The 113,185-nt window shown below is 63.7% G+C and carries 111 protein-coding genes, 1 tRNA gene, 1 pseudogene and 1 riboswitch (2 of these 114 running past the window's edge); of the genes and pseudogenes, 51 read left to right on the top strand and 62 right to left on the bottom strand.

Annotated features, from left to right (window positions below):
* The 7 genes from DEIPE_RS01795 to DEIPE_RS01765 all read left to right on the top strand — a co-directional run.
* Positions 1-633, top strand: the 3' portion of a protein-coding gene (locus tag DEIPE_RS01795) for a DciA family protein (protein WP_015234275.1). The gene continues 222 nt to the left of window position 1, outside the view; 633 of the gene's 855 nt are visible here — the last part of the coding sequence; its start codon lies off the left edge, out of view; its stop codon occupies positions 631-633.
* An 81-nt stretch (positions 634-714) separates the two neighbouring features.
* A complete protein-coding gene (locus DEIPE_RS01790) occupies positions 715-1,233 on the top strand; it encodes a MogA/MoaB family molybdenum cofactor biosynthesis protein (RefSeq protein WP_015234274.1) in 519 nt (172 codons plus the stop codon).
* Positions 1,230-1,841 carry a hypothetical protein gene (locus DEIPE_RS21895; protein ID WP_015234273.1) on the top strand — a complete coding sequence of 204 codons (612 nt, stop codon included), beginning with the start codon at positions 1,230-1,232 and terminating at the stop codon, positions 1,839-1,841. Before DEIPE_RS01790 ends, DEIPE_RS21895 begins: the two co-directional genes overlap by 4 nt.
* A gap of 345 nt (positions 1,842-2,186) precedes the next feature.
* On the top strand, positions 2,187-2,666 hold the full coding sequence (locus DEIPE_RS01780) for an NUDIX hydrolase (RefSeq protein WP_041230637.1): 480 nt from the start codon (positions 2,187-2,189) through the stop codon (positions 2,664-2,666).
* A 25-nt stretch (positions 2,667-2,691) separates the two neighbouring features.
* Positions 2,692-5,319 carry a valine--tRNA ligase gene (locus DEIPE_RS01775; RefSeq protein WP_015234271.1) on the top strand — a complete coding sequence of 876 codons (2,628 nt, stop codon included), beginning with the start codon at positions 2,692-2,694 and terminating at the stop codon, positions 5,317-5,319.
* Between the two features lie 119 nt (positions 5,320-5,438).
* On the top strand, positions 5,439-5,642 hold the full coding sequence (locus tag DEIPE_RS01770) for a hypothetical protein (protein WP_015234270.1): 204 nt from the start codon (positions 5,439-5,441) through the stop codon (positions 5,640-5,642).
* A gap of 129 nt (positions 5,643-5,771) precedes the next feature.
* Complete coding sequence (locus DEIPE_RS01765) at positions 5,772-6,530, top strand: DeoR/GlpR family DNA-binding transcription regulator (RefSeq protein WP_015234269.1); 759 nt, start codon at positions 5,772-5,774, stop codon at positions 6,528-6,530.
* 43 nt (positions 6,531-6,573) lie between these two features.
* On the opposite strand, the gene DEIPE_RS01760 is transcribed toward DEIPE_RS01765, so the two are convergent.
* On the bottom strand, positions 6,574-7,665 hold the full coding sequence (locus tag DEIPE_RS01760; protein WP_015234268.1) for a LacI family DNA-binding transcriptional regulator: 1,092 nt from the start codon (positions 7,663-7,665) through the stop codon (positions 6,574-6,576).
* Positions 7,666-7,804: 139 nt separating this feature from the next.
* Here DEIPE_RS01760 and DEIPE_RS01755 point away from each other — a divergent pair, with 139 nt between their 5' ends.
* The 8 genes from DEIPE_RS01755 to DEIPE_RS01720 all read left to right on the top strand — a co-directional run bounded on the left by DEIPE_RS01755 (position 7,805) and on the right by DEIPE_RS01720 (position 17,799).
* On the top strand, positions 7,805-9,118 hold the full coding sequence (locus DEIPE_RS01755; RefSeq protein ID WP_015234267.1) for an extracellular solute-binding protein: 1,314 nt from the start codon (positions 7,805-7,807) through the stop codon (positions 9,116-9,118).
* A 179-nt stretch (positions 9,119-9,297) separates the two neighbouring features.
* A complete protein-coding gene (locus DEIPE_RS01750) occupies positions 9,298-10,170 on the top strand; it encodes a carbohydrate ABC transporter permease (RefSeq protein ID WP_015234266.1) in 873 nt (290 codons plus the stop codon).
* Positions 10,167-11,078, top strand: a complete 912-nt coding sequence (locus DEIPE_RS01745; protein ID WP_015234265.1) for a carbohydrate ABC transporter permease — start codon at positions 10,167-10,169, stop codon at positions 11,076-11,078. Before DEIPE_RS01750 ends, DEIPE_RS01745 begins: the two co-directional genes overlap by 4 nt.
* Positions 11,079-11,139: 61 nt before the next feature.
* Positions 11,140-13,098, top strand: coding sequence for a beta-galactosidase (locus tag DEIPE_RS01740; protein ID WP_015234264.1), 1,959 nt, complete (start codon positions 11,140-11,142; stop codon positions 13,096-13,098).
* A gap of 245 nt (positions 13,099-13,343) precedes the next feature.
* Entirely contained in the window at positions 13,344-14,435 is a 1,092-nt protein-coding gene (gene galT, locus DEIPE_RS01735; protein WP_015234263.1) for a galactose-1-phosphate uridylyltransferase, read from the top strand.
* Between the two features lie 19 nt (positions 14,436-14,454).
* Entirely contained in the window at positions 14,455-15,552 is a 1,098-nt protein-coding gene (locus tag DEIPE_RS01730; protein WP_015234262.1) for a M24 family metallopeptidase, read from the top strand.
* 28 nt (positions 15,553-15,580) lie between these two features.
* The gene (galK, locus tag DEIPE_RS01725) at positions 15,581-16,675 is read left to right on the top strand and encodes a galactokinase (RefSeq protein WP_015234261.1); all 1,095 of its coding nucleotides are present in this window, start codon (positions 15,581-15,583) and stop codon (positions 16,673-16,675) included.
* Positions 16,676-16,797: 122 nt separating this feature from the next.
* Positions 16,798-17,799, top strand: coding sequence for a LacI family DNA-binding transcriptional regulator (locus DEIPE_RS01720; protein WP_015234260.1), 1,002 nt, complete (start codon positions 16,798-16,800; stop codon positions 17,797-17,799).
* Between the two features lie 28 nt (positions 17,800-17,827).
* On the opposite strand, the gene DEIPE_RS23690 is transcribed toward DEIPE_RS01720, so the two are convergent.
* Entirely contained in the window at positions 17,828-18,004 is a 177-nt protein-coding gene (locus tag DEIPE_RS23690) for a hypothetical protein (protein WP_015234259.1), read from the bottom strand.
* A gap of 410 nt (positions 18,005-18,414) precedes the next feature.
* Here DEIPE_RS23690 and DEIPE_RS01715 point away from each other — a divergent pair, with 410 nt between their 5' ends.
* The 4 genes from DEIPE_RS01715 to DEIPE_RS01705 all read left to right on the top strand — a co-directional run bounded on the left by DEIPE_RS01715 (position 18,415) and on the right by DEIPE_RS01705 (position 20,659).
* Entirely contained in the window at positions 18,415-19,566 is a 1,152-nt protein-coding gene (locus DEIPE_RS01715) for an NAD(P)/FAD-dependent oxidoreductase (RefSeq protein ID WP_015234258.1), read from the top strand.
* 204 nt (positions 19,567-19,770) lie between these two features.
* Complete coding sequence (locus DEIPE_RS23685) at positions 19,771-19,908, top strand: hypothetical protein (RefSeq protein ID WP_015234257.1); 138 nt, start codon at positions 19,771-19,773, stop codon at positions 19,906-19,908.
* Positions 19,909-19,940: 32 nt separating this feature from the next.
* Positions 19,941-20,393, top strand: a complete 453-nt coding sequence (locus DEIPE_RS01710) for a response regulator (RefSeq protein ID WP_015234256.1) — start codon at positions 19,941-19,943, stop codon at positions 20,391-20,393.
* A complete protein-coding gene (locus tag DEIPE_RS01705; RefSeq protein WP_015234255.1) occupies positions 20,393-20,659 on the top strand; it encodes a hypothetical protein in 267 nt (88 codons plus the stop codon). Before DEIPE_RS01710 ends, DEIPE_RS01705 begins: the two co-directional genes overlap by 1 nt.
* 585 nt (positions 20,660-21,244) lie before the next feature.
* Here DEIPE_RS01705 and DEIPE_RS01700 read toward each other — a convergent pair.
* Positions 21,245-22,465, bottom strand: a complete 1,221-nt coding sequence (locus DEIPE_RS01700) for a sensor histidine kinase (RefSeq protein ID WP_015234253.1) — start codon at positions 22,463-22,465, stop codon at positions 21,245-21,247.
* Positions 22,466-22,619: 154 nt separating this feature from the next.
* The gene (locus tag DEIPE_RS01695; RefSeq protein WP_041230635.1) at positions 22,620-23,300 is read right to left on the bottom strand and encodes a response regulator transcription factor; all 681 of its coding nucleotides are present in this window, start codon (positions 23,298-23,300) and stop codon (positions 22,620-22,622) included.
* A 162-nt stretch (positions 23,301-23,462) separates the two neighbouring features.
* Between DEIPE_RS01695 and DEIPE_RS01690 the strand changes: the two genes are divergently transcribed.
* The 4 genes and pseudogenes from DEIPE_RS01690 to DEIPE_RS01665 all read left to right on the top strand — a co-directional run bounded on the left by DEIPE_RS01690 (position 23,463) and on the right by DEIPE_RS01665 (position 26,599).
* Positions 23,463-23,918 carry a DUF6326 family protein gene (locus DEIPE_RS01690; RefSeq protein ID WP_015234251.1) on the top strand — a complete coding sequence of 152 codons (456 nt, stop codon included), beginning with the start codon at positions 23,463-23,465 and terminating at the stop codon, positions 23,916-23,918.
* Between the two features lie 71 nt (positions 23,919-23,989).
* The gene (locus DEIPE_RS01685; RefSeq protein WP_217218456.1) at positions 23,990-24,256 is read left to right on the top strand and encodes a hypothetical protein; all 267 of its coding nucleotides are present in this window, start codon (positions 23,990-23,992) and stop codon (positions 24,254-24,256) included.
* 98 nt (positions 24,257-24,354) lie between these two features.
* Positions 24,355-24,911 (top strand): annotated as a pseudogene (locus DEIPE_RS22875) (IS5 family transposase); the annotation flags it as partial.
* Between the two features lie 803 nt (positions 24,912-25,714).
* Positions 25,715-26,599: a DMT family transporter gene (locus tag DEIPE_RS01665; protein ID WP_015234247.1), complete on the top strand. Its 885-nt coding sequence runs from the start codon at positions 25,715-25,717 to the stop codon at positions 26,597-26,599.
* Between the two features lie 254 nt (positions 26,600-26,853).
* Here the strand turns inward: DEIPE_RS01665 and DEIPE_RS01660 are convergent.
* Positions 26,854-26,929: transfer RNA gene (locus DEIPE_RS01660), tRNA-Ala, on the bottom strand.
* Positions 26,930-27,056: 127 nt separating this feature from the next.
* Here DEIPE_RS01660 and guaB point away from each other — a divergent pair.
* The gene (gene guaB / locus DEIPE_RS01655; RefSeq protein ID WP_217218455.1) at positions 27,057-28,517 is read left to right on the top strand and encodes an IMP dehydrogenase; all 1,461 of its coding nucleotides are present in this window, start codon (positions 27,057-27,059) and stop codon (positions 28,515-28,517) included.
* A gap of 88 nt (positions 28,518-28,605) precedes the next feature.
* Positions 28,606-29,250 (top strand): PAQR family membrane homeostasis protein TrhA, encoded by a 645-nt coding sequence (gene trhA, locus DEIPE_RS01650; RefSeq protein ID WP_015234245.1) that lies wholly within the window; start codon positions 28,606-28,608, stop codon positions 29,248-29,250.
* 59 nt (positions 29,251-29,309) lie between these two features.
* Here the strand turns inward: trhA and DEIPE_RS01645 are convergent, their stop codons facing one another.
* Genes DEIPE_RS01645 through DEIPE_RS01630 form a run of 4 tightly spaced genes read right to left on the bottom strand, consistent with a single transcriptional unit; the run spans position 29,310 to position 32,997 of the window.
* Entirely contained in the window at positions 29,310-29,924 is a 615-nt protein-coding gene (locus tag DEIPE_RS01645; RefSeq protein ID WP_015234244.1) for a site-2 protease family protein, read from the bottom strand.
* Positions 29,925-29,965: 41 nt separating this feature from the next.
* Positions 29,966-30,595, bottom strand: a complete 630-nt coding sequence (locus DEIPE_RS01640; protein ID WP_015234243.1) for a zinc metalloprotease — start codon at positions 30,593-30,595, stop codon at positions 29,966-29,968.
* Between the two features lie 27 nt (positions 30,596-30,622).
* Positions 30,623-31,717: a tRNA nucleotidyltransferase/poly(A) polymerase family protein gene (locus DEIPE_RS01635; protein ID WP_015234242.1), complete on the bottom strand. Its 1,095-nt coding sequence runs from the start codon at positions 31,715-31,717 to the stop codon at positions 30,623-30,625.
* Positions 31,714-32,997, bottom strand: coding sequence for a S1C family serine protease (locus DEIPE_RS01630; protein WP_041230632.1), 1,284 nt, complete (start codon positions 32,995-32,997; stop codon positions 31,714-31,716). The genes DEIPE_RS01635 and DEIPE_RS01630 overlap by 4 nt, the downstream gene beginning before the upstream one ends.
* 195 nt (positions 32,998-33,192) lie before the next feature.
* On the opposite strand from DEIPE_RS01630, the gene buk reads away from it, so the two are divergent.
* The 4 genes from buk to DEIPE_RS01605 all read left to right on the top strand — a co-directional run bounded on the left by buk (position 33,193) and on the right by DEIPE_RS01605 (position 36,219).
* A complete protein-coding gene (gene buk, locus DEIPE_RS01625) occupies positions 33,193-34,269 on the top strand; it encodes a butyrate kinase (RefSeq protein WP_015234240.1) in 1,077 nt (358 codons plus the stop codon).
* A 70-nt stretch (positions 34,270-34,339) separates the two neighbouring features.
* A complete protein-coding gene (locus tag DEIPE_RS01620) occupies positions 34,340-35,299 on the top strand; it encodes a bifunctional enoyl-CoA hydratase/phosphate acetyltransferase (protein WP_015234239.1) in 960 nt (319 codons plus the stop codon).
* Positions 35,300-35,301: 2 nt separating this feature from the next.
* Positions 35,302-35,697 carry a hypothetical protein gene (locus tag DEIPE_RS01615; protein WP_015234238.1) on the top strand — a complete coding sequence of 132 codons (396 nt, stop codon included), beginning with the start codon at positions 35,302-35,304 and terminating at the stop codon, positions 35,695-35,697.
* 300 nt (positions 35,698-35,997) lie between these two features.
* A complete protein-coding gene (locus DEIPE_RS01605; RefSeq protein WP_015234237.1) occupies positions 35,998-36,219 on the top strand; it encodes a hypothetical protein in 222 nt (73 codons plus the stop codon).
* A 187-nt stretch (positions 36,220-36,406) separates the two neighbouring features.
* On the opposite strand, the gene DEIPE_RS01600 is transcribed toward DEIPE_RS01605, so the two are convergent.
* Together DEIPE_RS01600 and DEIPE_RS01595 are read right to left on the bottom strand one after the other, a co-directional pair.
* Positions 36,407-37,555: an MFS transporter gene (locus DEIPE_RS01600; protein ID WP_015234236.1), complete on the bottom strand. Its 1,149-nt coding sequence runs from the start codon at positions 37,553-37,555 to the stop codon at positions 36,407-36,409.
* Positions 37,552-38,007: a cobalamin B12-binding domain-containing protein gene (locus DEIPE_RS01595; RefSeq protein ID WP_015234235.1), complete on the bottom strand. Its 456-nt coding sequence runs from the start codon at positions 38,005-38,007 to the stop codon at positions 37,552-37,554. The genes DEIPE_RS01600 and DEIPE_RS01595 overlap by 4 nt, the downstream gene beginning before the upstream one ends.
* A 211-nt stretch (positions 38,008-38,218) precedes the next feature.
* Between DEIPE_RS01595 and trpS the strand changes: the two genes are divergently transcribed.
* Positions 38,219-39,220: a tryptophan--tRNA ligase gene (trpS, locus tag DEIPE_RS01590; protein WP_015234234.1), complete on the top strand. Its 1,002-nt coding sequence runs from the start codon at positions 38,219-38,221 to the stop codon at positions 39,218-39,220.
* A gap of 37 nt (positions 39,221-39,257) precedes the next feature.
* The gene (locus DEIPE_RS01585; protein ID WP_245557576.1) at positions 39,258-40,025 is read left to right on the top strand and encodes a segregation and condensation protein A; all 768 of its coding nucleotides are present in this window, start codon (positions 39,258-39,260) and stop codon (positions 40,023-40,025) included.
* Between the two features lie 25 nt (positions 40,026-40,050).
* On the opposite strand, the gene DEIPE_RS01580 is transcribed toward DEIPE_RS01585, so the two are convergent.
* The gene (locus DEIPE_RS01580) at positions 40,051-40,677 is read right to left on the bottom strand and encodes a CBS domain-containing protein (protein WP_015234232.1); all 627 of its coding nucleotides are present in this window, start codon (positions 40,675-40,677) and stop codon (positions 40,051-40,053) included.
* A gap of 84 nt (positions 40,678-40,761) precedes the next feature.
* Here DEIPE_RS01580 and DEIPE_RS01575 point away from each other — a divergent pair, with 84 nt between their 5' ends.
* The 3 genes from DEIPE_RS01575 (at position 40,762) to DEIPE_RS01565 (ending at position 42,416) form a co-directional block, all read left to right on the top strand.
* Positions 40,762-41,247 carry an OmpH/Skp family outer membrane protein gene (locus tag DEIPE_RS01575; RefSeq protein WP_015234231.1) on the top strand — a complete coding sequence of 162 codons (486 nt, stop codon included), beginning with the start codon at positions 40,762-40,764 and terminating at the stop codon, positions 41,245-41,247.
* A 170-nt stretch (positions 41,248-41,417) separates the two neighbouring features.
* A complete protein-coding gene (locus tag DEIPE_RS01570; protein WP_015234230.1) occupies positions 41,418-41,951 on the top strand; it encodes an OmpH/Skp family outer membrane protein in 534 nt (177 codons plus the stop codon).
* A 54-nt stretch (positions 41,952-42,005) separates the two neighbouring features.
* On the top strand, positions 42,006-42,416 hold the full coding sequence (locus DEIPE_RS01565; RefSeq protein ID WP_015234229.1) for a carboxymuconolactone decarboxylase family protein: 411 nt from the start codon (positions 42,006-42,008) through the stop codon (positions 42,414-42,416).
* A 156-nt stretch (positions 42,417-42,572) separates the two neighbouring features.
* On the opposite strand, the gene DEIPE_RS01560 is transcribed toward DEIPE_RS01565, so the two are convergent.
* The gene (locus tag DEIPE_RS01560) at positions 42,573-42,992 is read right to left on the bottom strand and encodes a hypothetical protein (RefSeq protein ID WP_015234228.1); all 420 of its coding nucleotides are present in this window, start codon (positions 42,990-42,992) and stop codon (positions 42,573-42,575) included.
* Positions 42,993-43,179: 187 nt separating this feature from the next.
* On the opposite strand from DEIPE_RS01560, the gene DEIPE_RS01555 reads away from it, so the two are divergent.
* Positions 43,180-44,547 (top strand): hypothetical protein, encoded by a 1,368-nt coding sequence (locus tag DEIPE_RS01555; RefSeq protein WP_015234227.1) that lies wholly within the window; start codon positions 43,180-43,182, stop codon positions 44,545-44,547.
* 196 nt (positions 44,548-44,743) lie between these two features.
* On the opposite strand, the gene DEIPE_RS21890 is transcribed toward DEIPE_RS01555, so the two are convergent.
* Together DEIPE_RS21890 and DEIPE_RS01545 are read right to left on the bottom strand one after the other, a co-directional pair.
* Positions 44,744-45,313: a class I SAM-dependent methyltransferase gene (locus DEIPE_RS21890; RefSeq protein ID WP_157448729.1), complete on the bottom strand. Its 570-nt coding sequence runs from the start codon at positions 45,311-45,313 to the stop codon at positions 44,744-44,746.
* Between the two features lie 68 nt (positions 45,314-45,381).
* On the bottom strand, positions 45,382-46,098 hold the full coding sequence (locus DEIPE_RS01545; protein WP_015234225.1) for a zinc ribbon domain-containing protein: 717 nt from the start codon (positions 46,096-46,098) through the stop codon (positions 45,382-45,384).
* Between the two features lie 476 nt (positions 46,099-46,574).
* Here DEIPE_RS01545 and DEIPE_RS01540 point away from each other — a divergent pair, with 476 nt between their 5' ends.
* Complete coding sequence (locus DEIPE_RS01540) at positions 46,575-47,771, top strand: NHL repeat-containing protein (RefSeq protein ID WP_041230628.1); 1,197 nt, start codon at positions 46,575-46,577, stop codon at positions 47,769-47,771.
* On the opposite strand, the gene DEIPE_RS01535 is transcribed toward DEIPE_RS01540, so the two are convergent.
* The 11 genes from DEIPE_RS01535 to glnA all read right to left on the bottom strand — a co-directional run bounded on the left by DEIPE_RS01535 (position 47,752) and on the right by glnA (position 60,552).
* Positions 47,752-49,023, bottom strand: a complete 1,272-nt coding sequence (locus DEIPE_RS01535; protein ID WP_015234223.1) for an MFS transporter — start codon at positions 49,021-49,023, stop codon at positions 47,752-47,754. The genes DEIPE_RS01540 and DEIPE_RS01535 overlap by 20 nt on opposite strands.
* A complete protein-coding gene (nth, locus tag DEIPE_RS01530; protein ID WP_015234222.1) occupies positions 49,020-49,673 on the bottom strand; it encodes an endonuclease III in 654 nt (217 codons plus the stop codon). The genes DEIPE_RS01535 and nth overlap by 4 nt, the downstream gene beginning before the upstream one ends.
* Positions 49,674-49,841: 168 nt before the next feature.
* Positions 49,842-50,858 (bottom strand): ABC transporter permease, encoded by a 1,017-nt coding sequence (locus DEIPE_RS01525; RefSeq protein WP_015234221.1) that lies wholly within the window; start codon positions 50,856-50,858, stop codon positions 49,842-49,844.
* A gap of 31 nt (positions 50,859-50,889) precedes the next feature.
* On the bottom strand, positions 50,890-51,927 hold the full coding sequence (locus DEIPE_RS01520; RefSeq protein ID WP_015234220.1) for an ABC transporter permease: 1,038 nt from the start codon (positions 51,925-51,927) through the stop codon (positions 50,890-50,892).
* Positions 51,928-52,019: 92 nt separating this feature from the next.
* On the bottom strand, positions 52,020-53,612 hold the full coding sequence (locus DEIPE_RS01515; protein ID WP_015234219.1) for an ABC transporter substrate-binding protein: 1,593 nt from the start codon (positions 53,610-53,612) through the stop codon (positions 52,020-52,022).
* Between the two features lie 233 nt (positions 53,613-53,845).
* Complete coding sequence (locus DEIPE_RS01510) at positions 53,846-54,556, bottom strand: ABC transporter ATP-binding protein (protein ID WP_015234218.1); 711 nt, start codon at positions 54,554-54,556, stop codon at positions 53,846-53,848.
* Positions 54,556-55,344, bottom strand: a complete 789-nt coding sequence (locus DEIPE_RS01505; RefSeq protein WP_015234217.1) for an ABC transporter ATP-binding protein — start codon at positions 55,342-55,344, stop codon at positions 54,556-54,558. The genes DEIPE_RS01510 and DEIPE_RS01505 overlap by 1 nt, the downstream gene beginning before the upstream one ends.
* Positions 55,344-56,729, bottom strand: coding sequence for a branched-chain amino acid ABC transporter permease (locus tag DEIPE_RS01500; RefSeq protein WP_015234216.1), 1,386 nt, complete (start codon positions 56,727-56,729; stop codon positions 55,344-55,346). Before DEIPE_RS01500 ends, DEIPE_RS01505 begins: the two co-directional genes overlap by 1 nt.
* Position 56,730: 1 nt before the next feature.
* Positions 56,731-57,687 carry a branched-chain amino acid ABC transporter permease gene (locus tag DEIPE_RS01495; protein ID WP_342663279.1) on the bottom strand — a complete coding sequence of 319 codons (957 nt, stop codon included), beginning with the start codon at positions 57,685-57,687 and terminating at the stop codon, positions 56,731-56,733.
* Between the two features lie 102 nt (positions 57,688-57,789).
* Positions 57,790-58,953, bottom strand: coding sequence for a branched-chain amino acid ABC transporter substrate-binding protein (locus tag DEIPE_RS01490; protein WP_015234214.1), 1,164 nt, complete (start codon positions 58,951-58,953; stop codon positions 57,790-57,792).
* Between the two features lie 258 nt (positions 58,954-59,211).
* Positions 59,212-60,552, bottom strand: coding sequence for a type I glutamate--ammonia ligase (gene glnA / locus DEIPE_RS01485; protein WP_015234213.1), 1,341 nt, complete (start codon positions 60,550-60,552; stop codon positions 59,212-59,214).
* A 228-nt stretch (positions 60,553-60,780) separates the two neighbouring features.
* Here glnA and DEIPE_RS01480 point away from each other — a divergent pair, with 228 nt between their 5' ends.
* Positions 60,781-61,623, top strand: a complete 843-nt coding sequence (locus tag DEIPE_RS01480; protein ID WP_015234212.1) for an AAC(3) family N-acetyltransferase — start codon at positions 60,781-60,783, stop codon at positions 61,621-61,623.
* A gap of 68 nt (positions 61,624-61,691) precedes the next feature.
* Complete coding sequence (locus DEIPE_RS21885) at positions 61,692-64,103, top strand: PAS domain-containing protein (protein ID WP_015234211.1); 2,412 nt, start codon at positions 61,692-61,694, stop codon at positions 64,101-64,103.
* 162 nt (positions 64,104-64,265) lie between these two features.
* On the opposite strand, the gene DEIPE_RS01470 is transcribed toward DEIPE_RS21885, so the two are convergent.
* The 13 genes from DEIPE_RS01470 to ftsE all read right to left on the bottom strand — a co-directional run bounded on the left by DEIPE_RS01470 (position 64,266) and on the right by ftsE (position 77,539).
* Complete coding sequence (locus DEIPE_RS01470) at positions 64,266-65,252, bottom strand: NAD(P)/FAD-dependent oxidoreductase (RefSeq protein WP_015234210.1); 987 nt, start codon at positions 65,250-65,252, stop codon at positions 64,266-64,268.
* A 95-nt stretch (positions 65,253-65,347) separates the two neighbouring features.
* Positions 65,348-66,724 carry an FAD-dependent oxidoreductase gene (locus DEIPE_RS01465; protein ID WP_015234209.1) on the bottom strand — a complete coding sequence of 459 codons (1,377 nt, stop codon included), beginning with the start codon at positions 66,722-66,724 and terminating at the stop codon, positions 65,348-65,350.
* Positions 66,725-66,896: 172 nt separating this feature from the next.
* A complete protein-coding gene (locus tag DEIPE_RS01460) occupies positions 66,897-67,496 on the bottom strand; it encodes a helix-turn-helix domain-containing protein (protein ID WP_015234208.1) in 600 nt (199 codons plus the stop codon).
* Positions 67,497-67,950: 454 nt separating this feature from the next.
* The gene (gyrA, locus tag DEIPE_RS01455; protein ID WP_015234207.1) at positions 67,951-70,377 is read right to left on the bottom strand and encodes a DNA gyrase subunit A; all 2,427 of its coding nucleotides are present in this window, start codon (positions 70,375-70,377) and stop codon (positions 67,951-67,953) included.
* A 316-nt stretch (positions 70,378-70,693) separates the two neighbouring features.
* Complete coding sequence (locus DEIPE_RS01450; protein WP_015234206.1) at positions 70,694-71,278, bottom strand: LON peptidase substrate-binding domain-containing protein; 585 nt, start codon at positions 71,276-71,278, stop codon at positions 70,694-70,696.
* 101 nt (positions 71,279-71,379) lie between these two features.
* Positions 71,380-72,159 (bottom strand): tRNA (guanosine(37)-N1)-methyltransferase TrmD, encoded by a 780-nt coding sequence (gene trmD, locus DEIPE_RS01445; RefSeq protein WP_041230626.1) that lies wholly within the window; start codon positions 72,157-72,159, stop codon positions 71,380-71,382.
* Positions 72,160-72,194: 35 nt separating this feature from the next.
* On the bottom strand, positions 72,195-72,731 hold the full coding sequence (rimM, locus tag DEIPE_RS01440) for a ribosome maturation factor RimM (protein WP_015234204.1): 537 nt from the start codon (positions 72,729-72,731) through the stop codon (positions 72,195-72,197).
* A gap of 46 nt (positions 72,732-72,777) precedes the next feature.
* Positions 72,778-73,026, bottom strand: a complete 249-nt coding sequence (locus DEIPE_RS01435) for a KH domain-containing protein (RefSeq protein ID WP_015234203.1) — start codon at positions 73,024-73,026, stop codon at positions 72,778-72,780.
* A gap of 102 nt (positions 73,027-73,128) precedes the next feature.
* Complete coding sequence (locus DEIPE_RS01430) at positions 73,129-73,983, bottom strand: hypothetical protein (RefSeq protein WP_015234202.1); 855 nt, start codon at positions 73,981-73,983, stop codon at positions 73,129-73,131.
* Between the two features lie 108 nt (positions 73,984-74,091).
* Complete coding sequence (gene rpsP, locus DEIPE_RS01425; RefSeq protein WP_015234201.1) at positions 74,092-74,361, bottom strand: 30S ribosomal protein S16; 270 nt, start codon at positions 74,359-74,361, stop codon at positions 74,092-74,094.
* A gap of 114 nt (positions 74,362-74,475) precedes the next feature.
* Entirely contained in the window at positions 74,476-75,999 is a 1,524-nt protein-coding gene (locus DEIPE_RS01420) for a murein hydrolase activator EnvC family protein (RefSeq protein WP_015234200.1), read from the bottom strand.
* Entirely contained in the window at positions 75,996-76,859 is an 864-nt protein-coding gene (locus tag DEIPE_RS01415; RefSeq protein WP_015234199.1) for a cell division protein FtsX, read from the bottom strand. Before DEIPE_RS01415 ends, DEIPE_RS01420 begins: the two co-directional genes overlap by 4 nt.
* Entirely contained in the window at positions 76,856-77,539 is a 684-nt protein-coding gene (ftsE, locus tag DEIPE_RS01410; RefSeq protein WP_015234198.1) for a cell division ATP-binding protein FtsE, read from the bottom strand. The genes DEIPE_RS01415 and ftsE overlap by 4 nt, the downstream gene beginning before the upstream one ends.
* A gap of 338 nt (positions 77,540-77,877) precedes the next feature.
* Here ftsE and DEIPE_RS01405 point away from each other — a divergent pair, with 338 nt between their 5' ends.
* The 5 genes from DEIPE_RS01405 (at position 77,878) to tmk (ending at position 81,976) form a co-directional block, all read left to right on the top strand.
* Complete coding sequence (locus tag DEIPE_RS01405) at positions 77,878-79,218, top strand: S41 family peptidase (protein ID WP_245557574.1); 1,341 nt, start codon at positions 77,878-77,880, stop codon at positions 79,216-79,218.
* Between the two features lie 72 nt (positions 79,219-79,290).
* Entirely contained in the window at positions 79,291-79,986 is a 696-nt protein-coding gene (locus DEIPE_RS01400; RefSeq protein WP_015234196.1) for a TrmB family transcriptional regulator, read from the top strand.
* A 61-nt stretch (positions 79,987-80,047) separates the two neighbouring features.
* The gene (locus tag DEIPE_RS01395; protein WP_015234195.1) at positions 80,048-80,437 is read left to right on the top strand and encodes a VOC family protein; all 390 of its coding nucleotides are present in this window, start codon (positions 80,048-80,050) and stop codon (positions 80,435-80,437) included.
* 68 nt (positions 80,438-80,505) lie between these two features.
* Positions 80,506-81,288: a Nif3-like dinuclear metal center hexameric protein gene (locus tag DEIPE_RS01390; protein WP_041230625.1), complete on the top strand. Its 783-nt coding sequence runs from the start codon at positions 80,506-80,508 to the stop codon at positions 81,286-81,288.
* A 43-nt stretch (positions 81,289-81,331) separates the two neighbouring features.
* Complete coding sequence (gene tmk, locus DEIPE_RS01385) at positions 81,332-81,976, top strand: dTMP kinase (protein WP_015234193.1); 645 nt, start codon at positions 81,332-81,334, stop codon at positions 81,974-81,976.
* A gap of 4 nt (positions 81,977-81,980) precedes the next feature.
* Here the strand turns inward: tmk and DEIPE_RS01380 are convergent, their stop codons facing one another.
* From DEIPE_RS01380 to queG, 3 genes are all read right to left on the bottom strand, one after another.
* Positions 81,981-82,757, bottom strand: a complete 777-nt coding sequence (locus tag DEIPE_RS01380; protein WP_245557573.1) for a glutaminyl-peptide cyclotransferase — start codon at positions 82,755-82,757, stop codon at positions 81,981-81,983.
* A gap of 58 nt (positions 82,758-82,815) precedes the next feature.
* Positions 82,816-83,196 carry a nuclear transport factor 2 family protein gene (locus tag DEIPE_RS01375; RefSeq protein WP_015234191.1) on the bottom strand — a complete coding sequence of 127 codons (381 nt, stop codon included), beginning with the start codon at positions 83,194-83,196 and terminating at the stop codon, positions 82,816-82,818.
* 176 nt (positions 83,197-83,372) lie between these two features.
* Positions 83,373-84,473 (bottom strand): tRNA epoxyqueuosine(34) reductase QueG, encoded by a 1,101-nt coding sequence (queG, locus tag DEIPE_RS01370; RefSeq protein WP_015234190.1) that lies wholly within the window; start codon positions 84,471-84,473, stop codon positions 83,373-83,375.
* A 257-nt stretch (positions 84,474-84,730) separates the two neighbouring features.
* Between queG and DEIPE_RS01365 the strand changes: the two genes are divergently transcribed.
* On the top strand, positions 84,731-85,093 hold the full coding sequence (locus DEIPE_RS01365; RefSeq protein WP_015234189.1) for a hypothetical protein: 363 nt from the start codon (positions 84,731-84,733) through the stop codon (positions 85,091-85,093).
* An 18-nt stretch (positions 85,094-85,111) separates the two neighbouring features.
* On the opposite strand, the gene pgl is transcribed toward DEIPE_RS01365, so the two are convergent.
* The 7 genes from pgl to DEIPE_RS21880 form a co-directional block, all read right to left on the bottom strand.
* Positions 85,112-85,780: a 6-phosphogluconolactonase gene (gene pgl, locus DEIPE_RS01360; protein ID WP_015234188.1), complete on the bottom strand. Its 669-nt coding sequence runs from the start codon at positions 85,778-85,780 to the stop codon at positions 85,112-85,114.
* Positions 85,777-86,721: a glucose-6-phosphate dehydrogenase assembly protein OpcA gene (locus tag DEIPE_RS01355; protein WP_015234187.1), complete on the bottom strand. Its 945-nt coding sequence runs from the start codon at positions 86,719-86,721 to the stop codon at positions 85,777-85,779. The genes pgl and DEIPE_RS01355 overlap by 4 nt, the downstream gene beginning before the upstream one ends.
* A 31-nt stretch (positions 86,722-86,752) precedes the next feature.
* The gene (gene zwf, locus DEIPE_RS01350) at positions 86,753-88,303 is read right to left on the bottom strand and encodes a glucose-6-phosphate dehydrogenase (RefSeq protein WP_015234186.1); all 1,551 of its coding nucleotides are present in this window, start codon (positions 88,301-88,303) and stop codon (positions 86,753-86,755) included.
* A complete protein-coding gene (gnd, locus tag DEIPE_RS01345) occupies positions 88,296-89,303 on the bottom strand; it encodes a phosphogluconate dehydrogenase (NAD(+)-dependent, decarboxylating) (RefSeq protein WP_157448727.1) in 1,008 nt (335 codons plus the stop codon). Before gnd ends, zwf begins: the two co-directional genes overlap by 8 nt.
* Before the next feature lie 151 nt (positions 89,304-89,454).
* Positions 89,455-89,982 (bottom strand): SRPBCC family protein, encoded by a 528-nt coding sequence (locus tag DEIPE_RS01340; RefSeq protein ID WP_015234184.1) that lies wholly within the window; start codon positions 89,980-89,982, stop codon positions 89,455-89,457.
* 171 nt (positions 89,983-90,153) lie between these two features.
* Positions 90,154-90,573 carry a DUF4870 domain-containing protein gene (locus tag DEIPE_RS01335; RefSeq protein ID WP_015234183.1) on the bottom strand — a complete coding sequence of 140 codons (420 nt, stop codon included), beginning with the start codon at positions 90,571-90,573 and terminating at the stop codon, positions 90,154-90,156.
* A 55-nt stretch (positions 90,574-90,628) separates the two neighbouring features.
* A complete protein-coding gene (locus tag DEIPE_RS21880) occupies positions 90,629-92,230 on the bottom strand; it encodes an ATP-binding protein (protein WP_015234182.1) in 1,602 nt (533 codons plus the stop codon).
* A 296-nt stretch (positions 92,231-92,526) separates the two neighbouring features.
* On the opposite strand from DEIPE_RS21880, the gene DEIPE_RS01325 reads away from it, so the two are divergent.
* Positions 92,527-92,958: a response regulator gene (locus DEIPE_RS01325; RefSeq protein WP_015234181.1), complete on the top strand. Its 432-nt coding sequence runs from the start codon at positions 92,527-92,529 to the stop codon at positions 92,956-92,958.
* Positions 92,959-92,985: 27 nt separating this feature from the next.
* Here the strand turns inward: DEIPE_RS01325 and DEIPE_RS01320 are convergent, their stop codons facing one another.
* Entirely contained in the window at positions 92,986-93,594 is a 609-nt protein-coding gene (locus DEIPE_RS01320; RefSeq protein WP_157448726.1) for an HD-GYP domain-containing protein, read from the bottom strand.
* A gap of 78 nt (positions 93,595-93,672) precedes the next feature.
* Positions 93,673-93,755, bottom strand: a riboswitch (cyclic di-GMP riboswitch).
* 268 nt (positions 93,756-94,023) lie between these two features.
* On the bottom strand, positions 94,024-94,683 hold the full coding sequence (locus DEIPE_RS01315) for a hypothetical protein (RefSeq protein WP_015234180.1): 660 nt from the start codon (positions 94,681-94,683) through the stop codon (positions 94,024-94,026).
* Between the two features lie 329 nt (positions 94,684-95,012).
* Here DEIPE_RS01315 and rnhA point away from each other — a divergent pair, with 329 nt between their 5' ends.
* The gene (gene rnhA, locus DEIPE_RS01310) at positions 95,013-95,471 is read left to right on the top strand and encodes a ribonuclease HI (protein WP_425387669.1); all 459 of its coding nucleotides are present in this window, start codon (positions 95,013-95,015) and stop codon (positions 95,469-95,471) included.
* Positions 95,472-95,783: 312 nt separating this feature from the next.
* Positions 95,784-97,163 carry an MFS transporter gene (locus DEIPE_RS01305; protein ID WP_015234178.1) on the top strand — a complete coding sequence of 460 codons (1,380 nt, stop codon included), beginning with the start codon at positions 95,784-95,786 and terminating at the stop codon, positions 97,161-97,163.
* 2 nt (positions 97,164-97,165) lie between these two features.
* Here the strand turns inward: DEIPE_RS01305 and DEIPE_RS01300 are convergent, their stop codons facing one another.
* The 5 genes from DEIPE_RS01300 to deoC are packed head-to-tail and all read right to left on the bottom strand — an operon-like array spanning position 97,166 to position 101,721.
* Complete coding sequence (locus DEIPE_RS01300) at positions 97,166-99,151, bottom strand: peptidoglycan D,D-transpeptidase FtsI family protein (RefSeq protein ID WP_245557572.1); 1,986 nt, start codon at positions 99,149-99,151, stop codon at positions 97,166-97,168.
* Positions 99,148-99,642 carry a rod shape-determining protein MreD gene (gene mreD, locus DEIPE_RS01295; protein WP_015234176.1) on the bottom strand — a complete coding sequence of 165 codons (495 nt, stop codon included), beginning with the start codon at positions 99,640-99,642 and terminating at the stop codon, positions 99,148-99,150. Before mreD ends, DEIPE_RS01300 begins: the two co-directional genes overlap by 4 nt.
* A 10-nt stretch (positions 99,643-99,652) precedes the next feature.
* A complete protein-coding gene (gene mreC, locus DEIPE_RS01290) occupies positions 99,653-100,435 on the bottom strand; it encodes a rod shape-determining protein MreC (RefSeq protein ID WP_015234175.1) in 783 nt (260 codons plus the stop codon).
* Positions 100,432-101,007 (bottom strand): Maf family protein, encoded by a 576-nt coding sequence (locus DEIPE_RS01285; RefSeq protein ID WP_015234174.1) that lies wholly within the window; start codon positions 101,005-101,007, stop codon positions 100,432-100,434. The genes mreC and DEIPE_RS01285 overlap by 4 nt, the downstream gene beginning before the upstream one ends.
* 39 nt (positions 101,008-101,046) lie before the next feature.
* Entirely contained in the window at positions 101,047-101,721 is a 675-nt protein-coding gene (deoC, locus tag DEIPE_RS01280) for a deoxyribose-phosphate aldolase (protein ID WP_015234173.1), read from the bottom strand.
* A gap of 122 nt (positions 101,722-101,843) precedes the next feature.
* Here deoC and prxQ point away from each other — a divergent pair, with 122 nt between their 5' ends.
* Positions 101,844-102,332 (top strand): thioredoxin-dependent peroxiredoxin PrxQ, encoded by a 489-nt coding sequence (gene prxQ, locus DEIPE_RS01275; RefSeq protein ID WP_015234172.1) that lies wholly within the window; start codon positions 101,844-101,846, stop codon positions 102,330-102,332.
* On the top strand, positions 102,325-103,011 hold the full coding sequence (gene rpiA, locus DEIPE_RS01270) for a ribose 5-phosphate isomerase A (RefSeq protein ID WP_015234171.1): 687 nt from the start codon (positions 102,325-102,327) through the stop codon (positions 103,009-103,011). The genes prxQ and rpiA overlap by 8 nt, the downstream gene beginning before the upstream one ends.
* Before the next feature lie 22 nt (positions 103,012-103,033).
* On the opposite strand, the gene DEIPE_RS01265 is transcribed toward rpiA, so the two are convergent.
* Both DEIPE_RS01265 and rpe read right to left on the bottom strand, forming a co-directional pair.
* Complete coding sequence (locus DEIPE_RS01265) at positions 103,034-103,783, bottom strand: 2-phosphosulfolactate phosphatase (protein ID WP_015234170.1); 750 nt, start codon at positions 103,781-103,783, stop codon at positions 103,034-103,036.
* The gene (gene rpe, locus DEIPE_RS01260; RefSeq protein WP_015234169.1) at positions 103,783-104,439 is read right to left on the bottom strand and encodes a ribulose-phosphate 3-epimerase; all 657 of its coding nucleotides are present in this window, start codon (positions 104,437-104,439) and stop codon (positions 103,783-103,785) included. Before rpe ends, DEIPE_RS01265 begins: the two co-directional genes overlap by 1 nt.
* Before the next feature lie 281 nt (positions 104,440-104,720).
* Between rpe and DEIPE_RS01255 the strand changes: the two genes are divergently transcribed.
* The gene (locus tag DEIPE_RS01255; RefSeq protein ID WP_015234168.1) at positions 104,721-107,837 is read left to right on the top strand and encodes a DEAD/DEAH box helicase; all 3,117 of its coding nucleotides are present in this window, start codon (positions 104,721-104,723) and stop codon (positions 107,835-107,837) included.
* 244 nt (positions 107,838-108,081) lie between these two features.
* Complete coding sequence (locus tag DEIPE_RS21875; protein ID WP_015234167.1) at positions 108,082-108,513, top strand: T3SS (YopN, CesT) and YbjN peptide-binding chaperone 1; 432 nt, start codon at positions 108,082-108,084, stop codon at positions 108,511-108,513.
* Between the two features lie 149 nt (positions 108,514-108,662).
* On the opposite strand, the gene DEIPE_RS21870 is transcribed toward DEIPE_RS21875, so the two are convergent.
* The 4 genes from DEIPE_RS21870 to DEIPE_RS21860 all read right to left on the bottom strand — a co-directional run.
* A complete protein-coding gene (locus tag DEIPE_RS21870) occupies positions 108,663-109,430 on the bottom strand; it encodes a response regulator (protein ID WP_015234166.1) in 768 nt (255 codons plus the stop codon).
* Positions 109,427-110,170 carry a response regulator gene (locus DEIPE_RS21865; RefSeq protein ID WP_015234165.1) on the bottom strand — a complete coding sequence of 248 codons (744 nt, stop codon included), beginning with the start codon at positions 110,168-110,170 and terminating at the stop codon, positions 109,427-109,429. Before DEIPE_RS21865 ends, DEIPE_RS21870 begins: the two co-directional genes overlap by 4 nt.
* Positions 110,167-112,974: a hybrid sensor histidine kinase/response regulator gene (locus DEIPE_RS01235; RefSeq protein WP_015234164.1), complete on the bottom strand. Its 2,808-nt coding sequence runs from the start codon at positions 112,972-112,974 to the stop codon at positions 110,167-110,169. The genes DEIPE_RS21865 and DEIPE_RS01235 overlap by 4 nt, the downstream gene beginning before the upstream one ends.
* Positions 112,975-113,047: 73 nt before the next feature.
* A protein-coding gene (locus DEIPE_RS21860; protein WP_015234163.1) for a methyl-accepting chemotaxis protein crosses the window boundary here: on the bottom strand, positions 113,048-113,185 show its end. Its footprint extends 2,133 nt past the window's final position; only the last 138 of its 2,271 coding nucleotides appear in the window; the start codon falls outside the window, past its right edge; it ends in the stop codon at positions 113,048-113,050.

Here is a 113,185-nt window from a genome sequence, read left to right as displayed (position 1 = left end):
ATGCAGCGTCATGTCTTCCTCGATCGGCTGCAGGCCAAGCTGGGCGACGACAGCGTCGGCGAACTGCGCTTCGCGGTGGGCACCTGGAATCACCCCGAGGAGGTGCGCCCGCCCGAGCCGCTTCCGCCGCCCGACAAGGCGCGCGCGGCCGAGCTGGTCGAGCACGTGCCCGAAGGCGTGCGCGAGAGTGCCCTGCGCGCGGCCGAGGCCATCACGCGCGCACGTCTGTGGCGTGAGCGGCAAGGCTGGGACCGCTGCCCGGTCTGCGGAACGCCGAGCCGCAGCCTGCCCTGCCTGCCCTGCCACAACCTGCTGAAAGAAGCCCAGGTGCAGCAGGGCGCGCGCATCCTCGCGCGCACCCCGGAGGCCTACTCGCCGCTCACCCAGGAAATTGCTGAGAGCGGTGCTGAGGCCGCGCGCTTCCTGGCCCTGAACACCCTGAGCGAGCAGCTGGAAATTCTGGCTTTGGAGTGCGTCAAGGAGGGTGGCAGCGGGGAATACCGGGTGTTTTTGTACACCCAGGCGGAAATCTGGCTGTCCCTGCAGCTGCGCAAGCCCCGCTCGCTGCTGACGCGTACCGACTGGCGCGAGCTGCCCGAACGCCCACGCGCCGTGCTCAGTGCGGGCCGCTGAAGGCTGCCAGAACGGGCGCGGCGCGTCGATGGGTCATTGCTTCACCGTCACCCTGCCCCCCTTCGTGGGTAGAGTGGACGCATGGCCCGCGAAAGTCATCAGCAGCAGGCGCCCAGCGTCATTCGCGCCGCGGTGCTGACCATCAGTGATACCCGCACTCCGGAGACCGACTCCAGCGGGCAGTATTTGCAGACCCAACTGCGCGCCGGCGGACACGAAGTCACCGGCTACGCGGTCGTGAAAGATCAAGCCGACCAGATTCGCGCTGCCGTAACCGGCTTCATGCAGGGGGCGCAGGTCGTCCTGACCAGCGGCGGCACCGGCATCACCGGTCGTGATGTGACCATTCCCGTGATCGAGAGCCTGATTCGCAAGCCCATGCCCGGATTCGGGGAACTGTTTCGCATGCTTTCCTACCCGGAAGTGCGCGGGGCGGCCATGCTGTCGCGCGCGGTGGGCGGCCTCGCCGAGAACGAACACGGCCAGCGCGCGCTGATCTTTGCGCTGCCCGGCTCGCTCAATGCCGTGCAGACCGCCTGGGAAAAGCTGCTGGGCGAGGAACTGCCCCACCTGGTGTTCGAGATGCTGAGGCAAGGGTGACCGAGCTGACCTACCCACTGCTGGTTTCAACGGTGGCAGTCGTGATGCTGGTCTGGTGGGCCGTGCGGACCGTGCGGCTGCGCCGCTCCAGCCTGGTAAACCGCCGTGGTTTTCTGGTGCCCCTGGGCATCGCGCTCTTGTGGAGCGGTCTGCTGGCCGACAATGTCGCGCTGATCGGCTCGGGCTTTGCCCTCGCGCTGATCGGCGAGTACTGGCCTGACCTCAAGGTGCGCCGGACCCGCAAGACCACCGAAATCGTGCACGCCTTTCCCCGCTGGCAGCGCGCGCAAGAACCCCAGCGACCGGACATCGAACTGCACCTCGAAGAAACCGGTGCGCGGGTCAAGAACATCGGCCCCGGAACCTTGTTCCTGCACGGCTGGTCACCGGCCGACCAGAATGGCTGGCTGATGCTGCGCGCCGACGACGGCAGCGGCACGCCGATCAAAGCCCTCCCGAGCGGCCAGTGGGCGCGGCTTTCTCCCTGGACCATTCCCAACCGGGGCGTGCGCGTGTGGTACACCCGAAGCGAGGAAGCGCAGCCCTACCTTTTTCGGGCTGACTGGCAGGACGTGACGATGGGCAGCAAGGCTCGGGTGCTGAACTGAGCGGTCTGGCAGATGTCTTTGGAACGCGGGCGCGGTATACTGCGGAAGCGAGGATCGGGAGGAGTACCCGTTGAGGCGCCCACAGAGAGACCCTGGCAGCTGAGAAGGGGTTGGGATGCGAAGCGGAGAAAGTCGCCCGGGAGCGCGCGGAAGAACGAAGCCGGTTGACGGCTTTCACTAGAACCGCCGGGAGCGCCCGTTACAGCGCACGATGAGCGCCGCTCGGCATACCGGGCGGAAGCGCGGTGGTACCACGGGATAAACACGGAACACGTGCATCTCGTCCGCAGTGACAGCGGGCGAGATGTCTTTGTTTTTTGAAAAGTCTTGTTTTGGAAGGAGCCAATGATGCGCTTCAGTGATTTAGCACAAGCCAGGGCGGCAGCACGAGCAGACAATCTGCGCGAACGCACGGTGTGTTACGTCACGCGCTCCCGGCGAGAAGTGCTGGTGTTCGAGCACACCGAGGAGTACCCGGACGCGGGCGTACAAGTCCCCGGCGGTGGTGTGGAGGCCGTCGAGACGCCCGCACAGGGCGCGGTTCGGGAAGTGTTCGAGGAAGCGGGCCTCATTCCCGTCTCTGCCCCCGTGTACCTTGCATCTCGGGCACAAGTCTTCGAGGTCAGGTGCCAGATGAACCATTACTACTGGCTGGAAGCGCCCGACCGAACGCCTGATGCCTGGGAGCACTTCGCCGAGGGCCAGTACATTTTCCGTCACCGTTTCGCACCCCTGGAACACTCGGGCCTCGACTGGGGGATGGATGCGGAACTGCCCACTCTGCTGGACCTGATTGCCGCGACTGCCCAAGAATGCGTCGCTTGACCGCCGTGTGAAGTGAGGAACTGTCATGAACGAACTGCCCAAATCGTTTGAACCGCAAGACATCGAGCCCAAGTGGGCGCGGCGCTGGGCCGAGGAGCCCTTTCGGGCCGACGCCACGAGCGCCAAGCCGCCGTTCACCATCGTGATTCCGCCGCCCAACGTGAATGGCAGTCTGCATTTGGGTCACGCGATGGACAACACCATCATCGATACGCTCATCCGGTACAAGCGCATGGCGGGCTTCGAAGCGCTGTACCTGCCGGGCACCGATCATGCGGGCATCACCACCCAGGTGGCCGTCGAGCGTGAACTGAAAAAAGAGGGAAAAGCACGTCACGACCTGGGCCGTGATGCGTTTCTGGAGCGCGTGTGGGCCTGGAAGTCCGACGTGGGTGGCACCATCACCGGACAGCTCAAGCGCCTGGGAATCAGCGCGGACTGGACACGCGAGCGCTTCACGATGGATGAGGGGCTCAGCCGGGCGGTGCGTGCGCAGTTTGTGCGGCTGTATCACGAGGGCCTCGCGTATCGTGGTGAACGCATCGTCAACTGGGACCCGGCATCCCAGACGACCCTCAGCGAACTCGAAGTCGACCGCGAGGAACGCAAGGGCAAGATGTACACCCTCAGCTACAAGCTGCAGGACAGCGCCCTGTCGGCCAGCAACGGCGAGGCCGGCGAGATTCTCATCGCCACCGTGCGCCCCGAGACGATCTTTGCCGATCAGGCGATTGCCGTGCATCCCGAGGACGCGCGGTTCGCGCACCTGATTGGCCGATTGGCCCGTATTCCGCTCACCGAGCGCTTTATTCCGATTATCGCCGACGAAGCGGTGGAGCGCGAGTTCGGCGTGGGCGCCCTCAAGATCACGCCCGCGCACGACCCGACTGACTTCGAGATCGGTGAGCGTCACGGCCTCGCGCGGCCCAGCGTGATCGACCTGAGCGGCAACCTGGCGATTTCCGAGCTGGTGCCCGCGCCGTTTCAGGGCCTGGAGCGCTTTGAGGCCCGCAAGAAAGTGGTGGCGGCGCTGCGCGACGGGGGAGACCTGCTGGAGGAAAAGGACCACGTCACCGCCATCGGTCTTTCCGAGCGGACCAAGGTGCCCGTCGAGCCGATTCTCAGCACCCAGTGGTTCGTGCGCATGGAGGGCATTGCGCGTGAAGTCCTGGATGGCCTGGAGCGCGGTGAGATGCAGATCGTGCCGCCGCGTTACGAAAAGGTCAATCGTGACTGGCTGGAGAACATCCGCGACTGGAATATCTCGCGCCAGCTGTGGTGGGGGCACCAGATTCCCGCCTGGTACGACGACGAGGGCAACATCTACGTGCCCGATCCCGAGAATCCCGACCTGGACTGCGACCAGGACCCGCGGCTCGCGCACCTGAAGTTGCGCCGTGACCCCGACGTGTTCGACACGTGGTTCAGCTCGAACCTCTGGCCCTTCAGCACGCTGGGCTGGCCCGACACCGACAGCGAGGATTACCGCAAGTTCTATCCCACCAGCGTGTTGGTGACGGGCTACGACATCCTGTTCTTCTGGGTGGCCAGAATGCAGATGGCGGGCTATCACATGACCGGGCAGGCCCCCTTTCACACGGTGCTGCTGCACGGTCTGTACCTCGACGCCAAGGGGCAGAAGATGAGCAAGAGCAAGGGCAACGGCGTCGATCCGCTGGAGCTCTTCGATCAGTACGGTGTCGATGCCTGCCGCTTCGCCTTCGCGTACCTCTCGACCGGTGGGCAGGACATCAAGCACGATCCGCGTCGCTACGAGCAGGGCCGCAATTTCGCCAACAAGCTCTGGAACGCGGCGCGCTTTGCCATGCTCAATTTGCAGACAGAAGCTCGGGCAGGCGAGGCGACCCTTGCCGACCGCTGGATTCGCAGCCGCTTCAACGACACCGTGCGTGAGGTGAGCGCGCACCTGGACGCCTTCGATCTGGGCGCCGCCATTCGCGCTGCCTACAGCTTTACCTGGGACGAGTTCTGCGACTGGTACATCGAAGCGGCCAAACCGGCGCTGCGGGACGGCAACACGGCCACACGCGAGACCCTGACGTCCGTGCTGGAAGGCATTCTCAAGCTGCTGCACCCGGTGATGCCCTTCATCACCAGCGAAATCTACGCCAATCTCGACCACAAGCGCCAGATCGCCGTGCACAGCTGGCCCAGATACGACGCGGCAGCCTTCGATGCCGAGGCGACCGCGGCTTTTGACGCCTTGCGCTCGGCCACCTCGGCGGCACGCAGCCTCAAGAGCGAACTGGGCCTCTCACCGCAGGACCGGCTGGAGATCGTGGTGGAAGGCGAGGCAGCGGACATGGTCCGGGAGAACCGCTTCGTGGTGGAGAGCATCGCGCGGGTCGGCCTGGTGGACGCCCTGAGCGGGCAGACTCTCAGCGCCGTCGATTCGGGTGTGACCGTGGTAGCTCCGCTGGAAGGCACGGTCGATCTGGCCGAATGGACGGCACGTCAGCGCAAGCGCCTCGCGGAACTCGACAAGCAGATTCAGCAGGCCACCGGCAAGCTTTCCAACGAGGGCTTCGTGGCGCGCGCTCCCGCCGAGGTGATTGAAGAGGAACGCCGCCGGGTCGCTGACTTTGGGGCCCAGAAAGCGCGTCTGGAAGTCGTACTGGCCCAGCTGGCCTGAAGATGATCGTTCACATGGCCCTGTCGGCAGTATCCGGATGAGGCGCCCGGTCTGTGAACGAGCCAGACGTGACATGAGGGCGGGCCACTGGGCCCGCCCTCACGCGCTAGGCTGAACGGGTGACCAAGGTGTTCGTGCTGATCGTCGCGGAAGTGGCGCTGCTGCTGCTGCTGCCGGCGGCGCTGTTTGCCTGGCTGGGTCGACGCAGTCCATATTTTGCCGCGCTGGCCAAGCGGTACAATCGGCTGGTGAATGTCCTGCTGGTCGGGCTGGTCGTCCTGCTGCTCGGCTGGCCACTGCTGCAACTGGTGTGGCCGCGCTGAAGCGCGCGGATGAACCCAGTGCACTCTTCACGCCACGACTTGGTACCGGTGTCGGTGCCCGTCAAGTTGACAGCGTTCCCGCTGCTCGTTAGTCTTGCTTGAAGCGAAAGTTACGAAAGGGGAAAGAAAATGCAAGCGCGGTTGCGCGTCATCCTTTCTGAACTCGACAAGCGCGAGCGCGTTACGGTTGATCAACTCTCGACGCTGCTTGGCGTTTCCAAAGTCACCATCCGCAGCGACCTGGAAATCCTGCACCGACAGGGCCTGATTCACCGCACGCGCGGTGGCGCCTTGCGTCCGATTGCCGACCATGCCGAGCTGCCCCTGGAGGAAACACGCAAACAGCGCTCGCTGGAAAAACGCCGCATCGGCGCAGCGGCTGCTGCCCTGATCGAAGAGGGGGACACGGTCTTTCTGGATGTCGGCAGCACCTGCACTGAAATCGCCCGCTCGCTGTCACCCTTGCTGCGCAACGTGACCATCGTGACCTCGGGGCTGAACATCGCCTTCGAGTTGGAAAAACAGTCGAACGTGACCGTCGTGGTGACCGGTGGGACGCTTCGGCGCCTGCAGCACTCGCTCGTCAATCCCTTTGGATTGCAGCTGATCACCTCGCTGCATGCCGACAAGCTTTTTCTGGGTTGCAACGGCGTCAGCGTGCAGGCAGGCATCACCAGTCGCAATCTGGAAGAAGCGGAGATCAAACGCTGCATGGTGGGCAACGCCCGCCAGACCATTGTGGTGGCTGACCACAGCAAGCTCGGTGAAATTTCGACGGCGGCGGTGGCGCCGCTGTCGGCGGTGTCACAGCTCATCACCGACCGGGGTGCCGCAAGCGCGCCGCTGGAGGAACTGCGTGCTTGCGGACTCAATCTGGTGACCGTCTGAAGGTGAAGGCCTGACCGGGCGGGGTCGGGCAACCCGGCTGGCCTCAGTCGGAGGCCGGGCCGCTGGAGGAAACCGGGCGCCGGGCAGCGCCCCTGCCTCCTTTGCCTTGATCGGCCGCGAGCGAGCGCACGGAATCGCGAATCACCAGTTTCGTCGGGATGGTGACGTGGCGGGGAGTCGCCTCGCCCGCGATGGCAGCGATGAGTTGATCGACGGCCTGCCGGGCCAGCAAGGCGTAGTTGTGGCTCACGCTGGTAAGTCGTGGAAACGCCATCTCGGCCAGCTGAATGTCGTCGAAGCCCACAACGGACAGCTCACCGGGAACCGATACGCCTTGCGTGCGTGCCTGGGTGAGTACCCCGAGGGCCACGAGATCGCTCACGCACACGACGGCGCTGGGTCGGGTGGGCGCCTCAAGCAGCTGGCTCAGGGCATGCTTTCCCGCGTGCAGGGTGAGGCCGGTCAGTTGGGTCCACGCGGCGGGAGCGTCTGGAAAGAGTTCCTGGTAAACGCGCAGTTTCTCGACGGTGCTGGTGACTTCGGAAAGTCCTCCCAGGAACGCGACATGGCGGTGCCCCTGGCTGCGCAGATGCATCAGAATCTGACGCGCCCCATCGGCCTCATCGGACCGGACGCTTGACACCACGACCGGCCCCGGCAGATCACCGTTCACGGTGACGATGGGCAGCCGCTCGATCAGTTCGTGCAGGTCGGTGACGTCCTCCTGGGTCACGCCGCAGGTGTTGCTGCGCCCGCCGAGCAGCAGGATGCCGTCGACCTGCTGCTCGGCCAGGGTATGCAGGTAAGTGCGTTCCAGGTTGATGTCGCTGGCCGTGTTGCCGAGGAAGACGGTGTACCCGCGCTCGAATGCGTACGTCTCGAGTTCCAGGAAAAGTTGTGCGAAGTAGGGGCTGGTGATGTCGGGCAGCACGCAGCCCAGCAGGTTGGAACGGTGATGGTAGAGATTCTGGGCCAGGCGGTTGGGGCGAAAGCGCAGTTCCTGCATGACCTGCTGAACCCGGGCGCGCAATCCGGGATCGACACTCTGTCTGCCGTTGAGGACACGTGAAACGGTGGAGACGGACACGCCCGCCTGCCGGGCGACGTCATAGATGGTGGACGCTTTCTTATGCATGTGTACCTCGGCCGCCTCAGTTGAGAAACCGGTTGCTCGTAATGTAAGCTGAACGAAGCGCATCAAGCAACCGGTTTCCGAAGGTGCCCCCGGGCTGTTCGGACGCTCACGACGCTGCTCACTGTACAGGAGGTACTTCATGAACCCACGGATTTTGCTCGTCAGCCTGACCCTCGCCAGCGTCGCCGGCGCCCAGAGCTACCAGGAGCCCAAACTGGGCAAGGTCAACGGAAATGTCACCCTGGAAGTCTGGTCGTGGGTGCCCGGTCTGGAGCAGACCGTCAAGGAATTCGAGAAGCTTTATCCGAACGTCAAGGTGAAAGTCACCAACCTGGGCGGCGGACCGCAGACCTACACCAAGCTGCAGACGGCCATCAAGGCCGGTTCCGGCGCACCGGACGTGGCGCAGATCGAATACGGCTTTGTGCCCGCCTTCGTGGACACCGGCGGTCTGGCCGATCTTTCCAAGTACGGTGTGAACGACGCCAAAAACCTCTTCGTGCCCTGGACCTGGGGCCAGGTCAGTCCGGACGGCAAGGCCGTCTTCGCCGTTCCGCAGGACACCGGACCGTTTGCCATGGTCTACCGCAAGGACATCTTCGATCAGTACAAGCTCAAGGTTCCCACCACCTGGGACGAGTACGCCAAAACCGCCGAAGCGCTCCACAAGGCCTCGGGCGGCAAAGTCAAGATGGGCAACTTCTACTCGACCTTCGCGCCCTGGTTCATCGCGCTCGCCTGGGCGGACGGCGGGCAGTTCTTCAAACGCGAAGGAGACGCCTGGGTCCAGACGCTCGACAATCCCAGCAGCAAGAAGGTCCTGAATTACTGGAACGGCCTCATCAAGAAGGGATACGTCGGCACCTTACCGGCCTTCACGGCCGATTACTGGAACGCGGCAAGCGCCGGACAGGTGGCAACCAACTTCGAGGCGGCCTGGGGACCAGGAGGCTACGCCAGCAGCATGCAGGGCAAGAGCGGCGGCCACTGGCGTGTGGCGCCCCTGCCGCAGTGGAAAGCGGGCGGGAAGGTAGCCAGCGGTAACTGGGGCGGCAGCAGCATGGCTGTTACCACCCAGAGCAAGAATCCACAGGCGGCCATGACCTTCGCGCTGTGGCTCAACGCCAGCAAAAGCGCCGTCGAGACCAACTTCAAGGGCGGCGGTCTCTTTCCGGCGGCCAAGGCTGGGTTGAAGCTGCCCGCCCTGGCAGACAAGAACAGCGCGCCCATCAAGTTCTTTGGCGGACAGGACATCAACAAGGTCTACGCGCAGGCTTCCGAGGGCGTGAACGTCAACTTCCAGTGGGCGCCCTGGTTCCCGGCCGTGAACGACAACTTCAACAAGCAGATCGACGCGATGCTCAAGGGCAGGTTGACACCGGACCAGGCCCTGGCGGCCTGGCAGAAGGAATCACGCGACGCTGCCATCAAGGACGGCTACACCGTCCGGTGATGAACGCCGCGAGGATCGAGCGCGCCCCTCCGGGCTGATCCCGCTCGATCCTCAGCCTTCGTGAAAGAGCACGTTCGACGATGCGGATACAGCGCGTGCGGACAACGTACCCCGGTGATCCTGCGCAAGGTGGCGTCTACGGTCCACACCGCATCGGCGCGTTGTAGAAGGGAGGCTTTATGCGTCACCGGTTGACGCCCTGGTTATTTCTCAGCCCGTTTCTGCTGGCCTTCACGGTGTTCTATCTCGCACCGGTCTTTTACGCGCTGTATCTGAGCCTGTTCATCAAGAAGCGCGTGGGTTTCGGGCCAGCGCAGGACGTCTTCGGTGGGCTGACCAACTACGCGCGGGCGCTGTCGGACACCGCCTTTTTGCAGTCGCTGAGTAACATCGCCCTGTTCGGTCTGGTGCAGGTGCCCCTCATGGTCGGGTTGGCGGTGGCCCTGGCCATCGTTCTTGACGCCGTGAAGGGTCGGGCGCAGCGGGTGTTTCGTACGGTCTTCTATCTGCCCTACACCATTCCGACGGTGATCGCCGGTCTGCTGTGGGGATACCTGTACTCGAAGAACCTGTCGCCCCTCAATCAGACCCTGGCGCACTTCGGACAGCCGGGCGTGGACCTGCTGTCGTCCAGCGTCATTCTGTGGTCGGTGGCGAACATCGTCACCTGGACCTGGACGGGATACAACATGATCACCCTGTACGCCGCGTTGCAGAACGTGTCCGGTGATATCTACGAGGCGGCCAAGATCGACGGTGCCGACGGCTGGAACCTGACGCGTTTCATCAAGCTGCCGCTGCTGCGCCCCACCATTCTGCTGACGGTGATCTTCAGCATCATCGGGACCATGCAGATCTTCAGCGAACCCTTCGTGCTGCGCCCTCTCGGATACGTGCCCGACAACATCACGCCCAATACCTACATCTACCTGGCGGCGGCACGCGATACCCAGTACGCCTACGCGGCGGCCATGGCCATCCTGATTGCGCTCGTGACCTTTGTGCTGAGCGGCATCTTACTGCGTTACGCGCGGCTGGGAGAGCGCGCGTGAGCGGCGCGATCCGCACGCCCGCCTCAAGCGGCGGCAAAACGCGCGCACCTCGTCTGGAGCGCAATTTCACGCCGCTGCAACTGCTGTTGCTGGGAGTATTCGCACTGTACTCGTTGCTGCCCCTCTGGTGGGTGTTCGTCACGATCTTCAAGGACAACGGACAGCTCTTTTCCACCTTCGGTTTGTGGTTCGCCAGCCCTTCGCACCTGCTCGACAATGTCCAGAAGGTCTTCACGCACCAGAACGGCATCTTTACCCGCTGGCTGGTGAACAGCGTGCTGTACGCCACGGCCATCGCGGCGGGCGCGGCCCTGACCTGCGCCACCGCCGGGTACGCTTTCAGCAAGTACCACTTTCAGGGCAAGAACCCGCTCTTCGCGTTGATCCTGGGGACCATTATGGTGCCCAGCACGGCCCTGGTGCTGCCACTCTTTCTGATCATGCAAAAAATCAGCGCGGGCGGGCTTCCCCTCATCAACACGCCCTGGGCTTTCATTTTGCCGAGCCTCGTGAACCCCTTCGGGCTGTATTTGATGCGGCTTTTCTGGGACAGCGCTTTTCCAGACGAACTGATCGAGGCGGCAAGAATCGACGGCGCCTCCGAAGGACGCATTTTCTGGCAGCTGGGTCTGCCGCTCGTGCAGGGCGGGGTGGTGACCGTGGCGCTCTTCTCTTTCGTGGCAGGCTGGAACAACTTCTTTTTGCCGCTGATGATGCTCAACAGCACCGAGCTCTACCCGCTCACGCTGGGCCTGTCGGTGTGGAACAACACCACCACCGGCACCGAGCGGCTCTACACCATGATCGTCACGGGCGCTCTCATCAGCATTCTGCCGCTGGTGCTGGCGTTTCTGGCCCTGGGGCGCTACTGGCAGGGAGGGCTCAGCGCGGGAGCCGTCAAGGGCTGAACCGAGCCCAGAGGAGGGGCGGGAACATTCCGCCTCTCCATGCTGAACACTGGAGACTGATTTGAATACTTTTCCCCTGACTTTGCAGCTGGCCGTATGCGACTATCCCGAGCATGTGCCTCCCGACCGCTGGACGACGTACGCCCGGCAGCAAAAAGCGCTTGGCCTGACCTGCGTGCGTGTCGCCGAGTTCGCCTGGAGCCGCCTCGAACCGCGTGAAGGTGAATTTGACTGGTCCTGGCTGGACCGGGCCATCGAGACCATTGCCGCCGAAGGGTTGAAGGTGGTCCTGTGCACACCCACCGCGACGCCTCCGGCCTGGCTGGTGCGGGCCCACCCGGAAATTCTGCCGGTGGACCGTGACGGTCGGGTCCGCGAATTCGGGTCGCGGCGGCATTACGATTTCGCATCCGAGGTGTACCGGTCGCATTCGCGGCGTATCACCCGCGAGATGGCCCGGCGTTACGGACAGCACGAAGCGCTCGTGGGGTGGCAGACGGACAACGAGTTCGGTTGTCACGACACTGCACGTTCGTATGGTGGGGCGAGCGCCGCCGCCTTTCCAGGGTGGCTGCAGCGACGCTACAAAACGCTCGACGCCCTCAATCAGGCCTGGGGAAACGTCTTTTGGAGCATGGAATACACGGACTGGATGCAGATTTTGCCGCCCAACCAGACGGTCACCGAACCCAACCCGGCACATGTACTCGATTATCACCGTTTTGCCTCCGACCTGATCGCCGAATTTCAGGAAGAGCAGACGGCCATTGTGCGCGAGTTTTCACCGGAACGCTGGATCACCCACAACTTCATGATCTTCGAGGCCGGTTTCGACCATTACCGCGTCTCCGAGACCCTCGATTTTCCCAGCTGGGACAACTACCCTACGGGCATGCTGGAGTTTTTCGGTTCCTGGCTCGGCGAGGACCTCAAAACCCGCTTTGCGCGTACCGGCCTTCCGGACGCCATCAGCTTCAACCACGACCTGTACCGGGGCCTCAAGGCGCCTCGGGCGGACGGAGCGCCCGGTGCGGCTCCGGCACGCGGTTTCTGGGTAATGGAGCAACAGTGCGGTCAGGTGAACTGGGCGCCTTACAACCCCTTGCCGGCAGACGGCGCGGTGCAGCTCTGGACCGCGCAGGCCTGGGCGCACGGGGCGGATGGGGTCAGCTACTTTCGCTGGCGCGCCGCCACCATGGCGCAGGAAGCGCTGCATTCAGGGCTGCTGCGGCACGACGAAACCCCCGACCGTGGCTTTGTGGAAATCGAAGGTCTGAACCGCGAAGACTTCCTGCTGGGTGAAGTTCCCGCACGCGTCGCGCTCCTGCACGACTACGAAAGCCTGTGGATCCTCGATCAGCAAGGTCAGGGTGGACCTCGCTACTGGGCGCAGGCGTATCTGTATTACTGCGCGTTGCGCGAACTGGGTCTCGATGTGGACATCGTGCATCCGGACGCCGCGCTCGAAAAGTACCGGCTTGTGGTGGCCCCCGCCCTGACCCTGATTTCCGACGCGCGGCTGGCGAAGCTGCAGCGCGACGCTCAGGGAAGGCTCTTCGTGTTCGGTCCCCGTTCAGCCTTCCGGACCGCCAGCGGACGCGCGCACGAAAACGGGCAGTTCGGTGATTACAAAGCCTTTTTTGGGGCGCGCCTGCTCAATTTCGAGTCCCTGCGTCCCGGCTTGAGCGTGCAGGCTGGTGGGCACGACACGCACACCTGGGCTGAAGGATACGAACCTGCGGGCGCCGATACGCTCGCCGTGTACGGGCCCGGCCCCCTCGCAGGACAGGCGGCCGCCGTACGCCAGGGGAACGTCGTGACGATTGGGGCACACAGTCCGGGCCTGGTGCAGGAAGTGGTGCAGCGTCTGGCCACCGAAGCCGGACTGGAAACCGCGCCGCTGCCTGCAGGGGTCCGCCTGTCACGTCGCTCGGGCCGGACACTGGTGACCAACTGGAACCCGGAAACCGTGACCTGGAACGGGCGTGATCTGCCCGCCGTCTCTTGGCAGCTGCTCTGAGGACAGAGCGTTCCAGGGGTGTGGCCTGCATCTCGAAAGGTGTCCGCGTGGGCCCTGGAGAGGGGAGCAGGCCGCACAACTTTTGGCGCCTTTACCAGATCTTCATGGCTGCGCAGGCCTGAAGGCATGCGACTCGCGGATAAGGCTTAATGTGTCTTATCGCAGGGCGCTGGTGGACTTCACGCGTGCGCGGTTGAATTTGCACGTTACTCCGCCGGACCGACTTCCCAGATTCAGGAGCGTGGATGCCAACGACCGATTCCCACCGTCACGAGTACCTCAAACCCGACGGACGTAAGCTCTGGCTGTACGGCCGTCAACCTTTTCAGGTCGGAGAAATCCCCTCGCCTGACAGCGTGCCCGTCACCGCGCACCCTTACCTGCGCTGGCATCCGCTGCGCGGCGAATGGGTGATCTACGCCGCGCATCGCCAGAACCGCACTTTTCTTCCTCCGCCCGATTACAATCCTCTCGCGCCGACCCGTGAAGGCGGCGTGCCAACCGAACTGCCTCAGGGCGGCTACGACATCGCGGTGTTCGAGAACCGTTTTCCCAGCCTCGTCCCGCACCCCGGCGAGCCGCCACGCCTGGAGGGCGTGGTCACCGCGCCCGGTGAGGGCGCCTGCGAAGTCGTCGTCTTCACTCAGGATCCGGAGGCCAGCCTGGGATCCCTGCCCATCGAGCACGTGGCGTTGTTGATCGACGTGTGGGCCGACCGGACACGTGAACTCGGGCGCCGCGACGAAATCACGTATGTGTTGCCCTTCGAGAACCGGGGAGTCGAAGTCGGTGTGACGCTTCACCATCCGCACGGCCAGATCTACGCCTACTCGTCACTGCCGCCGATTCAGGTGCGCGCCCTGGAGCACGCCCGCGCGCACTTCGCCCGCACCGGTGAGAACCTCGGTCTGACGCTGGTGAACGACGAGATCGCGGCGGGGACGCGCATCGTGCGTGAAAACGAGGCTGCGCTGAGCTTTGTGCCCCCTTTTGCCCGGTACACCTACGAAACATGGCTGATGCCCAAACGCCCGGTCGCCTTCCTGTCCGACCTCTCCCCGGAGGAACGCCTTGGGGTGGCCGAGCTGCTCAAGGACACGTTGCAGCGCCTGGACGCCTTGTTCGGAGTGCGGATGCCGTACCTGATGACCTTGCATCAGGCGCCCACAGACGGTACCGACTACCCGGAGTGGCCGCTGCGTTTCGAGTTTTACCCAGCCTTGCGCGCGCCCGGCAAACTCAAGTTCCTGGCGGGCACCGAACTGGGAGCAGGCGTGTTCGCCAACGACGCCCTGCCCGAGGACAAGGCGCGCGAACTGCGCGAGGTGCAGCTGTGACGGTCGGGCGGGGCGCCCGTTGAGCCGGGTCACGGAAGTCGCGGCAAAACTGGGTCGCCTGCTTGAAGTGCTTGAAGGTGCCGGCGCGAGTGCGCTGCGGCTGAAGGGATCCGAGTGGTTTGCCTGGGCCACTGCGGGCGGTTCCAATGTAGTCCAGCTGGCATCCGAGACGGGCGTCGCCGAGATTCTGGTGACCCACGAAGGGGCGTTCATCCTCACGAACGACATCGAAGCCGAGCGCCTGCGTGAAGAGGAAATCACCGCACCCTTCACGGTGTGGTCGCATCCCTGGGCCGATGAGCATGCCCGTGAAGTGCGTATACGTGAACTTTCCAGGGGAGGGCGGGTGATCTGTGACCGTCCACAGGGAGATGAAGGTCCGCTGCCTGCCGGAACGGCACAACTGCGCTGGACGCTGCTTGACGGTGAGGTCGAACGTTACCGGCAAGTCGGGCGGCAGGCTGCCGAGGCCATGACCGAAGCCCTGTCCCAGGCGCAAAGCGACTGGACCGAAGCGCAACTCGCCGGTGCCGGTGCGCGGGCCCTCGTGAGCCGCGATCTGGAACCCGCGCTGATTCTGGCTGCCGGGGCCGGGCGTGCAGAACGCTACCGGCATGTCACCGTGAAAAGCGAACTTCTGGGCCCCTGGGCGATGATGGTGTTCTGCGCCCGGGGTTACGGTCTGTACGCCAATCTCACGCGCTTTGTGAGTTTCGGCGAGTTGCCAGGCGAACTCGCACGGCGCCATCAGGCGCTGCTGGGCGTCGAGGCGCGTCTCTGGGCTGCCAGCAAGCCAGGGACGCGCCTCGACGACCTCTATCTGGTCGCAGAGCGGGCGTATGCGGACATCGGCGAGCAGCGCGCGATTCTGGAGCATCATCAGGGCGGTGTGACCGGCTACCGGTCCCGCGAGCAGGTCGCCTCTCCTCACACGCCCGAGGTGCTGGGACACGGCATGGCCCTCGCCTGGAATCCCAGCCTGCGCGGTGCCAAAATCGAGGACACCATTTTGATCGGCCCCGGTGGTCAGCCGGAAGTGCTGACGATCGATCCGGCGTGGCCGCACCTTCAGGCCGAACACGGCGCCCGCCCGGCCGTACTGGAAAAACGGGCGTAACCACTTCATTTCTTTCGAGCGAGGTCGCATGTCAAATACATTTGTTTCGCAGTTCGGACAGGAGAGCCAGGTCACCGCACGCGCGCCGGGTCGGGTCAACCTGATCGGTGAGCACACCGACTACAACGACGGTTTCGTGCTGCCGACGACCATTCCGCAGGAAACCACCGTGCAGCTCACGCGCCGTGAAGGCCCGGAGGTGCGGGCTTACGCGGCCGACCTCGACCGGCGCGGTTCGTACACGCTCGGCGGAGAAGCGCATACGGGAAGCTGGATCGACTATCTGCAGGGCGTGACGCAGGAACTCACGCGGGACGGTCATGAACTGGGCGGCTTCGACGTGCGCCTCAGCTCCGAGGTGCCCCTCGGTTCGGGTCTTTCGAGTTCGGCGGCTTTGCTGGTGGCGCTGCTGCGCGGCCTGCGGGAACTGTTCAGCCTGCAGATCGATGACGTCGAGATCGCCCGCCTGGCGCGCCGGGCCGAGAACGGCCTGGTGGGCGCCAACGTCGGCATCATGGACCAGATGGCCTGTTCGCTGGCCCGCGAAGGCGAGGCCCTGTTTCTCGACTGTCGCGATTTGAGCTTCGAGCGCGTTCCGCTGCCCCGTGACGTCGATCTGGTGGTGCTGCACTCGGGTGTGGAGCACCAGCACGCCGGGGGAGACTATAATACCCGCCGCGCCGAATGCGAGCGAGCCTGCGAGCTGCTTGGTGTAGCGAGTCTGCGCGACTTGCCGTTGGGAGACCTGCTCCGTGTGGAGGCCTTGCCCGAACCGCTCGGGCGTCGCGCCCGGCACGTCGTGACCGAAAATGCGCGGGTGCTGGAGGCCGTGGCGGCCATCCGTTCGGGTGACCTCGCGAAGCTGGGTGAGCTGTTCTTTGCGTCGCACGCCAGCATGCGCGACGATTACGAAGTGTCGATTGCCGAAGTCGACCTGATCGTCGAACTCGCCCGCGAGCAGCAAGCAGTGTACGGTGCCCGCCTGACAGGCGGTGGCTTTGGCGGAAGCGTGGTGATGCTCGCCCGGCTGGGCGAAGGGCGGCGCGTCGGAGGCGCCATCGCTGACGAGTACGCGCGGCGCAGTGGACGCACGCCGAAACTGCTGACGCCAGCCGCGAACTAAGGCGAAGGAGCACTCGACGCTTCCCGTTTGACGGAGTATTTGAAGCTGGGCCTCCCCTGTTGGTGCCGGGGTGGCCCCGCGTTGTTTGCCGAGCGTGCCGGGGCTGTTTAGACTGAAGCGCGATGCGCAAACCCACCATTCAAGACGTCGCCCGTTGTGCTGGCGTTGGCGTCGGCACCGTTTCGCGCGTTCTGAATAACCACGCGGCGGTCAAACCCACGACCCGAGAAGCCGTGCTTCAGGCGATGACCGATCTGAACTACACGCCCAATCCCCACGCCCGCCGCGTTGCCGGAGGACGGTCCTACGCGGTCAGCGTGCTGCTGCCCGTCGTGTCCACCGAGTTTTATCTGCGGCTGCTGGATGGTCTGGAGAGCGCCTTTCACGAGCAGCGCTACGACCTGGCCATCTTTCCGCTGTTCGACCGGGCGCGCCTGGAGCGTTATCTTGGCAGCCACACACTGGCTTATCAGGCCGACGGTCTGGTGATGGCGTCGTACAACCTGGCGGACCTGTTCGAGGACAGCGCCCTGCCGACCCAGCAGCCGGTGGTACTGGTGGACGGCTACAGCGCAAGCGTCGACTGTTCCTACGTCGACAACGAACTCGGTGGCCGACTCGCGGCGCAGCAGGCCATATCGTGTGGCGGCGAACTACGCGCAATCTGGCTCGAGACCGAGTTTGACCATGTGTTTTCGCACATGGTGCTCGCTGAACGACGCGAAGGGTTCTTGCAGGCTTTGAATGAAGCGGGCGTCAGTCTCGCCGGTGCGTATTCCAGCTCGCTGAACGGGGTCAATGCCCGTACCGTGGCGGCGGAGTTGCTCGACGAGGCCCGCTTTCCCTGTACGGTTTTCGCCTCAGCTGATCTGCTGGCTGCGGCAGTGCTCGATGAGGCACAGGCGCGCGGACTGTCGGTCGGAGAGCAGCTCAAGGTCATCGGTTTCGACGATCAGCCTTGGGCGGCAGCGCGCGGTCTGACCACGCTGCGGCAGCCTGTTGAGGCGATGGGACGCGCGGGCGCCGAGCTGTTGCTGTCACGCCTGAGCGGTCACACTGGCCCGCCGCGCGCGCGCCGCTTCGAACCTGTCATGGTCACGCGTGCATCGACGGGCACCGGCTGAGGAGGGCGTCCTGGGGAAGTGCGGGCGCTCAGCCCAGCGACAACTGGATGCGCTCGCCCTGCAGGTCACCCTCGTGCAGCCAGGTCAGCAGGGCCAGCGTACGCTGCTCGCGTGGAACTTCATTCAAGGCGCTTTTCAGCTGTTCGGGCCGGTCCTGCTCGTGGTGAACCAGCCAGCGCTCCAGGTCAAAGGTCTGCTGCATCATGCGTTCCTCCGTGGTCTCTCTCGTAATAGCCAGTCTCACACTTGTGACGCGCCTTCGCTTGAGGCACAACTCAAGACCCGTTTGCTCGACCTTGAGTCGCAGTAAAGATTGACGGTACCGTTCTCGGTGCGTCGAGCGGGTGCCTGCCCCAGAGTTGAACGCGAGAGTTGAACGCGGCGCTCTGCCGGGTTGCCGGTTTTTGCGCTGAACTGCGCTTTGCAACTTCGGGTTTTCATGGTCGGAGGCAGCCGGCGCTCCCTTGGGGCCGTGCTGACTTGTTCGTTTCCGCCACTCCCTGGCCTTCGTGTAAGGTGTACACTGTTGTGGAGTGAGGAGGGACCGGTGCCTTCCCGCTGTGCATACGAGCAAGCTGTGAGGCCGACTCGTGAAGACTTTCACCAGGAGTAGCAATGAAGACCTTGATTCTTGGGGCTGGATACGCAGGCCTCGCCGCCGCCACCAAACTCAAGCCGACGCCCGGCTTGGACCCCGTCCTTATCGAGCAAAACCCATATCACGTCTTTGAGACACGGTTGCACGAGGCTGCCGCCCACAACACCAAAGTAACCCTTCCCCTGCAGCCCCTGCTGAAGGGGACCGGCGTAAAGCTCGACCTCGGACGCATCACCAGCGTTGACCTCGACCGCAAGGTCGTCTCGATCAAAGACGGGCGCGAGCTGTCCTATGACACCCTCGTCGTGGCGCTCGGCTCGGTCACCAACTTCTACCGCATTCCCGGCCTCGCCGACCACGCTACCGAGCTGAAGGAGCTGGCCGATGCCGACGAAATCTACAACTTCGTCAACCGCGTCTATTCGGGCGACTACCAGGAATGCCGCAACATCGTGGTCGGCGGCGCCGGCCTGACCGGCGTGGAGCTGGTCACCGAACTCGCACAGCGCAACGAGCAGCTGTCCAAGGCGCGCGGACTGCCGAAATTCGAGATCTACCTCGTCGAGGCCGGTCCGAAAATTCTGCCGGTGCTCGACGACAATCTGCGCAACAAGGCCCAGCGTACCCTCGAGGAATACGGCATCCACATTCTGGTGGGTCACCGCCTGATGGAAGCCGGGCCGGACCGTGTCACAGTGCAGACCCAGACCGGCGAACAGAAGGAAATCGAGGCCGGCAAGATTATCTGGACCGGCGGCATCCAGGCCGCCGACTTCCTGCAGGGCGAAAAACTGCAGCGCGGACCGGCCAACCGCGTGGTCGTCGACGAGTATCTGCGCATTCCGGAATACCCGGAAGTATTCGTGGTCGGCGACATGGCGCTGGCCACCGACCCACGCAACCAGAAGCCCGTGCCTACCACCGCACAGCACGCTGGACAGCAGGGTCGCCTGACGGGCAAGAACCTGCTGCGCCTTTCGCGCGGAGAGAAACTCGAAGCTTACGAGCCCAGCACGATGGGCGAATTCGTGTCGCTGGGGGGCCTGATGGCCGTCGGCTGGATGAAACTGCCCTGGAACCAGAAGCTGGCCATGACCGGCGGCATGGCGCACGTCATGAAGCGCGCGTCCGAGTGGCGCTGGCGCGCCAGCATCGGCGAACCGCTCTGAACGCGCGGGGATCGGCGCGGCGGGGCACTGTCCCCGCCGCGCTTTCTTGAGTCGGGCACAACACTGTGCTGGCGTGCGAACGCTGGCATTGGTACATTGAGCAGGCGAGTGCGGCAGAATTTGTTGGGAGAACGTGAGGTGACGCTCCAGCCGTCCAGACCACAACGGTCAGGTCACTGTCATTTAAGGCCGTCAAGGTGAGGCATGCGACGGCCCGACGACGAGTGGAAACGTGAAGCGGCCATCACGCGTGTCGAGTTGCTAGTGCTGCTCGGCGGCGTGATCCTGACCTTGCTTGGCGTTCTGGTGGTCTTCTGGTGGATGATGCCCCCACTCGCCTGAACCGCGCCTCAGCCTGGAGGGACCAACGACACGTGACGAACGCGAAACGAAATGCGCTGCGGCTTTTGCTGGTCGACGACAGTGAGGCTGACGTGCTGCTGACCCGTCTGGCTTTCGAGGAGCTTGACGTGCCACATGAACTGCAGGTGGCGCAAGATGGCGTCGAAGCCCTGAACCTGTTGCGTTCGGGAACCCAGGCGCTGCCGGATTTGATCCTGCTCGATCTGAACATGCCCCGCATGGGCGGACTGGAAGTGCTGCTGGAGCTCAAGGCCAACCCAGCCTGGCGCAACGTACCAGTGATCGTCCTCACGACGTCTGCTGCTGCAAGTGACGTGTGGGAAAGCTACCAGCGCTATGCCAACGCCTACATCCGCAAGCCGGCGTCCCTGCCCGACTTTGTGGAAAGTCTGCGCAGGCTGCACCTGTTCTGGCAGACCGTCGCGTTGTTCGCTCCCGACGAACCGGACCTTGGTCGCCGCTGATGCAGCGTAGCCCAGAACCGGACAATGCGCTGACCATGCTGGTATTGCAGGTGGGAGACGGCTACAGCGAAGGCCAGCTGCTGAGCAGCCAGGACGCGCGTTTTCACGATGGACGCCCGATCCGGCTGATCTCCCCCGGAGTCACGGGCAAGCCGTACACCACGCTGGAGTACGACGGAAATTTCTACCCGGTCAGCGAACCAAAATACGAGGCGCGTCCCCGCCGCATCTACTGTGCGATCTTTGAACTGCTTGACGCCCCATGAGCACCGGCGATAAAAGGACTGGGAAGCAGGCTAGAGCGGCCCTGCACTGGACAGGCGCTGACCCCGACGCGAGCTGGGGAGAAAATGGGTTTTGTGGTGCCATCAACGGAGATGAAGACTGAGGAAGAGCGCTCGAATGCGGACCAGGCGAGTAAATCTTCGAGATCGGCAAGGATTTCCTCGTCGACGCCTTGACCGGCGTACTTCTGCTGGCGTGAGGACAAGTCGTCGGGAGTGTCGGAAGGCAACGTCATGCGTCAACAGTACAAACTTGGCCTACACGCCCTAGTCAAAGACCGTCGTGAACATGCCCCCCAGCATTTTGGGTACGGCGCCGAAATGTAGGCTGGTTTACTCGAGTAATTCTCCGTTCGCAATCTCAGGTGATTCCCACCACTGTTCCAATGAAAGATATTGGCTCAGGGAGAGAAAAAACATCGTGTGTGTCGGCATCTGTACCCGTGTCAATGAGACCTGATCTCAGTCGGAACACAGAACCGCGCTGTTCGCTCCCTGGAATCCCCACGTGTCGAAGTCTCGCCATAGGAGGTGTGAAACCGCATCTCTTCCGAGCGGATGAGAACTTCAGAATCGTGGCCTTGCCCCGGGAAGCCCTTCATCGCCCGCGAGTGGGTTCAGCGTGATCTGCACCCCCGCTCCAGTTTCGGTGTTGAACAGCCTCATGCTCCCGCCGTGAACTTCGATCAATGATTTCGAGATGGCCAGCCCCAGCCCACTTCCGCCGCGCCCGCGTTCCCGGTCTGGGCCGCTGTAAAACCGTTCGAACGCCCGATTCAGGGCTTCTGCAGTGAACCCTGTGCCTGTGTTGTGAATCTCGATGTGGACGGCCCCCGCTTCCACCTCAAGCTTGATCCAGACCGTGCCGTGCGGGGGCGTGTGGCGCAGGGCGTTGGTCAGCAGGTTATGGACGACCTGCTGCAACCGGCGCCGGTCGCCGGTCACCCTGACCGGTTCGGCACAGAGTTCCAGGAGAAGATCGACGCCCTGTGCCTGGGCTGTCGGCAGGTGATCGGCGTGCAGACGGATCAGGACATCCTGCACCTCCACTGGCCCAAGTTCGAGCCGCAATTCGCCCGCTTCAGCCAGCGAGAGAAGCTGCAAATCCTCAATCAGCTTGGACAGCAGGTCGGCATGACCGATCAATTTCTCCAGTTCCTGCGGGTTGGCCGGCAACACGCCGTCCCGCACACCTTCCAGCCGCCCGCGCAGCACCGTCACTGGCGTGCGGAGTTCGTGGGCAATGGCGGCCACGCTGTAGCGCCGTTCACGCTCCAGTCGTTCTAGGGACGCGGCCATGACGTTAAAGTCCTTCAGGAGCCTCGCTGTTTCGTCGCTGCGCCGGGTCAGACTGCGGCTCAGCAGAGCGCGGGCGGTGAAGTCCCCAGATGCCAGCTGGTTCGCGGCAGCGGAGAGATGTGTCAAAGGGCGAGCAAAACGCCGCGCCGACCACCACGCGAGCAGGGACAGCACGGTGAAGAGCAGCACCAAGCCGAACACGAACAGGGACCGGATCTGATCCACATTCAGGCTGGTCTCGGATAGCTGTCTTGCCTGTGTCAACAGGGGTTCAAGTTGACTGGGGGACAGCTGAAACTGGGCCGTCAGCAACTCCTGAGTCTGACGCTGCACCTCATCCAGGAAGGCTGACCAAGCGTAACTAAGAACGACGAACACGGTCAGCGAGGTCAGCAGCACCAACCCCAGCATGGTTTTGTAGAGGTCGGCAGCCAGGGAATTCCAGCTACGCCGCATGGCTTGCCAGGGCGTCTCAGGCTGCAGCTTCATAAGGATTCCAATTGAAAGCCATAGAGTTCAGCCTTCGACCAGGGCAAACTGGAACAGCTGCGTAGCAGCGCAAGGAGGGACGAGCACGGGCCCCGCGATATGGACGAACATCCGGTGGGGGTGCCAAATGTGCGGGAGTGGAGCGGAGTCCGTCTCATTCGTCCGCCAGCCGGAAGCCCACGCCGCGCACCGTCTGAATAATATTGGGCTGGCCCGCGCCCTCCAGTTTCCGGCGCAGATTCCACAGGTGGGTGTCGATCACCCGTTCCAGCGCGTCCGAGTCGGGCAGGGCCACTTCGAGCAGTTCAACACGGGAACACACCCGGCCCCGGTGCCGCAGCAGGTGTTCCAGCAAGCGGTACTCGGTCATGGTCACGTCGAGGCGCTGACCAAGAACCCGCACCCGCACGGCCAGCGGATCGAGTTCGACCCCGCTCAACCGAAGCGGTTGCCCGGTGGCCTGTGTTCCGGCACGGCGCAGCACCGCTTTGGCGCGGGCAACCACCTCCAGGGGGCTAAAGGGTTTGACCACATAATCGTCCGCGCCCATTTTGAGGCCCAGAAGCTTGTCCAAGTCTTCCGCGAACGCCGTGACCATGATGACGGGTGTTCCTGCCGTCTCCCGGATGAGCCGCAGCACTTCAAAGCCGTCGAATTCGGGCAGATTGACATCCAGCAAGACCAGATCAGGCCGGGCCGTGCGATGCAGTTGCACGGCCGCTGAGCCGGTACTGGCCCGTTCAGTGCGGAACTGCTCGCGGCGCAAATACACCTCCAGCAACTCGGCAATATCCGGCTCGTCTTCCACGATCAATACGAGTTGGCCTGGGTTCACGTCTTTCAGTGTAAGCAGCCTTGCCAAGACCACGCCTAACGCCTGTCAAGAAAACTTGTCAATTCCCCGAAAGCGTCTTGTGGGTCGCCGCACACACTCCATGCAGGGTTGCACGTCGCTGCCCAAGAAGTGAGCCTCACCAACCGAACGAAGGAGCAGAACATGACACGACATGTCCCCATCAACAGCGCTTTGAAGGACCCGCAGATCCCGGTGCAAGCCAAGCTCGTGGCAGCCTGGGCCAGCTTCATGTTCCTCTACATCTACGTCGACATCTTAAATTTCTACAAGCCCGGCGTCGTCGACGGCATCCTGAATGGCCTCATCTGGAAGTTCGACATCAGCTCGACGTTGTTGACCATTTTCCTCGTGTCCGTGTCGATCCCGGCCATGATGGTGTGGCTCTCCATGACGCTGCCCGCCCGGGTGAACCGCGCCACGAACCTCGTCGTTGCATCGCTCCTCATCCCCTACTCGATGTTCAACGCGGCAGGGGCGACCTGGGAGTGGGCCGCCTTCTACGGCATCTCCATCGGACTCGAGGTGCTGCTTCTGGCCTTCATCCTGCGCTCCGCCTGGACCTGGCCCCGCACGTCCTCACCATTGACGCCGGCGTAGCAGTGCTGTCCCTGTCCGAGTGGCTAAGCCAGCTATACGCTCTGCCAGGAGATATCCTCGTCGGTATAGGCGTGGTGAACTTGGCATACGGGGCGTTCTCCTTCTCGCTCGCCATGCGGGCGCGCAGGCCTCGAACCCTGATCGTGCTGCTGGTCGTCGCGAACGCGACGTGGGGCGGGCTGTGTGTGCTCGCGGCCGCGGTACTGACGGGGACGGCGTCTGTGTTCGGCCTGGCGCACTTGGTGGGTGAGGGCATGTTCGTCGGCAGGCTCGCGGGTTTGGAGTGGCGCCAGCGTGAGCAACTCCGCACGGCCTGTCTAACAAGCGCATCGATCTGACGGCAAAGGCAGACCGCAGATGAGATACACATCGACCGCAGGCCACGCGGGTTGAGTACGGCCAAGGAGATGGCTCAGATGCCAAACACTGGAAGGTCCTGTCGCCCCTGTTGCCACCTGCCCAAAAAAAGACCAATCGCGGCCGACCCCGCCGCTCCGACAAAGACCTCCTCGAAGGCATCCTCTGGGTCTTACGGACGGGCGCCCAATGGGACCGCCTGCCCAAAGGCGAGTACCCGCCCAAGTCCACCTGCTTCGCCCGCTTCCAGGAGTGGAACGACCGTGGCGTATTTCCGCACGTCCTCACGCGGCTCTACGAGCTGCTCGAAGACCAAGGACTGCTCGACCTGCGCGAGGCGTTCATCGACGGCACGTTCAGTGCCGCCAAAAAGGGGGTGCTGAGGTCGGCCCGACGAAGAAAGGGAAAGGCACCAAGGTCATGGTGATCGTCGACGCCCACGGTGTGCCACTGGCCGTGCACACGGAGAGCGCGAGTCGTGCGGAGAACACGCTGGTCCACGACACCTTGGACGCTTCATTCGGGCTGGATTTTCCTGCGCGCCTCATCGGCGACAAGGCGTACGACAGTGACCCTTTGGACGCGCAACTTGCCGAGGTGGGCGTGGAGATGATCGCGCCGAACCGCCGGAGCCGTTCCCCTTGGCCTACACGCCCTAGTGACGCTGCGAGGTAAAAACGAAGGTTCGTGTTTGGTTTGCGGGACACGCTTCAGTTCGTGATGCCAGTGAAGGCGTCAGCCCGGGTGAGCGGTCATGGGTTCGGAACGGTATTCCCGCTGGACGTCACTGTGGCGGCAGCGGCTAACCGTTTCGAGTACATGCAGGGTTTGCATTACGAGCTTGAGGCCGGAACTGGTTATGGCTGGCCGCCTGACAGACTCAGCGCGAACTAAAGCGATTGTCAAAGACATTGATAGGTTTTTGATCGATGTCTTTGACCGAGCGGAGAGCGCGCAGTGCCCGAAACCGCTTTTGGGCACGCTGTCAGCGCGGGGAGCGAGTGACCTTGACCAGGAGCGTTTGGAAGCGGGCAGGCGTCCTTAAGGGCGTCCGTTCTGCCCAAGACGCGGGCAGGCGTCCATAAGGGCGTCCGTTCTGCCCAAGCGGCCAGGCTTGCTCATGCGAGTCCGTTCTGGCCAAGAAGACGCGGGCAGGCGTCCTTCAGGGCGTCTTGCGCAGGACAGCCCTCAAAGCGGTTTGAGGGCTTGCGCGCGTCCGTTCTGCCCAAGACAATGGAATTGATGGCGTGTCTTCCTCCAAGGGTGGAATGGACAAGCGCTTTAGAATGGGATAGTAACGAACGGGCGGCTTGAATTTGCCGCCCGTTCCTGCTGCCCTTGCCGGCCGGTCAACGGTCCGGCTTTTATCACCCGTCCAATTCATCGTCTTCCCCGATCGGCCCCAGAGTGCCGACGTCCCATCCTCAAGGAGGAGGCCAATGGCACGAAACCACTTCATCACCCTGTTTGTCCTCGCCGCGATCTGGGGCGGCTCATTCTTGCTCATTCGGGTCGCCGTGCCAGCCCTCGGCCCCGTTCCGCTGGTCATCGTGCGTGTCGCGCTCGCTGGCCTCACACTCGGCTTGTATGCCTGGGCGACCCGTCACGCGCTCGGGCTGTGGCAGCGCCCTGGAGCTTTCCTTATCCTGGGATTCCTCAACGCGGCAGCGCCGTTCGCGCTGATCGCCGCCGCCCAGCTACACATCGGTCCTTCCATGGTCGCCGTGCTGAATGCCTCGACGCCACTCTTTACTGCCATCGTCGCGGCCGTGTGGCTGCGGGACCCCATGACCCTCACGAAACTGGCGGCGCTCCTTCTCGGTATTGCCGGGGTTGCTGTCGTGGTTGGGGGAACACCAAGCATTGAAACGACAGCCCAGCTGCTCGCGTGCGGGATGGTCGTGCTGGCCTCATTTTTTTACGGCATTGGAGCCGTCTACACCCGGACAGTCATGCGTGGCGTCACACCGCTGGCCATGGCGGCAGGACAGCAACTCGGCGCCTTCGTGGTCCTGCTGCCCGCCGTTTTCGTCATCGCACCGCAACCCACATGGAGTGCTCCTGCTTTGCTGGCCGTCGTGACCTTGGCGCTGGCTTGCACCGCGTTCGCGTACATCCTCTACTTCCGCCTGATCGAAACGGCTGGCCCGACCTTCGCCAATACGGTCACGCTGCTTGTGCCAGTCTTCGGCATTTTGTGGGGCTCGATTTTTCTGGGGGAAAGCGTCTCTTGGGCGTTGGTGCTGGGCTTGGCGCTCGTCATGTCCAGCGTCCTGGCGACATCACTGCCAACCGGCAAGCGCGCTCGTCTCGCGCCAAAATAAACAAAATGGAGACAGGGCGCGCCAAGAAGTCTGAGCGCCCTGTTTTCCTGCTCGGGTGCAGGTCGGCATCTTGAGAACACAACGACGTCGCTTGGGTTTTTGTGGACGTCATGGGGATGAGCAAGGTCAGCAAGGTCGGTGTTATCCCCGCGAGAACAATCGGATCCTACTGAAAAATTCACTGACACTTTTGCCGGAAGTTTGACAAACTCGAGAAGTCCAAAAAACAAACCCCGTCTTCAACGGGGTTTTCTTGGTGGAGCTGAGCGGGATCGAACCGCTGACCTCGTCATTGCGAACGACGCGCTCTCCCAGCTGAGCTACAGCCCCACGGTACAGCCTCAAAGCGTCTGGCCGTTCAGGCGAAAAGAAGACTAGCACGCACTTTGCGCCCGTGCAAGAGGGTTCGTGCCTGGGTCACGGCCCTGTGGGCTGCGGGTGGGTTATGCTCGATTTTATGGACCGCTTCGCGTACAAATTTTCGCAAGACGGCATCACCTTCGATGACGTACTGCTGTTGCCCCGCCACTCCGAGGTGCTGCCCAACGAGGTGCAGCTGGAAACCCAGCTGACCCGGCGTGTGCGTCTCAACATCCCGTTTCTGTCCTCGGCCATGGACACGGTCACCGAGACCAACATGGCCCTTGCGATGGCCCGCGAAGGTGGGATCGGGGTCATTCACAAGAACATGCCAGTCGACGCGCAGGCCGAGATGGTCCGCAAGGTCAAGCGCAGCGAGGCCGGCATGATCGTCGACCCCATCACCCTGCCCATCACTGCCACGGTCGCGGATGCCGAGCACCTGATGAGCGAGTACCGCATCAGCGGCGTGCCCATTACCGCTGAAGACGGGCGCCTGCTCGGTATCATCACCAACCGCGACATGCGCTTTGTCACCGACATGACCACGCCCGTGCGCGACATCATGACTTCGCAGGATCTGGTGACGGTGCCAGTCGGCACGCGCCTGGAGGAGGCGCAGGAGATCTTCAAGCAGCACCGCATCGAGAAGCTGCTGGTGGTGGACGAGCAGTACAAGCTGACCGGGCTGATGACCATCAAGGACATCATGAAGCGCATCAAGTACCCGCGCGCGGCCAAGGACGACCTCGGTCGCCTGCGGGTAGCAGCCGCGGTGGGCAACAGCCCCGATTTGATGGACCGCGCTGCCGCGCTGGTGCAGTCAGGTGTAGATGTGCTGGTGCTGGACAGCGCGCACGGTCATTCGCGCGGGATTCTGAGCGCGCTGGAGCGTCTCAAGACCCGCTTCGACGTCGACATCGTGGCTGGCAACATCGCCACCAAAAGCGGCGCGCGCGACCTGATCGCGGCAGGTGCGGACGCCGTGAAGGTTGGTATTGGCCCTGGGTCGATCTGCACCACCCGGGTGGTGACCGGAGTGGGCGTGCCGCAGATCAGCGCGATCTTCGAGGCGTCCGAGGTGGCCCTGGAGGCCGGCATTCCGATCATTGCCGACGGGGGCATCAAGCAGACGGGTGACGTGCCCAAAGCGATCGTGGCGGGCGCGTCCACGGTGATGATCGGCTCGATGTTTGCGGGCACCGACGAAGCGCCCGGCGAGGTGGTGCTGCGTGAGGGACGGCGTTTCAAGTCTTACCGGGGTATGGGCAGCATGGGCGCCATGGACCAGGGTTCGAGCGACCGTTACTTTCAGTCGGGCAGCAAGAAATTCGTGCCCGAAGGCATCGAGGGCATCGTAGGGTACAAGGGCACGGTGGGGGAGGTGCTCTATCAGCTTGTCGGTGGGCTCAGAAGCGCCATGGGTTACTGTGGCGCCCCGGACCTCGATACCCTGCGGGTCGAGGCGCAGTTCGTGCGCATCACGGGCGCGAGCCTTGTCGAGTCGCATCCGCACGATGTACTGATCACGCAGGAAGCACCGAACTACAGCAAATAAAGCGAACTGTAGGCGGCCCGGAAGCACCTCCGGGCCGCGTTTGTCATCGCCGACATTTGCTCATGGCGTACCGCTCTAAACTGTGGATATGTGTCGCCTGTACACTTCCCTGCGCGAGCCCGTGAATTCACTGACCCACTGGCTTGGGGTGATCCTCGCCGTACCATTCATGGCCGTGATGCTGTGGTGGGCGGAGCGGCACGAGCTGAGCCTGTGGCCGTTTGTCATTTTCGGCGTCAGCTTCGCCCTGCTGTACCTCGCTTCTGCTTCCTATCATTCGTTCCAGGTCTCCGAGCGCGCGCTCCTCTGGCTGCGCAAGCTCGACCACAGTGCCATTTTTCTGCTGATTGCCGGCAGTTACACCCCGATTGCCTATTTCGGCCTGGGTGATCCGCTGCGTTGGACGCTGCTGGCCGTGATCTGGGGTATTGCGCTGGCTGGCATGACCCTCAAGCTCATCACCATGCGCATGCCGCGCTGGCTCTCGACCGTGCTGTACCTCGCCATGGGCTGGCTGGCGCTCGCGTTTCTGCCCGCGCTCGCGCAGACACTGCCCACCGGAGCGTTCATTTGGATGGGTGTCGGTGGAGCGCTCTACACGCTCGGGGCGATCGTATATGCCACCAAGAAGCTGAACTTCGTGCCGGGCGTCTTCGGCTTTCACGAGGTGTGGCACCTGTTCGTGCTGGGCGGCTCGACAGCTCATTTCGCCATGATGCTCAACCTGCGCTGAACGGCGAGAAAGAAGAGGCGCTTTTCGGCCGGGAAGCGCCTCTTCTTGGTCCTGCGTAATCAGGCGAAGCCGGCGACGTTGAGCGCGAAACCCTGCACCGTCCGCACGATCTGAAAGATCGGCTCCCGGGCAATGTAAATGAAAATCATCACCAGCACGAACGAGAACGGCTGCATCTCGAACTCGGCCAGGGCCCGGCCCAGCGAGCGGGGAAAGAGCGCGGCAACAATCCGGCTGCCGTCCAGCAGTGGAATGGGCAGCAGGTTAAAGACGGCCAGCACCACGTTGATGCCGAGCAGGGGCAACAGCACGCGCAGCATCAGCAGGTTGTCACCCACCAGGCGCAGTGCGATCAGGCAGACGACGGCCACGGCGATATTCATGATCGGTCCGGCGGCCGCGACGGCCAGCATGCCCCAGCGGCCCACGCGCGCGCCGTTGACGGGCACCGGCTTGGCAAAGCCGAAACCGACGAACAGCAGCAGCAGCGTCCCAATCGGGTCAAGGTGTTTGAGAGGGTTCAGGGTCACCCGGCCGAAGCGGCGTGGCGTCGAGTCGCCCAGCCGGTCAGCCGTGAAGGCGTGACCCCACTCGTGAAGGGTCAGGGACATGACCAGGCACAAGGCCAGGATGACGAAGGCCGTCGGGTCCCGTTGCAAAAGGTCGAGAAGCATCGTGTTATTCTACGCAGCCTGCGGGCCGGTGACGGTAAGCCTCAGAACGGCAGCCAGCCGGGCACGGTCTGCAACAGGGACCACAGGGGGTTGAAAAAAGCGTTGACAGTGCCGCTCAGCAGCAGCACCACCCACAGAATGTAGAGGAGCAGCGTTCCGGCCACCGACAGCTGGGCGAGCACCTGACGTACGCCGCGGCTTCCGACTTCCCACAGCGCCCGCCCGCCATCCAGGGTCGGAAAAGGCAGCAGGTAAAACACCGCGTGCAGCACCAGTGCCTTCGAAGCGAGCTGCATGCCTTGATACAGCACGTCCAGGGTGGGCATCAGCGCCAGCAGCAGCTGCCGGATGGTCATCAGCACCAGCGCCCACAGGGCCAGCGTCAAGGGTCCGCTGAGCAGCACGGCCAGCGCGCGTCGACGCGGCAGGTTCACCGGCACCGGGCGGGAAAGCCCCAGGCCGAGCGTCAGATACCACACGACCGCACCCAGGCTCACATGACGCCACAGTTCAGGACGACCAAAGCCGGCTTCCAGCGCGCTGGAGTCACCCAGCCGCGCGGCCAGATGCGCCTGTGCGGCGTTGTGCAACAGCAGCCCGAACACAAAGAGCGCCACCAGCACCAGTGGGATCAGGGGTTCACGCAGGAGGAGGGTCAGGGGTCCGAACATAGAATGGATGCGCCCATCGGCCCAGTGTCATGGCCTGGCACTTTCCAAGTATGCCTTGAGGGCGGCGCGTTCGTCTTCTGCGCTGCTGACCTCGCCCGCTTCACGCAGGCCCTGCAGAAAACGCAGCGCCTGTCCGACGGCCGGACCTGGGGCAACTCCCAGCGCTACGAGATCTGCTCCGGCGAGACCGGGCAGGGGAACGGGAAGCTGCAGCGCGCGCCGCACTTCGTCTTCGGGCGTGTGCAGTGCAAAGCGCCCCTCTGAGCGGGCGCGCGCCAGTAACCTGAGGGCCTTTTCACCCAGCCCGTAGCGACGGCTCGCCTCCGCTGGGTCAGGCTGCAAGGCAAGCCACACCGCGCCGTAGATCGAGGCGGGAACGGCGTTGCCCGAGGCCCGCCGCTCGTCCAGCAGAAGGAGTGAGGAGGTGGCATTGGCGCCGAACAGGTGCTCGGCGCCCCAGGTCTGGAGCCGCTCGAACACCTTGCCCGGAAAGGGCTCCTGAAAGCACAGTGCCAGTTCGCCACACAGACGCCGCGTCTGGGGTGCGTACCTCAGGGCGTCCGGCACCTGCGCGCGGCCTGAAGCCTCCAGATCGAACTCGAGCCGGGCGGCCAGCCGCGCGCCACGGGCAAGCCGCGAGGGGTCATCCCGAAAGGAGCGGTCGTGCAGGGGGCGAAGCGCGCTGTGGGTCAGGTCGCGCTGCCCGCCCAGGGGATCGATCAGTTCGCCACCGCGCAGGTCGAGGGCCATCGCGTTCACGCTGAAGTCACGCCGCGCCAGGTCGGTGTGCAGGTCGGCGGGGAAAACTTCGGGTGCCGCGCCGGGCGAGGGGTAGCGTTCACCGCGCGTGCGAATCAGGTCGATGAATCGTCCGTCTGGCAGGCGCAGGGTGGCGTTGTCGTAGCGGGGATGGTAGGTAAAGGGCAGCTGGCTTTGCCGGGCGAATTCGGCGACGCTGGCTCCTTCCAGCACGATGTCGAGCTCGCGGGCTGGTCGTCCCAGCAGGGCGTCGCGCAGCGCTCCGCCGACCACTGCGAGCCGCGCAGGAAAAGCCTGCTGCGCCAGTTCGCTCAGCAGCTGGCGGTCTTGCTCCAGGGCGCTCCAGGCACGCTCAGCGTTCACTGGCGGGTGGTCTGGAACGATGCATCCGTCAGGCGCACCGTGAGCTGCTGCGAGTTGTTGCCGCGCCGGACCGTCATGCGCACGGTGTCACCAGGGCGTTTGTTCAGCAGGGCAGCCTGGATGTCCTCGATGGCGTTGACGGGCTTGTCGTCGATCCGCGTCACGACGTCGCCGCCGACGCGCAGCGGAATCGCTCCCTGGGGAGTGGGAATGTTGACGGTCTGGTTGCCTCCCCGCAGGCCGGCGGTAGCGGCAGGCGAGTTGGGTTCGACGCTCTGGATCGGCACGCCGTTGGCGGGCAGGTTGTGACGTTGCCGGAACTCGGCGCTGAGCTGCGACAGGCGGAATCCCGGCGCACTCACGCCGATGCGGGGCGGTTGTACGATGCCACCGCCAGCGTTCTGAAGCCGGGAAAGCAGCGCCTTGGCGGTGTTGATGGGAATCGAGAAGCCGATGCCGGCGTTCTGCCCGGTACCGGTCGCCGCGCCCGACGGTGAGATGATGACGGTGTTGATGCCGATGACGCGCCCCGTCGAATCGAGCAGCGGTCCTCCGGAGTTTCCCGGATTGATTGCGGCGTCCGTCTGAATGGTGTTCTGATTGAGGCCCTGCTGATTGAGCCCCGCGAAACCGATCGGGATACTGCGGTTCGTGGCAGAGACGATGCCCGTCGTGACACTGAAGTCAAAGCCAAACGGCGCGCCCATGGCAATCGCCTTTTGACCGACTTGCAGCTTGTCACTGTCACCGAGCGGGATGGGACGGATCAGGTTGCGGGGAATGTTTTGCGCTCGAATGAGGGCGAGATCGTAAGCCGGCGCCTTGCCGATGACGGTAGCGTTGAAGACCCGCTCGTTGTTGAACAGTCGGACCTGAATGCGCGTGGCTTCCCCGACGACATGAAAATTGGTGAGGATATCGCCCTGCTCGTTGACAAAAAACCCCGAGCCCAGGCCTTCCTGCACGCGATTCTGCGAGGGGCTTCCACCGAACAGCTGCGCGAGCGGGTCGTTTACCACTGACTCGGTGGCGGTGGAGATGTAGACCACACCGGGCTCGAAACGCTGGGTAATCTGAATGGTGTTCTGCTCGTCCTGCAGGCGGCTGTTGGCTTCGCTGAGCGGACGCAGCGGCTGCTGGGCGGCTGCGCTGTTGGCCTGGGGCTGAGCTGGGCTGCCCGACTGGTTTTGCGCGTCTGACACTGGTACGGCGTCGCGCAGCAGGGTGGCGCCGAGGCCCAGGCCGACGAGAAGCAGCAGAATTCCGGCGGCTCGTTTCATGTTCCTATTCCACATCCAGAGCATGAAAGACAGCCCGCCTCTTTATGAGAGAATTTTCATCTTTCTTAAGGTGCTGTGGGTCGAAGCTTCAGACAGGAGAGCAAAGCAGCGTTTTCATCGCCGTGCGTCAGATTTCCTGGTTGCGGCCGGGGACCGAATCTGAGAAGTCCGGGTACTGCATGATAGGCTCTCACCATGATCGCGTACGTGATCAATCCAGGCTCGACCAGCACCAAGCTGGCGCTGGCGCACATCGAGAGCAGCGAAACTCCGGAGCTGCCGGGAAAACTGCGCCTGACGCTGGAGCGTCACGAGGTGAGCCATCCGGACACGCAGGGAACCCAGGCCGAACGCTCGGCCCAGATGCGCGCCCTCATTGCGCAGGCAGTGGCCACCTGGCCCCGGCCCGACGCGGTAGTAGGTCGGGGTGGACTCATCGGCCCGCTGCGCGCTGGTACCTATGAAGTCACATCCGAGCTGGCCCAGTTCGCCCTCAATTCACCCTATGGCGATCACGCGAGCAATCTCGGTGCCACGCTCGCCTTGGAACTGGCGCAGCAGCACGGTGTTCCTGCCTTTATCGTCGACCCGCCCAGCGTGGACGAACTGCTGCCCGAAGCGCGGGTAAGTGGGTTTCCCGGCATAGAGCGCAGCAGCCGCTTTCACGCACTCAATGCCCGTGCAGTGGCCCGGCGCGCCGCACACGAAGTCGGGAAGCGCTTTCAGGATTCCCGGATCGTGGTGGCTCATCTGGGCGGAGGAATCAGCGTCACGGCGTTCGCCCAGGGGCGCGCGGTGGATACCAGCGGCGCCCTGCTCGACGAAGGACCGTTCAGTCCACAGCGTGCCGGCACCCTGCCCACCCGCGCCCTGCTCGATCTGGCGTACCGCACCGAGCGTGCTGAGCTGGAGCAGCTGCTCACGAATGAGGGTGGCTTCAAAGGGCTCGTCGGCACGGCCGATTTGCGTGAACTCGAACAGCGTGAAAAGACCGAGATCGAGGTCCGCGTGGTGGTGCAGGCCTTCATTCATCAGGTGAGCAAGTCGATCGGCGCCTACAGTGCCATTGGAGGACGCCCGGACGCCGTGGCTATCACGGGCGGCGTGGCCCGCTGGGACAACCTGGTGCGCCGCATCGAGGACAACGTCGGGTGGATTGCGCCCGTGATCGTGCTGCCCGGAGAGCTGGAACTCGAGGCACTCGCGGAAGGTGCGGGTCGCGTGCTGCTCGGACTGGAGCAACTGCAGGACTGGCGCGCGACCACCACGTGAGTGCCCGCCTGCCGCTCCTGTTTCTGCTGCCTGCCTGTGACGCCTGGGGCCAGCCTGTTAAGGTGACGCGATGACCATCGACTTTCGCATCATCGAACCCGTCCGGAGCGTACCGGCCCTGCTCGATCTGGCACGGCTGGTGGCTTCGGTGCGCGGTCCCCGGCGGGTGGCGGTGGCCGCCGCCGGAGACGCGCACGTGCTGGCTGCCGTTCACGAAGCCCGACTTGAAAACCTGATCCGACCGATTCTCTTCGGTGACCCGGCCGCGATCACGGCGGCGGCCCACGAAGTGGGACTCGACCTCGGCAGGGCCGACGTGCGCCCCGCCGCCAACAACGATGAGGCTGCCGAACTGGCCGTGCGCTCGGTGACGAGCGGCGAAGCGGACATCCTGATGAAAGGCCTGCTCGACACGGCCGTGTTGTTGCGGGCAGTGCTCAACAAAGACTGGGGACTGCGCGCCGGTAAGCTGCTGTCGCACGTGCTGGTGTACGACGTGCCAGGAGCGGACTTTGGCCGGCTCTTTTTCATGTCCGACGGAGCCATGAACATCGAACCCGATCTCAAGGCCAAGATCACCATCGTGGAGAACGCCGTGGCCGTCGCGCACGCGCTGGGCATACCTCAGCCCAACGTGGCGATGCTGGCCGCCGTGGAAGTCGTGAACCCGGACATGAGCACGGCCGTGGACGACGCGATCATTTCGAAGATGGGTGACCGCGGACAGATCAAGGGGGCCAGCATCGACGGTCCGCTCGCACTCGACAACGCCGTGAGCCTGGAGGCCGCCCGCATCAAGAAAATCGCCAGCCCGGTGGCAGGTCGCGCCGACGTGCTGATCGTCGATGACATCGACGTGGGAAACGTGTTTTACAAGACGCTGGTGTACTTTGCGCGGGCGCGCGTGGCGGGCGTCATCATGGGTGCGCGAGCGCCTATCGTGCTGACCTCGCGTGCTGACAGCGAAGAAGCCAAATTCAACTCCCTGGCGCTGGCGTGCGTGCTGTCCGAGCGCCTGCCGCTGGTATAGCCGTGGCCCGATCAGTCCGACGCAAACCCGGTGGACGCTCGGGCGGACCAGGCGACACGCCCTTGCGTGCCACCAGCATGTGGCGGGTGGACCAGGTGTTTCTCAGCCACCGGGGAGGACGCATTGAAATCGTGGCGAGCCTGGTGAATGACGACGGAGGTCTGCGCAACCTGTCGATGGTGGCGCCCACCGGCGACCCGAAAGCAGCGGTCGAGCACGCCGCGCGCTTCGTGGCCGGAAAAGGCAACGTGTACCGCGCCTGGGGCGCGCGGATCCGCTGGGCCAAACAGCAGGCCGTCAATCAGCAGGACAACCTCGTGCGTGACCTGCAGCTGGAAGAAGCGTTTCTGGACGCGTTCGAGGAGACACTGCAGGAAATCCGGGACCGTCAGCGTTGAACAGCACCTCAGGCTGTGCTGATTGCGGTCACCGGCGGATCTGACGTGTGCTGACCCAGAAAGTCGAGCGCCCATTCCCGAAGTTCGAACTGCCGATCGGCAGAGCCAAGGGTGGCCTCATCTCCTCCTCGACCAACATGACCTCACCGGATTGGCAAACGGGGTGTGGCCGGGCGCCCACGTCTGCTTTCACAATGATGGGCGCTTCGCGGACAGGGCGACCTGACGCGAACTTCATTTGTGAGGGTCATTTCAGCGTCCGCTCGTACTTGGTGTGCCTGCCCCTGCCAGGGTGGAAGAATGCCAGACAACGACGACAAGAACAAAGGCCACACCAGCCTGCCCGATCAGTACGACCGGAACAAGAAAGAAGTGCACGAAATAGAGCACGACCGCAAACCGTCTTTCAAGGGTGTCAACGACCGTGAAGCCAACGCTGCCCGCAACAACGAGCACGACGACCACAAAGAAGCGACAGACGTGCAGGAGGCGCGCTCCGTGCCTGCTTCCAAACAAGGCTGATACTCATGGGGTCAAGGGGCCGGCGCCGCACGCCCGGCCCTGACTTTTTGCGCCGACCGTGCTGTTTGATCGTGCAGCGGGAACCCAGGCTGCCCTTGCCAGCGTGGCGCCGATTTTGTCCGGACGGTCGGTCATGGCGCGACATGCCCCTGAACAGGCGCGGGCTCAAGGAAGGGCGCCGGAGGGGTTACCCGAGTGCGGGTACACGACGTCCCAGGGACAGCGAAGCAACCGCGGGCAGAAGCCCCAAAACGCCGCCCACCAGCGCCAGTGCGCTGAAGCCAGCCTGCGCAACGATCACGCTGCCGCCCAGCGCACCCAGCCCGGCGCTGAGGTAGGTCAGTGCTTCGACGCTGCCCTGCGCCTGACGGTGCGTGGCCATCAGCGAGGAACCGGAGACATAACACAGGTTCCATCCGAGGCCCAACGCGAAAATCGATCCGGTGAGGGCCACACTGTCGGTCAGCGGCAACAGCAGGGCCGCGACCACGAACAACAGCGATCCGCTAATCAGGCCGAAACGCACTCCCAGCCGGTCGATCAGGGGACCGACAGCCCACGCGAAACCGAACATGCCCACGAAATGCAAGGTGAGCAGTCCGGCGACGCTGGCGTGGTGCATGCCAAGGTGGTGCGCGCGCAGTGGCGTCAGGACCATCAGGGTAACCATCACGCCTTGCGCGACGGCCAGTGAAAGCGCCGCCACCCGCACCGGGTTTGTCTTCCAGGCGTCGCGGGAAGTCCCTGAGGCCGCCACACTTTTTGGCGGGCGTTGCTCGGCAGGCCAGCCGAGAGTCAGCGCGGCGCTCAGAAGCAGCAGGACCGCGGCGAGACTCCAGCCCAGCACTTCACTGCTGGTGGCAAAGCTGACGGCCATGCGTGCCAGCACGGGTGCAAGCACCGCAGCGAGTGCGCTTCCCAGCACACTCATGAACAGCAGCAGGCTCAGGGCGGCTGCTCGGCGCTCGGGGCGCACGCTTGCTGCGGCCACGTAACGCCCTTGCTGGTATCCGCCCTGCGCGGCGCCCATCAGTGCGCAGCCCAGCAGGAACAGCCAGAAGAGCCCCGAGCGGGCACCGGTGAAGCCGATCAAGGCGCCCAGCGCCCCCAGCAAGTAGGCGCCGATTAGTCCACTGCGCCAGCCCAGGCGGGCCATCAGCAGACCGAAGGGATACGCTGAGAGGGCGGCGGCCAGGGTATTAAACGTGGCAGGCAGTCCCGCGAGAGCTTCGCGCCCCAGTTGCGACGAGATGATGCTGCCCAGTACCAGGCTGCTGTTGGTTGCGCCCACCGCGAGCGCCTGAGCCAGAAACAGCAGCACCAGGCGGACGTTCACGCGCTGCTGTTGCTCGAAAGCCCCTGCTGCTCGTCCCAGCGGCCCGGCACGACGCCCTGCAGCCAGTTGACCGCGTCTTCGGTGCTGCTTCCGGGCGTAAAGACCTTGCCCACGCCCAGGTCACTCAGCTTACTCAGGTCCTGATCGGGGATGATGCCGCCACCGAACAGGATGATGTCGTCCGCGCCGCGTTCGTGCAGCAGTGCGCGCACCTCACGGAAGTAATGCATGTGCGCCCCTGACAGCACGGACAGGCCGATGGCGTCGACATCTTCCTGGATGGCGGCCGATACGATCATCTCGGCCGTCTGGCGCAGACCGGTGTAGATGACTTCCATGCCAGCGTCACGCAGTGCGCGCGCGATCACCTTGGCACCGCGGTCGTGCCCGTCCATGCCGGGCTTGGCGATCAGTACGCGAATTTTCCGGCCTTCCTGGGCCGTCATACCCATTCACCCGGATGCGGCTTGTGACGAACGTTTGCTTGGCTCATGCTGTTATTGTAAAGCGCGCCCGTTCATGCTGTCATTCCGACACAGCACTCGGGCTGTACGGTTTGAGGTGCAGGTGGCTCGGCCCATAATTGATCCAGCCAGCTGCCCAGCATCGGCGCGCCCGCCTGCCAGGAGCTTACATGGCCTGCGCGGCTCTATACTTCTTGCCATGCCCCGCGCCTTTTCTGGCATTCAACCGACCGGCGACATTCACATCGGCAACTACTTTGGGGCCATTCAGAACTACGTCAAGCTCGGTCAGCAGCTTGGCAAGCAGGCGATCTACTGCGTGGTCGATCTGCATGCGCTGACCAATCCCGCCGCCTACGACCGTGACCTGCTGGCGTCGCGAACGTTCGAGGCGACCCTGGTGAACATGGCGGCCGGACTCGACCCAGAACAGGTCATTCTGTTCGCGCAGTCCGACGTGCGCGAACACAACGAGCTCGCCTGGATCTTCACCACCCAGACGCCCGTGGGCGAACTCGAGCGCATGACCCAGTACAAGGACAAGACGTCCAAACTCGAGTCGGTTCCGTCCGGCCTCCTGATGTATCCCGTTCTGATGGCCGCCGACATTCTGCTTTACAAGGCCGACACCGTCCCGGTCGGTGAGGACCAGGAACAGCACCTCGAACTGACCCGCGAAATTGCGCGGCGCTTCAATTACCACTTCGGCGACACCTTCCCGGAACCTCAGGCGGTGCATGCCGAGGACGCCCTGCGGGTGCCCGGCATCGACGGGCAGGGCAAGATGAGCAAGTCCAAGGGCAACACCCTTGGCGTGCTCGAAGACTTCGCGTCGATCTGGAGCAAGCTGAAGGTCGCGCCCACCGACCCGGCGCGCATTCGCCGGACCGATCCGGGTGATCCTCATCACTGCCTGATCTACCACTACCACAAGCTCTTCAGCGATCCGGGCGTGACGGCGGTGGTGGAAGTGGAATGTGCGCGGGCCGGCATCGGCTGCGTGGACTGCAAGAAATTCCTGATGACCGGGGTGGAACGAAGCCTGACCCCTATTCAGGACCGCGCCCGCGTGCTGCGTGCCGACGCCGACGTGGTGCACGGCGCCCTGGAACGCGGCGCGCGTGAGGCGCAGGCCATCGCCGCACCTGTCATGCAGGAAGTGCGCGAGAAAATCGGCCTCGTGCGCGCCCGCCAGGGTTGAAGTGACGCTCACCTCACCCGCAGGCAGGCAGCCGGCTTTGAACAAAAACCTGTCTGCCGGGACGTTTGAAGAGTTCGTGGTGGCGCTCCCGGTCTTTTCCGGCAGCCTCGCCGAACTGGCCTCAGCCCTGCGCACGGGTGCGGTCCTGCCCACGGAAGTGCCGTTGCTCGACCTCACGCGCCGGGTGCTGGCGCGGGTGGCCGACTGGCGAACGTTGCAGCCGGAGGCAGTCGCCGAAGTGCTGCCGCCACTGGCATCGGTGATCGCACTCAAGGCGCGGTTGCTGCTCCCCCGCCTGGAAGCACCGACCGAGCTGGTCGACGAGGGTGACGATTTTCTGGAGGACGTGGTGGGAGGCGTGGAAGCACTCGCGGAGCTCGACGTGCTGGTGACCTTTCTCAGCGCCCGCCGTCGCGAGCGTGAGGGTCTGATCCCTGCTCCTCCCATGGACCTCGGTCTGCCGCGCAGGGAGCGGCGCACGACGGGCACACAAGGGCTGGCCCGGCTGGTCAAGGCGGCGCGCAGCGCAGTGCGCGAAGTCAGCGTGCCGCTGTTCGCCCGCGAGCGACTGACGCTGGCCGGGGCGCTGGGCGCGCTGCGCGCGTTTGCAAGCCACTTGCCCAGCTTTCTGTTTTCAGCGGTGCCAGCGCAGGATTGGGGTGATCGAACCACCTATTTCTCGGCGCTGCTCGAAGGGGTAAAAACCGGAGATTTCGAGGTCCGGCAAGAGGTTGCATACGGGCCCATCGAGGTGCGACCGCGAAGCGGCTCCATTGCCCCCGACAGCCCCGCGCACGAGGCTTGAGTGACCTGCCCGGTTGGGCTGCGCGTTACTCTTCGATGACGCGGATGCCCGCATCACGGACCCGTTGGGCGGCGCCCGCAACCTCGTCCCCGACGACGCGCATCACGAAGCGGCGGTGACCTTCCCGATGCCCGGTGGTGGCGAGCGAGATGATGTTGCTCGGCTGCACGGCGCCCGTGGCCTTGGCGAGGCTGCCCGGAACGTCGGGCATGTCGAAGGTCAGGCGTTTGCCGCCTTCCTGCAGGCCCATGATCTGAATGAATGCGCGCAGAATGTCGGTGATGGTAATGATGCCGCTGAGGCTGCCGTTGTCGGCCAGCACCGGCATCCCGCCCACGTCGTGCTCCTGCATGCGCAGGGCCGCGTCTTCCATGTACTCACCTTCAGCCGCGGTGACCACCGGGCGGGCCATGACCTCGCTCACGGCGAGCTTGGAGAGAAGGTAATTCAGCTCCCACACGCTCAGGGTGGTTGCCTTGCTCGGCATGGCGTCCTTGAGGTCCTTGCGGGTCACAATGCCGGTCAGGCGCCCGCTTTCCATCACCGGCAGACGCCGGAAGCCACGCTCCTTGAGGATTTTCAGGGCGTCGAGCACGGGCGTGTCGGGGGTCACGGTGGTCGGTTGCGGTGTCATCCAGTCGCGAACAAGCATGAAATGATTCTAAACTGACTCCACATCACACGGGCCTCCGAACTGCTTCATCTTGTTCAAATCCGTCATGGTACACTCGCGCTGATGAAAGCAACAAAGATTCTCCCGCTGGCCGTCATCGGTGCCCTCGCGTTCGGTACCCTTGCGCCCCAGGCGCAGAACACCGCCCAGAAAATGGCTTATGTCGACGTCCAGGCAGTGGTGAAAGCCCATCCGCAGTTTGGTGCACTCGACACGCTGAACAAGCAGGCGGAAGCGGCGCTGAAGCCTACCCGCGACTCGATCACTACCATTCAGAACAAGGGGCAGAACGCGACTGCCGCCGAGCGCCAGCAGTACGACCAGCTCGTCAAGACCTACCAGACCAACGCCAAGACCTGGGAAGACAGAATCAACGCCCAGAACAAGCCCATTTTGGAAAGCGTGAACGCTGCGGTCGCCACGGCTGCTAAGGCGCAGGGTGTCACGATGGTGCTCGACAAGAACATCGCGGCGACCAGCCAGCTGGTGATTTACGCCGATCCCTCGCTCGACCTGACGAGCGCCGTGACCGCTCAGATCAAGAAGTAACCGCGTCTTCCCGGCTGAAACACCCCGCCCGGCGGGGTGTTTCTTATGGGGCATTGAGCCTGACGGGGAGTGAGAAGAACGAGAAGGGCGCGCGGGCCGGGCGTCGCGCATAGTAGGCAGTGAGCACAGACACGCCCGCCGCTTTGTGTGCAGCGTGTTCGGAGGTTTTGATGCGCGAAGAACAACAGTCCACACGCCCTATGCCCAAACGCCTGATGTTGGGGGTCGTGGCAGCCAGTCTGCCCATCGGCGCCGTCCTGCTCGTCACCATGCCCCAGGCCCAGAAGGCCAGTGTCAAGATCGGCATCGTGAACGTACAGAAGGTGCTGGAGGTCGCGCCCGGTGGCGCTGGCCTCGCCAGCCTGCGCAAACAGGTGGATGCCGACCTGAAAAAACAGGCGACCAACATCCAGGCCTTGCAGCAGAAAGTCGCTTCGGGCAGCGCCACGGCAGCCGACCGCCAGACCCTGGCGACCGCCACCCAGACCTACAACGCCACCGGCCAGCGCTACCAGAAACAGCTGCAGGACCGCTTCGCTCCCGTGGCCAAAACGGTCAACACCGCCGTGGCGGCGACGGCCAAAGCGCAGGGCTACAACCTGGTGCTTGATTACGCTGTCGCCCAGCAAAGCGGACTGGTGATCTACGCCGAGACGAGCAAGATGGACCTGACGCAGGCCGTCATCAAACAGCTCAAGAAATAACAGGCTGGCAGGGTAAGGTGGCGGTCGGGCGGCAGGACCACGAAGCGCCACACGATGTCGGTCGTGCCAGAATACCTCGTGGACGCCAAAACCCGCATCTGGGGAGACCAGGCCGAGAGAATCGAACGCCGCCTGCAGGACCTCGATCCCGACCTGGCACGCTACGTCACCTCGTTTGCCTACGGTGACATCTACGAGCGACCGGGCCTCGACCTGAAGATTCGCGAACTGCTCGCCTGTGTCATGCTGATTTCTCTTGGCAACCCGGACGAACTCAAAACCCATCTGCGGGGAGCGTTGCGTGCGGGAGCCACCGAGCAGGAAGTACGTGAGGCGTTGCTCTTTGCCATTCCTTACCTGGGATTTCCGAGGGTGGTCGGTGCCTTCGGGCTGCTGCGGGAACTGCTGGGAAAAGACACGCCAGCAGCAGAAGGCAGTGCAGTGGGGGCTGCTCCCCACGAATAAATGAGCGCGGTTCGCCGCGTTTTGCGCACCGCAGCTCGGTCAGCCGGATTGGTGAATTCTTGCCGGCCCGGCTGACGCCACTTCAGGAAGCGGCCCGCAACAAAAGAACGAGGGGAGCCGAAACGCTCCCCCTCGCCGACGCCGTGAATCAGAAAATCAGAAGTTGTACGTCACGCCAAAGCGCAGGGCCGAGGCGGCATTGAAGCGCAGGGCGCCTTCGGCGAACAGCCCGAGCTGGTCGGTCAGCGGAGCGTTGAGGCCCCCTGTCAGCGAGCCGTAGAGTGCACTGCTGCCGCCCAGACGCAGACCGACGCCCACCCCGCCGTACAGGTTGAAGCTGCCACTGGGGATCAGGACCAGTGCGTCGGCGTTGATGCCGGATCCAGCGCTGCCCAGATCAGCCGAAATCCGGCCGTCGACGGGCAGGCCGCCCAGCGACGTCAGGTCCATAAAGGTCACGCCGAGGTTGAAGCCGAAGCTTCCCTGAGTCGCGACGCCACCACCGCTCAATTGCACACCCTGGGCGCCGGCGCTTGCCAGCAGACCCAATCCCAACACCATTGCAGCTCGTTTCATGTGTCCTCCTCGGGTATTGTGTCACTCCACGCCAAGAAAACTTGTTCCGTGTTAGCAGAGTGAGCTCTCATTGAGTATTTAGCTCGCCCGCGCCCCACGTCAAGCGAGCAGACAGCCTGTGGACCCCGCATCGCCTGGATAGGGTGCTGATTTCCGCGAGGATGATAACGGCTTTACACTGAGCGCTATGCTGAATTTTCAAAACATTACCAGCGAACGACTTGGATCGCATGCACTCGATCTTGAAGGCGCCCTGTCCGATCACGCAGCCCGGCTCGAACAGGCACAAGGCGCCTTGCTGGATCGCTTCCGTGCTGGAGGCGATCCCTATCTCGGCTGGATGGATTTGCCGCGCGGCGAGGTGCTCGGTGACGTGCTGGCCCTGCGTGACCGCTTGGCAGGCCACTACGACGACCTGATCGTGCTGGGCATCGGCGGCAGCAGCCTGGGCGGCTTAACGCTTACCACGGCGTTGCAACACCCGTTTCACAACTCCCTGGCTTCCCGCCCGGGAATGCGGGTGCACTTCATCGACAATGTCGACGGCGACGTCATCGAGGGACTGCTCGAAGTTCTCGATGCCCGCCGTACGCTGGTGAACGTCATCTCCAAAAGCGGAACCACCACCGAGACCATGGCCGCTTACCTGTCATGCAAGGCCTGGTTGCAGGCCCAGGTAGGGGAGAAGTACAAAGCGCAGATCATCGCCACCACCGATCCACAAAAAGGGATCCTGCGCCCGCTGGCTGAGCGCGAGGGCTACGCGACGCTGCCGGTGCCGCCCACGGTCGGCGGCCGCTTCAGCGTCCTGAGTGCGGTGGGTCTGCTGCCCGCCGCGCTGGGCGGCATCGACGTGGAGGCCCTGCTGCGCGGCGCACGTCGGGCGATGGAGCACTTCGAGCGTTCTGCCGCGCACAACGAGATTCTGCAATCAGCGCTGGTGCAGCACCTCTATGGCGAGCAGGGCAAGAACATCACGGTGTTCATGCCGTACAGCACCCGCCTGCGCTTTTTGAGCGACTGGTACGCACAGCTGTGGGCCGAAAGCCTGGGCAAGAACCGCCAGCGTGATGGGGGCAGTGCGCGGGTTGGCACCACACCCGTCAAGGCCGTCGGCACCACCGACCAGCACAGTCAGGTGCAGCTGTACCGCGAGGGACCGCAGGACAAGCTGGTGGTGTTCGTCAAGGTCGAGCAGGCTGATCGCGGTGCCCTCATTCCCAACGCCGAGCCCGACGAGAACGAAATGAACTATCTTGGCAACAAGCCGTACCAGACCCTGATGAACGCTGAGCTGCACGCTACCGCCTACGCTCTGCTCGACGCCGGTCAGCCGAACTACACCATCAGCCTGCCGCGCATCGACGCCGAACATCTGGGCGAACTGCTGCAGTTTCTGATGCTGCAGACGGCCGTGGCGGGCGAGCTGTTGAACATCAACGCCTTCGATCAGCCGGGCGTGGAGCTGGGCAAGGTGCTCACGTATGCCCTGATGGGCCGACCCGGCTTTGATGAACAGCGTGCTCAGCTCGAAGCGGAGGGCATCACGCTTTAATACCAAGAGCATTGAGGACAGAGCGGCGCAAAGCAGTCAACGCCGAAGGGCTGAGTGAGTGTCCTCAGCAACGAGGTTGCCGCAACGCAGGAGCACCTGAGGGTGTTCTCAGATGCTCCAGTACCGTAAGTTCGTATAATGCGGAAATTTTCCCGCTTCGCCCGGTGGCCGCCCTCTTGGGATGGCCACATTTTGCTCAGTCGTGAGGCGTTTGCGCAACACAGAGCCAGATCATGGCACGGGTCATCGCGTCCCGGCCTCCTGAGATGGCTCCCTCCCTCGTTACGCCCTGCGAAGCCGTGACTCGCAGGGCCAGGCGTTCACACAACGTGGGCAACTCCCACGGCAGCAGGCCGTTCATAGGACTTTCCCCCCAGAAGCGGGCAGTGTGCAAATCACGCGTGCGGTTTCCGGCACCCAGTACACCCAGTACGAGCGGTGCGCCGGGCCTGGCGACGCGCTTCAGTTCCTGCAGGGCGGCCAGTGGATCGGGCAGCCATTCCAGCACCGTCAGGCAGAAGACCGCGTCGAAATGATGGGTAGAAAAGGGCAGTGAGATGAGGTCGGCCTGTACGAAGTCCACCCCCGGGTGGTCCTGACGGGCCCGTTCGAGCAAGGCCGGGGTAGTGTCCACGCCGTTGACGGTCAATCCTGCCCGACGCAGGGCGCCCGCATAGAAACCGTCGCCACAGCCGGCGTCCAACACGGTTGCCCCGTCGGCACCCGGCAGATGGCCCAGCGCGAACGCCAGGATCAGGTCATCCACGACCCCCTGGCGTTCTTTTCTTCGTGCAGGCCAGGCATCGGCCCAGTCCCTCCACACGCGGTGCATGCTCAGGTCAGCTTGATCAGGAACCGGCCGCACGAAGGGCACTTCACAGGAGGCAGCTTGGCGGTGGTGACCCGCTGCTGCACGGTAACCGGCAGCTGCATGTTGCAGCCGGTGCAGCGCCCGGCTTCGATGCCTACGATGCCAGTTCCACGTTTGGCTTTGCGGATCATCTCGTATTCCTTGAGAAAACGGGTCTCGATGCTGCTCGCGAGCTCATCGCGCTCTTTTCTGATTGTTTCCTGCTGTTCGCGCAGTCCCGCCACTCGCGCTTCGTCCTCGCCTTCGAGCTGCCCGATTTGCGGGCGCAGTTCAGCATGCTGGGAACGTAGATCGGTCCGGCGTTCGTTGAGCTTCCCGCGCCGTTCGTACAAGGGCGCCAGGCTTTCCTCGTAGTCGGTGGCGCGCTCCGAGAGCTGCTGAATCAGATTTTCGTACTGTGACTGCACCTTGGCGTTGAAGGCATTCTTTTCCTGCTCGCCTTTGTTGCGCGCCACCTGATCCCGGGTCGACGCCAGATCCTGCTCAAGCTGGCGCACGTTCTTGCCGACGTGCTCCAGCTCGATCTCCACGTCCTCGAGAACATTATTGATCTGTTCCTGCTCGGCGCGCGCGTCGCGGAGTCCTTGCGGGATGCTCAGTTCTTCGGCCTGCAACTGGTCGAGCTGCAAGTCCAGCTGCTGCACTTTGTACAGGCGTTCCAAGGGGCCGCTGTCGTTCATCAGGGACAGTGTAAAGGGTTTTTCAGGCCCCCTGCCAATTGTGAAACGTGCGTGATGGGGGATACCGGTCTTCGCCGCAGGCGGACAGAGCGGGCAGCCGAGTGCGAATGTGTAGTTTTTCAAAGAAGGCCGTGAACGGAAGCGCAACATCACAGTAAGCCCGCGTAAAGCTGTTTGAGGGCTCTGGGCCATGCAGCGCCGCTCAAATACGGTCAGCACGACCGAACTGCGTGCATGGAGGTTTCATGCCAAGCAACCCACTTTCTGTTGACTTTCGTTTCGTTTCGGGCATGACACTCGCCCTCATCCTGGCTGCCTGTGGCGGCACTCCAGCCTCCCAACCACCCATCAAAAATCCGCCCAGTGGCAACGCGACCGCTGCGCCGCCTACCGAAAATCCGCCTCCACCCCGATCAGAGGTTCCTGCGCCGCGGCCTGTCCCTGACAGCAAGCCGCCTGCGGTCAGTGGGTCGCGCATGTGGGTTCGTCAGCCGGCGCGGGTCGACAACCTGCAGGGTGTCGCCAGTGATGCGGTGGGCAATGTCTACGTCGTCGGTTCGGTGATTGAGGGCGACGCAAGCTGTCGGGTCAATGAGCGCGCCGGACCGCCCTTCTGCTCCTACGACGCTTACGTCGCCAAGTTCAATCCCGGCGGGCAATTGCTGTGGTCGAAGTCGTTCGGAACTCCTGCGCCCTCCACCACCGAGGTGCAGAGCGAGGCCGCTTACCGAGTGGCGGTCGACGCCGGCGGAAACGCCTACGTGCTGGCCAGCCTCGTTGGTCCGCCGGCCAGCCTGCCGGGCGTGCAGGCCGGACCCGAGGGCAGCTTTCTCAAGTTCAGCCCGACTGGCACGCTGATCTGGAGTAAAGCCATGTCGGACGCCCAACTTTCACGCGCCGACATGACCGTGGACGCCGCCGGAAGTGTGTACCTGCTCGGGCATCCTGAACACGCTGCCGCCGACGGTTCGGCGACGCTGGCAAAATTCACCGCCGAAGGCAGCGAAACCGGAACCCGGCGTGAAATTACGCTGAACAGTGCGTACTTTGCGCCTGCCCCCGAACGTCAGGTGTTGGTCACCGGTTGCGACGCACAGACCAACGAGGCAGTCTTGCAGCCGGTCGCCGCCGACCTGTCGGCCGGAACCGAGCGCCGGTTCGCACCCGAAGGGCGCGAGTGCCTCAGCGGCGCCGCTGTGGACGCGCAAGGCCGGGCCGCCGTGGTGTGGGTCAGCGGAGAGGCCGAAAGCCGCACGGCCGTACTCAGCCGCTATGCAGCCGATAACAGTCTGCTGCGCAGTACCCCATATGACTGGAAGCAGAACCTCAACCCGGAACCGCAGGAGGGTGTGTACAGTCCCTCGCTGTCACAAATCACCCCGCTGTTCGGCGCGAATGGCACGCTGTACCTCTCTTACAACGTGCTGACCCAGGGCATCCCCACCCGTGACCGCTACCGCAGTGAATTCCTGGCCAAACTCGATGCCGGCGACCAGCAGGTCTGGCTGAATCGGCTTGATGCGACGGGCGGCAATACCTCGGCCGCACTGCCTTTGCTCACGCCTGGCGGAGCGCTTTACCAGGCCGGGTACGCGCAGGGCGGGCTTGAGGGTGCGGGCACGAATGGACCGAAGCTGGAATTCCAGGGCTTCCTCATTCGCTGGACACCTTGAGCGCGCCCGCGTCCGGCGCGCCCCCACCCCAGCGGCGGTATTGCAGAAAGTAGATCGCCACGACCGACAGCGCGTACATCGTGAGGGTGATACCGAACAGCACCTGAAACGCGCTGTGAAAGGGCAGTGCGCTGCGCACGAAGCCGCTGGCCAGGCTGGAGATGGCCCACCCCAGATCCCACACGATGGTGTTGACCGCAGAGTACACTCCGCGGTCCTCTTCGGGCAGGCGGTCCATGGCGTTGGCGCTGTACACCGGACTGGCCGCGTTCATCAACGCTCCACGGGTAAAGAGCGCCACCGTCACCATCCACAGCGAAGGAGCAAAGCCCAGGATGACCAGAAAGGGCAGCGACGCCGTCTGCACGAACAGAATGGCACGCAGGCGGCCAAAGCGCTGCACCAGCCAGGGCTGGATCAGCACCGCGACCGCCGTGGCAAGGCTGGTCCAGGCGAACAGCGAACCCAGGCTGGCGTAGGACACGTTGAACTTTCCCTCGATAAAAATGTTCAAAAAAGGAATGGTCGCGCCCGCACCCAGCCCTACCAGCAGGTTGGGCAGCACCAGGCGGAACATGGTCCCTTTCGCCTTGACGGCCAGTGTCCGTCCGGGCGGACGCGGCTTGCCCGACGGGCGCAAAAACGCCAGGGGCAACAAGCTGATCAGCTGAAACACGCCGCCCGCCAGGAGGGCCATGCGGATGCTGTCGAGATCACGCGCTTCGCTGCCGGTGAAGCTGGCGTACCATTCGGGCACCCGGCCACCCACGATGTTCCCCAGGAAGCCCGCTCCGGTCATCAGCGCCATCTGCACCGAGAACAGCGACACCCGCTGGCGTTCGGTCGAGTTGTTGGTCATGAAGGGCGCTCCGGCCACCACCAGGAAAGCAGCCCCGACGCCTTGCAGAAAAGTTCCTGCTACAGCCAGAACGGCCCCGTCTGCCGAGGCCAGCGTGAAGAAGCCCAGCGTGCTGAGCAGCGCTCCCAGTTGCAGCGTGCGAGCGTAGGAGATGCGGCGCGCCAGGGCTGCGGCTGGCAGCCCGCTTACCACCAGCGCGAGCGCTGGCAGGGCGTTGATGAATCCTTGCCAGCTGGCGCCCAGGCCGAGCGCGCCAAGGTAGAAATTCAGAAACAGAAACAATTGTGCCTGGGCCAGGCCAAAACCAAAACTGCCCAGCAGAAAAAACCAGGCCTGACGATTGAAGCGCCACGACTGTTTTTCTTCGCGGCGTTCCGGTTTGCGCACACTCACGCCACGCCCACTTTGGGACAGTGAGGTTCCAGCACGCACGAATGACACAGGGGCTTGCGCGCCAGACAGACCCGCCTTCCATGCAGAATCAGCGCGTGATGCAGAAAAATCCAGCGTTCTTCGGGAAAGAGGATCATCAGGTCACGCTCGACTTTGTTGGGATCAAGCTGTGAACTGAATCCGAGCCGCCGTGCGAGGCGCCCGACGTGGGTATCCACGGCGATGGCTGGACGCCCGAAGGCATTGGACAGCACGACGTTGGCAGTCTTTCGTCCGGCTCCGGGCAGCGCCACCACCGCTTCGAAGTCGTTTGGGACCTCGCCCGCGTGCCGCTCTACCAGAAGTTGCGCCAGGCGTACCAGGTTGCGGGCTTTGGCGCGGTAGAGTCCGATGGTGCGAATGTGCGGCTCGATCTGTTCTGCCGTGGCGAGCGCGAGTGCCCGTGCGTCCGGGTAGGCCTCAAACAATCGGGGTGTGGCGGCGTTGACGCTTTTGTCGGTGGCCTGCGCCGAGAGCACGGTTGCGACCAGCAGCTCGAACGGATTGCGGTATTCGAGCTCCGTGCGGGCGTCCGGATAGGCCCCTTCCAGCAAAGAAAGCGCCGCCTTCGCGCGGCGGCGCAGGGTGGGCGTGGGGCGCGCGGTGGTCATGCGCCCAGGATAACGCGCGCCCGGTGAGGTCAGCCAAACGGCGTAAAAGGTCTTCTGGCTTTGGGCCGATCAGCACCGGCGGGTGTCTTGAGTGCCATTCTTCACGCCGAACGGCGAGCAGGCCGAACAAGAGCGTTCGGCCTGCCGATGAATGTCGTGAGATGGCGTTTACTGCGTACTGCGGGGATCGAGTACGTCGCGCAGACCGTCGCCCAGCAAATTGAAGCCCAGCACGGTGAACAGAATGGCCAGACCCGGAAAGATCATGGTCCAGGGTGCACTCTGGTAGTAGTCTTTGGCGTCAGCGATCATGGTGCCCCATTCGGGCGCGGGCGGGGTGGCGCCCAGGCCAAGAAAGCCCAGCGCGGCCACTTCGATGGTTGCTGTGGCAATGGACAGGCTGCCCTGCACCACCAGGGGCGTCAGGCTGTTGGGCAGCACATGCCGAAAGATGACCCGCGAGCGTCCGGCGCCCAGGGCGTCGGCGGCCTGCACGAATTCACGCTCGCGCACCGACAGCACCACCGCGCGCGCCAGGCGGATGTACACCGGAATCTGCACGATTGAGACGGCCAGCATCGCGCCGTAGAGGCGGACATCAACGTCACGGGCGGCCAGCCAGTTGATGACGCTGCCCACCGGCCCGGTGGCCTCGCCACTGTTGGGAATGATCGCCACGATGATGATGGCCAGCAGAATGCCCGGGAAGGCCAGCAGCAGGTCGGACAGATAACCGGTGGTCTGATCGAACCAGCCTCCGAAAAAGCCGGAAATGACGCCCAGCAGACTGCCGATGAGCAGGGCGGTCATGGTGGCGATCAGGCCGACCTGCAAGGAGATGCGCGTACCGTGCATCACCCTCACGGCAATGTCACGCCCGAGGTTGTCGGTGCCAAAGGGATGTTTGAAGTACTGCACCCGGCCGTTCTCGTCGGTATTGCGCTCCCTGACTTCCGCATTCCAGAGTGCGCTGATGCTGGGAGGCACCAGCCGGTCGGTGTAGCTGCGGTCACCGGCCGGATTATAGGGGCGGAGCAAGGGGGCAAGCAGCGCGAGCAGCACGAAGAACACCACAATGACGGCACCGGTCTTGCCCGGTGTGGATTTGCGGAAGCGCCGCCAGAACATGTTCTGTGAAGGCCGCTTGGGCTTCGAGGCGGCGGGAAGGGTATTGGGCACGGTCACAAAGGCTCCTTGAAACTCACCTGGCGCACGCTCAGCGGTACTGCACGCGCGGATCGAGAAAAGCGTAGCTCAAATCGACGATCAGGTTTACCACTGACACGATCAGCGCCGCGAAGATGACACCACTCTGAATCACCGGGTAATCGCGGTTGGTGATGCCGTCGTAGATCCACGACCCGAGGCCCGGCCAGGAAAAGATCGTCTCGGTGAGCACCGCGCCGCTGAGCAGCACGCCCACCTGCAGACCGATGATGGTCACCACCGGCAGCATGGCGTTGCGCAGCGCGTGCTTGAGCACGACCCGGCCGCGCGCGAGGCCCTTGGCCGTCGCGGTTCGCACGTAATCCTGTCCCAGCACTTCCAGCATGCTGCTGCGGGTAATGCGCGCGATGATGGCCATCGGAATGGTTCCCAGGGCGATGGCCGGCAAGACCAGATGACGCAGGGCGTCCCAGGTAACCTCGGGGCGGCCCCGCAGAACGCTGTCGAGCACGTACAGGCCGGTTACCGACTCCATGCTGATCCCCGTCGAGAGCCGCGAACTGGGCGGCAGCCACCCCAGCAGCACCGCAAACACGTATGACAGCAGCAGGCCCAGCCAGAACACGGGCATGGACACCCCGACCAGGCTGATGGTGGTGGCGAAGTTGTCCCAAAAGCCGTTTCTTTTCAGGGCGGCAATGATGCCGGCCGGTAAGCCGACCAGCATCGCAAAGATGAGCGCGGCAATGGACAGTTCCACCGTGGCTGGAAAGCGGCTGCGCAGTTCGTCAGCCACGGGAATCTGGCTTTTGATGCCTGCCCCCAGGTCACCGCGCGCCAGTTGCCCGACGAAGCGGGGATACTGGGCGTCAAACAGACGCGTTGGTTCCTGAAAGTTCAGAAAGACGGGCTTGTTGAGCCCCAGTTGCTCGCGCAGCTGCTCGTAGGCTTCCGGGCTTCCCCGTTCGCCCAGAATGACGACCGCCGGGTCGCCCGGAATAGCGCGGATCAAGCCAAAGACCACCAGTGAGATACCGATGACCACTGCCAGGGTGCGAAGCAGACGCCTCAAGATGTAACCGGTCAACGAAATGTCTCCTCTCGGTTTTCAATTGTAGAAAAAGTACAGACGTGAAGGGCGGGGCGCGCGGCCCCGCCCTTCACGTCGTGCAAAAGTTCTTAGCGCTTGCCTTCGACGCTGATGGTGTTGAAGGACTCGCTGCCCAGCGGGCTGGGGGTCCAGCCCTTGACGTAGGAGCGAGCGGCGGCGAGCGGCTGGCTGTGCACCACCGGAATACGCACGGCGGCGTTGTAGGTCATGTCGTGAACCTGGGCGTAAATCTTGGCTTTGGCTTCCTGGCCGACAGCGGCACGCCCCTGGTCAAGCAGCTTCTCGAGTTCGGCGGGCTTGTACCCACTGTCGAGGGTGGCGCTCTCCGAGCCGTAGTAGGCGCTGTAGAAGTTGTCGGGGTCGCCGTAGTCACCGGTCCAGCCGATCATGTACATGTCGAAGCCGGGTTCCTTCTTGCGGTCTTCGAGGTACTTGCCCCAGTCCTCGGTTTTCAGGTTGGCCTTGATGCCGATGGCCGAGAGGTCGGCGGCAATGGCCTCGGCAATGGGTTTGGGGTTGGGGAAGTAGGGGCGCGAAACGGGCATGTACCACAGATCGATAGAGAAGCCGTTGGGGTAACCGGCGTCCGCGAGCATTTTCTTGGCGGCCTGCGGATCAAACTTGTAGTCGGCGGGCACGTTCTTGCTGTTGGCCCAGTTCATCACAGGGGGCAGGAAGGAGGCGTTGGAGACGCCCAGGCCGTTCCAGAACGCCTTGACGATCTCAGGCTTGTTGATGGCCATGCTCACGGCCTGGCGCACCTTCTCGTTCTTGAAGTACTGGTTGCGGACGTTCATGCTGACAAAACCGACGTTGAACGAAGGCTTGAGCACGGCCTGCAGATTCTGGTCGTTCTTGATGGTGTTGAGGTTGTCGGGGGTCAGGTCGACCGTGAAGTCGATGGTGCCGGCGCGCAGTTCGTTCAGGCGGGCGCTGGGATCCTTGATGAAGCGGATCACCAGATCGTCGACTTTGGCTTTGCTGCCCCAGTAGTTGGCGTTGCGCTTCAGGGTGATGCGGTCGCCGGTCTTCCAGCTGTCGAAGGTAAAAGGACCGGTGCCGACCGGCTGACTGTTGGGCGTGCCGTAACGGGCACCCTGCTCACGCACGGCCTTGGGGCTGGCGATGCCGAAGTAGCCCGAGGCGATCAGGTCAGGAAACACCGTCGAGGAGGTGTTGAGGTCGAAGCGCACCGTGTAGTCGTTGACCTTGGTGACGGACTTGAGAATGCTGTTGGGCTGTCCCTTGTAGCCGCCCATCAGCTGGCCCCAGATTTCGAAGGTGCGGCCCTGGTTGCGCATACCGCTGGCGTCCTTCTCGTCCCACCAGCGGTTGACGTTGAAGAGCACCGCGTCGGCGTTGAAGTCGGTGCCGTCGTGGAACTTGACGCCACGACGCAACGTGAAGGTCCACTGGGTGGCGTTGGCGTTGCTGGTCCAGTTGGAAGCGAGGCCGCGCGTCTTGTCGAGCGTCGTGGTACCGGGACGGAACCCCACCAGGGTGTCGTAGATCTGGCGCTGCACGATGATCGAGTTGCCGTCGGTGATGTTGCCGCTCTCGAGGCTGACCGGCTCGCCACCCGAACCGTACACCAGCGTGACAGCCGAAGCGCTGCCCATCATGGCGGCAGCGAGAAGTGCGGAGAGATACATTCGTTTCATTTGTCCTCCTGGTTGAACGCGACCAAGAACCGTGCCCGGCCCGAGTCTGAACTGTGCTTGAGGTTTAATGTATCAAACCTCACGTCGTCTGTACAAATATCGGCTCCTGGATTCGCTCAGACAGCCGAACCGAGCACCCGCGTGCTGTCACGGTGCCGAGTGGGCCAACAAAAAACTGCTTGTCCCCAGCCTAGGCTGAGGAACAAGCAGTGTCAAGAACGGTGGGCTACTGGCTACTCCTCGCCGAGGTACGCCTTGCGCACGCTTTCGTCGCTCGCTACGTCAGCTGCGTTCCCGGACAGGCGGATCTCGCCGGTCTGCAAGACATAGGCACGTTTGGCGACCCCCAGCGCCATCAGGGCGTTTTGCTCGACCAGCAAAATGGTGGTTCCGCGCTCCTGATTGAGGCGCTGCACGATGTCGAAGATGGCCTCGACGAACTTGGGTGACAGTCCCATCGAGGGCTCGTCGAGCAGCAGCAGCTCTGGATCGACCATCAGCGCGCGCGCGATCGCCAGCATCTGCTGCTCGCCGCCGGACAGGGTGCCGCCCAGCTGCTTCTCGCGCTCCTTGAGCCGTGGAAAGAGGGCGTAAGCCTCGTTGATGCGTTCGTTGATCACCTTGCGCGAGTTCACCTTGTAGGCGCCGATGTCGAGGTTTTCGCGCACCGTCAGCTGCGGAAAGATCCGCCGCCCTTCGGGCACGTGGCTCATTCCCAGGCCCATGATGTCGTGGGCGGGCATCCCCACGATGTTGCGCCCCTTGAAGCTCACCTCGCCGTTCTTGGGGCGCAGCATGCCCGAGAGGGTACGCAGGGTGGTCGTCTTCCCGGCGCCGTTGCCGCCGATCAAGGCCACGACCTCGCCCTGGTTGATTTTGATGTCGATGCCCTTGAGCGCGTGAATGTGCCCGTAGTAGGTATGAACGCCGTTGACTTCGAGCATCAGCGCGCTTCCTTTCCGTACTCGCCGGCTGCCGCACCACGTCCCAGGTAGGCCTCGATGACGCGCGGATCGTTGCGGATCTCGTGCGGCAGGCCCTCGGCGATCTTGGTGCCGTAGTCGAGCACCGTGATGTGCTCGCTGAGGGTCATGACCAGCCGCATGTCGTGTTCGATCAGCACGACGGTGATGCCGCGTTCGTCACGCACCCGGCGAATGAGGTGTTTGGTGGCCTCAGTCTCGCTGGGGTTCATGCCGGCGGTCGGCTCGTCGAGCAAGATCAGTTTGGGATCGGTTGCCAGGGCCCGCGCGATTTCCAGACGACGCTGGTCACCGTACGGCAGGTTGGTCGCGAATTCGTTGCGAAGTTTGCGCAGACCCACGAAGTCGAGCAGCTCTCTCGCTTTTTCCCGCGCGGCCGCTTCGTCGTCGTGGAATCGGCGGGTACGCAGCAGCGCGTCGATGAGATTGGCCTTCAGGCGCGGGTGACGTCCGACCAGCACGTTTTCCTCAGCGGTCATGGCAGAAAACAGCCGGATGTTCTGAAAGGTGCGGGCGATCCCGGCGGCGGTCACCTGATCGGGCCGCAGGCCCACCAGATTGACGCCGCCCAGATCAATGCTGCCGACATCGGGCTTGTAGATCCCGGTGATCATGTTGAAGAAGGTCGTTTTGCCCGCGCCGTTGGGACCGATGACCGATACGATGCCTCGCTCGGGCACGTTCAAATCGACGCTGTTGACGGCGGTCAGTCCACCGAAGGTTTTGGTGAGTCCGGTCACCCTGAGCATCAGCGCTCCTCCCCGCTTCGTTCGTCTTCCTTTTGTGTCGAAAGCCCGGGGGAGTACACGTCCGAGCCGCGTTCCATCAGGCCGCCCGTCGCGCCGCGCTCGGAAGCGGTGCTGAGCGAGTCGCCTTGGTCGTCACCTTCATGCAGCTCGATGCGCTTGCGAACCGAAGGCAGCAGGCCTTCTGGCCTGAACAGCATCATCAGCACCAGAATCACGCCGAAGGTCAGGCGTTGGTACTGCGCCGGATCGAGCTGCGGATTGAGGTTGGGGAAGGTGCTCTGCAAATTTTCCGAGAGCGAGGGCAGGATGTTGAGGTTGAGCAGCGTCACGACGGTCGCGCCCAAAATGACGCCGGGAATGCTGCCCATGCCCCCCAGAATCACCATCGAGAGCACGCCGATGGACTGGAAGAAGCTGAAGGACTCGGGTGAGATGAAGGTCTGCTTGGCCGCGAAGACCACGCCCATGACCCCGGCGAAGGTGGCGCCCGCCGCAAAGGCGAGCAGCTTGGTGCGCACCAGCGGAATCCCCATGGCCTGCGCCGCGACCTCGTCCTCGCGAATGGCGATCCAGCTGCGCCCGATGCGTGAGCGGTCGAGCCGCACGTTGACGGCGACCACCACCAGGATGATCAGGAGCAGCAGGAAGTACAGAAAGAACAGGTTGAAGTCCGAGGATTCAAAACCCAGGCGCCCGGCGATTGCGTCGACCCAGGGTACCGGCGCGCTTTTGACCGGTGTGATGCCCTGCGAACCGTTGGTGTACTCGGACAGGTTGGTGGCCAGCACGCGGATGACCTCACCGAGGCCCAGCGTCACGATGGCCAGGTAGTCACCCCGGAGTTTCAGCACCGGCAGACCGATCAGTATGCCCACCAGGGCGGCGGCGATGACCGCGAGAATGATGAAAAGCCAGAAGTAGTTGCCGCTGATGCCACCTGCAAGAGCCGGATTCTCGGTGATCCGGCCGATCTGCGGTGAGGCGAAAATGCCCCACAAGTAGGCGCCCACCGCGAAAAAGGCCACGTACCCGAGGTCAAGCAGGCCGGCCAGGCCCACCACGATGTTGAGTCCGAGCGCGAGCGCCGCAAAAATACCGATCTGGATGGCGAGATCGAAAATTCCGCCGTTGGTGCGTCCAACCATCGGCAGCACCAGGATCAGGCTGACGAGGCCGACGGCCAGTTTGGCCCAGGGCGCGGCCCGCCACTGGTAGGCAAAGAGCAGGTTGGCAAGAAACAGCACCAGAACGCCACTCTGGGCAAGGGCCGGAATGCTGCCCTGCGCGACGAAGTACATCAGCAGGCTGGTGATGATGGCGTAGGCGACCAGCGGCCAGGTCCGGTCCGCACGTCCGGCACGAGGAGGCAGAGAAGCGGTCGTCACGTTACACCTTCTCCGTGGTGCTGCGTCCCAACAGTCCCGAGGGGCGCAGCAGCAGAATCAGAATCAGGGCCAGGAAGGCGCCGATATCCTTGTACTCGGCGCCGATGCTCGAAAGAAACTTAAGTGGCGCGAAGAGCGAACCAAAAATGCTGAGAACCCCGATGAAGTTCTCGATGAGCCCCAGCACCAGCCCGCCCAGCACGGCGCCCGGAATCGAGCCGATGCCGCCCAGCACCGCCGCCGTGAACGCCTTGATGCCCGGGATGATACCGCTGTAGGCATTGACCGTACCGAACTGCATGCCGAACAGCACGCCGCCGACGCCACCCAGCGCACCGCCGATCAGAAAGGTGAAGGCGATGATGCGGTTGGAGTCGATGCCCATCAGGCCAGCGGTCTGCCGGTCTTGCGCGACGGCCCGCATGGCGCGTCCCATGCGGGTGAAGTTCACGAGGTAGTTGAGTCCGGCGAGCATCAGCAGGGAGATGACGGCCAGCAGAACTTCTTTGCGCTGAATGCTGACGCCCAGCGAGGCGACGCGAAGCATCGGTTCCGAGAAGCCTTCCGGAAGCTGGTACACCAGGTTGAAGCGTCCCTGCAGACCTTCACCCAGCTTGAGCAGATCCTGCAGAATCAGGCTGACCCCAATGGCAGAGATGAGCGGCACCAGGCGAGGCGCGCCTCGCAGCGGACGGTACGCCAGACGCTCGATCAGCACGTTGAGCAGTCCCGAGACGGTCATGGCGGCCAGCAGGGCGATCAGCAGTTTGACCAGCCCATTCAGCTCCAGGGGTGCCAGCAGGCGAAAGGCCTCAAAACCGACGACGGCGCCGGTGATGAACACTTCGGAGTGCGCGAAGTTGATCAGCTGCAACACCCCGTACACCATGGTGTAACCGAGCGCGATAATGGCGTACACGAAACCCAGAATCAGGCCCGAGACCAGTACCTGCGCCAAAAGAGGCCCAAGAATCTCCACAAATCTCCTTTACTCAAGCGGAGGGCCGAGCACACAGCCCGGCCCTCGTCGCCCTCATGAGTTTATAACCAAAACGCCGGATTACTTGCGGGGAGGCTCGACGGTGACCGTTTCGACGGCTTTGGTGTCGAGGCTGTCCTGCACTTCCATGATGTACATCTTGGCGCTTTGGCGGTCGCCCACGCTGTTGAAGCGCACGTTACCGGAGAGCAGGCCGGTGGCGTTCACCTTACGGATGGCACTTTCGACCTGAGCACGGGTGGGCATCTTGTTGCCATTGGCCTTGATGGCGGCCAGCACGCCCTGCAGGGTGACCTTTCCGGCGTCGTAACCGAAGGCGCCGAAGCCCTGTGCATCGGAGTTGAAGGACTTCTTGTACGCCTCGGCGAACTTGCCGGCGGCGGGCAGTGCGGCGATCGGCGCGGCGACCGTGGTGAAGAGTGCGCCCTTGACGCTATTGCCACCAATTTTCTGCAGGTCGCTCGAGTCCCAACCGTCGCCGCCCATGACCTTGGCGGTGACGCCCGCGTCGCGCAGCTGCTTGATGAACACGGCAGCCTGGTCATAGATGCTGCCGAAGTAGATCACGTCGGGGTTAAGGGCCTTGATCTTGATGACGAGCGGCTGGAAGTTGCTCTTTTCTTCGGTGCCTTCGGAGCTGACGATCTGCACGCCCTTGCTCTTGAGGTACTTCTCGACTTCCTGCGCGAGGCCTTCGCCATAGGCGGTCTTGTCGTTCAGGACGTAGACCTTCTTGGCTTTCAGGGTGTCGGCGATGTACTTGCCGGCCGCCGGACCTTGTGCGTCGTCACGAGCGACGATGCGGTTCATGTTGGAAAGGCCGCGGTCGGTGACGGCGTTGGCCGTGTTGGCGGGAGAGACCATGGCCAGCTTGCTGGGGGCGAGGGCCGCTGAAGCGGGAATCGCCACGCCGGAGTTCAAGGTGCCGACGACGGCGAGAATGCTGCGGTCCGCGGCGATCTTGCGGGCGTTGGCAGTTCCGGTGGTGGGGTCGGCCTGGTCGTCGTAGCTGACCATCTGGAGGTTGAAGCCCAGTTTCTGGAATTCGGCCTTGTACTCGTTGACGGCAAGCTGCGCGCCGTTCTTGATCTGCTGGCCGAGGTTTGACTGCGCACCCGACAGGGGGCTGAGGGTGGCGATCTTGATGGTCTGGGTTTGCGCGAGCGCATTGCCGAGGGAAAGCGCGCCCAGCAGAGCCATGGTCATGAAACCGGTCTTCTTCATAGTTCCTCCGTACCGTGTTGTGCAGCGCACAACTTATTTCCTTGAGATTTGACACATTCTAGGGGCACGTTTATCAAATGTCAACGAATAAATTGTGATGCCTTAATGAAAAAAATGCGCTTTGGCAGCGCATTTGCTGAACCGATTTACCGCCGGGGCCAGGTGTTGTTCTCACACTTTTCTCAAAGATCGACACGTTTTGTGGGTGGCCCACGCCCTGCACTACCTGATCGCTGGCGCGACACACCCAGCTCCCGCCTACACTTCGTCCAGATATCTGTCGAGTTCCCACTGGTGTACCACTGCTGAGTAAGCATGCCACTCGGCGCGCTTGGCCGCGATGAAATGCTCCACCACGTGTTCGCCCAGTGCCTCACGGATGACCTCATCGTTTTCGAGCGCGCCAATCGCTTCGCTGAGGTCGCCAGGCAAGTTGCGTACCCGGTGGGCCCGGCGCTCGCGCACGGTCATCTTGTAGATGTTGCGCTGAACCGGCGGCGGGGGCAGCAATCCCTGCTTGATGCCGTCCAAGCCGGCGGCCAACATGACGGTCAGCGCCAGGTAGGGATTGCACGAAGGATCGGGCATGCGCAGCTCGGCGCGCGTGCCCGACCCCCGCCGGGCCGGCACACGCACCAGGGCGCTGCGGTTGGAGGTACTCCAGGCGATGTTGGTCGGAGCTTCGAATCCCGGCACCAGCCGCTTGTAGGAATTGACCAGCGGATTGGTGACGGCGACCATGCCCGGCGCGTGTTCCAGCAACCCCGCGATGAAGTGCAGGGCCGTCTGCGAAAGCTGATGTTCTCCCTGTTCGTCGAAGAAGGCGTTCTTGCCTTCCCGAAACAGCGAGAGGTGGCAGTGCATTCCGCTGCCGCTCAGACCGGCGACCGGTTTGGGCATGAAGCTGGCGTGTACACCATATTCCAGCGCCACGCGTTTGACCACGAACTTGAAGGTGGCGATGTTGTCGGCGGTTTTTAAAGCGCCAGAATACTTGAAATCGATTTCGTGCTGTCCCGGCGCCACCTCGTGGTGGGCCGCCTCGATGTCAAAGCCCATGTCGACCAGGGCGTTGGTGATCTCGCGCCGCAGCCGCTCACCCTTGTCGATGGGGGCCAGATCGAAGTATCCGGCGTGGTCCCCCGTCACGGTCGTGGGCCGCCCCTGCGCGTTGCGCTCGAAGATGAAAAACTCCGGTTCCGGTCCGCACAGCAGCTCAAAGCCCAGCTCGCTGGCGCGGTCGATCAGCCTTCGCAGTACCTGGCGCGGATCGCCTTCGAAAGGGCTGTGGTCGGGCATGGCGATGTCGCAGATCAGCCGGGCCACACGGCCACGGGCACTTTCCTCGGCCGAGAACTGGGGAAAGATCAGAAAGGTCGAAAAGTCGGGCTTGAGCAGCATGTCCGACTCTTCGATGCGGGTAAAGCCTTCGATCGAGGAGCCGTCGAACATCAGCTCGCCGTCAAGCGCTTTTTGAAACTGCGAGCGCGGAACCTCCACGTTTTTGATGAAGCCCAGAATGTCGGTGAACTGCAGGCGCAGAAACTGGACGTCTTCGCGTTCCAGCTGCCCCATGATCTCGTCGGGTGTCTTTGCCATGTCTCTCCAGCGCGCTCCTGAGCGGCGTGTGCAATGCTTGCCCTTCGTCGGGAACTCTTTCTGACCTTACGCGAGACGTGGCAGGCAGGCAAGACCGCCACCATGCTCGACCTCGGCTCGGTGAGACGGCCCGGGGAAGCCACGCGGTCGCAAAGTCGGGTCCCGCATCTTTGATCTTTGGTCTTCTGACACGGTCTCGGGCGGCAGGAGTGTTAGCATCGGAAAGGCATGCTGAATTTCATGCGCCGTCCGGCGGTCACCGAAGAGGAGCTGTCTCAGGCTCTGGCCGAGGTGGGCCTGGACGGCACGCAGCACATCATCGCGCACGCCTCCTTGCGCGCCTTCGGTTTTCTGGAAGGGGGCGCGCCGACCATGTTGCGGGCGTTGCGGGCTCGCAGCGCGACGCTGGTGATGCCGTCGTTCAGCTATTACACCCTGGTATGGCCCGAGGAGCAGCGTCAGCCTGACTGGGCGAAGCCCGCGCCTCCGCCCGGCCCGGCGTACGGTCGCTTTTCGCGGGTATCTTCGGACATCGGGCGCGTGCCGCAGACGCTGGCCGATGACGCCACCACGCTGCGCTCGTTTCACCCCGCGCTCAGCTTCGTCGCGTTGGGGGAACGGGCAGAAGAAGTTCTCGACGCGCAGTCACTCGAATCCCCCTACGGGCCCATCGGCAAGCTGTACGACCTCGATGGGGTTGCGGTGCTGTTGGGCGTCGACCACCGATCGAACACGACCATTCATTACGGTGAGTACTGGGCAGGCGTTCCGCTGCTCGACCGGTACGTGGTCGTGAACGGGGAAGTGCGCCGAACCAGCTTTCCCAACTGTTCGGCCGACTTTGGCCGGATCGCGCCCCACGTGCGCGGCGAATCGGTCACGCTGGGGCGGGGGCGGATCACGGCCTTTCGGGTGCGTGAGCTGGTCGATGGGGCGCGCCGGTTGCTGGCGCACGACCCGGAAGCCTTGCTGTGCAGCTTCCCCGGTTGCCGCTGCCAGGCTGTCCGACAGCGGGTGCGTCGTGACGGCCTCATGCCGCGACCTCACCTGGGTGCGGTCCGTGCGCCGTGATCGATTTCTTTGCAAAGCCTCTATGCACCTGATAACCTCGCGTTGCGGGCAGAGGTTAACCTGCACGCATGCGTGACCTTCTCCTGAGTGAAGCGGGCGTCCTGTATGACGCCCTGCCGGGTCCGCTGTGCATCACGGACGCTCGGGGAAACATCTTGTTCATCAACCGGGCCTGGAGGGCGGCCTTAAATGGTGGCAAGGCGACGCGGCCGAACCTGGCGATCACCGATCTGTTCCATCCCGAGGATCAGGTGACCTGGCAGCACCACTGGGAGCAGGCCGCCTTGTCAGGAGGATTCACAGGACGTTTTCAAGTGTGGCAGGCAGAGGGGCGCTCCTGCTGGTATCAGCTGCAGGTCTGCCGCGCGGCGGGACGGGAAGGCGAGCGGGGGTCGTGGCTGGTGAGCGCCTGCGATGTCGATGAGCAGGTCCGCCGTGAGCACGATTTGCGCCGGGAAGTCAGCGAGCTGCAGGGCATGGTTGATGCCAGCGCCGAGTGCATCAAGCTGCTCGACCTCGACGCGCGCCTGCTGTCGATGAATCAGGGTGGCATGCAGGTGATGGAAGTCGAGGACTTCGACGCCTGCCGCAACCTGTTGTGGTCCAGCTTCTGGCAAGGCGAGGTCGGCGTGACAATCGAACATGCGCTGCAGGAAGCGCGTGCGGGGCGGACCTTCACCTTCGAAGGTCAGGCGGCGACCATGAAAGGGACGCTCAAGTGGTGGGAAGTGCGCGTTTCGCCCATCTACGATCAGCAGGGCCGCATTTACCGCCTGCTGGCAATTTCGCGTGATATCAGCCTTCGCAAGGACGCCGAAAAGACGCGGCAAGAAAGTGAGATGCGCTTGCGGAGCCTGATCGAGGCGAGCCCGATCAGTATTACCACCACGTCGGCGGGTGGCACGGTCACTGAGGCGAACCCCGCCACCCTGGCGCTGACCGGTTGGACGCCCGAGGACCTGAAAGCGGAGCGTGCCAGCTGGCATCGCCAGACGCTGCCTGAATACGCGGACCTCGACCGGTCAGCGACAGAGCAGGCGCTCCGGGCAGGGCGTTCGGAGCCCTACGAAAAAGAGATCCTGGGAGCGGGAGGCGTACGGGTACCGGTGCGTGTGGTGCTGGCGCGCGGCGAAGCGAGCGAGCCGCAGCGCTTCATCTGGTACATTCAGGACCTCCGGCCCCAGAAAGCGGCCGAACGGGCACTGAGCGAGCTGAACACCGAACTCGAATGCCGTGTCCATCAGCGGACCGCCGAACTTGAGGAGCGGACGGTAGCGCTCGACGCCTTCGCCCGTTTCACGGACGCTGTGGGCACCGAGACGGACGTTCTGGCGCTGGCACGGGGCGCCCTGAGTGTCATCCAGGCGCGCTTTGTCGATGCTACCGGCGTGTATTACGAGCGCAAGGGCGAGACCTGGCAGGCACGTGTGTGGACCAGCGACCTGGCAGAGGACACCCGGAAGGTCATCACCCAGGGAATCCCGGTCGACGCGCCGGTGTTTGCCGAACCGCTGCGTCGCCGCTCTCCCTGGTTCGTGGACCACTGGAATGCCCGGCGGGAAGGCATCGATCACACGGAGCAGTACCACGCCGCGGCCAACCTGCCCTTGTTGTTGAACAACGAGGTACGCGGTTTCCTGGCAGTCGGGCTGAGGCATACGGGCACCTGGAGTGACACCGACCGCGCGATGGTCCAGGCCATTGCACGGGGTCTGAACCTGGCGCTGGAGAGAACCGAACACGCGCGCCAGCTCGAACTCCAGCGACGGGAGCTGCAGGAACAGACTCGGGAACTCCAGGGTGCCAACGAGGAACTCGAGGCCTTCGCCTATTCGGTGTCACATGACCTGCGCGCACCGGTGCGCCACATTGCCGGATACACGGCGCTGATACATAAGTCACTGGGCGAGCGGCTCGATCCCAAAACGGCGCGGTACCTCTCGGTAGTTGACCAGTCGGCCACGCGCATGAACACGCTGATCGACGCCATGCTGGACCTGGCGCGCACCTCGCGCGTTCCGCTGCGCATGGAAAGCGTCGATCTCGATGCCCTGGTAAGTCGGGTTCGCCGCGAATTGGCGCCGGATCACGAAAGCCGCAGCGTGCAGTGGAACGTTTCGCCCCTTCCACAGGTGCACGGCGATCAGGGCACGCTGTATCAGGTCATGGTCAACCTGATCTCGAACGCGCTCAAGTACAGCCGAACGCGCGAGGTGTCGCGAATCGACGTGTGGTCCGAGGAGCACGAACACGGCTGGGCCATCTTCGTGCGCGACAACGGGGTGGGCTTCGATCCGCGCTATGGCGACAAGCTCTTTGGAGTGTTTCAGCGCCTGCACCGCCAGGAAGAATTCGAGGGCACCGGGGTGGGCCTCGCCAACGTCCGGCGCATCGTTCACCGGCACGGCGGGCAGGTCTGGGCCGAAGGGCGCCCCGGCGAGGGCGCGACAATCGGTTTTACCCTGTCTCGCACGTCCTGAAGGTTGGAGGTGCAGCGGGCAGCGCTAAGTAGCTCCCACTTGAGTTTTGGTGTTCTCCCAAAACGTGGGGCGAGTGGAGGCGAGTCGGGGAAGCGTGTCTGCCGCTGGGTTCTGTCGTTCTGGGTGCGGTTCCCAGAACGGAAGAACTGAAGCGGTAGACACTTAGGTCGTCGGCAGTTTTTTGTCGCTGGAATGTCCGGGTCGGACCTTCAGGTCAGGACGCACGAAATGAACGGCGTGATTGGCCGCCACAGCCGCCTCGGCGAAGCCGGCGGCCAGCAGTTTCAGGTCGCCTCCCGAGGATGAAAGGTCACCGGCCACGAACACGCCCGGCAGGTTGGTGCTTTGGCCTGCGCCGGAGCTGATGTAATCTCCCTGCCACTCCAGCGGCCAGCCTTGCAGCGACTGCAGATCTGGCAGATACCCGTTGAGATAGAGCGCGCCATCGAGCGTGAGCGCGTGGCGTGCATCAGCGAACAGCAACTCGGCACCCTCGGGAGTGAAAGCCAGCAGTTCGCTGGGAGCCAGCACCTGCAGCCGACCGGCCTCCCGCAGTTGCTGCAGGCGCGTCAGTTGTTCGGGGGTACCGCGAAAGAGCGCACGCTTGTGTGCCAGAGTGACGCGCGCGCCCTGGTCGTGCAGGTCCAGCGCCGCTCGGGTGGCTTGTGGTACGCCCCCTGATACCAGTACGCGGTCACCGGGAGAAACCACCGCGCCTGGCCACTCCAGGGCGACGCGACCGAGCAAGTCGACTCCCGCCACATCGGGCACGCGTGGTCGCAGGGCTCCGATGCCGGCGGCCAGGATGACCGCGCCCGCGGTGTAGGCACGTTCGCCGGTCCGTTCCCAAGTGGTAACCTGCCAGCCTCGCGTTACCAGCTCCAGCGACATGGCCAGCGCGCCCAGTTCCAGCGCCGGGGAGAAAGGGTGAAGCTGCCTTCGCAGGCTCTCCACCAGCTCGTGCGCGCGCACACGCGGAAAGCCGGGCGCGTCGTAAATGAATTTTTCCGGGTAGAGCGCGCTCAACTGCCCACCGACTTCCGGGCGTGATTCGACCAGCCGCACGCTCAGGCCGCGCAGCGCCACATAAAACGCGGCGTACAGGCCCACCGGACCGGCACCGACGATCAGAACGTCAGCGTGCGTCATGGTCGGTAACAGGGCCGCACGAAGCGGCCGAAAGGCTGCCTGGCGGCGTCGGTCGCCGGGTCAAACCCTTAGGCGCTCGCCCTTGGTCACGCCGGTCAGCTCGCGTCACGCCCACGGCGGATCAGCCCCAGAAATTCGTCGCGCCTGACCACCTTCACGCGGGGACGGCCTTGCGATTTGCCGAGCTCCTGCTCATGCCGGTCGATCAGCAGCCATTCGTTCAGGGTGACATAATCGACACCGCGCTGACGCAGCAATTCGACCACAACCTCCGGGTCGGCCCGTTCGGCGCGCGGCAGGGTGGGTGCGTCGGCCAGCAGCAGTTTGACCGAATCGACCGCGCAGGCCTTGTTGGTGCCGATCACCCCGCTCGGGCCCCGTTTGATCCAGCCTGCCACGTATTCGCCCACTCGTGCCTGGCCGTCTTCAGTGACGCGGCCGTTCTCGTTGGGAATCACACCTTTGCGGCCGTCGAAGGGTACCCCTGGCAGCGCGACTCCCCTGTACCCGACGCTGCGCAGAATCATCTGCACGTCGAGCGTCTCGAACTCGCCGGTTCCGACGGCATTGTGCTGGGCGTCGAGGCGGTTGCGTTCGATGCGCAGACCCTCTACACGCCCATTTCCGAGGACCTCGACAGGGGAGACCAGAAAACGCAGGTGAACACGCCGTGGCTTGCCCGTCAGGGGTTTTTGCGCGAATTCACGCAGTACCTCGACGTTCTTGCGCACGGTGTTGTCGGTGATCGCTGCTTCCTCCTCGGAGGACAGCGCGACTTCCTCGTTTTTGACCACGATGTCGGCGCCCGTCAATTCGCCCAGCTCACGCAATTCCTTGGTAGTGAACTTGGCCTGGGCGGGTCCACGGCGCCCCAGCACGTAAATATCGGTGACCGGGCTGCGCGAGAGCGCGCTGAGGGCATAGTCGGCAATGTCGGTGACGGCCAGCTCTTCGGTGGTTTTGGCGAGGATGCGCGTGACGTCCACGGCCACGTTGCCGACCCCCACCACCGCGACACCGCTGGCCGTGAGGACCATCTCGCGCGCCTCGGCGTCGGGATGACCGTTGTACCAGGCGACGAATTCGGTGGCACTGAGGCTGCCTTCCAGTTGTTCGCCCGGAATGTCCAGCGTCCGGTCGCTGGAAGCCCCGACGGCGTACACCACCGCGTCGTAGTGGCGCTTCAGGTCGTCGAGCGTCAGGTCCTTGCCGAACTCGACGTGCCCGAAAAAGCGTACGCGCGGATCTTCCAGAACCTTCTGGTACAGCGTCGTGACGCTTTTGATCTTCTGGTGGTCGGGCGCCACACCGTAACGGACGAGGCCATACGGGGTGGGCAGACGGTCGATCACGTCGACGCTCACGGGCAAGGCCTGCTGCTTGATGAGGGCTTCTGCCGCATAAAGACCGGAAGGCCCGGAACCGATCACGGCCACGCGCAACGGGCGCTCGGAAGAGAAGGGCTGAGACATGGTGTCAAGTGTACGTGAAACGGTCGTTCGTTATTGAAAGTCTTGTCTGACTTGCTGCAATGGTCAGCTGTCAGCTGGTCCGAGAGGCAACGGTGCCCGTTGTCGCGTACCCGGAGGTACAACAGAAGGGCGGTCGGCCCTGGGTAGGCCGACCGCCCTGAATTTTCCTGTCTTACTCTGCAGCGATGCGCTTGAGGGCGCTCGGATCACGCAGGGTGATCTTGCCGTAGCCAGCGCTGATCACGCCTTCGCGCGACAGCTCTCCGACCACTTTGGTGACCGTTTCGCGCACTGAGCCGACAGCGGCGGCCAGCTCGTCGTGGGTGGCGTAGATCATGGTTTCACCGCTGGCCTGCTTGGTCGCCAGGGCCGTATCGGCGAGTTCCAGCAGCTCGGCAGCGATGCGCGAGCGCAGACGCTTGCCGACCAGACGGTAGATGCTCTCGTAAGCGCGGTCAAGCATCTTGACGAGGTGGGTGGTGACTTCGAGGTTGTCCTCGGCGTTCATCAGCGCGGGATTGATGACGTCCACGGTGCTGTCGGTCACGGCCTCGGCGAAGTAGGAGCGCTCCAGGCCGGTCAGGGATTCCTCACCGAAGAACTCACCGGGCTTGACATAGCGAAGGGTCAGACCGTTTCCCTCGTCGTCCATCGTGTGGATGCGAACGAGGCCGCTCTGGACCCGGTAGAGCATGTCGCTCTTGCCAGGGTAAAGAATCACCGCACCAGGACGGTAGGTGACAGAATCAACAAAGGTCTTTTCGAGAAGCATAGCTGCCTCCTTGGGCAAGTGAGCGGGCACTGAGCCATCGTTGGAAGGCGTCCTGGCGGGCGCCGGTGGGTCCTTCCCAACCTTGATTACAGTGTACACCCAAGTTACTTTTTTGTAAACAAAAATGTTTCTTTAAAAATTGTTCACGTCACAATGGTCAATCCTCACGGTAAAAAATGTGAAGGCCGTGCTTCGGGCATTCCACGATAAACCGCCCCTCTAGGCTTCTCATCGCAAGATTTGGGCCACACCAAGGTGACCTCCATTAAAGCTAAACCGATCATTCGTCTGTCCGTTCCATGGGCAGCACAAGGCTGCGACGACCGCCATCACCGAAGAAAAGCCGCTTGCTGCCACGCGGTCCCCAAGGGCAAAGACCCTGAAAGCCAGGCAGCAGGAAATCAAAAAAGGAGCGGTCAGCCTGCGCAGGCTGACCGCTGAAAGCCGAGCGCTCTTACAGCTCTTCTTCTTTTTTGACGGGGAAAGCGCTGATCACGCGGTCACCCTTACCGATGTCCATCACCTTGACACCCTGACTATTGCGGCCCGAGACACGCAATTCCTCGACCCGCGTGCGGATGACCACACCCTTCTCGGTCAGGACCATCAGCTCCTCGTCTCCCGAGACGTGCGCGAGGGTCACCAGATTTCCGGTGCGGTCGGTGACATTCAGGGTGATGACACCCTGGCCTCCACGGCCCTTGGCAGGGTACTCGCTGAGCGGGGTACGCTTGCCCAGACCGCATTCGCTCACCGCGAGCAGTTCGGTCTCGCCTTCGCTGGGCACCAGCGCCATGCTGACGACCTTGTCCTCTTCGCGCAGGCGGATACCGATCACACCCTGGGTGGCGCGGCCAGTGTCGCGCACGTCATTGGCATCAAAGCGCATCGCCTGTCCCTCCGCCGTCGCCAGGACCACGTGCTCACCGTCCTTGACGATGCCGACTCCTATCAGCTCGTCACCTTCCATCATGTTGATGGCGATCAGACCGGCCGAGGTGATGTTGGCGTAATCACGGATCAGGGTCTTCTTGATCATGCCGCGCTTGGTGGCAAACACAAAGCTGCCTTCCTGGTCAAAGCCCTTGATCGACATCACCGAGGCGATGCTCTCGGTGTCACGCAGGCCGGGCAACAGATTCTTGATGTAGGTGCCCTTGGCGTCGCGTCCCACTTCCGGCAGATCGTAGATCTTTTCGTGGAAGACCCGGCCCTGATCGGTGAAGAACAGCAGGAAGTCGTGCGTGCTGCCCACCATCACGCGGGTGTTGGTGTCCTCTTCACGCAGGCGGCCACCGCTCGCGCCGCGTCCGCCACGGCCTTGCGCACGGAAAGCGTCGAGCTTGGTGCGCTTGAGGTACCCGGCGCGGGTCATGGTGATGACCATGTCCTCGACCGCGATCAGGTCTTCTTTGTTGATGTCTTCTTCCAGCAGGGTGATACTGCTGCGACGCTCGTCACCGTACTTGTCGCGCATGGAACGGATTTCTTTCTTGATCTCGTTCCACAGCTTGCGCTCGTCACCCAGAATGGCCGTGAGACGCTCGATGGTCGACTGCAGTTCGGCGTACTCGCCTTTCAGACGGTCGCTCTCCAGACCGGTCAGGCGCTGCAGGCGCATGTCCAGAATGGCCTGCGCTTGCACCTCGGAGAGACCGAAGCGGGCCTGCAGACCGTCCTTGGCCTCGGCGGTCGTCTGCGATTTGCGGATGAGCGCGATGACCTCGTCGATGTGATCGAGCGCGATCAACAGACCCTCGATCAGGTGCGCGCGCGCCTGGGCCTTGTCGAGGTCGTATTGGGTGCGGCGCGTGACGACTTCGCGGCGGTGCGCCAGGAAGTACTGCATGGTGTCTTTGAGCGGCAGTACACGCGGCTCGCCGTTCACGATCGACAGGTTGATGATCGTGAATGTGCTCTGCAACTGGGTGTACTTGTAAAGCTGATTGAGCACCAGGCTTGGAATGGCGCCACGTTTGAGCTCGATCACAATCCGCACGGGCTCTTTGCGGTCGGATTCGTCCGTCAGGCGGGCGATGTCAGGAATCTTGCCGGCCTTGTACATCGCCGAGATGGTCTGGATCAGGTTGGTTTTGTTCACCTGATAAGGAATCTCGGAAATGATGATCTGGTTGCGCCCGTTCTTCTCGTCGATGCGGGCCTTGCCCCGCACCCGGATGCCGGCGTGCCCGGTGGCGTAGGCGTCACGGATGCCGGTCTTGCCGATGCGCCCGCCGGTGGGGAAGTCCGGCCCTGGCACGAAAGTCATCAGCTCGTCGAGCGTCAGGTCGGGATTGTCGATCAAGGCCAGCAGGCCGTTGCAGACCTCGGTGAGGTTGTGCGGCGGAATGTTGGTGCTCATGCCCACCGCAATACCCGTAGCGCCGTTGATCAGCAGGTTGGGCACGGCCGCCGGCAGCACCGTGGGTTCTTCGGTGGTCTCGTCGAAGTTGGGCTTGTAATCGATGGTGTTCTTTTCGATGTCGGCCAGCACTTCTTCGGCGATCTTGGTGAGACGCGCTTCGGTGTAGCGGTAGGCGGCCGCCGGATCTCCGTCGATCGAGCCGAAGTTCCCCTGCGGGTCAACAAGCGGGTAGCGCAAATTCCACCACTGGGCCAGGCGAACCATCGCGTCGTAAATGGCGGTATCACCGTGCGGGTGGTATTTTTTGATGACCTCGCCGACCACACCGGCACTTTTGGAGTGCTTGTGGTTGCTGGCCAGGCCTTCTTGCAGCATGGCGTAGAGAATGCGGCGCTGAACAGGCTTGAGGCCGTCGCGCACGTCCGGCAACGCTCGGTCTACGATGACCGTCATGGCGTAGTTGATGAAGTTGGACTTGACCTCGCTGGTGATGTCCACGGGGTGAATGCTCGTCACGAAACCTCCGAAGGCAGGATTGACGCCGTGTCCCAAAACACGCGGGGGCCGCTCCTCTCACGGAAGCGAACAGGGCAGCGTCACAAATACCCTGACCCCAACCCGAACAGTATATCATGAATCTGGCCTCATTATGTTGAAAACGTAACGGTGTTGCACCCCGAACTGTCCGTCACCAAAGTGCCCGGCTTGATCCCCTGAGCCGATGACGCCCCCGGTTTTCCGGAGGTGAAAGGCGGGCGAGTGGAGGCTGGCGGCCTGCGGCCGGGCATCCGCCGCCACGGCAACTGTATGGCAATTGTGCGGACAATCTGAGTCAGTTCAAAGTTCGTTCGTGCAGCAGGGCCGACAGGTATTTGAAGCGCTCGGCAAGGGTGGAAGCGCGCAGGGCTGCTTCGCGCTGCTCGCCTGACAGGGGCAGCAACGCCAGACCATACGTGGCCAGCAGCAACGGGTCCTGTGGCACGTCAGCCTGCACCCGGAGCGGGTCCGTGTTGCGCAGACGCGCCAGACTTTCGATCAGGCGCCTGGAAAGCACCTCGATCTCGTGTGGGTCACCCTGCGGCAACGGGAGGACCTGCACTGTGGCACTCAGGTAACCGTGGGCATGGTCGAATTGCTGCACCTCGAAGCGTTCTCCACCGACCACCTCAATCGATGCAGTCCCGTCCTCGTGATCGGTGACGTGGCGCAGGTGGGCCAGGGTCCCCAGACGCGCCACGCGCTCTTCGAACGGAGTTTCGGGATGCGGCGAGGGCAACAGACGCGAGATGCCGAAGGGTTCGCCAGTCTGCCTGACGCGGGCGAGCAGCTCCCGATAGCGCGGCTCGAAGACGTAGAGCGGCAAGACCAGGCCCGGCAGCAACACGACGTCGGGAAGCGGAAAGAGCGGCAAGGTCATGGTCGTATGCTGCGCCCGAATAATGACCGAGAATTGATGGATGGCTACAGACTGTGAATCAATTGTCGGCCTGAGAATGTTCGTTCGGTAACCTGCGGCGCTTATCGCCGTCGGCGTTTTGGCGGGGGTGGGGGAGGCGCTCCCCAGGATTCGATTTCGCCGAGGGTGACGCCCAGCGAAATTAACAGCGCACTGTCCTGAGGCGTCAGCTCGGCAGAGCGCAGAAGGTCGGGGCGCCGCCGGAGGGTGCGCGTGAGTGCCTCGTCGCGTCGCCAGCGCTCGATCAGGGCGTGATTGCCGGAAAGCAGCACTTCCGGAACGGTCTGGTCCTGCCACACGGCCGGCCGTGTGTACTCGGGGTAATCGAGCAGACCACTCGAAAAGGAATCCTGGTGATGTGACTCCTCGTCACCGATCACACCGGGCCGCAGCCGCGCCACTGCTTCGACCAGGCAGGCCGCCGCCGCTTCGCCGCCCATCATCACGAAGTCTCCGATCGACACTTCACGGGTGACCATGACCTCGACGCGCGCGTCAAAGCCTTCATAGCGCCCGCACAGCACCGCCAGATGGGAGCGGGTCGACAGCTCCTCGGCCATACGCTGCGAAAAGGGCGTTCCCGCCGGGGTAAGCAAAATCAACTCGTCTACTTTGCCAACTGACGCGACCGCGCGCTCGACCACATCCGCGCGGATCACCATGCCTGCTCCGCCGCCGTAGGGGGTGTCATCGACCTTGCGGTGCTTGTTGCCGGCGAAATCGCGCATGTCCAGCACGTCAAAGCTCAGCAGGCCTTTCGCGGCCGCCTTGCCCAACAGCGCCTCGCTCGTCCAGGGCCGCAGCAGTTCCGGAAACAGCGTGAGCAGTGAAAACCGCATCATGATCCTCGGGAGGACTGACCAAGTCGTCCGGGCATTCAGTCCTCGCCCAGCAGGCCCGGAGGTGCGTCGAGAATCACAGCGGCCAATGGCTTTTTGGGGTCCGAGGAATCTCGCACAATCTCGACATAAGGCGCCTGCAGCGGCACCAGCGAGTCGCCGTTCGCGTGGCTCACCAACAGCAGATCCTGCGGCCCGGCATCCTGCACGTCGCGCACCTCGCCGATCAGTTCACCGCCCGGCGTGCGCACCGGGAGGCCGCGCAACTCGTGATAGTAAAACTCATCGTGGGGCAGCGGGGGCAATTCGTCCTCGTGGGCAAAGACGGGCGCGCTTCTGAGGCGTTCGGCAGCGTCGCGGTCCTGCACGCCCGAAAACGTCACGGTCAGCCCCGGTCCGTGCAGGTCACGCCCTTTGACGCGCAGCCAGCCGCGCCCCTCGACAAAGAAGCGCGTGAGCTTGACAAGACGCGCCGGGTCACCGATGACGTACAGACGTACGGCGCCCTGGACGCCAAAAGCACCTAGAACATGGCCAACTCGAATGACATCGGGCGGTACAGCGGGAGAGGTCAAGTGCAGCTCTTTCTCGAACGGGTTTTGAAGCGAACGCCAACGGCGCTCAGCGATTCGTGTCTTTTCGGGGTGCGTCGAGATCGACGTTCAGGCGCTCGCGTGGATCGCTGACCAGGCGGACGACGGTGCGCAAGGCCTGGATCACACGACCGTTCCGGCCGATCACTCGGCCTTCCTCGCCGGGAGCCACACGAATCAGCAGGTTCTGCCCGCTTTTCGAGACCCGCACGAGGGCGGGCTGGTCGACCACGCTCTGGGTAATAAACAACGCGAGGTCGCTGGGGTCGGTCTTCATGCGTCCATTGTAGAGCGACCGCCCAGCGATGGAAAGCAGTTTGCCCGTGGTGTTTGCCCGACCAAACGCTCGGGTCGGTACGCCGTGCGGGGCAAGGAGACGTCATCGGCGCAACTGGGCCGCTTCGCTGCGCGGAACCGTCAAGTCCAGATAGACCCACTGACCACCCGAAAGACGGCCCACGCGCAGAACGTATGACTGCACGTCCGGTTCGAAAAAGGCCTGCACTGCACCGCGCAGGATGTCTTGCAGGGGCGCGTCGTACGTTCTGCGCAGACGCTCAGTTTTGGCACTGGCCTTCGAAGCCACCGTCAGGTCACCCGCTTCGAGAACGTTGGGCGGCCGGTAAAAATTCGGATTCTGCAGCTGCACGATCAGCGCGCCACCTGTTTTCGACAGCTTGACTGCCGTTGGCGAGAACTTGCGGGTCAGCTCCCGCTTGAGTTCTCCGGCGCGCGTGGCGTCGAGCGGACGGCTTTGCAGGGTCTTGAGGTAAGCCACCGGAACGTTCACCGTGAGTTCGCGCCCACCCGGATTGTCGTTCGAAAGCTGCAGCTGCAGTGCCTTGCCGACGCCCGCAGCACCAAAGGTGTTCAGCACTTCCTGCGCGATGCCGGTGAAGTGTTCCTCGTAGCGCTGCAGCAGTCCGGCGACCTTGGCATCGTGTGCGGCCGGGGCCAGTTTGGTGTCGGCGTCGAGCAGCACGTGCGGCGGCCTGTAAAAGGCCGGTTTGAGCAGCAGGACAGCCAGATCTCCGTTCACGCGGTACACCCGTACCTGCGCGGCGGCGTACTTCTTCTGCAGTTTCGCCTCGAACGCCTGCGCCTGAGCAGAGGACAGCCGCTCGACGCTTGGAGGCTGTGCGGGTGGCACAGAGGCGTTCTGTGCGCTCCCCGCCCCGCCGGTCAGGGCCAGAATCAGCGCGAACAGGACACGTCGTTGAGACGAGCGAATCACGTCGGCATCATGACGCTCACCCGTGAGGACGGCGTGATGAACCGTCGCAGGCCCGGCTCAAGGCTCAAAAAAAGCCACCGCCGAGCGGTGGCTTCCGGGACTCGGTGATCAGGCCGAGGCTTGCTCGGTGTTCCTGGCAAACACACCTTGCGCTTTGAGGAGACGCAGTGCGGTCTGGGTGGGCTGGGCGCCCTGCGCGAGCCAGTGACGGGCGCGCTCCACGTCCACCTTGAGGTAGTTCTCGGTGGTCTTGCGGGGATCGTAATGCCCGAGGTTTTCGATGTACCCACCGTCGCGCGGACGACGAACGTCGGCGACGACAATACGGTAGTGGGGGTTGTGCTTGGAGCCGAAACGGGACAAACGAATTTTGACCATGTTGTTAGGTGTTCCTCTGCGGGGTGAGGGTTGGCTTGGCTGCGCACTCGACAGCAGCCAGCCCGAGCGCACCGAAAAAGTGTAGCAAATCGCGGGGGCTCACAACAAGGAGCGTCAAAACTCCGGGGCCACATAGCGCTGAGCGCCGTTCTGGCTGACCACCACCTGAAAGCGGATGCTGTCGGCGCCCAGCAGGGGCGATCCGCCCGCAAAGCCCAGGCCCTGCCCACGCGATACGCGGGCACCCGTGCTCACACTGGGCTGCTGGAGCCCGCTGTACACCGTAAACAGGGTGGGGGTGTGCCTCACCAGCACCACCCAGCCCTCGTTGGCGTACGTGGTCTCACCGATCACCTCGCCGTCGGCAGCGGCGACCACCTGCGCTCCGGGCTCGCTGGAAAGCACTGTCCAACTGCCTTCACGCCCAAAAGGCACCGACACCCTTCCGCCCGCCAGCGGGACGCTGAGCCGTCCGACGTTGTCGGGCAGGGGCACGCTCAGGGTGGCTGCCTGCGCTTCCTGTTGTTGCAGCTGCTGCTGCCGGGCCGTGATTGCCTGCTCCTCGCGCTCGACTTGCCTCTGGGCCTGGGCAGCGGCCTGCTGCGCCGCCTGACGTTCTGCGGCCTGCTGCGCGGCGCGCCGAGCGGCTTCCTGTTGCGCGGCGCGCTGTGCCGCCTGCTGGGCGGCCAATCTTTCGGCGGCCTGCTGCGCTGCGAGCCGCTCACGGGCCAGTCGTGCCAGCCGCTCACGCTCCAGGCGCAACCGTTCCTGGGCTTCGCGAAGGCGGCGGGCTTCTTCCTCACGCCTCTTGCGCTCGGCTTCCTCGCGCGCCTTGCGCTCGGCTTCCAGCCGGGCGCGTTCCTGAAGGATGCCGGAGACCAGCCCCTCGATGCCCCGCGCGGTGACCTGCTGCTGGGCCTGTGTCTGCAGGGCCAGGGCCTGCTGACCCTGCGCCGAGCGTTGCAGCTCTGCCAGCAGCGCCTGCTGCTCCGTGCGGCGCTCGCGCACGGCTTCCAGCTTGGCTTGTAAATCGCGCTGCAAGGCTTCCAACTGGGCCTGCTGGTCCAGCTGCCGTGCCCGCAATTCCTGGAGCGTCTCGGTCTCCTGCTTGAGCGTGCGGACCAGCCGCACGTTCTGCTGGCCCAGGGCGTTGGCATACCGCATGCGGATCAGCAGGTCCGGCAGGCTTTTGGCCTGTGACAGAACCTGCAGATACATCGAGGAGCGTTCACGCTGCACGGTGCGCATCAGGGTGCGCACGCTCGTCTTGAGGCGTTCGATGCGTGCACTGGAAAGCTCGATCAGACCCTCCAGCCGCCTAATTTCCTGTTCGACGCCCTGCACGCGCAGCTGCAACTGACGCCCCTGACTTTCCATCACGGCGATATCCTCGCCCAGCGCGTCCAGGCGACCGAGCGTCTCACGTTGCTGCTGACCGAGTGAGGCGATATTGCGCCGCAGTTCTTCGAGCCGCTGACGCTGCGCCTCGCTGAGAGAGCGCTGTTCGGTCAATTCTCGCTGCAGCTGCTGCAGTTTCTGCGAAGTCGTCTGCGCGCCCGTCAGCGTACCGAGCGCCAGCAGCCCCAGCAGCGCGAAGGCACGCCAGACGCCCGTGGCGTTCCGTGCCCGCTCGTTCACTCCAGCTCCCGCAGGTACCGGGCCGAGGCCACCACACTCCCCAGAAGGCCCACCAGCACCCCCAGCCCGGCCAGCACGCCCAGCAACTGCAGCAGCAGCAGTTGGTCACGCACCAGCGGCAAGGCAGGTACGAGCAGCGAGACGCGATCGGTCAGCACCGTATAGCCCGGATACAGGATGGCGCCGGCCAGTGCCGCGCCCAGGAGGCCCAGCAACACACCTTCGATCAGGTACGGCAGGCGGATAAAGCCGCGGGTCGCCCCCAGCAGCCGCATCACGGTGATTTCGCTGCGTCGGGCGTACATCGCCACACGCACCGCGTTCAGGATGTTGAAGAGCGTCCCGAGCAGCAGCAGTCCCACCAGCGCGTACCCTGCCAGACGCACGGCGTTCAGGATGCGCGCCGTCTGATCGACGTAGCCCGCACCGTACTCGACGCTCTCGACGCCGGGCAGCCGTGAGACGGCGGCGGCCACGCCCTGGGTGTCCGTCACCCGCGAGACCCGGATCCGCACGGTGTCCGGAAAAGGGTTGCCGGCCAGCTCTGCCGCTTCCCGCACGTACGGGTAATCACGCGTCATCTCCTCGAGCACCTGATCCTTGGGCACCACGCTCGCTTCACGCACGGTGGGCAGGGTCTGGACCGCGCCCAGCAGTTCTTCGAGGTTCGCGCCGTCGCGCAGAAAGGCGGCGACCTCCACTTGTGATTCGAGTTGCGAGAGTGTACGGTCCACGTTGAGGGTGAGGAGCACCACGAAACCCAGCATCACCAGGGCCAGCACCATCGTGGTCAGGGTGGACAGCGTCGCGGTCAGGTTGCCCCGCATCGCCAGCAGCGCCTGACGCCAGTGATAGGTCACAGCGCGTACCCCCCGTACGGATCGTCGCGCACCAGCTTGCCGCGCCGCAGCGTCAGCGTGCGGTGACGAAAGGTCTCGACCAGTTCGCGCGCGTGGGTGGCCACCACAATGGTGGTTCCACGCAGATTGACGTTCTGCAGCACTTTCAGCACCTCACGGCTGTTGTCCGGATCGAGGTTGCCGGTGGGCTCGTCGGCGAGCAACAGGGGGGGCTCGCCGACCACTGCGCGGGCGATGGCCACGCGCTGCTGTTCGCCTTGCGACAGCTGCACGGGCAGGGCGTGCTTTTTATGCTCCAGACCCACCAGCTTGAGAGATGCCGAAACGCGCCCGTCCCATTCGCGGCGCGGCACACCCGTCACACGCAGGGCAAAGGCGACATTGTCGGTTACGGTCAGATGGGGCAGCAGCTGATTGTCCTGAAAGATCATGCCGATGCGCCGCCGGTGCAGGGCCGTGCGCCCGGCACGGTAGCGGCGCAGCGGCTCTCCACCCACATAGACATCGCCGCGCGTAGGCAGCGTGCGTTTCAGGACCAGCCCCATGAACGAGCTTTTGCCCGCGCCACTGTGGCCGACCAGATACACGAACTCACCTTTCTTGATATGTACGTTCAGATCGTCGAGGGCCAGCGTGCGGGTGACAGGGTACTCCAGGCTCACGTGGTGAAACTGAATCATGAATTCCTCTGTGGCGCACGTTTTGCCTTCGTGGACAGTGCGGCGCTCAAGGTGTGAGGGAGGGTGACGCGCGGGAAAGTGGGGACGCAACGAACAGCGTGAACTGTTTCCGGGGAACGGACCGACGCTCTCAGGTGCTGGTGCCACGCAGGCGGTGGCCGGTGGGACCGAAGGCCAGAATGACGACAGAGAGCGGCTGGCAAGGTGATCATGAGCTGCGGCCAGCATACCTGAAGACTGCCTCAACATGCCTGAGAGCGGCGTGACCCGCTCGCGCCGCCGCCGTACCGGGTGCGCGCGCACGGTGGAAACTCATCAAGAAACGCTAAGCTGCGAGCGTGAAACCCTCAGTCAAGATGCTCATCGTCGCCGGAGCGCTGGCGGCCACGACGGCCGTCGGATACGCGCAGCTCCGCACCTACACTCCTGCCGAGGTGCTCGGCACTCCGACGGGACAGACACTGCTGCAGGCGTTGACGGTGGTCGATCAGATCGCGCTGAAGCCGGTCGAGCGCGAAAAGCTGCTCGAAGGCGCCATCAAGGGGATGCTCGCCACCTTTGAAGACCCCTACACCCGCTACGTGGCCCCGGTTGAAGCGGCCCGTGACGCGGAAGATCAGCAGGGTGAGTTCTTTGGCATCGGCGTGACCTTCGTGGCAGCGGACGCCAATGGGAACGGAGGACGCATCGAGGGCGTGTACAAGGGTGGTGCGGCTGAAAAAGCCGGCGTCCGCCCCGGTGACGTGTTTCTGAAAATTGACGGTCAGGACGTATCAAAGATTCCTCAGAACGAAATCGTGGGGAAGGTGCGTGGCAAGGAAGGCGTGCCCGTCAAGATCACCTTCGGCCGCGGTGAGGGCTCCTACGAGGTCACCATGACCCGTGCCCGCGTCACCATCGTGTCGGTGCAGAGCACGGTGCTGCCGGGCAACGTGGGTTATGTGGCGCTGAACGACTTCAGCAACCTGAAAGTACTGCAGCAGTTTCCCCAGGTCTTTGCCGACTTCAAGGCAAAGGGAATCGACAAGGTCGTCTTTGATCTGCGCGATAACCCGGGGGGCAACCTGTGCGTTTCCACTGCTGTCGTCGACCAGTTTCTGTCCTCGGGTGACATCATGAAAGTCCGCATGCGCGGCGGCGAAGCCGGGAGCGTCGAGTGCCCGGGTGCCGGAAAGGCCTCCAACCAGGCCACCGACTACAAGGGCAAGCTGGTGGTCCTGACCAACGGGGGCAGTGCCTCGGCTTCGGAGATCACGGCCGGTGCCCTGCAGGATGCGGGCCGCGCGCAGATCGTCGGTGAAAAGACTTTCGGCAAGGGCGTCGTGCAGGTAGTGCAGCCGCTGGTGAACGGCGGACGCGCCCACATCACCTTCGAGGAATGGCTGACGCCCAAGGGGCGCTCGATTAACAAGGAAGGCATCAAGCCCAATGTGCAGGTGGCCGATACCCGCTACCCGAAAATCGTGACGTACTCGGGCACGGGCGTGCAGCCAGGCCAGAAAGTCACGGTGACCATCGGTGAGCGCAAGCTGGAAACGACCGCCGACGCCGAAGGCAAATTCACCTTTGCCGAGTCGCCCAAGCCGCGGGTGGTGCCGGCCGGGGACGGCCAGGCCATTGTGGACCTCAAGACCGACGCACAGCTGGCCAAGGCGCTCGAAGTCATCAACGCCAAGTAACCAAAATTCGCAGGTCAGCAGCGCGCCCCTTCGTGGGCGCGCTTTTTGGGCAAACAGCGTAAGCTGGGACCGATGACTGCTGTCGTGCATCTTCAGGCACTGGGCCTCACCGAATACGAGGCGCGTGCCTACACCGCCCTGCTGGCGCTCGGCCGCGCTGTTCCGGCGCGGATCGCGCGTCAGGCGGGCATTCCGCGTCCCAAGATCTACGAAACCTTGCAGCGGCTCGAAGCGCGCGGCCTGGCGGCCCGGGTGGGAGAAAGCCCCATGGAATACGCGCCGCTGTCGGCCCGTGAATACATCGGCCGTGCACGCCGTTCGTTTGACGACCGGCTCGGGGCCCTGGAACGCGATCTTTCACGCCTGACACCCGATCCGGCCCCCGAGGCTGTCTACGCGCTGCGAGGTGACGCTGCCGTGCGTTCCTTGTGTGAAACGCTCGCCATGGGCGCGCGAAACCGGCTGCACCTCGCCGGGGAAGGTGATTTTGCCACGCACCTGGAACGCATTACCGGACGGGGTGTGCAGGTCACCCGCACAGAGGTCAGCGATTTGCCCGCCATCGCTGCCCCAGGGCAGCGGGCCTTTCTGCTGGCGCGTGACGGTGAGGCGGCCGTCGTCGCGCACTTCATGGACGCGACCGCGAACGCCCAGGTCGATGCGTCACGCGAAGCCCACGGGGTTCATACCCATAATCCGGTCATCGTAAGGCTGGTGGAAGGCTATGTCATGCTGGCGGCACAGCAGGCACAGACTCCGGGAAACTGACCGGCTGCTGTCTCCGAGGTTGTGACAGCTGCTCCAGGCCTTGCTGCTCTAGCCTGAGCACATGATCGTCGGACTCGACCATGTACAGGTCTGCGCGCCAGCAGGGTGTGAAGAGGCGGCGCGCACGTTCTTTGGTACTTTTCTCGAACTGCCGGAACTGCGCAAACCCGCGCCGCTGCGTCCCCATGGTGGGGCGTGGTTCGGTCTGCCCGACGGGCGCCAGGTACACGTGGGCGTGGAGCAGGCGTTCGCGCCCGCCCGCAAGGCCCATCCCTGCCTGCGGTGTGACGATCTGGAGGCGTTGACACGGCGAGCCGAGCAGTTCGGCGTGGCCTGCGAACCCGATGACCGACTGGAACAGCGCCGAGTCTACCTTGCCGATCCGTGGGGAAACCGGTGGGAGGTGGTGGAGGGCGGGCATGGCAGCGAGGTGCTGCTCAATGACGAATGACGCGTCTGACACTTCCTCGAGCGTCCCACGCCCGCGACGGCGCAGCCAAACGCTCTAGAATGCCGCACATGAGCACCCCGCACCTTCCTTCGCCCGGGACGTCGCGCGACGAACTCGTCCGCTGGCTGGACGAGTACCTGAACCTCAGTCGCTACCCGGACCCCAGCGATAATGGCCTGCAAATTGAGGGCAAAAGCGAGATCACCCGCGTGGCCGTCTCGGTGGACACCTCGCTGCGCACCATTGAAGACGCCATCGACGCGGGTGCCGATCTGCTGATCGCTCACCATGGGCTGTTCTGGGGCAAACCCCTGATGCTGAGGGGCCCCCACAAGCGCCGTGTACAGGCCGCACTCGATGGTGGCCTCAGCATTTACGCCGCTCATATCCCCCTCGACGCCCACCCGGAAGTCGGCAACAATGCCGTCCTCGCCCAGGCCCTCAGCCTGGAGCACACCCGTCCTTTCGGAGAGTGGGCAGGGCACAAGATCGGGTTGAGCGGCGAGTTGCCCATTCCCATGACCCTGCAGGATCTGGCGGACCGGTTGCAGAAGCTGACCGGGGAAATCTGCCTGGTGCACGGTGGCGGACCCGGGGAGGTGCGCCGGGTGGGGCTGGTTTCAGGCTCAGGCTCCGACGCGCTCGTCGAAGCGACCCGGGCGGGGCTTGATACCTTCATCACGGGTGAGCCGAAGCACGCCAACTTCTACGACAGCTTCGAGAACCAGCTCAACGCCGTGTACATCGGCCACTACGAATCGGAAACCTTTGGCGTGCGGGCGCTGGCCGCCAAGATCGAGGACACCTTCGGACTGCCCTGGCAGTTCATTCACGCGCCCACCGGCCTGTGACGCCCGTGACCGATGCCAGCACCAGGTGTTGGGGGAAACGGCAATGAGCCTGTTCATCAGCTTCGAAGGTCCGGAGGGCGCCGGAAAGTCCACGCAGATTGCCCGCCTGGCCGTGCACCTCGCGGAGGTGGGCATTGCCTTCGTGCAGACCCGGGAGCCCGGCGGCACGCCTCTCGGTTCACGCCTGCGTGACGTGGTGCTCGATCCGGAAGTCGAAATCGCACCGCTCAGTGAATTCCTGCTGTACAGCGCCAGCCGCGCCCAGCTGGTCCGCGACGTGATCGGCCCGGCCCTGGCGCGCGGCGAAGTGGTGCTGTGTGACCGCTACGCCGATTCCAGCCTGGCTTACCAGGGCTTTGGGCGCGGCCTTCCACGCGAGTTTCTGCACACCGTGACCTGGGAAGTGACGGGTGGGCTCACCCCACACATCACCTTTCTGCTCGACCTCGATCCGGAAACCGGGTTGCAGCGTGCCGCTGCAAAGGGCGCCCATGACCGGCTGGAACGGGCTGACCTGACTTTTCACGAGCGTGTCCGTGAGGGCTTTCGCACCCTGGCCGCATCAGCGCCGGAGCGCTTCGTGGTGCTCGACGCCATGCGCAGCGCGAGTGAGCTGGAGCGGGAAGTCTGGTCGCTGGTGTCGCGCACGCTGGCTTTCTTGCAGCCGCCCGGTATGCCGCGGCCCTGAATGCTCAGCGCCCGCCGAGCTTGACCTCGTACAGGGCGGGCCAGCGCTTGCCCGTGATGAACAGGCGCCCGCCCTTGGCGTCATAGGCGATACCGTTGAGCACGTCGTCAGGCCCGCGGTCCGGAACGCGGTTGACGATGTCGGTGAGGTCGTACCAGGCGCTCACCTTGCCGCTTTTGGGGTCGATGCGCGCGATGCGGTTGGTCAGCCACACGTTGGCGAGCACCTGACCGCCCACGAATTCCAGTTCGTTGAGCCGCACGACGTTCTGCCCGTCGGCGGTGACGTTGACAGTGCGCTGGACGCGGTACGTCGAGGGATCCAGAAAGTAGAGCCTGCTCGAACCGTCGCTGAGGATCAGCGACTTGCCGTCGTGCGTGAGGCCCCAGCCCTCGGTGGCGTAATTGAAGGTCCGTATGCGCCGGAAGCTCGCCTTGTCGTACACGTAGCCGACGCCGGTCGTCCAGGTGAGCTGCACCAGCTGGCCCGCAAAGCTGGTGAGGCCCTCCCCGAAGACATTGGTGGGCAGCGCGAGGCGCTGAAGCACCTTGCCGGTCTTGAGGTCCACCTTGCGCAGTTCGGACTGGCCCTCCAGGCCGGTTCCTTCGTACAGCACCCCGTCCTCGAAGATCAGGCCCTGGGTGAACGCGTTCGGGTCGTGTGGAAAGGTGTTCACAACCCGAACGCTGTACACTGGCGCACGCAGGTCCTGTGCGGCGCAGGCGACAAGGGCGGACCCGGAGGCAAGGACGAGCGCGGTGATCAGAGAGGGCAGCTTCACGCGTGCATCATAACGAGCCACCATGAAGCTCGAAACAGCCCCGACCCGTCCACCTGCCTTACTTCGCCACGCCCTCGACAAAGGCTGCCGAATCGTAATAGGTGCGAAACTTCTTGACCTGGCCCTCGTGCACGTCGATGATGCTCACGCCTTTGTACTCGATGGGTTTGCCGTCTTTCAGGTGGCCCCGCGCCGTCCACTCCATCACGCCGGTCGTGTCACTGTCCGCCTGAGCGAAAAATTCCGAGCGGATGTCCTGAAACACGTCCAGGTACTTCGTCCAGAATTGCTGCGCGCCCTCCCGCCCCTGCAGCGGTGGGGTCGCGAGGTTCTCGGTCGAGCTGTCCTCGGCGTAGAGTTCGATGAGTGGGGAAGGGTCCTTGCTGGCTTCGGCTTGTTGCAGGGCCTGCATAAATCGGTCGGTGACGTCCTTGGGCATAATTCCAAGCACAGCACGCCCGACGTGAGGTCGGCTGAAAGGACACTTGATGCCCGTTGGGACAACGAGCAGGCACGCGACTCCTTGTACCGTGCATTACAAACTCTGGTGCTGCCGTCACCGGGAGCCGCACCACACGGCCGTCCTTGTCAGGAAGGGGCGTACAGGCGGCCTTGTCAGCAAGGGACGTACAGGCGCCGCGCCGCGTCACTGACCTGTGGATGGGGATCGCTCATCAGGCGGTGCAGCAGTTTCGTTTCACCGAATTGCCCCAGTGCCCAGGCGGCCGCCTCACGGACTTCCCAGGCCGGATCATGGACGGCCCGTTCCAGCAGCGAAAATCCCTGCGGGTCGCGCGTGTTGCCGATGACGTAGCAGGCGTTGCGGGCCATACCTTTGCGACGCGGTCGGGCGAAGGGGGTACCCTGGTACGCCTGATCGAACTGCCGACCACTCAGCATGAAGAACGGCGTCAGGTCCGGATGCGCAAGCTCGGCCTGCGGACGCAGGGCACGCGCGACAGAACCCGCCCTCATCGACCAGGGGCAGACCTCAGTGCAGCCGTCGCACCCAAAGAGCCAGTCACCCACGCCGCTGCGCAGTTCCCACGGCACCGGCCCGCGATGCTCGATCGTCAGGTACGACACACAGCGACGAGCATCCAGGGCGCGACCTGGCAAAATGGCCTGGGTCGGGCAGGCACTGATGCAGCGCGTGCAGCGGCCACAACGGTCGGGGTGGGCTTGTGTCTCGACTTGCAGCGGCAGATCGGTGAGCACCACGGCGAGCGTCATGAAGGCGCCCAACGAGGTGCTGACCAGCATGCCGCTCTTGGCACGCCAGCCCAGAAAAGCCGACGCTCCCAACAGGCGCTCCATGACCGGACCGTGGTCCACATACGCGCGCGCCCGCCCACCCAACTTCGCCGTCTCGGTTTCCAGTCGGCTCAGAAGCGGAGCAAGCTGCTCGTGATAGTCGGGTGTCCAGGCATAGCGGGCCACCCGGCCCAGCCGCACACCGCCCGGCGGCGGCGGCAACTGCTCGAAGGCGTGTGAGATGCCCAGCACCAGCACGCTGAGACTGCCCTCCAAACTGCTGGACAGATCGGCACGCCGGGGAAGCTGACGCTCCAGGTAGTCCATTCCGGCGTGATGGCCGTGCTTCAGCCAGCGGGCGTATTCTTCGACGCTGGTGTCCGGCACGTGGGCCGCGCTCCAGCCCACCGCGTCGAATCCCAGATCGAGGGCCAACGCGGCGAGAATGTCGGGTGTGGACACGGTCCTCCATTTTGCCCGCTTGCAGGCGGAACACCGTGAGTGAGGGTGGAATCTTGTAAGACGCGTGTGAGACGTGCCCTCATACACTGCGTCCACTGTGATGTGTTTCCGACGATTTATTCTGACGCCCGTGGGTCGGCGCCGCACCAAAGCGGCAATAACCGAAGTCGTGGTTCGCCGTTTCGCTGTTCGTCACCTGACCACTGGCGAGAGGCCGACCCGTACCCAGGCGCACTGCCCGGTCACGGGCTGATCCGATGTACCCACTGTTTGCCGCCTGGCTGGTGCTGGGACTCACCTGGATCGTCGGAAAACGCATCGAGCGTGCCACCCCTGACTGGACCCGACCGGCCGACCTCTCGCCCTCGCTGTGGGGCGTGGCGCTGGGCCTGTTCAATGCCACCTTCGCCTTTCTGATGCTGCTCGGCCAGACAGGAACGACGTCGGCGGCGCGCTCGGGCCTGCTGCTGTCCGTCGCTCTGACCTGTATCCCGACTCTCTGGTGGGCCCTCGGCTCGACCAACCCTCGTGTCGCCGCGCTGTGGCGCGCGTTCTTTACGGCCATGTTGCTGCTCAGCTGCCTGCTGGCCCTCGCCTCGGGTGTCACCCTGCGCAGCTGAGGACGCTGAGGACGGCGCTCACGGATGCAGGTTCTGGGCGGCCGATTCGTCCAGAAACCACCGGGCGTCACGGACCAGCTCCACCGGATGACTCCCTGCCTCTTGCTGTACGTCACGAACCACGCCTGCCTTGGCCGCGCCGGTGACCAGCAGCCAGCGTTCACGGGCAGAGTTGATTTCGTCAAAGGTAAACGAGAGGCGCCAGGCGTCGAGCTGGGGAACAAAATTGGCGACCACTCGCCCTGCGGCAGACAGGGCGGCAGTGTCCGGAAACAGGCTGGCGGTGTGGCCGTCGTCGCCCAGGCCCAGCAGCACCAGGTCGAGCTGCCCGGGAAGCTGCTGCTGGTACCGGGCTGCCGCTTCATGCGGATCGAGTTCGCCCTGCAGGCGAAAGACCTGCCCGGCGGGCACGGGAACCCGGGACAGCAACTCATCGAGAGCGAGCTTGTAGTTGCTGTCCGGTGAATCGGGCGGAACGCAGCGCTCATCGGAAAAATAGATGCTCACCTCGCTCCAGGGCACATCCAGCTCGCGTAAAGCGCAGTAAAGCAGCTTGGGCGTGCTGCCGCCGGACAAGGCCACGTGAAACGCCCCGCGTGACCCGACTGAAGCGCGCGCCAGCTGGGCAAATTCCCGCGCAGCGGCCTGCGCCAGTTTTTCGGGCGTGGCAAAAATCTGCTGTCTCACGGCAGCCTCCGGGCGACGGCCAGTGAGTCGAGAAAGTTCTCGTTGCGCCCAGGTCGGGCCATCACCAGACCCAGTCCTTCTGCCAGCGAGGGGGACAGCACTGTCATTTCCGTTTTGCGTTCAACTTGCCCATAGCGGGTCTCGGCCCGAACCGAAAACCGCGGACCGGAACGCAGCGCAAAAAACGCATCGTGCCCCGACAGCTCCACGCTGCACAGATCGCCATTTTCACGTTCGCAGTCCGGGTCGGATTCAATCGATACACACGACAAATCCAGCCAGCCGAGCTTGGAGGAGATCCAGCCGGCAAAGAGCCGGGCCGGGCGGGAATTGCCCGCGGCGTGCGTGACCTTCAGGCGGTTGAGCGAAGACAACCGGCGCGCGGCGTCCGGAGCGTCGAACAGTTGCGCGGTCACCTCACGCCAGCCGTTCGTGCGCGCCCACCCCAGATCGGCCAGCGCGTAGCGCCGGTCCGGGTTGAGGTCGAGCGACAGGGCGTCGGCGATCACCTGATCGGCGATTTCGGCCAGTTCGGCCAGCAGCGCTCCGCCCGGCGGAGCGCTGCTGGCCCACCAGACGTGGTTCAGGGTGGTCGGGCGCAGCAGCGGCAGAATTGCGCCCTGCAGCTGCTCGGTGTTGGCATTCAGCACCAGGCGCTCGACGTAAAGGCTGCGGACGGGAATCAGGCTGGCCTCCACCTCGACCGACTCGTCGCCGTCCATCACGCCGATAATCTGCCGCCCGGCATAGCGCCCACCCAGGCGCTCAAGGGCCTCGGCGACACGCCTGAGGTGCTTTTTTTCGGTCAGGGCGACGATGTTTCCAGTGTATGCGCGTGTCTCGATCTCCGCTTGCGACCACAGGTCGTCGAGGGCGTGCTGAGCACGGCGCACGCCGGTCTGAACTGGTCCGAGGCGGGGTAAATCGTGTGTCTGGGGCATGGCAACTCCGACGGAAAAGACAAAAACAGGGTTACAGACGGCGCCAGCGACGATCGGCACCGATCAGCTCGTCGGCCGCGTCCGGTCCCCAGGTGCCGGCCGCGTAGTTGGGCAACCGCGCGTCGGGTGCCGTCCAGGCTTCCAGCAGGCCGCTGACCAGCTTCCAGGCCCGCTCGACTTCGTCCTCGCGCGGAAAGAGCGTGGCGTCACCCAGCATGGCGTCCAGCAGCAGGCGAGAGTACGGACTTTCCAGTTCCGCGCCGAAGGCGTCGTAGCGAAAGTCCATCACCACCTCGCGCAGCGAGTTTTCCTGACCGGGGGTCTTGCTGGAGAGTTTCAGGCTCACCCCTTCATCCGGCTGAATCCGAAAGGCCAGGACGTTGCGTTCGGTTCCCCCCGGAAACAGACCTAGCGGGGGGCGCTTGAACACCACGGCGATTTCCGTGACCTTCTTGGGGAGGCGCTTGCCCGAGCGCAAGAAGAACGGTACGCCCTTCCAGCGCCAGTTTTCGACTTCCAGTTTGACTGCCACGAACGTAGGCGTGCTCGATTCGGAAGCCACCTTTTCTTCCTCGCGGTACCCCTTCGCCCGCTCGCCGTACAGGGTGCCCGGGGCGTATTGACCACGCACCGCCACTTCCTCCACCGCCGACGCCGGAATCGGTTTCACGGCACGCAGCACCTTGACCTTCTCGTCGCGGATGGCGTCGGCATCGAAGGCGACCGGTGGTTCCATCGCCACCAGCGTGAACAGCTGCAGCAAATGGTTTTGCAGCATGTCGCGCACCACGCCGGCTTCTTCGTAGTACCCGCCGCGTCCTTCCATGCCCAGATCCTCGGCAGCGGTGATCTGGACGTGCTCGACAAACGAGCGGTTCCAGAGCGGCTCGAAGATCAGGTTGCCGAAGCGGATCGCCATGATGTTCTGAACGGTTTCTTTGCCCAGGTAATGGTCGATGCGGTAGATCTGGTGCTCTTCCCAGACCCGGTGCAGACTGTCGTTGAGGGCGCGCGCGCTTTGCAGATCATGCCCGAAGGGTTTCTCGATGATCAGGCGCCGCCAGCCCTCCTGTTCGCCCTGCAGTCCCGCCTGGCCCAGCGCGGTCGTGACTTCCTCGAACAGGCTGGGCGGGGTCGAGAGGTAAAACACCGCGTTGCGTCCGGCGCCCCGCTCGCGTTCGATTTCACTCAGGCGCTCCTGAATGCTCTGGTACGTCTCGGGTGCGTCGAAGTTCCCCCCGACGTACGAGGCGAGCTCCACGAAGCGTTCCAGGTTGCCTTCACCGATCGCGTCGGTTTCCTTGCTGCTGGTGAGCGCTTCACGGGTGAAATCCCGGAATTCGTCGGGTGTCATGGCGGCGCGCCCGATCCCTACCACCGAGAAACCCGGGCCGAGCTGGCCGTCCTGCCACAATCCGAACACGGCCGGCAGCAGCTTGCGCTTGGCGAGATCACCGGTGACGCCGAAGATCACCAGCGTGCAGGGCTCCGGTGCCCGCTTGCGCAGCATGCCTTCCCGCAGGGGATTGCCGAGCACATCGTCATCACCGGCGTGTTCCGGGGCGCGCGTGACCTCACTCATGCTCGCTGCCCGCGCCGCCCTTCACGCCGTTCAGGGCCTTTTCCGGTGTGGCCAGCGGCCCGACGCCGGGCACGACGGCTTCCTCGGCCGGTCGCTCGATTCTTTTCACCGCGTGACCGCCAAAGCCGCGGCGCATCGCCGAAAGCACCTTGCCGGCATAGCTGATCTCCTGCTGGGTGTAAAAACGCGTCTGCACGCTCAAGCTGATCACCGGAATCGGAACGCCCATTTCCATCGCGTCCTCAACGGTCCAGCGGCCTTCACCCGAGTCACCCACGAAGTCCGACAGGTCGCCGAGTTCCGAGTCACCTTTCAGCGCGTCGGCCGTCAGATCGAGCAGCCACGAGCGAATGACGCTTCCGTGACGCCAGATCTCGGCGACCTGCGACACATCCGTCACCAGTGCGTGCTTGGCGCGCATCAGCTCGAAGCCTTCCGCGAAAGCCTGCATCATGCCGTACTCGATGCCGTTGTGGACCATCTTGGTGTAGTGCCCGGCGCCCGACTCGCCGACGTGTCCCCAGCCGCGGTCGGGTGCGGGCGCCAGCGTCTGCAGGATCGGCTTGATCAGCTCCACCGCTTCAGTTTTGCCGCCCACCATCATGCAGTAGCCTTCCGCGAGGCCCCAGATGCCCCCGGAAGTTCCCACATCCACGAAGTGCAGGTGGCGTGCGGACAGCTCCTCGGCGCGCCGCACGCTGTCGGTGAAGCGCGAGTTGCCGCCGTCGATGATCACGTCACCCTCCTTGAGCAGGGTGGCGAGTTGCCGGATGGTGCTCTCGGTGGCAGGGCCTGCCGGAACCATCACCCACACCACCCGAGGCGAAGGCAGCGCCGCTACCAGCGAAGCGAGGTCCTCGGCGCCCAGCGCGCCCTCGCGCTCGATGGAGCGCACATTTTCGGTGTTGAGGTCGTAACCGACGACTTCGTGTCCGCCCTGCACGAGGCGCGCGACCATATTGGCGCCCATTTTGCCCAGTCCGATCATGCCGATTCTCATGAGGTCAAGTCTACGCCGCCCACCTGCGTGGGTGAGGTGAGGCCGATTAAACAAAAGCCAAAGGCATGGCGTCGTGACACGAAAAATGCACCCCATGAACGGGGTGCACTGTGATCGGGAGGAGGATTGCTGTCGAGGCCAGGGCGGCCCGTCAGTTCTTCTTCTTGCCCTTCTTGCGCGCTTCGCGTTGCTGCTTGGCCATGTCACGCGCGGTATCCAGCACCAGCTGGGCTCCGGCTGCGTCGACTTGTCGCTGCAGTTCGATCAGGGTCTGTGCTGAAGCCGAGCGCAGCATCCGCTCGACGGCTTTGGCGATGAAGCCAAAGCGCACCTTGGCGTTGACACTGAGCGTCACCTCAGTGCCTCCAGGAATGGATTTGAATACCCAGCCCTGCGCAAAACGCTCCAGCGGACCAAAAGGCTTGACGCTCTCCCAGCCTCCCCGGTGAGGTGCCTGCAGTGAGCCGTACCGGGCGGTGAAGGTCAGACCGAGCATTCTTGGCGGCAACTTGAAGCGCACCATGGCGCCCTGTACGAGCCGTTCCTCACCCACATAGGCGCCGGTGCGAATGCTGGGGTCCCACTTGGCGCGCCGTTTGGGGTCCATGACGCTGCGAAACAAGACGTCTGCACGCCCTCGAATCTGAATGGTGTCCTTGAACTGGATGGCAACCGACATGCGTCCACTTTAGCGTGGCAAACCGAACCGGGCTGGGAGTCCGTCTGAACTTTGCTGAGGCTGTGGTGGTGCACACCAGCCTGGAGCGGGCGATCGGGAACGCCGCGCCCTGCCCTGGGTGCCCGACAGACGAACAGACGAACGACTGCGGAAATTCTCCGGGGTGACAGCTCAGCGCAGGAAGCGAATCGAAAAGGGGTAGCGGTACGGTCGTCCGTCAATGGTAGCGACGACGGCCAGAATCATCGTGATGAACTGCAGCGCGTAGAGCGCCAGTACCAGCGGCCACAGCAACAGTATTCCGATGCCGAGCGTCAGCACGACCAGTGCGGTCACGGCCAGAAAGTACAGCGAGATGGAAATCTGGAAATTCACCACTTCGCGACCCTGGTCGTCCAGCACCGGGTGGCGGTCGCGAGTCAGCAGCCATGCCACGAGGGCCCCGATGACGTTGCCCAGCACGGGCAGCCAGAAGGCCAGCAGGGGAGACAGGTGTTGGGCTGCGACCAGGGTGCGCTGATCCGCGGGAATGTGATCGGACGGCCAGGCGCCGTGGGCGGTTTCCTCGGGCCGGAAGGAGGACTCGTTCATGCCGTGGGATACGAGGCGAGGGGGCGGCGGGTTCCCCTCGTGGTGTGGGCGCGGCTTATGTCCGGCGCTCGGGCAGCGCAAAGGAAAAGGTCGCCCCCTCGCCCGGCCGCCCTTCGGCCCACACCCGGCCGGTGTGGCGGTGAATGATGCGTTTGACCGTGGCGAGGCCTACGCCCGTACCTTCGAATTCCTCTTGCCGGTGCAGCCGCTGAAATACCCCGAACAGCCGCCCCTGATACTTCGGATCGAAGCCCGCACCGTTGTCACGTACGTGCACCACCTGCTCGCCGGGCCGGGACTCCGCAGACACGTCGATAATTGCCTGCTCACGCTGGCCGGTGTACTTCACCGCGTTGGACAGCAGGTTCAGCAGCACCTGTCGCAACAGGCTGGGGTCCGCCCACACCGTGGGCAATTCCCCGATCTGCCAGCGCACGCAGCGCTGGCCCACTTCCGGCTCGATCATGCCACGTACTTCCTCGACCAGTGCGGCCAGCTGAACTTCCTGCTGGCGCAGGGGTTGCTCGGCAAACTTGGAAAACTGCAGCAGGTCGTCGATCAGCAGATTCATGCGCCGCGATGATTCGGCGATCACCCCGAGGTAGCGCTGGGCGCCCTCGTAATTCTGCTGTTCCAGTGCATGTTTGGCCAGGCTGGCGAAGCCCTGGACGTGCCTCACGGGCGCCCGCAGGTCGTGCGAGACCGAGTGGGCGAAGGCTTCGAGTTCGGCATTCGCTGCCTCCAGTGCTTCGCGTTTGCGCAGCAACCGCTGCGCCGTGTTCGCCCGCTCGGCCACCAGACCCAGGCTGCGCCAGACGGCCTGCAGGATGGAGCGCGAGCGGGTGTCCCAACGCTGCTGCGTGCGGTGTCCGATGGCGAGCAGACCATGCAGCGTTCCCTGAATCTGAATCGGCGCCAACGCCACTGCTTCATACAGCGGCGTGGCCTGGGCGACCGCGTCATCGAGCGCGCGCCAGTGTTCGAGCAGCAAGGGGGTTGCCGAGCGGGTCACGAGCGCGGCCAGTGGGCTGTTTGCGGGCAATCCCGTGGTGAGCAGCACCCGCAAGGGCGGCGGGATTTGGTCAGACAGGGTGGTGGCGTGCCACGTTCCATCGTGCAGCTCGAAGTACCCGGCGTCCGTTTCGCGCAGCGCCGTGTGCACCACCTGCACGGCTGCAGCGGCCAGCACCCGTAAGTCGGCCTCTGAGCCGGCGGCCTCGATGAAAGCCGAGAAGGCCTGCAGGGCGTCAGCTTCGGTCTGCAGGTCCTGGTGCTGCTGTGCCAGTACGGTGACCCGCTCGCTCAGCATTTTGTGCGCCGTGATGTCGAGCAGTCGAAGGCCGACACACTGTTCGTGAACGAAAAGAAAAGCCTGGTACCAGGTCTCGTCGCAGGTCACCTCGGCGGTGAGCGTGGCGCCGTCACCCTGCCGGGCTACTTGACGTACCAGTTGCATCAGGGGCGGCGAGGTGTCCTGCGCCAGGTCAAAGCCGATGAGGTCGGCGCCGGACCGTACGGCGCGCGCGGGTAGGCGCGCCCAGGCCGGGTTGGCATAAAGGACACCCTGCGCCGGATCGAGCAGCGCGAAGGGCTCTGGGAGACAATCGAAAAGGCGCCTCGCTGTGGACGGAAGCAGGAATTCGGGCTGGACACTCATGGATGGTCTCCCTCATACATGTCAGCGAGTCGAAAAAGGGACCACAGCCTTCACCTTAACGGGCGGGCCTCAAATTCAGGTCAAAACAATGCGCCCGCAGTGCGGCATACAGGCGATCCCTAAGGCCAGCTCAAGGCATCGTCGACTGTGAACTTGTCCACCGATCGCAGGCGCCCTGAATCCTGCTCTGCGTCTCTGCAGGGCCGTGTCTCCACACTTCGGCAGTCTCGGCACGTTTTCATCTGCTCGGACCTTGATTTTGTTAAGATTGAATGAAGCGTATTTCACGTCTCCCTATGACCGACACCCTGCCGATTCCCCGCATCCTGCTCGTCGAGGACAATGTCTTCGATGTCGAGCTTGCGCGCACGGCTTTCGAAGTGGGTGACCTGGTCGGCGAGCCAGCAGTCGCATTCGACGGTCAGGACGCGCTGGACTACCTGTACCGACAGGGCAGGTACCGGGGCCGTGCAGACGAAGCACCCCGGCTGGTCCTGCTCGATCTGCACATGCCCCGGATGAATGGCCTGGACGTGTTGCGGCGTGTCAAGCAGGACGCCACGCTGCGCAATATTCCCATGGTGGTGTTCACAACTTCGAATGCACCAGCAGATCGCGAGGCCTGCGCCGCCTTGGGCGCCGACGATTATCTGGTCAAGCCAAACGATTTTGGCATGTTCGTGACCCTGATCGAATCTCTTAAGGCCCGCTGGCTCGACGGCCACTGAAACGGCAGTTCTCTGGTACGGCCGGCGTCACTCGGCTTTGAACAGAGCGTGTTCGCGCTCGCGGCACAGAGACTCCAGCGCTTCGACGGCGGTGGGATCAAACAGGATGGCTGCGTTCTCGCGCAGGTACGCGAGCGTCCGCGCGCTGGTCCAGGGAAGCTTGTATGCCCGCTCGCCGGTGAGGGCGTCATAGACGTCGCACACCGCCAGAACTCGGGCAAGAAATGGAGTGTCCCGGCCGCGCCGGCCAACAGGATAACCCGTACCGTTCCAGCGCTCGTGGTGAAAGAGCACGACCTCGAGCACCCCCGCCGGAACCTGCGGCAGAGAGGAAGCCAACCGGTGGCCGTATTCGCAGTGGGCGCGCATGACCTGCCATTCCAGCTCCGAGAGGGGCTCCCGCTTGCGCAGCACCTCTTCCGGAATCAGCAGTTTGCCGATGTCGTGCAGTTGGGCCCCCAATTCCAGGGCCTCGGCGTCACCGGGTGCCAGGTCCAAGTGCCGGCCGACTGCCTGACCGAGCGCTGTGACCGCGCTGGCATGCTGGGCAGTGTCAGGGTCGTGGGCCCAGAGCTGGCGAATCAACCCGTTCAGCGCCCGGTCGAGCTCGTCTGAAAAGCCGCTCTTGGCCGACATCGAAAGGCACATCCCAGAAGTGGGATGACTGTGAAGCGAATCCTTCAAGTGGGCTCTCCAATCGTTGCAGCGCTTTGCTGCCCGTCCGATCGGTCGCACCACTGGCTCCTCACGCGGCAGGTGCCCGGTTGCACCGCGTGATTCACAGCCCCGGATGACATCAGAGTACCGAACCGTTTCCAACAAGGCTCTTACAAGCCAACTTTTTGCGGGGGCAGGGAGTATTGCAAGGTACTGCCTTGCGTCACTTTATGCGGGGACGGCATCTTCATTCTCAAAATGGGCGCGTGTTCCCATGGAGTGAACCAGACCACAGGAAGACTCCGAACGCTCCACTGGCCTGATGAACCAGGTGTGATCTCCGCAACCCGAAAGACCCGGTCAGGAGTGACCGGGTCTTTCGGGAAAATCGTTCTTTATATGATTGTTTTATTTGGCGCTGCGCAGTTCGAACGGCACTTCAATCTGCGGATGGCGGGTATACAGATTTCCAGTTCCCTTGATGCTGGTCATGCCCGCAGTGGCGTTCGACGACTCGGCTTGACCTTCCATCCACATACCGGTGACGCGCTCGCAGTCATCTGAAGGGTAAGGTGGGCAGAGTTCCGATTCCTCGATCATCTCGACACGCAGCGACTTGCCGTCATCAATGAGGGTGACACTGCCATTTTCCCGGCAGGTGGTGGAACCGTTGCACACAAAGCGCGTACCGACGAGCGTGGTGACGGCGTTTTTGGTGACCGGTTTCTTCCACTGGATGCGTCCTTCGAACGGGAACGTGTAATCGGTGTTCTCGAACTTGTAGGTCCAGGTGCCCGTCACACCGTCCAACCTCGATTTCGCAAGTGGCGCCTTGTCTGCAGGTTTTTTGACTTCCTTCGCGTCCTTTGGCGTGGGCTGCTCGGCCTTCTGCTCAGCCTGCTGCCCGGTTTTCTGCTCCGCCTGCCCGGCGTTGCTGGCAGGCTGGCTGCTCGTCTGTGAAGTGGTGGTGCCGCTGGCGGTGGCGCTTTGTGCGGTGCTTGGCGAGGTGGTGCCGCAGGCGACGAGGGTGAGGGCGAGGACGCTGGGGATGAAGGCAAGTCGTTTCATGTTGGTCACCTGTCCTGAAGTGACTTCATCATCGCTGCACAAAAAATCCTCATCATGTGCCGGGTAGCCACCGAGTGCTAAGGTTCCCTTTGTCTTCCCTTGGCCCGAAACTCACGGGTAATTTCTCACCAAAAACCCGTTCAGGGCGTGCTTGAAGTCAACGGTGAGGCAGACAGCGGCACGCCCGAAGTGCTACCACAACTGCGACCGTGGTCTTGATGCTCTACAGTGTCGCGAGCGAGGTAAACATGTCCCAATCTTACCGTCCGAAACAAGCCCGGCCATCCAGTGTACGAGATCAGCTGCCGCTCAAAGGATGCATTCAGCCGATGGAACCAGTCATGGGTGAAGAGGTCGATCTCTACGGTGATGGGGCGTGTGATACCCAGGCGGGCCTGGGCGGCTGGGCCGTGATTCTCAACTACCGGGGAAAAGAGCTGATACTGTCAGGAGCGCAACGCGAGACCACCAACAACCGGATGGAGCTGACCGCACTGCTGGAAGGCTTGCGGGCGCTCAAGCGGCCCTGCAACGTGCGCGTGGTGACCGACAGTCAGTATCTGCGCAAAGCGTTCACAGACGGCTGGATCCTCAAGTGGCAGCGCAATGGCTGGAAAACCGCTGGCAAGGACAGCGTCAAGAATCAGGACCTGTGGGAAGCCCTGATAGATGAGGCGCGGCGTCACAGCCTGACGTTTGTGTGGGTACGTGGCCACGCCGGGCATGGCGAGAATGAACGTGTCGACCAGCTCGCCGTGGCCGAACGAAAAAAGCTTGCCCGATCCTGAAGCGTGGGCCAGGGATTGATCACCCGATCCACCGGTGCTTTTGGCGCGCCGTCAGTGCGGTGAGCCAGTGTGTCCAGTACCGAACTGCAAAACGACGCAAACGCTTTCATGCGTTTCGGACCCGTTTTGCCCATGTCCGGGTTGCCCACGTCCCTGGCCTGCCCGGAAGACGGCGCGCTGCTCAGCCGGGCTGCGCTTCCTGCACTTTGCCACAACCCTTTTTCTGATCGGGCTGCCACTTCGGAGGTCGCGCCCCCATGTCCTCCGCCAAAAGGCGCAAGGAAAGCCGGGTGTGAAGTTCTATGCTCAAGTATGCCTTCAGTACCTGTCCGGGCGCCGCGAAACGGCTGGCGAACCTTTGTCGTCCTGTGGGCCACGCAGTCGTTGTCCGTGGTGGGCAGCGCGCTGACGTACTTTGCAATCTCCATCTACCTCGCCCAGACACTGTACGCCCGCCCCGAGCAAAAGCCCGAACTGGCCCTTGCCCTGTCGGTCGTGGCGCTTGCCGGCGCACTGCCCGCCGTGCTGGGCGCCCCGCTCGCCGGCGCCTGGGCAGATCGCCATGACCGACGCCGCACGATGCTCGGGTGTGACCTGGGCAGCTCGCTTGTCTGTCTGGTGCTCGCTTCGCTGGCCATGACCGGCACCTTGACGCTGTACGCACTCGTTCCACTGGTGGTGCTGCTGTCGCTGTTGCACTCCTACCACGGCGCGTCTTTTGACACCAGCTATGTCATGCTGGTTCCTTCGGCGCAGCTTCCGCGCGCCAACGGCATGATGCAGACGATGTGGTCGCTCTCCGGTCTGCTGGCCCCTGGGCTGGCGGCCTTTATCCTCGCCTTGCCGGCGCTGCTGTTGCAGGGAGGGCTCGTACTTCCGGGATGGCTGACGGGCGGCATCGCGCTGGTGTTCTTGCTGGACACGCTGACCTTTCTGTTTTCCGGCCTGGTACTGACGCGTCTGCAGATTCCCTCGCCGCGCCGCACCGAGACCGTACGCCCGCGTCTCTGGGCCGATGTGGCCTTTGGTTTTCGCTACATCTGGGCGCGCAAGCCGCTCTTGTGGCTGCTGGGCACCTTCTCGTTCATCAATTTCGTGTTCGCCCCGATGGGCATCTTCGAGCCTCTCATCGTCAAGTTCACGCTCGCGCCCGACTGGACGGCCCGTGGGCTTACCTTCGAAAGCGCGTTGGCGCTGCTGGCCACGGTGGGCGGTCTGGGCGGGGTGCTGGGCGGTGTGCTCGTCAGCATGTGGGGCGGCCTGAAGCGTCAGCGTGTGCTCGGCATCCTGATTCCAATGCTGGTGGCCGGTCTGGCGTTGATTGCTTTCGGCCTGTCACGCAATTTGTACCTGAGCGCCGCGATCGTGGCCCTCGCTTTTGCGATGACGCCCATCATGAACGCACATTCGCAGGCCATCTGGCAGACTCAGGTGCCCCCCGAACTGCAAGGACGGGTTTTCAGCGTGCGCCGCTTGATTGCGCAGTTCACCGCGCCCGTGGCCACGGCGCTGGCGGGCATCGCCGGGGGTATCTTCAATCCGGGCACGGTGATGGTGGTCCTGGGCGTGCTGTTCAGCCTGTTCTGCCTGGCGCAGCTTGCCAATCCCTACTTGCGGCGTGTCGAGGACAAAGCCTGGCTTGAAGAACTCGCTTCCCGGCAGGCCAAAGGCGCAGTCTCGGGCGCGTCCTGAGCTCAGGGCTGCTTGCCAGGTTTACGGACCACCAGCTGCTCGACTTCCATCGCCTGATTCTTCAGACAGGGTTGCTGACTGCTTGGCGGGCCTTCCAGGTAACCGCGCCCGTCGACTTTCAGGCACCAGTGGGCTGCGAAGACTTTCGCGACGGCGGGCAGCGCCGTGCCCGATCCCTCGCCGCCGTTCTCGAAAAAGGCCACCACCAGCAGGTCAGGATTGTCCACCGGTCCGTAGCCTTCGTACCAGGCGTTGGTGTAGGCGTAATTGTAGCGGCGGCTGAGGGCATTTTCGGCCGTGCCGGTCTTGCCTCCGGTGCGGACGGGAAAACGGTGCGGGCCCAGTATATGGCTGGCGGTGCCGTTTCCGTTCACTCCACCAAGTTGCAAGGTGGTCATCTCCATGCCCTCCTTGATGAGGCGGAAGTTCTTGCGCGCCCCCGGAACGCGTTTCGCAGGCTTGGCCGCAGCGCGTTGCCCATTCACGCTGCGTACGAGGGTCAACGGACGCTGCGTACCCTCGTTGACCAGCGTCGAAAGGGCATAGGCAATCTGCGCTGGCGTCACCAGCAGCGCGTCCTGACCGATTGCGAAACTGAGCGCCTGACCTGGCCAGTAGTCGGCTTTACGGGCCTTGTAGCTTTCGGCGCTGGGCAGGTTGCCGATCTTCTCGCCGATCAGTTCCAGGCCGGTCGGACCTCCGAAGCCCATATCCTTGGCGCGCCGGGCCAGGTAATTCGAGAATACGATCGGGTCGGCGTCAATGGCGGCCTGGTAATACCAGGTGTTGCAGGAATTCGAGATCGCCTTGCGCCCATCCATCTGCCCCATGTGGTGTCCGGCCCAGTTGCGTCGCCAGCCGCCGAAGCGAATGCCGGGTGGGCAGGCGAAGGTTTTGTTGCCCCATTTCTCGATATAGGCCAGCGTGCTGGTGGGTTTGAAAACGCTGCCCGCGTCGAACATCTGTACCACACGGTTGAGCATCGGCTGTCCACCATTGCCCTGCAACGCCTCGGCCAGTTGCGGAGGTCGGGGAGACTGAGCGAACCAGTTGGGGTTGAAGGTGGGGGCGCTCGCAAGTGCCAGCACCTCGTTCGTGCGCGGATCGAGCGCGATGATGGCGCCCTTCACGACACTCTCGGTCGGGCTGGCGCGCTTCAGGCGCGCTTTGTTGACATCTGCCAGCCCTTCTTGCAAGGCTTTCTCGGCGGCGCGCTGCAGCTTGGCGTCGATGGTGAGAACCACGTCGCGGCCCTTTTGTCCGGGATCGATGATGCGCTCGGTCTGGGGCCGTCCGGCCGCCGTGACTTCCAGACGCCGAATACCGTTTTCTCCTCGAAGCTCGTGCTGCAGGCTTGCCTCCAAACCGCTGCGGCCCACCAGGTCGGCCAGCGCGTAACCGTCCTCCTCGACCTCACGCTCGTTGGCCTCGGCGACGTAGCCGACCATGTGGGCCGCAAACGTGCCCTGCGGGTAGACCCGTTCGACACGCTCGCGCAATTCCAGGTTGGGCTGCATCACGGTGTACTCCTGAAGCGCGGAAATTTTATCGGCTGGAACGTTGCGCACCAGCGTGACTTCGCCGCCCGGCGCGACGCTGGGCAGCTGAACGTCCGCGAAGCCGCTGAGGTAGCGGATCTGTGGCCATGCGGCGACATCGCCCCCTTTGTAGATCAGATCGACGGCCATGCGGTTGGTGGCGAGCAAAAGTCCGTCACGGGTGCGAATCTCGCCGCGCAGCGCGCGCACGATTTCGTCACGCTGGTAATTGCTCTCACTCTGGGTGGCGAACTGGTGGTAGCGCGTGATCTGTAAATCGTACAGACGGTAAGCGAAGACGGCCAGGAAGGCGCTGAAGCACAGTGCAATTACGTGTGGCCGGCTGACTTCACGGCTGCGGGCGCGCTTTTTCGGGGCGTCCACCGCGCGCGCGGCGCGTGAGTGTCGTGGGGCGCTGTGTCTGCGCGGGCGCGGCGAGGCGCGGCTCACGTGAGGCCCTGTTCAGCGCCGGGGCGCGTCCCGAATGCCCATGCCGCGAGGCGCTCGAGCAGCGGCGCAGCCAGCAGCGTCCCGATCAACAGTGAAGGCAGCACCGTTACCAGGGTATTGATCGTCACCAGGCCATTGCGCAGCCAGTATGTCAGGATCAGAAAGACGAGCCACTGGCCGATCACGCCGGTTGTGACCGTGACCACGGTCTGAATGAATCCCCGGTCCGACAGGAACTTGCGCAGACCCAGCACCAGCAGCACGCCGCCCGACACGGCCGCCGCGTGCAGACCCAGCGCACCGTGACCGAGAATGTCCTGCAGCAGGCCGATACCGTAGGCCAGCAGCAGTGCGGGAAGCGGACGCAGGCGCAGGGCCAGCGCGATGGCCGTAAGCAGAAACAGGTCCGGGGCACTCAGTTCGCGCGGAATCAGGCGGGTCAGTGCGCCCTGAATTCCGATGATCAGCAGAAGATATATCAAGATACGCACGGTTCAGGCCTTAGGGAATCGCTTCGAGAAGCGCGATTTCTTCGATGATGCTGACGTCAACGCTCGGTGTGATGATGACGGTGCGGTGCACTTCATTCGGTCCGAGTTCCACGACCTGTTCAACTTTGCCCACCTGAATGCCCACCGGGTAGACGCCGCCGAGGCTGGATGTCAGTACGATATCGCCTGGCTTGACGTCGACGGTGAGGGGAAAGGTACCGCGCAGCCGGTCGGGTGGAGCACCGTAAGCCGTACCACGACCCCCTTTTTTCTTGAGCGTGATACCCACACGGCTCTCCGGATCCACGATGGTCGTCACGACGGCGCTGTTGCCGTCCACCTCGGTGACCTGACCGATCAGACCGGCGGGCGCGGTGGCCGGCATGAAGCGCCGCACGCCGTGCCACACGCCCCGGTTGACCGTGAGCCTGGACAGCAGCGGCGAGGGATCGACCTTCACGACCGAGGCCACCGTCACGAGGCTCGGCGACTGCGTGGTGCGAATCTGGGCGGCCTGGCGCAGCCGCACGTTTTCACGTTCAAGCCGGTCGTTGGTGCCGCGCAGCATTTCGTTCTGGTCGCGCAATTCACGGTTTCGTGCGGCGAGGTCGCGCTCTTCTGCATACGTCATGTACGCTTTGCGGATGTTGCCCGCACCCCCCGCGAACAGCTGGGTCAGGGGCAATACCCCACTGGTGATCGACAGCGGTGCCACCACCTGAAAGCGGGTGGTGACCATGCTGAGAAACAGCAGCCCCAGGTACACCAGCGCCAGGCGGCGCCAGGCGTTCACAGCGGCTCCTGCAAGACAGGCACTCCCGCCCGCCTCAGCAGGTCGATCACGCGCGGCATGGGAAAGCCCACCACGTTCGAGTAATCACCCTCGACGCGTTCCACGAGGGCGAGACCGAGCTCCTGAATGCCGTAACCACCGGCCTTGTCGAGCCCTTCTCCGCTCTGGGCGTACCAGCGGACCTCGGCGGGCGTGAGTGTGCGAAAGGTCACCTGGGTTGCCTGAACGACGCTCTTCTGAAAGGCAGGTGACAGTACGGCCACCCCGGTGTGCACCGTATGCGTCTTGCCCGAGAGCATTTCCAGGAAGCGCGCGTTCTCGTTTTTGTCATGCGGCTTGCCGAGCAACTGTCTATCAAGCGCGACCACGGTGTCGGCCGCGATGATCACCGCCTCCGGCGCGAGCTCGGCCACCGCCTGCGCTTTCTGGCAGGCGAGATCGCGGGCGACTTCCCCAGGCTCTTGGTGTTTTGAAACCTCTTCGGTATGGGCCGTGAACACGCGAAACGACAGGCCCAGCCGCGACAGCAATTCGCGCCGCCGGGGACTTCCCGAAGCCAGTATCAGTTCCATCACACGCTTCCCTTCGTTGTCTGGCAGCCTATGCCGAACTCAGTAGCCGACCCGGTGCTCCTGACCGGACACGATGGCGACCCCACCCGAGGTGCCCAGGCGGGCCGCGCCCGCCTGAATCATCGCTTCGGCGTCGGCGCGTGTGCGAATGCCGCCCGCCGCCTTGATCAGGGCGGTGTCTCCTGCCACACGCTTCATCAGGCGCACGTCACCGAGCGTCGCGCCGCCCGGACCGAACCCCGTGGAGGTCTTCACAAAGTCAGCTCCGGCACTCAGGGCGGCTTCGGAGGCGCGGACCTTCTGCTCGTCGCTCAGAAAGCAGGTTTCGATAATGACCTTGAGCACTGCTCCTTCGGTGGCGTCACGGACGGCACGGATGTCCGCACCTACGGTGTTCCAGTCGTTCGCCAGGGCGGCGCCCACGTGAATGACCATGTCGACTTCATGCGCCCCGGCATTTACACTGGCGGCTGCCTCGGCGGCTTTCTGGGTGGACAGCACGGCACCCAGCGGAAAGCCGCATACGGTGGCGATCAGCACGGGTGAGCCGGACAGTTCGGCCTGAGCGAGGGGAATGTACACCGGATTGACGCAGACAGCTTTGAAGAAATGCTCGCGCGCTTCCTGGCACAACGTGACAATGTCGGCAGGTGTGGCAGTGGGTTTCAGAAGCGTGTGGTCGATGTACGGCGCGAGATTCACGAGACACAGCATAGCGAGGAATCTTAAGAGCAGTACAAAGAGCGCTCATGAAGCGCGCGGCGCTTGGAGGTTTCTCACAAAGGCCCGCGCGCCGGGGTTTTTACCTTCGCGGGGGTCTTTGTTATGCTCCGCGCATGACACAAGAAGCTGCATTGCAGGCGGGTCAGCCATTCCCGGACTTCGCATTGCCCGACGCCGATAATCACCTGCATCGTCTCGCCGATTACCGTGGTCGCTACCTCGTGCTGTATGTCTACCCCAAAGACGACACACCGGGCTGTACCAAAGAAGCCTGTGATTTCCGCGATCACGCTGAGTTGCGCGCCGAGGGCGCGGCCATCCTGGGGCTCAGCCGCGACGACGCGGAGAGCCACGCGGGCTTCGCGCAGAAATTCAGCCTGAATTTTCCTCTGGTGTCCGACCCCGACGCCACGTTCATCCGCACCATCGGAGCCTGGGGCACCAAAAACCTGTACGGCAAGGTGAGCGAAGGACTCAAGCGTTCGACCTTTCTGATCGCGCCCGATGGAACCCTGGTGAAGGTTTGGAGCAACGTGAAAGTCGACGGTCACGCTGACGCCGTGCTGCGCGAGCTTCGGGAACACAAAGCGCGCCGTGGCTGACCTCGAGGCCCTCAAGAAGGAAGCGGCGCTGCGTGCGGTTGCGCTGGTCGAGAGCGGCATGTGCGTCGGGCTCGGCACCGGCTCGACCGCCAAATACGCGATAGAGGAACTAGGCCGCAAGATCAGCAGCGGAGAGTTGACCGGCATCATCGGTGTAGCGACCTCGAACGCCAGCGAGCAACTGGCCCGTGAGGTGGGCGTGCCGGTCGAGGAGTTCGACTGCCAGCAGTTCGATGTGGCGATCGACGGTGCCGACGAGATCGCGCCGAACCTCGACCTGATCAAGGGGCTGGGCGGCGCCCTCACCCGCGAGAAGCTGCTCGAACTGCGTGCGCACCGGCTGGTGATCATCGCCGATCACACCAAGCTGGTGAAGCGCATCGGTGAAAAAGCCCCGATCCCTGTCGAGATCGTGCGCTTTGGCGTGGCAAGCACCCTGGAACGTCTGCGGGATCTGGGTGCCGGGGGCGAACTGCGCTCGCGGGGAGGTGAGCATTTCGTGACTGATAACGGCAACCTGATCTTCGACGCGCGGTTTGCGCGAATCGACGACGCGTCCGCGCTCGCGCGCGATCTCAAGTTGACCGCAGGTGTTGTCGAAACTGGCCTGTTCCTGGGCATGGCCGAACGGGCGTTTGTCGCTACGCCCGAAGGGGTACGCGAACTGACCCGCGCCTGACCCGGGCGGCTCAGGAAAAGCCTCAGCCCGTCACGAAACGCAGTGCGCCCTCGGTGTCCTGCGTTTCGGCGAGCACGGGAACCAGCGTGGATTCGCTGGGGCGGGCACTGAAGCGTACATCTTCTCCCAGACCCAGACGGCTCAGCACCACCCCGTGGGCGCTGCTCGACAGGGCTTCCAGGGGATCGCTGGCATTGCGCCGCACCGTCAAGGCAATGCGCGCGCCGTCGTCGATGCCTGCCTCACCCATGGACATCAGGTACTCGCACAGCACCCCGGCGGTGTAGATGTCTTCCAGGCTGGCACGGCCGTTGCTGCCCGCGCAGACGATGGCGATCTCCTCGACTGCAAGCGCGCGTGCCCGGCGCGCCGCCGCGTGGGCGTTGCGCAAGCTGGCCAGGAGCACGCGCTTGCCGGTCGCGGCAGCAACGTGGGCGGCTCCTGTACCATTGGTTGTATTCATCACGATGACTTTGCCGGTGAAATTCTGGGAGTCCGCTTCGACAGGGGAGTTGCCGAAGTCAAATCCCGGAATGGGGAGGCCGCCGCGCTCACCCCCGAGCAACACGTTTGCACTGCTTTCGGACGGCCCTTCGCGGTTCTCGCCTGAGCTGCGCAGCTCCAGGGCGCGTTCGGGCGAGGCAGTCAGCAACAGGCTCCGTGCTCCGCGCTCCAGGTACACCCCGGCAGTGGTCGTGGCCCGCAGTACGTCCACCACCAACACCGTGTCAGGGTAGTCGCCGTGCGGTAACAGATCGACCCGCAGTCGCATTACAGGGACTCTCTCAGGCGGCGAAGGCCCATCTCGGCTCCGTCGGGGCCGAACACCGCGCTGCCCGCGACGAGCACTGTCGCGCCCGCCTGAGCGAGCTCACGCGCATTGGCGGCACTGACCCCGCCGTCGACCTGCAGCTCGGCAGGCGAACCCAGGGCGTCCAGCCAGCTGCGTACGGTGCGGAGGCGCTCGAAGGTCGCGGGAATGAATTTCTGGCCGCCGAAGCCGGGATTGACGCTCATGAGCAAGACGAGATCCACGTCGGCCAAAACCGGTTGCAGGTGTGCCAGCGGCGTGCCCGGATTCACAACCACTCCGGCGCGTTTGCCGAGCTCCCGGATCTGCGAGACGGCCCGGTGCAGGTGTCTGGTGGACTCGGCGTGTACGGTGATGCCGTCGGCTCCTGCTGCGGCGAAATCAGCGAGATAGCGTTCGGGGGCCTCGATCATCAGGTGCACGTCGAGAAACAAGTTGGTCGCGCGGCGGGCGGCGGCCAGAATCGGCAGGCCGAACGAGAGGTTGGGGACGAAGACGCCGTCCATCACGTCGACGTGGACGTATTCGCCGCCGCCCTGTTCGATGGAACGCAGCTCTTCGCCCAGGCGGAGAAAGTCACAGGAAAGGAGGCTGGGAGCGAGTTTCACGGAACGCATCGGAACATTCTAACATTCCTCAGAAAATGACGGGGCCAGCAGATGACGAATGGCACGCTCACGCCCCGAGAATTGCTGGCCTTCATCGTCCATTCGTCGCATGTCCCGAACGCGCTCTCGCTTTAGAATTCCCCTGTGACTGGCTTGATCCTTCGGGACGCGACGCGTCCCTGCCCTCGACCCTGGCGGTCGAGCATGACCTCTTGGCGGACTTCTGTACGCCTGGCCCGAAAGAACGCCGAAGCGCCCGTTCCTCGGCCAGCCCGGCGGGGGAGGGTGCAGTGACCAGCGCAACCCAGCCCCTGAACGCCCTCGTCCCACAGGTGACGACCGGCACCTTCCTGATGTTGCCGCAGGTGGCACGTGCGGCCCTTTTTTCGGCGCACCGTGGCCCAGCAGTGCTGCTGACCACGCCCGAACGCGCTGAACTGTACGCCAGCGCAGGGGCGCTGGGCGCGCCAGTCGGTCTCAATCCCGGCTTGCGGGAGTGGGGTGCGCGTCCGCAGCATGTGGTGCTTGATGTCGTGACGGCACTTGATCTCTTTCCACGCGACCCCGACGCGCACGCGCTGGATTTCCGACTGGGCGCGTCTTATCCCCGCCAGGAACTGCTCGCCAAGCTCGAACGCCTGGGTTACGAGCGCGACGAGGACACTGGCTACGTGTTGCGTGGCGACAGCGTCGAGTTGCGCCCGGTCAGCGGACCGCGCGTGCGCGCCGAGTTCTTTGGTGACGAACTCGACACGCTGCGCGAACTCGACGAAAACGGGCAACCGGGAAGCAGGCTCGACCGCTTCGTCCTGCCCCCCGCTGAAGGGTACCTCAGCGACGTGAAGTGGGACGCCACCCGGCTGGAGCTGCTCCCCGGGCGGATATTTCTGGACAGTCCCGAGTTTTACGGCTCGGCACTGGGTCCGCAGCTTGAGACACTCTGGGCGCTCCTGGCCGGACGGGAAATTACCAGCTTCGGGCGCGCACCCCTGGAGCTGCCCGATGGCACATTGCCGATCCGGACGCTGCCGTTTTACCGTGCCAAGCTCTCGGAGTTCGCCTCGGACGTGGATCGCTGGAAGGCCCAGGGATACCGGGTCTTGATGCTGGTGCGCCATGACCGCACCGCCGCATACCTGACCGAAAAGCTGCTGCAGGGCGCCGAGCCGAAGTGGCTCAGTACTCCTCGTGTGCGGGAGGGCGAGCTGGGCTTTCTGCGGGCGATGGGCGAGGGCGGCTTTGAAGTTCCCGATGAGAAGATTGTGGTCCTGACCGAGGACCTCGTGTACGGCTTTCAGGGAGGCAGCGCGCTGCGCGGCAAGAAGCTCTCGGGCAAGCCGGTTGCCGACGCGCTGGGTCTGCAGGTGGGCGATTACCTGATTCATCCGGAGCACGGGATCGGTGAGTTCAAGGGCCTGGAGACACGCACGGTGCTGGGGGTGGCCCGCGACTACCTGCACCTGGAGTACAAGAACAGTGCCAAGCTGTACCTGCCCATCGAACTGCTGCCCATTTTGCGCCGCCACCCGGGCACGACCGACGATCCGCCCAACTTGTCGAGCCTCGACAAAAAAGACTGGTCCAAGGCACGCGAACGGGCCCGCAAAAGCGCCGAGGAACTCGCGGCACGTCTGCTGGTGCAGTACGCCGCACGCCAGATTACGCCCGGCACTGCCTTCATGCCAATTCCCGAGTGGGACGCCATGATCGAGCAGAACTTTCAGTTCGAGCTGACCGAGGATCAGGTCACGGCGCTGCGCGACACCTTCAAGGACCTGGAAGCGTCGTATCCCATGGACCGCCTGATCGCGGGGGACGTGGGCTTCGGCAAGACCGAGGTGGCGCTGCGGGCCGCGCACCGGGTGGTGGGTCACGGCAAACAGGTCGCCATTCTGGTGCCTACCACCCTGCTGGCCGAGCAGCACACTGCTACCTTTCACGCGCGCTTCAAGGACCTGCCGGTGCGCGTCGAGGGCTTGTCACGCTTCACGCCTGCCAAGCAGGAAAGCGCCATTTTGAAAGACCTCGCCGCCGGAAAAGTCGACATCGTCATCGGCACGCACCGGCTGCTGTCGCAGGACATCCGCTTCAAGGACCTCGGAATGATCGTCGTGGACGAGGAGCACCGGTTCGGTGTGGTGCAGAAGGAAAAGCTCAAGGCGCTGCGCGGCTTGCCGGAAGCGTCGCGGCCCGAAAAGGAAACGACCAAAAACAGCAGGCTGGAAATTCCCGAGGGAAGCGTCGCGGTGGACATGCTGTCGCTGTCGGCCACGCCCATTCCGCGCACGCTGTACATGAGCATGGTGGGTCTGCGCGACATGAGCGCCATCCAGACGCCACCCAAGGGCCGCAAGCCCATCCGGACGGTGCTGGCACCCTACGAACCCATGACCATTCGCGACGCGATCGTCTCGGAGATCGAGCGGGGCGGCAAGGTGTTCTATATTCACGACCGGGTTGCCAGCATCGGCTCGCGCTCTCTGTACCTCCGCAACCTCGTTCCGGAAGCGCGCGTGGGCGTAGCGCACGGTCAGATGCCCGAGGAGGCGCTCGAGGAAATCATGATGGGCTTTGAGGAAGGCGCGTTCGACGTGCTGCTCGCGACCACCATCGTCGAGACGGGCCTTGACATTCCTGAAGCCAACACTATCTTGATCGAGCGGGCCGACCGGCTGGGGCTCGCGCAGCTGTACCAGTTGCGAGGCCGGGTGGGCCGGCGTGCCCAGGAGGCCTACGCGTACATGTTTTACCCGCCGCGCATCACCGAGAATGCCTCGAGGCGCCTGTTCGCCATCGCTGACTTGCAGGACCTCGGCAGTGGACACAAGCTGGCCGAAAAGGACATGGAGATTCGGGGCGTCGGCAACATCCTGGGTGAAGAGCAGCACGGCCACGTGCAGGCTGTGTCGATCGAGGTGTACACCGAGCTGCTGGCCGAAGCGGTCGCCAAACTGAAAGGGGAGACCCTCACGGTGCCCGAGTCAGTCAGCATCGATCTGCCGGTGAATGCCCGCCTGACACCCGAGTACTTTGGGAGCGAAGATGACCGCATTGCCTTCTACGGTCGCCTGTCAGAAGCCAGGACCCTGCCGGCCCTGTCGCGAATCGAACGCGATATGCGCAAGCGCTTCGGCGTGCCGACGCCCGAGGTCCAGAACTTTCTGGACCTCGCCAAGCTGCGTCTGACGGCCGTGGCGCGCCGGGTACTTTCGATCGGGGACAGCATGACCCACCTGCAGGTCACGTTCGCGTACAAGGCGCTCGATTACGACGCGGCCGGGCTGCGCAATTTCCCTCACAAGACCGAGGTGGTGCCGTTTCCGCCCTCGGTGCGTCTGGAAAAGCGTGGTTTGAAACCAGACGACTATCCTCACCTGTTGATCGAATTACTGGGCTACTTCGGTTGAGTGCCCGTGAAGCGGGACTTACGGCTGGTTCGTCACGCACGCGTTCAGCCTGAAAATGCTCCATTATTCAACTGGTGGAGCTCCTTCGCCGGGCGGTATGCGCATCAATATACTCTGCTTGCATATTGATGCGCTGTGTAGATTGAGGCTGTGAAGACAGGGGCGGCTATAGTGATGCTTTGATGAGTCAATGAGATATGACTCTTATACAAAGCTTTAGAAAATTGGGTAGAGTGTTTTCAACATGACGCAGCCTTCTTCTCCACTGGTGGAAAAGTATGCAGCCATCCTGACCGAGGAAGGCTACACCGCAACCGTCGATTCTGAAGGAGACCTGTACTTCCGAGTCGAGGGTGGACACTACTTCTTGCGCGTCAATGAGGACGACACGCTTTCGTTCATCCTGCTTTACCCGAACTTCTACGGCATCAAGAGCGACGCGGATCGTCGGCGCGCGCTTGAGGTGGCCTCGGAAGTCAATACCCGCGTGAAGCTCGTCAAGGTGTTCGTCGCCAACAATGACACTCAGGCGTCTGTCGAAGTGCTGCTCGCCAACGAAAGCGACTTCCGTACGGTATTTGCGCGGGCGCTGGGCCAGCTGCGTGCGGGTGTCACCCGTTTTCGCGAGATCGTCCGTGAACGCGCCGAGTGGCCCCACAACGTCCTCAAAGCCTGAGCCGGTACACTGACAATCCTCAAAGCGTGGGCCAAGGCTGGCCCACGCTTTGAGAATTGTCTCCGAGGACTGGCGAGGCCAGCGTCGCCAGAACAGATCAGACAGCGGCCCCCACAGAACGTTCTGTGGGGGCCGCTGTCACTGGGAGTTCAGCTCAGCGCGGTATCGAACTGCGCACGTTGACCCTTGATCACGAATTTGGCCACGGTTGCCGCTCCGGCGTCACGCAAGGTGATGGCCAGTGCGTGCCCGTTGCTGAGCGGCGAGAGCAGCAGGGCCCGTCCGGCATACTCCAGCAACACGCTTTGCCACTCGTCGTTGAAGTGGGCACCAAAGACCTCTGAGGACGTCACGAAAAAGCGCAGGTAACGTGCCAGGGTCGCCTGGTCGGGCAATTCGGCGCCGCGCCAGGCAACCGGAATGCCCGACGAGTCGATCAATACGGCTCCCAGGATGCCCTGCTTGGTCAGCAGCGTGTCGAGCAGCTCGGCCACCACGGGCGCTTGCGCAGGGGCCGCCACGGGCGCGCTCACCACATCGCCGCGGGTGTCGGTGTCGCGCAAGGCTCCCTGCACGATGGGAAGGAGCTCGTCGGCCCGAAAGGGTTTCTTGACGATGCCAACCGCGCCCACACCACGGGCATGGGTCAGCTCGGCTTCGCTGACGATGCCTGAGATCAGCACGACCGGCGTCTGGGCATGGTCGCCGCTGGCCTTGATCTGCTGACAGAGTTCAAAGCCGCTCATGCCCGGCATCAGCACGTCGGCAATCACCAGATCAGCTTTCGTCTGCGCGAGCGACGTGAGGGCGGCCTCGCCACTCTCGGCCATGCGGACGGTATACGCGAGAGGACGCAGAATCGTTTCGAGCGCCTTGCGGACGCTGAGGCTGTCATCAACCACCAGAACTTGGGTCATTTGGGCTCCTGTACCAATGCGGCCGAAGTGGCCGTGTGAATAAAGTTGGTGCGCGGCCCTGCGAGTTCGGCGCGTTGCAGCAGGGTGCGGGTCGGGGTGTCGATCACACGGGGCAGGTCGCCCACATCGAGCACGTAAAAGGCGTAGTCGGCATTGAGGAGCACGTGACTTCCCTGCAGCAGGGCGATCGCGGCCTCTTCACCATCGTGGTAGCCGTAGCGGGCGTTGATGAGCTGCCCTTGCGACAGCCACAGCTCGCCCCCGCAGCTCAGCTGGAAAATCTCCAGCCGTCCGCTGCGGCGTCCCTGCGTGAGTGCCGAGAGCAGGCCGTCGAGCCCCAGGATTTCGAGGTTGCCTTCCACGGCCTTACCACTGCCCAGCGAGTCCCGCAACAGTACAGGCAGAAGTTCCTGCACGGCCTGTGCCGGGCTGGCCGGTGACGCGATGGCGGCATCGTGAATTCCGAATTCGTCGTCTTCTTCGCTGTCGAGCAGCAAGAACACCACTTCACGAAACTGGCTGTCGTCGCGCAGAATCGCCAGCAGTTCACGTCCGCTCATGTCCTCGAGCTGCGCGGCGCACACGATGGCGTCCGGAGCAGTGCGTTCGAGTTGGGTCAGCGCGTGCAGCCCGCTTTCGGCACGCAGCACCTCTGCGCCAGCCGCGCGCAGATATGCTTCGAACTGCGCCGCGCGCGCCATCTGCGACATGATCAGAAGTACGGTGCCAAAAGAGTTCATGCCCGGTGCGCCGCTCCTCGGGTGATTTCGGCGAGCCGGCGGATGAGGCGCGTTTCGTCGATGGGCTTGCTGAAGTACTCGTTGGCCCCAAGCGACATGGCCAGCTGCTGGTGCTTGTCACCCGCACGCGTGGTCATGACGATCACGGGCAGATGGGCCGTGCTGCTGCGGCGACGAACTTCCTCGATCACCTCGTAACCGCTGACGCGCGGCATTTCGAGGTCGGTGAGGACCGCGTCGAAATCCGTGTCCGAGCGCAGCAGTTCGAGGGCGTCGTACCCGTCCGAGGCGGTCACCACGTCGAAGCCACCGCGTTCCAGCATGCGAGCCACGACGCGGCGCACGCTGACCGAGTCGTCGATCAACAGGAGGCGCTGGCGGCGCGAGCTGACAGCCACGGTCGGCCAGGCCTTGTGTCCGCTGCGCTGTGCGTCCAGACGCTCGATGCCCTGAGCGTCCAGCAGCATGACCACCTCACCGGCGCTGGAAAGGGTGGTGCCACTGACGTACGGCACGTGCTCGAGCAGCGGACCGCCCGAGTGGATCGCCAGTTCTTCAAGACCCAGAAACTCGTCGACGGCAATGGCGAGCCGCCTTCCGGCAGTCTCGACCACGATGACCGAGAGTTCGTCGCCGTCAGTCGTCGTGCTTTTCATCTGCGTGGTGTTCATTGTAGCGGCTTCATAGCCCCACAAGGTACGCAGGCGCAGCAGGCGCACCGACTCTCCTTCAACGGTGACCCGTTCGCCCTGCTCGCCCGTGACAACCTCGTCCGACGGTACGCTGCGCAGCGCCCGCACGACGGCGGTCGGGAAGGCGGCAGTGTGCATCCCGACGCGAAACGCCAGGGTTTCTGTGATCTGTTGCGTAAGGGGTACGCGCAGGGTGAACGTGGTACCAACACCCTTCTGGGAGCGCACCAGCACCTCGCCGCCCAGTCGCCGGATGTTGCTGGCCACCACGTCCATGCCCACGCCACGACCCGCTTCCGCCGTCACTTCTTTGGCCGTCGAAAAGCCGGGCAGAAAAATCAGCGCCGTCAGTTCGTCGTCGGTCATGACGGCGAGTTCTTCGTCAGGGACCCGTCCGCGGGCGGCCTCGCGCACTTTTTCGGAGTTGATGCCCGCGCCGTCGTCGCGCACTTCGATGTCAAGAAACGGGCCGTGCTGCGCCGCGTGAACGCTGATGCGCCCCTCCGGTGCTTTGCCAGCCGCCACACGCGTCTGCGGGTCCTCGATGCCGTGAACAAGCGAGTTGTTCAGCAGGTGTAGCAGCGGGTCCACCACCGCTTCGAGCACGAAGGTGTCTACTTCCACGTTTTCGCCGCTGACGTCAAGCGAAAACGCGGTGCCGCCGTCCCGTGTCCGGGCCCAGCGTTTCAGGCGGGTGACGGCCTGCCCGAACGGTACGCGGCGTGCGCGCGCAACCTCACCGCGCAGGGTGCGGGCGAGCTTCGAGAGTGTCTCGCCTTCGTCGTGCAGCGCCGAGAGCTGGGCGTCGAGCTGCAGCTGCAGCTCCGCGAGGTCCGAGGAAATCTCGGTGACCGAGCGCGCCACGATGTTCAGGTCGGTGTAGCTGTCGAATTCCAGCTCGTCGAACATTTCCTGCACCGTCGCACTGACGCCGCGCGCGGCCTGAGGTGCACTTTCGCTTTCGGTTTCCTTTTCGCCCAGCGCCAGGTGCGGATTGAGGTACTTCTCCTCGAATTCGCGCGCCGTGTGCGTCATGCGCTCACGCGCGCGCGAGAGCAGCGCCCCCATTTCCGAAAGTTGACCGAGCTGGTAGGTCAGGCGTCCACGCGTCACGATCAGTTCGCTCGCCATGCTCATCAGCGCGTCGAGTTTCTCGACTGGAACGCGCACGGTGGCGCGGGCGTCGCCTGACGCCGCGCTGGGCGCCGGGGCAGGGGAGGGGGCCGGGGCCGCCTCTGCGCCCGTGTCGGGCATCTCCACCCCGATCAATGCGTTCAGCTTGCGCTTGGTGTGACGAATCACCCGGCCGAGATCGACATTTTCACCTTCTGCGACACGCAGCAGCCGCTCGGCCAGGTCCACGCCTTCGCCGAGGGTGAGCACCACTGCCGGATCGAGGGTGAGCTGGGCGTCACGCACCGCGCTGAGCACGTCCTCGAGCACGTGGCCCAGATCGCCCAGCGGTGAAAAGCCCACCATGTACGAAGACCCCTTGAGGGTGTGTGCAGAGCGGAAAAGTGTCGTGATGGTGTCGGCGCTGAGATCGCCGCTGTCGAGGGCGGCGCGCATCAGCTCGATGTGCTCGCGCGCTTCGGGCGCAAAGTACTCCCATACGTCGGCATTCTCGCGTGCAAAGCGCGTCAGCTGGGAAGCCGCGCCCGCGCCCGTCTGCGACCTGGCGCTTTTCTGGGCAAAGGCGTGGCCTTGCTGATCGAGCAGGCGGCGCAGCAGCGCCGTACCGCCGATCTCGGTGAACTGCAACCCGAGGTCGCCCTCTCCGCGCCGGTTCGAGATGCGCTCCAAAGCACTTCTCAGACAAACGGCGAGGCGCTCGAAGAAGGCGATCAGGCCCGCGCGGCCTTCCTGATCGAGCTCCGGACGGAATTCCAGCAGGCGCTCGGCCAGCGCGGCAAGACGCGACATCTGCCCGAAGCCGTACAGCGCGGTGGTGCCGCGGATGCGGTGGCTGAGTCCGGCGATCTGTGCCAGGGCTTCTTCGCTGTATTGCGTGTCGAGTGCCCCAATGGCCATCTCGAACTGCCCGAAAGCGTCCCAGGAGTCCAGCAGGAAGCTCTCGAACAAGTCACCGGACAGTGTCACGTCCATGGTCATGATGTCACCGGAGTTCCTTTCCCGAGGGCGAGACGTTGAAGTGAAGTGCGGGAGATTGCATGGTCACGTTTCCTCACGAGCTCAGCCGGAAGCGGGCCAGCTGGGCGCTGAGCTGCCGTGCGAGCTCGTTGAGCCGCTCGGCGGAGCGCAGCGTGCGCAGACTTTCCCCTTCGGCCTGAGAAGCGGTGGTGGTGATGAAGCTCACGGCTTC

This window comes from Deinococcus peraridilitoris DSM 19664 (assembly GCF_000317835.1).
Lineage (GTDB): Bacteria > Deinococcota > Deinococci > Deinococcales > Deinococcaceae > Deinococcus_A > Deinococcus_A peraridilitoris.
Note: the sequence above shows the minus strand (reverse complement) of the source record. Positions and strands in the feature narration are given on the sequence as shown.

Excerpts from the sequence above, each read along its gene's own strand:
- DEIPE_RS01325 (WP_015234181.1), top strand. The coding sequence starts at position 92,527 with ATGACCGACACCCTGCCGATTCCCCGCATCCTGCTCGTCGAGGACAAT.
- DEIPE_RS01665 (WP_015234247.1), top strand. The coding sequence starts at position 25,715 with ATGGCACGAAACCACTTCATCACCCTGTTTGTCCTCGCCGCGATCTGG.
- prxQ (WP_015234172.1), top strand. The coding sequence starts at position 101,844 with ATGACACAAGAAGCTGCATTGCAGGCGGGTCAGCCATTCCCGGACTTC.
- rpe (WP_015234169.1), bottom strand. The coding sequence starts at position 104,439 with ATGCGTTCCGTGAAACTCGCTCCCAGCCTCCTTTCCTGTGACTTTCTC.
- DEIPE_RS01755 (WP_015234267.1), top strand. The coding sequence starts at position 7,805 with ATGAACCCACGGATTTTGCTCGTCAGCCTGACCCTCGCCAGCGTCGCC.
- DEIPE_RS01775 (WP_015234271.1), top strand. The coding sequence starts at position 2,692 with ATGAACGAACTGCCCAAATCGTTTGAACCGCAAGACATCGAGCCCAAG.
- DEIPE_RS01565 (WP_015234229.1), top strand. The coding sequence starts at position 42,006 with ATGTCGGTCGTGCCAGAATACCTCGTGGACGCCAAAACCCGCATCTGG.
- DEIPE_RS01365 (WP_015234189.1), top strand. The coding sequence starts at position 84,731 with ATGTACCCACTGTTTGCCGCCTGGCTGGTGCTGGGACTCACCTGGATC.
- buk (WP_015234240.1), top strand. The coding sequence starts at position 33,193 with ATGATCGCGTACGTGATCAATCCAGGCTCGACCAGCACCAAGCTGGCG.
- gnd (WP_157448727.1), bottom strand. The coding sequence starts at position 89,303 with ATGAGAATCGGCATGATCGGACTGGGCAAAATGGGCGCCAATATGGTC.
- DEIPE_RS21870 (WP_015234166.1), bottom strand. The coding sequence starts at position 109,430 with ATGACCCAAGTTCTGGTGGTTGATGACAGCCTCAGCGTCCGCAAGGCG.
- rpsP (WP_015234201.1), bottom strand. The coding sequence starts at position 74,361 with ATGGTCAAAATTCGTTTGTCCCGTTTCGGCTCCAAGCACAACCCCCAC.
- DEIPE_RS01470 (WP_015234210.1), bottom strand. The coding sequence starts at position 65,252 with ATGACGCACGCTGACGTTCTGATCGTCGGTGCCGGTCCGGTGGGCCTG.
- guaB (WP_217218455.1), top strand. The coding sequence starts at position 27,057 with ATGGACCGCTTCGCGTACAAATTTTCGCAAGACGGCATCACCTTCGAT.
- DEIPE_RS01390 (WP_041230625.1), top strand. The coding sequence starts at position 80,506 with ATGAGCACCCCGCACCTTCCTTCGCCCGGGACGTCGCGCGACGAACTC.
- DEIPE_RS01235 (WP_015234164.1), bottom strand. The coding sequence starts at position 112,974 with ATGACCATGGACGTGACACTGTCCGGTGACTTGTTCGAGAGCTTCCTG.
- DEIPE_RS01265 (WP_015234170.1), bottom strand. The coding sequence starts at position 103,783 with ATGCGACTGCGGGTCGATCTGTTACCGCACGGCGACTACCCTGACACG.
- DEIPE_RS01555 (WP_015234227.1), top strand. The coding sequence starts at position 43,180 with ATGCTGAATTTTCAAAACATTACCAGCGAACGACTTGGATCGCATGCA.
- DEIPE_RS01605 (WP_015234237.1), top strand. The coding sequence starts at position 35,998 with ATGCCAGACAACGACGACAAGAACAAAGGCCACACCAGCCTGCCCGAT.
- DEIPE_RS01505 (WP_015234217.1), bottom strand. The coding sequence starts at position 55,344 with ATGCTCAGGGTGACCGGACTCACCAAAACCTTCGGTGGACTGACCGCC.
- DEIPE_RS01720 (WP_015234260.1), top strand. The coding sequence starts at position 16,798 with ATGCGCAAACCCACCATTCAAGACGTCGCCCGTTGTGCTGGCGTTGGC.
- DEIPE_RS01340 (WP_015234184.1), bottom strand. The coding sequence starts at position 89,982 with ATGTCGGTTGCCATCCAGTTCAAGGACACCATTCAGATTCGAGGGCGT.
- DEIPE_RS01400 (WP_015234196.1), top strand. The coding sequence starts at position 79,291 with ATGACTGCTGTCGTGCATCTTCAGGCACTGGGCCTCACCGAATACGAG.
- trhA (WP_015234245.1), top strand. The coding sequence starts at position 28,606 with ATGTGTCGCCTGTACACTTCCCTGCGCGAGCCCGTGAATTCACTGACC.
- DEIPE_RS21880 (WP_015234182.1), bottom strand. The coding sequence starts at position 92,230 with ATGAGTGTCCAGCCCGAATTCCTGCTTCCGTCCACAGCGAGGCGCCTT.
- DEIPE_RS01395 (WP_015234195.1), top strand. The coding sequence starts at position 80,048 with ATGATCGTCGGACTCGACCATGTACAGGTCTGCGCGCCAGCAGGGTGT.
- zwf (WP_015234186.1), bottom strand. The coding sequence starts at position 88,303 with ATGAGTGAGGTCACGCGCGCCCCGGAACACGCCGGTGATGACGATGTG.
- deoC (WP_015234173.1), bottom strand. The coding sequence starts at position 101,721 with ATGCTGTGTCTCGTGAATCTCGCGCCGTACATCGACCACACGCTTCTG.
- DEIPE_RS01355 (WP_015234187.1), bottom strand. The coding sequence starts at position 86,721 with ATGCCCCAGACACACGATTTACCCCGCCTCGGACCAGTTCAGACCGGC.
- DEIPE_RS01705 (WP_015234255.1), top strand. The coding sequence starts at position 20,393 with ATGCAGCGTAGCCCAGAACCGGACAATGCGCTGACCATGCTGGTATTG.
- DEIPE_RS01640 (WP_015234243.1), bottom strand. The coding sequence starts at position 30,595 with ATGTTCGGACCCCTGACCCTCCTCCTGCGTGAACCCCTGATCCCACTG.
- DEIPE_RS01540 (WP_041230628.1), top strand. The coding sequence starts at position 46,575 with ATGTGGGTTCGTCAGCCGGCGCGGGTCGACAACCTGCAGGGTGTCGCC.
- DEIPE_RS01760 (WP_015234268.1), bottom strand. The coding sequence starts at position 7,665 with ATGCATAAGAAAGCGTCCACCATCTATGACGTCGCCCGGCAGGCGGGC.
- DEIPE_RS23685 (WP_015234257.1), top strand. The coding sequence starts at position 19,771 with ATGCGACGGCCCGACGACGAGTGGAAACGTGAAGCGGCCATCACGCGT.
- DEIPE_RS01315 (WP_015234180.1), bottom strand. The coding sequence starts at position 94,683 with ATGAAACGACTTGCCTTCATCCCCAGCGTCCTCGCCCTCACCCTCGTC.
- DEIPE_RS01700 (WP_015234253.1), bottom strand. The coding sequence starts at position 22,465 with ATGAAGCTGCAGCCTGAGACGCCCTGGCAAGCCATGCGGCGTAGCTGG.
- DEIPE_RS01690 (WP_015234251.1), top strand. The coding sequence starts at position 23,463 with ATGACACGACATGTCCCCATCAACAGCGCTTTGAAGGACCCGCAGATC.
- DEIPE_RS01305 (WP_015234178.1), top strand. The coding sequence starts at position 95,784 with ATGCCTTCAGTACCTGTCCGGGCGCCGCGAAACGGCTGGCGAACCTTT.
- galT (WP_015234263.1), top strand. The coding sequence starts at position 13,344 with ATGCCAACGACCGATTCCCACCGTCACGAGTACCTCAAACCCGACGGA.
- DEIPE_RS01435 (WP_015234203.1), bottom strand. The coding sequence starts at position 73,026 with ATGAAGACCGACCCCAGCGACCTCGCGTTGTTTATTACCCAGAGCGTG.
- DEIPE_RS01285 (WP_015234174.1), bottom strand. The coding sequence starts at position 101,007 with ATGGAACTGATACTGGCTTCGGGAAGTCCCCGGCGGCGCGAATTGCTG.
- DEIPE_RS01790 (WP_015234274.1), top strand. The coding sequence starts at position 715 with ATGGCCCGCGAAAGTCATCAGCAGCAGGCGCCCAGCGTCATTCGCGCC.
- trpS (WP_015234234.1), top strand. The coding sequence starts at position 38,219 with ATGCCCCGCGCCTTTTCTGGCATTCAACCGACCGGCGACATTCACATC.
- DEIPE_RS21885 (WP_015234211.1), top strand. The coding sequence starts at position 61,692 with ATGCGTGACCTTCTCCTGAGTGAAGCGGGCGTCCTGTATGACGCCCTG.
- glnA (WP_015234213.1), bottom strand. The coding sequence starts at position 60,552 with ATGGCAAAGACACCCGACGAGATCATGGGGCAGCTGGAACGCGAAGAC.
- DEIPE_RS01630 (WP_041230632.1), bottom strand. The coding sequence starts at position 32,997 with ATGAAACGAGCCGCCGGAATTCTGCTGCTTCTCGTCGGCCTGGGCCTC.
- DEIPE_RS01750 (WP_015234266.1), top strand. The coding sequence starts at position 9,298 with ATGCGTCACCGGTTGACGCCCTGGTTATTTCTCAGCCCGTTTCTGCTG.
- ftsE (WP_015234198.1), bottom strand. The coding sequence starts at position 77,539 with ATGATTCAGTTTCACCACGTGAGCCTGGAGTACCCTGTCACCCGCACG.
- DEIPE_RS21875 (WP_015234167.1), top strand. The coding sequence starts at position 108,082 with ATGACGCAGCCTTCTTCTCCACTGGTGGAAAAGTATGCAGCCATCCTG.
- DEIPE_RS01595 (WP_015234235.1), bottom strand. The coding sequence starts at position 38,007 with ATGGGTATGACGGCCCAGGAAGGCCGGAAAATTCGCGTACTGATCGCC.
- DEIPE_RS01515 (WP_015234219.1), bottom strand. The coding sequence starts at position 53,612 with ATGAAACGAATGTATCTCTCCGCACTTCTCGCTGCCGCCATGATGGGC.
- rnhA (WP_425387669.1), top strand. The coding sequence starts at position 95,013 with ATGGAACCAGTCATGGGTGAAGAGGTCGATCTCTACGGTGATGGGGCG.
- DEIPE_RS01780 (WP_041230637.1), top strand. The coding sequence starts at position 2,187 with ATGATGCGCTTCAGTGATTTAGCACAAGCCAGGGCGGCAGCACGAGCA.
- DEIPE_RS01375 (WP_015234191.1), bottom strand. The coding sequence starts at position 83,196 with ATGCCCAAGGACGTCACCGACCGATTTATGCAGGCCCTGCAACAAGCC.
- DEIPE_RS01460 (WP_015234208.1), bottom strand. The coding sequence starts at position 67,496 with ATGCTTCTCGAAAAGACCTTTGTTGATTCTGTCACCTACCGTCCTGGT.
- DEIPE_RS01510 (WP_015234218.1), bottom strand. The coding sequence starts at position 54,556 with ATGCTCGAAGTCAACGGCGTTCATACCTACTACGGGCACATTCACGCG.
- DEIPE_RS01570 (WP_015234230.1), top strand. The coding sequence starts at position 41,418 with ATGCGCGAAGAACAACAGTCCACACGCCCTATGCCCAAACGCCTGATG.
- galK (WP_015234261.1), top strand. The coding sequence starts at position 15,581 with ATGTCAAATACATTTGTTTCGCAGTTCGGACAGGAGAGCCAGGTCACC.
- DEIPE_RS01490 (WP_015234214.1), bottom strand. The coding sequence starts at position 58,953 with ATGAAGAAGACCGGTTTCATGACCATGGCTCTGCTGGGCGCGCTTTCC.
- DEIPE_RS01645 (WP_015234244.1), bottom strand. The coding sequence starts at position 29,924 with ATGCTTCTCGACCTTTTGCAACGGGACCCGACGGCCTTCGTCATCCTG.
- DEIPE_RS01765 (WP_015234269.1), top strand. The coding sequence starts at position 5,772 with ATGCAAGCGCGGTTGCGCGTCATCCTTTCTGAACTCGACAAGCGCGAG.
- DEIPE_RS01545 (WP_015234225.1), bottom strand. The coding sequence starts at position 46,098 with ATGAACGACAGCGGCCCCTTGGAACGCCTGTACAAAGTGCAGCAGCTG.
- DEIPE_RS01480 (WP_015234212.1), top strand. The coding sequence starts at position 60,781 with ATGCTGAATTTCATGCGCCGTCCGGCGGTCACCGAAGAGGAGCTGTCT.
- DEIPE_RS01575 (WP_015234231.1), top strand. The coding sequence starts at position 40,762 with ATGAAAGCAACAAAGATTCTCCCGCTGGCCGTCATCGGTGCCCTCGCG.
- DEIPE_RS01465 (WP_015234209.1), bottom strand. The coding sequence starts at position 66,724 with ATGTCTCAGCCCTTCTCTTCCGAGCGCCCGTTGCGCGTGGCCGTGATC.
- nth (WP_015234222.1), bottom strand. The coding sequence starts at position 49,673 with ATGACCACCGCGCGCCCCACGCCCACCCTGCGCCGCCGCGCGAAGGCG.
- DEIPE_RS23690 (WP_015234259.1), bottom strand. The coding sequence starts at position 18,004 with ATGATGCAGCAGACCTTTGACCTGGAGCGCTGGCTGGTTCACCACGAG.
- DEIPE_RS01580 (WP_015234232.1), bottom strand. The coding sequence starts at position 40,677 with ATGCTTGTTCGCGACTGGATGACACCGCAACCGACCACCGTGACCCCC.
- DEIPE_RS01450 (WP_015234206.1), bottom strand. The coding sequence starts at position 71,278 with ATGACCTTGCCGCTCTTTCCGCTTCCCGACGTCGTGTTGCTGCCGGGC.
- tmk (WP_015234193.1), top strand. The coding sequence starts at position 81,332 with ATGAGCCTGTTCATCAGCTTCGAAGGTCCGGAGGGCGCCGGAAAGTCC.
- DEIPE_RS01335 (WP_015234183.1), bottom strand. The coding sequence starts at position 90,573 with ATGAACGAGTCCTCCTTCCGGCCCGAGGAAACCGCCCACGGCGCCTGG.
- DEIPE_RS01715 (WP_015234258.1), top strand. The coding sequence starts at position 18,415 with ATGAAGACCTTGATTCTTGGGGCTGGATACGCAGGCCTCGCCGCCGCC.
- DEIPE_RS01560 (WP_015234228.1), bottom strand. The coding sequence starts at position 42,992 with ATGAAACGAGCTGCAATGGTGTTGGGATTGGGTCTGCTGGCAAGCGCC.
- DEIPE_RS21865 (WP_015234165.1), bottom strand. The coding sequence starts at position 110,170 with ATGAACTCTTTTGGCACCGTACTTCTGATCATGTCGCAGATGGCGCGC.
- trmD (WP_041230626.1), bottom strand. The coding sequence starts at position 72,159 with ATGATGCGGTTTTCACTGCTCACGCTGTTTCCGGAACTGCTGCGGCCC.
- DEIPE_RS01320 (WP_157448726.1), bottom strand. The coding sequence starts at position 93,594 with ATGTCGGCCAAGAGCGGCTTTTCAGACGAGCTCGACCGGGCGCTGAAC.
- DEIPE_RS01620 (WP_015234239.1), top strand. The coding sequence starts at position 34,340 with ATGACCATCGACTTTCGCATCATCGAACCCGTCCGGAGCGTACCGGCC.